Annotated in this window: 99 protein-coding genes, 1 tRNA gene and 1 pseudogene (1 of these 101 only partly in view); 50 read left to right on the forward strand and 51 right to left on the reverse strand. The window is 61.7% G+C overall.

Translation table 11 applies throughout. From position 1 onward, the window contains the following. The 14 genes from MAIT1_RS03270 to MAIT1_RS03340 form a co-directional block, all read left to right on the forward strand. Positions 1-552, forward strand: partial view of an AAA family ATPase gene (locus MAIT1_RS03270; protein ID WP_085440708.1) — the 3' end only. The gene continues 1,752 nt to the left of window position 1, outside the view; only the last 552 of its 2,304 coding nucleotides appear in the window; its start codon lies off the left edge, out of view; it ends in the stop codon at positions 550-552. A gap of 149 nt (positions 553-701) precedes the next feature. Further along, on the forward strand, positions 702-1,745 hold the full coding sequence (locus tag MAIT1_RS03275) for a phosphate ABC transporter substrate-binding protein (RefSeq protein WP_158089283.1): 1,044 nt from the start codon (positions 702-704) through the stop codon (positions 1,743-1,745). Positions 1,746-1,787: 42 nt separating this feature from the next. Then, positions 1,788-2,651 carry a DMT family transporter gene (locus tag MAIT1_RS03280; protein ID WP_085440712.1) on the forward strand — a complete coding sequence of 288 codons (864 nt, stop codon included), beginning with the start codon at positions 1,788-1,790 and terminating at the stop codon, positions 2,649-2,651. Positions 2,652-2,862: 211 nt separating this feature from the next. Beyond that, entirely contained in the window at positions 2,863-3,258 is a 396-nt protein-coding gene (locus MAIT1_RS03285; RefSeq protein WP_085440714.1) for an SCP-2 sterol transfer family protein, read from the forward strand. 371 nt (positions 3,259-3,629) lie between these two features. Beyond that, complete coding sequence (locus MAIT1_RS03290; RefSeq protein ID WP_241893404.1) at positions 3,630-4,796, forward strand: efflux RND transporter periplasmic adaptor subunit; 1,167 nt, start codon at positions 3,630-3,632, stop codon at positions 4,794-4,796. A gap of 129 nt (positions 4,797-4,925) precedes the next feature. After that, entirely contained in the window at positions 4,926-8,783 is a 3,858-nt protein-coding gene (locus tag MAIT1_RS03295; protein WP_085440716.1) for an efflux RND transporter permease subunit, read from the forward strand. A 20-nt stretch (positions 8,784-8,803) separates the two neighbouring features. Then, positions 8,804-9,664: a hypothetical protein gene (locus MAIT1_RS03300; RefSeq protein WP_085440718.1), complete on the forward strand. Its 861-nt coding sequence runs from the start codon at positions 8,804-8,806 to the stop codon at positions 9,662-9,664. Between the two features lie 23 nt (positions 9,665-9,687). Beyond that, positions 9,688-10,302, forward strand: coding sequence for a hypothetical protein (locus tag MAIT1_RS03305; protein ID WP_085440720.1), 615 nt, complete (start codon positions 9,688-9,690; stop codon positions 10,300-10,302). Positions 10,303-10,307: 5 nt separating this feature from the next. Then, positions 10,308-10,991: a hypothetical protein gene (locus tag MAIT1_RS03310; protein ID WP_143814628.1), complete on the forward strand. Its 684-nt coding sequence runs from the start codon at positions 10,308-10,310 to the stop codon at positions 10,989-10,991. A 122-nt stretch (positions 10,992-11,113) separates the two neighbouring features. Continuing rightward, entirely contained in the window at positions 11,114-12,151 is a 1,038-nt protein-coding gene (locus tag MAIT1_RS21420) for a hypothetical protein (RefSeq protein WP_143814629.1), read from the forward strand. Between the two features lie 96 nt (positions 12,152-12,247). Next, positions 12,248-12,625, forward strand: coding sequence for a sulfur globule protein CV1 (locus MAIT1_RS21755; RefSeq protein ID WP_158089284.1), 378 nt, complete (start codon positions 12,248-12,250; stop codon positions 12,623-12,625). Between the two features lie 86 nt (positions 12,626-12,711). Next, on the forward strand, positions 12,712-13,080 hold the full coding sequence (locus MAIT1_RS03330; protein ID WP_085440728.1) for a sulfur globule family protein: 369 nt from the start codon (positions 12,712-12,714) through the stop codon (positions 13,078-13,080). A gap of 288 nt (positions 13,081-13,368) precedes the next feature. Further along, positions 13,369-14,142 carry a ParA family protein gene (locus MAIT1_RS03335; RefSeq protein WP_085440729.1) on the forward strand — a complete coding sequence of 258 codons (774 nt, stop codon included), beginning with the start codon at positions 13,369-13,371 and terminating at the stop codon, positions 14,140-14,142. A 34-nt stretch (positions 14,143-14,176) separates the two neighbouring features. After that, the gene (locus MAIT1_RS03340) at positions 14,177-14,872 is read left to right on the forward strand and encodes a methyl-accepting chemotaxis domain-containing protein (protein ID WP_085440731.1); all 696 of its coding nucleotides are present in this window, start codon (positions 14,177-14,179) and stop codon (positions 14,870-14,872) included. 306 nt (positions 14,873-15,178) lie between these two features. On the opposite strand, the gene MAIT1_RS03345 is transcribed toward MAIT1_RS03340, so the two are convergent. The 4 genes from MAIT1_RS03345 to MAIT1_RS03360 all read right to left on the reverse strand — a co-directional run bounded on the left by MAIT1_RS03345 (position 15,179) and on the right by MAIT1_RS03360 (position 21,992). Then, positions 15,179-15,769, reverse strand: a complete 591-nt coding sequence (locus MAIT1_RS03345) for a DUF922 domain-containing protein (protein WP_085440733.1) — start codon at positions 15,767-15,769, stop codon at positions 15,179-15,181. 43 nt (positions 15,770-15,812) lie between these two features. Next, on the reverse strand, positions 15,813-18,926 hold the full coding sequence (locus MAIT1_RS03350; RefSeq protein WP_085440734.1) for an efflux RND transporter permease subunit: 3,114 nt from the start codon (positions 18,924-18,926) through the stop codon (positions 15,813-15,815). Continuing rightward, on the reverse strand, positions 18,923-20,032 hold the full coding sequence (locus MAIT1_RS03355) for an efflux RND transporter periplasmic adaptor subunit (RefSeq protein WP_085440736.1): 1,110 nt from the start codon (positions 20,030-20,032) through the stop codon (positions 18,923-18,925). The genes MAIT1_RS03350 and MAIT1_RS03355 overlap by 4 nt, the downstream gene beginning before the upstream one ends. A gap of 232 nt (positions 20,033-20,264) precedes the next feature. Continuing rightward, positions 20,265-21,992: a nitroreductase family protein gene (locus MAIT1_RS03360; protein ID WP_085440738.1), complete on the reverse strand. Its 1,728-nt coding sequence runs from the start codon at positions 21,990-21,992 to the stop codon at positions 20,265-20,267. A 227-nt stretch (positions 21,993-22,219) separates the two neighbouring features. On the opposite strand from MAIT1_RS03360, the gene MAIT1_RS03365 reads away from it, so the two are divergent. Together MAIT1_RS03365 and MAIT1_RS03370 are read left to right on the forward strand one after the other, a co-directional pair. Further along, complete coding sequence (locus MAIT1_RS03365) at positions 22,220-23,254, forward strand: alpha/beta hydrolase (protein WP_085440740.1); 1,035 nt, start codon at positions 22,220-22,222, stop codon at positions 23,252-23,254. After that, a complete protein-coding gene (locus MAIT1_RS03370) occupies positions 23,241-23,645 on the forward strand; it encodes a hypothetical protein (RefSeq protein ID WP_143814630.1) in 405 nt (134 codons plus the stop codon). Before MAIT1_RS03365 ends, MAIT1_RS03370 begins: the two co-directional genes overlap by 14 nt. Here MAIT1_RS03370 and MAIT1_RS03375 read toward each other — a convergent pair whose 3' ends face one another. Next, on the reverse strand, positions 23,646-23,828 hold the full coding sequence (locus MAIT1_RS03375) for a hypothetical protein (RefSeq protein ID WP_085440742.1): 183 nt from the start codon (positions 23,826-23,828) through the stop codon (positions 23,646-23,648). Between the two features lie 318 nt (positions 23,829-24,146). Here MAIT1_RS03375 and MAIT1_RS03380 point away from each other — a divergent pair, with 318 nt between their 5' ends. Beyond that, the gene (locus tag MAIT1_RS03380) at positions 24,147-24,368 is read left to right on the forward strand and encodes an AbrB/MazE/SpoVT family DNA-binding domain-containing protein (RefSeq protein WP_085440743.1); all 222 of its coding nucleotides are present in this window, start codon (positions 24,147-24,149) and stop codon (positions 24,366-24,368) included. A 26-nt stretch (positions 24,369-24,394) separates the two neighbouring features. Next, positions 24,395-24,763, forward strand: coding sequence for a type II toxin-antitoxin system death-on-curing family toxin (locus MAIT1_RS03385; protein ID WP_158089285.1), 369 nt, complete (start codon positions 24,395-24,397; stop codon positions 24,761-24,763). On the opposite strand, the gene MAIT1_RS03390 is transcribed toward MAIT1_RS03385, so the two are convergent. Both MAIT1_RS03390 and MAIT1_RS03395 read right to left on the reverse strand, forming a co-directional pair. Further along, positions 24,760-25,557 carry a class I SAM-dependent methyltransferase gene (locus tag MAIT1_RS03390; RefSeq protein WP_085440745.1) on the reverse strand — a complete coding sequence of 266 codons (798 nt, stop codon included), beginning with the start codon at positions 25,555-25,557 and terminating at the stop codon, positions 24,760-24,762. The two genes, MAIT1_RS03385 and MAIT1_RS03390, sit on opposite strands and share 4 nt — an antisense overlap. 295 nt (positions 25,558-25,852) lie before the next feature. Continuing rightward, positions 25,853-26,818, reverse strand: coding sequence for a methyltransferase domain-containing protein (locus MAIT1_RS03395; RefSeq protein ID WP_085440746.1), 966 nt, complete (start codon positions 26,816-26,818; stop codon positions 25,853-25,855). A 135-nt stretch (positions 26,819-26,953) separates the two neighbouring features. On the opposite strand from MAIT1_RS03395, the gene MAIT1_RS03400 reads away from it, so the two are divergent. Further along, positions 26,954-29,050: an O-linked N-acetylglucosamine transferase, SPINDLY family protein gene (locus MAIT1_RS03400; RefSeq protein ID WP_158089286.1), complete on the forward strand. Its 2,097-nt coding sequence runs from the start codon at positions 26,954-26,956 to the stop codon at positions 29,048-29,050. 7 nt (positions 29,051-29,057) lie between these two features. Here MAIT1_RS03400 and MAIT1_RS03405 read toward each other — a convergent pair whose 3' ends face one another. After that, on the reverse strand, positions 29,058-29,984 hold the full coding sequence (locus MAIT1_RS03405) for a selenium metabolism-associated LysR family transcriptional regulator (protein WP_085440748.1): 927 nt from the start codon (positions 29,982-29,984) through the stop codon (positions 29,058-29,060). Between the two features lie 158 nt (positions 29,985-30,142). On the opposite strand from MAIT1_RS03405, the gene MAIT1_RS03410 reads away from it, so the two are divergent. The 3 genes from MAIT1_RS03410 (at position 30,143) to MAIT1_RS03420 (ending at position 34,450) form a co-directional block, all read left to right on the forward strand. After that, positions 30,143-31,114 carry a TIGR01459 family HAD-type hydrolase gene (locus tag MAIT1_RS03410; RefSeq protein ID WP_158089287.1) on the forward strand — a complete coding sequence of 324 codons (972 nt, stop codon included), beginning with the start codon at positions 30,143-30,145 and terminating at the stop codon, positions 31,112-31,114. 255 nt (positions 31,115-31,369) lie between these two features. Continuing rightward, entirely contained in the window at positions 31,370-32,251 is an 882-nt protein-coding gene (locus MAIT1_RS03415; protein ID WP_085440750.1) for a Dyp-type peroxidase, read from the forward strand. A gap of 84 nt (positions 32,252-32,335) precedes the next feature. Next, positions 32,336-34,450: an FIST N-terminal domain-containing protein gene (locus MAIT1_RS03420; protein ID WP_085440752.1), complete on the forward strand. Its 2,115-nt coding sequence runs from the start codon at positions 32,336-32,338 to the stop codon at positions 34,448-34,450. A gap of 83 nt (positions 34,451-34,533) precedes the next feature. On the opposite strand, the gene MAIT1_RS03425 is transcribed toward MAIT1_RS03420, so the two are convergent. Beyond that, complete coding sequence (locus tag MAIT1_RS03425; RefSeq protein ID WP_143814631.1) at positions 34,534-35,805, reverse strand: hypothetical protein; 1,272 nt, start codon at positions 35,803-35,805, stop codon at positions 34,534-34,536. A 14-nt stretch (positions 35,806-35,819) separates the two neighbouring features. Beyond that, on the reverse strand, positions 35,820-36,296 hold the full coding sequence (locus tag MAIT1_RS03430; RefSeq protein WP_241893413.1) for an ImmA/IrrE family metallo-endopeptidase: 477 nt from the start codon (positions 36,294-36,296) through the stop codon (positions 35,820-35,822). A 572-nt stretch (positions 36,297-36,868) separates the two neighbouring features. On the opposite strand from MAIT1_RS03430, the gene MAIT1_RS03440 reads away from it, so the two are divergent. Continuing rightward, positions 36,869-37,351: a transposase gene (locus MAIT1_RS03440; RefSeq protein ID WP_085440289.1), complete on the forward strand. Its 483-nt coding sequence runs from the start codon at positions 36,869-36,871 to the stop codon at positions 37,349-37,351. Between the two features lie 158 nt (positions 37,352-37,509). Here the strand turns inward: MAIT1_RS03440 and MAIT1_RS03445 are convergent, their stop codons facing one another. Further along, the gene (locus MAIT1_RS03445; protein WP_085440757.1) at positions 37,510-38,172 is read right to left on the reverse strand and encodes a methyltransferase family protein; all 663 of its coding nucleotides are present in this window, start codon (positions 38,170-38,172) and stop codon (positions 37,510-37,512) included. A 273-nt stretch (positions 38,173-38,445) separates the two neighbouring features. Here MAIT1_RS03445 and MAIT1_RS03450 point away from each other — a divergent pair, with 273 nt between their 5' ends. Together MAIT1_RS03450 and MAIT1_RS03455 are read left to right on the forward strand one after the other, a co-directional pair. Next, positions 38,446-40,056 (forward strand): fumarate hydratase, encoded by a 1,611-nt coding sequence (locus MAIT1_RS03450; protein ID WP_085440759.1) that lies wholly within the window; start codon positions 38,446-38,448, stop codon positions 40,054-40,056. Between the two features lie 143 nt (positions 40,057-40,199). Next, positions 40,200-40,964, forward strand: a complete 765-nt coding sequence (locus tag MAIT1_RS03455) for a carbonic anhydrase family protein (protein WP_085440761.1) — start codon at positions 40,200-40,202, stop codon at positions 40,962-40,964. 422 nt (positions 40,965-41,386) lie between these two features. Here the strand turns inward: MAIT1_RS03455 and MAIT1_RS03460 are convergent, their stop codons facing one another. The 6 genes from MAIT1_RS03460 to petA form a co-directional block, all read right to left on the reverse strand. After that, positions 41,387-42,364 carry an IS481 family transposase gene (locus MAIT1_RS03460; RefSeq protein WP_085440763.1) on the reverse strand — a complete coding sequence of 326 codons (978 nt, stop codon included), beginning with the start codon at positions 42,362-42,364 and terminating at the stop codon, positions 41,387-41,389. Between the two features lie 129 nt (positions 42,365-42,493). Then, positions 42,494-43,057: a hypothetical protein gene (locus MAIT1_RS03465; protein ID WP_085440765.1), complete on the reverse strand. Its 564-nt coding sequence runs from the start codon at positions 43,055-43,057 to the stop codon at positions 42,494-42,496. Next, the gene (locus MAIT1_RS03470) at positions 43,050-43,487 is read right to left on the reverse strand and encodes a hypothetical protein (RefSeq protein WP_085440767.1); all 438 of its coding nucleotides are present in this window, start codon (positions 43,485-43,487) and stop codon (positions 43,050-43,052) included. Before MAIT1_RS03470 ends, MAIT1_RS03465 begins: the two co-directional genes overlap by 8 nt. 697 nt (positions 43,488-44,184) lie before the next feature. Continuing rightward, the gene (locus tag MAIT1_RS03475; protein WP_085440769.1) at positions 44,185-45,027 is read right to left on the reverse strand and encodes a cytochrome c1; all 843 of its coding nucleotides are present in this window, start codon (positions 45,025-45,027) and stop codon (positions 44,185-44,187) included. A 19-nt stretch (positions 45,028-45,046) separates the two neighbouring features. Then, the gene (locus MAIT1_RS03480) at positions 45,047-46,252 is read right to left on the reverse strand and encodes a cytochrome b (protein WP_241893405.1); all 1,206 of its coding nucleotides are present in this window, start codon (positions 46,250-46,252) and stop codon (positions 45,047-45,049) included. A 39-nt stretch (positions 46,253-46,291) separates the two neighbouring features. Further along, entirely contained in the window at positions 46,292-46,822 is a 531-nt protein-coding gene (gene petA, locus MAIT1_RS03485) for a ubiquinol-cytochrome c reductase iron-sulfur subunit (RefSeq protein ID WP_085440771.1), read from the reverse strand. A 258-nt stretch (positions 46,823-47,080) separates the two neighbouring features. On the opposite strand from petA, the gene MAIT1_RS03490 reads away from it, so the two are divergent. Further along, positions 47,081-47,596 carry a tRNA (cytidine(34)-2'-O)-methyltransferase gene (locus tag MAIT1_RS03490; RefSeq protein WP_338038473.1) on the forward strand — a complete coding sequence of 172 codons (516 nt, stop codon included), beginning with the start codon at positions 47,081-47,083 and terminating at the stop codon, positions 47,594-47,596. A gap of 4 nt (positions 47,597-47,600) precedes the next feature. Here MAIT1_RS03490 and MAIT1_RS03495 read toward each other — a convergent pair whose 3' ends face one another. Next, entirely contained in the window at positions 47,601-48,374 is a 774-nt protein-coding gene (locus MAIT1_RS03495) for a hypothetical protein (RefSeq protein WP_085440773.1), read from the reverse strand. Positions 48,375-48,538: 164 nt separating this feature from the next. Then, complete coding sequence (gene gap / locus MAIT1_RS03500; RefSeq protein WP_085440775.1) at positions 48,539-49,540, reverse strand: type I glyceraldehyde-3-phosphate dehydrogenase; 1,002 nt, start codon at positions 49,538-49,540, stop codon at positions 48,539-48,541. Positions 49,541-49,748: 208 nt separating this feature from the next. Here gap and MAIT1_RS21760 point away from each other — a divergent pair, with 208 nt between their 5' ends. Together MAIT1_RS21760 and MAIT1_RS03510 are read left to right on the forward strand one after the other, a co-directional pair. Continuing rightward, a complete protein-coding gene (locus tag MAIT1_RS21760) occupies positions 49,749-50,192 on the forward strand; it encodes a type II toxin-antitoxin system RatA family toxin (protein WP_158089289.1) in 444 nt (147 codons plus the stop codon). Between the two features lie 84 nt (positions 50,193-50,276). Then, on the forward strand, positions 50,277-51,302 hold the full coding sequence (locus MAIT1_RS03510; RefSeq protein WP_085440777.1) for a thioredoxin domain-containing protein: 1,026 nt from the start codon (positions 50,277-50,279) through the stop codon (positions 51,300-51,302). A 411-nt stretch (positions 51,303-51,713) separates the two neighbouring features. On the opposite strand, the gene MAIT1_RS03515 is transcribed toward MAIT1_RS03510, so the two are convergent. The 6 genes from MAIT1_RS03515 to phoU all read right to left on the reverse strand — a co-directional run bounded on the left by MAIT1_RS03515 (position 51,714) and on the right by phoU (position 58,385). After that, on the reverse strand, positions 51,714-52,001 hold the full coding sequence (locus MAIT1_RS03515; RefSeq protein ID WP_085440779.1) for a hypothetical protein: 288 nt from the start codon (positions 51,999-52,001) through the stop codon (positions 51,714-51,716). 201 nt (positions 52,002-52,202) lie between these two features. Continuing rightward, positions 52,203-54,320 (reverse strand): pentapeptide repeat-containing protein, encoded by a 2,118-nt coding sequence (locus tag MAIT1_RS21425; RefSeq protein ID WP_158089290.1) that lies wholly within the window; start codon positions 54,318-54,320, stop codon positions 52,203-52,205. Between the two features lie 444 nt (positions 54,321-54,764). Further along, positions 54,765-55,844 carry a L,D-transpeptidase family protein gene (locus MAIT1_RS03525; RefSeq protein WP_158089291.1) on the reverse strand — a complete coding sequence of 360 codons (1,080 nt, stop codon included), beginning with the start codon at positions 55,842-55,844 and terminating at the stop codon, positions 54,765-54,767. 16 nt (positions 55,845-55,860) lie between these two features. After that, the gene (locus MAIT1_RS03530; RefSeq protein WP_158089292.1) at positions 55,861-57,024 is read right to left on the reverse strand and encodes a nicotinamide-nucleotide amidohydrolase family protein; all 1,164 of its coding nucleotides are present in this window, start codon (positions 57,022-57,024) and stop codon (positions 55,861-55,863) included. 51 nt (positions 57,025-57,075) lie between these two features. Further along, positions 57,076-57,549: a phosphatidylglycerophosphatase A family protein gene (locus MAIT1_RS03535; protein WP_085440784.1), complete on the reverse strand. Its 474-nt coding sequence runs from the start codon at positions 57,547-57,549 to the stop codon at positions 57,076-57,078. A 119-nt stretch (positions 57,550-57,668) separates the two neighbouring features. Beyond that, positions 57,669-58,385, reverse strand: coding sequence for a phosphate signaling complex protein PhoU (gene phoU, locus MAIT1_RS03540; RefSeq protein WP_158089293.1), 717 nt, complete (start codon positions 58,383-58,385; stop codon positions 57,669-57,671). Between the two features lie 299 nt (positions 58,386-58,684). Here phoU and thrS point away from each other — a divergent pair, with 299 nt between their 5' ends. The 5 genes from thrS (at position 58,685) to MAIT1_RS03570 (ending at position 63,873) form a co-directional block, all read left to right on the forward strand. Beyond that, complete coding sequence (gene thrS, locus MAIT1_RS03545; RefSeq protein ID WP_085440787.1) at positions 58,685-60,616, forward strand: threonine--tRNA ligase; 1,932 nt, start codon at positions 58,685-58,687, stop codon at positions 60,614-60,616. A 66-nt stretch (positions 60,617-60,682) separates the two neighbouring features. Next, positions 60,683-61,219, forward strand: a complete 537-nt coding sequence (gene infC / locus MAIT1_RS03550; RefSeq protein WP_085440789.1) for a translation initiation factor IF-3 — start codon at positions 60,683-60,685, stop codon at positions 61,217-61,219. Positions 61,220-61,622: 403 nt separating this feature from the next. Beyond that, on the forward strand, positions 61,623-61,820 hold the full coding sequence (rpmI, locus tag MAIT1_RS03560) for a 50S ribosomal protein L35 (protein ID WP_085440793.1): 198 nt from the start codon (positions 61,623-61,625) through the stop codon (positions 61,818-61,820). A gap of 186 nt (positions 61,821-62,006) precedes the next feature. Beyond that, positions 62,007-62,360 carry a 50S ribosomal protein L20 gene (rplT, locus tag MAIT1_RS03565; RefSeq protein ID WP_085440794.1) on the forward strand — a complete coding sequence of 118 codons (354 nt, stop codon included), beginning with the start codon at positions 62,007-62,009 and terminating at the stop codon, positions 62,358-62,360. A 774-nt stretch (positions 62,361-63,134) separates the two neighbouring features. Continuing rightward, positions 63,135-63,873 (forward strand): IS1 family transposase gene (locus MAIT1_RS03570; RefSeq protein ID WP_414673634.1). Its coding sequence is split into 2 segments (ribosomal slippage): positions 63,135-63,431 and positions 63,433-63,873, totalling 738 coding nucleotides; the frame shifts between segments, so codons are not numbered across the junction. A gap of 3 nt (positions 63,874-63,876) precedes the next feature. Here the strand turns inward: MAIT1_RS03570 and MAIT1_RS22630 are convergent. From MAIT1_RS22630 to MAIT1_RS03590, 4 genes are all read right to left on the reverse strand, one after another. After that, on the reverse strand, positions 63,877-64,071 hold the full coding sequence (locus MAIT1_RS22630; protein WP_143814635.1) for an IS1 family transposase: 195 nt from the start codon (positions 64,069-64,071) through the stop codon (positions 63,877-63,879). After that, a complete protein-coding gene (locus MAIT1_RS03580) occupies positions 64,049-64,351 on the reverse strand; it encodes an IS1-like element transposase (RefSeq protein ID WP_085440798.1) in 303 nt (100 codons plus the stop codon). The genes MAIT1_RS22630 and MAIT1_RS03580 overlap by 23 nt, the downstream gene beginning before the upstream one ends. A gap of 166 nt (positions 64,352-64,517) precedes the next feature. Then, a complete protein-coding gene (locus MAIT1_RS03585) occupies positions 64,518-65,210 on the reverse strand; it encodes a hypothetical protein (protein ID WP_143814636.1) in 693 nt (230 codons plus the stop codon). Between the two features lie 12 nt (positions 65,211-65,222). Then, positions 65,223-65,402, reverse strand: a complete 180-nt coding sequence (locus MAIT1_RS03590) for a hypothetical protein (RefSeq protein ID WP_085440811.1) — start codon at positions 65,400-65,402, stop codon at positions 65,223-65,225. A gap of 290 nt (positions 65,403-65,692) precedes the next feature. Between MAIT1_RS03590 and MAIT1_RS03595 the strand changes: the two genes are divergently transcribed. Further along, the gene (locus MAIT1_RS03595) at positions 65,693-67,306 is read left to right on the forward strand and encodes a phosphoethanolamine transferase (RefSeq protein ID WP_085440830.1); all 1,614 of its coding nucleotides are present in this window, start codon (positions 65,693-65,695) and stop codon (positions 67,304-67,306) included. Positions 67,307-68,149: 843 nt separating this feature from the next. Next, entirely contained in the window at positions 68,150-68,557 is a 408-nt protein-coding gene (locus tag MAIT1_RS03600; RefSeq protein ID WP_085440832.1) for a hypothetical protein, read from the forward strand. Positions 68,558-68,571: 14 nt separating this feature from the next. On the opposite strand, the gene MAIT1_RS03605 is transcribed toward MAIT1_RS03600, so the two are convergent. The 4 genes from MAIT1_RS03605 to MAIT1_RS03620 all read right to left on the reverse strand — a co-directional run bounded on the left by MAIT1_RS03605 (position 68,572) and on the right by MAIT1_RS03620 (position 74,244). Continuing rightward, positions 68,572-69,549, reverse strand: coding sequence for an IS481 family transposase (locus MAIT1_RS03605; RefSeq protein ID WP_085440834.1), 978 nt, complete (start codon positions 69,547-69,549; stop codon positions 68,572-68,574). Positions 69,550-70,398: 849 nt separating this feature from the next. After that, positions 70,399-72,090: a GMC family oxidoreductase gene (locus tag MAIT1_RS03610; protein WP_198947783.1), complete on the reverse strand. Its 1,692-nt coding sequence runs from the start codon at positions 72,088-72,090 to the stop codon at positions 70,399-70,401. A 215-nt stretch (positions 72,091-72,305) separates the two neighbouring features. Next, positions 72,306-72,896: a gluconate 2-dehydrogenase subunit 3 family protein gene (locus MAIT1_RS03615; protein WP_085440837.1), complete on the reverse strand. Its 591-nt coding sequence runs from the start codon at positions 72,894-72,896 to the stop codon at positions 72,306-72,308. Between the two features lie 46 nt (positions 72,897-72,942). Next, on the reverse strand, positions 72,943-74,244 hold the full coding sequence (locus MAIT1_RS03620) for an adenylate/guanylate cyclase domain-containing protein (RefSeq protein ID WP_085440839.1): 1,302 nt from the start codon (positions 74,242-74,244) through the stop codon (positions 72,943-72,945). A gap of 445 nt (positions 74,245-74,689) precedes the next feature. On the opposite strand from MAIT1_RS03620, the gene MAIT1_RS03625 reads away from it, so the two are divergent. Next, positions 74,690-75,448: a c-type cytochrome gene (locus tag MAIT1_RS03625; protein WP_085440841.1), complete on the forward strand. Its 759-nt coding sequence runs from the start codon at positions 74,690-74,692 to the stop codon at positions 75,446-75,448. A 504-nt stretch (positions 75,449-75,952) separates the two neighbouring features. Here MAIT1_RS03625 and MAIT1_RS03630 read toward each other — a convergent pair. From MAIT1_RS03630 to MAIT1_RS03655, 5 genes are all read right to left on the reverse strand, one after another. Then, a complete protein-coding gene (locus MAIT1_RS03630) occupies positions 75,953-76,300 on the reverse strand; it encodes a hypothetical protein (protein WP_085440842.1) in 348 nt (115 codons plus the stop codon). A 499-nt stretch (positions 76,301-76,799) separates the two neighbouring features. Then, the gene (locus tag MAIT1_RS03640) at positions 76,800-77,783 is read right to left on the reverse strand and encodes an ankyrin repeat domain-containing protein (RefSeq protein WP_158089294.1); all 984 of its coding nucleotides are present in this window, start codon (positions 77,781-77,783) and stop codon (positions 76,800-76,802) included. Positions 77,784-77,870: 87 nt separating this feature from the next. Beyond that, entirely contained in the window at positions 77,871-78,626 is a 756-nt protein-coding gene (locus MAIT1_RS03645; protein WP_085440846.1) for a c-type cytochrome, read from the reverse strand. A 110-nt stretch (positions 78,627-78,736) separates the two neighbouring features. Continuing rightward, positions 78,737-80,716 (reverse strand): multiheme c-type cytochrome, encoded by a 1,980-nt coding sequence (locus MAIT1_RS03650; RefSeq protein ID WP_085440848.1) that lies wholly within the window; start codon positions 80,714-80,716, stop codon positions 78,737-78,739. Between the two features lie 431 nt (positions 80,717-81,147). Continuing rightward, positions 81,148-81,834, reverse strand: coding sequence for a hypothetical protein (locus MAIT1_RS03655; RefSeq protein ID WP_085440850.1), 687 nt, complete (start codon positions 81,832-81,834; stop codon positions 81,148-81,150). 382 nt (positions 81,835-82,216) lie between these two features. Between MAIT1_RS03655 and MAIT1_RS22190 the strand changes: the two are divergent. Further along, positions 82,217-82,664 (forward strand): annotated as a pseudogene (locus MAIT1_RS22190) (transposase family protein); the annotation flags it as partial. 73 nt (positions 82,665-82,737) lie between these two features. On the opposite strand, the gene MAIT1_RS03670 reads toward MAIT1_RS22190, so the two are convergent. Together MAIT1_RS03670 and yaaA are read right to left on the reverse strand one after the other, a co-directional pair. Further along, positions 82,738-82,814, reverse strand: a tRNA-Pro gene (locus tag MAIT1_RS03670). Positions 82,815-82,954: 140 nt separating this feature from the next. Then, positions 82,955-83,728 carry a peroxide stress protein YaaA gene (gene yaaA / locus MAIT1_RS03675; protein WP_085440853.1) on the reverse strand — a complete coding sequence of 258 codons (774 nt, stop codon included), beginning with the start codon at positions 83,726-83,728 and terminating at the stop codon, positions 82,955-82,957. A gap of 269 nt (positions 83,729-83,997) precedes the next feature. Here yaaA and MAIT1_RS03680 point away from each other — a divergent pair, with 269 nt between their 5' ends. The 9 genes from MAIT1_RS03680 to MAIT1_RS03725 all read left to right on the forward strand — a co-directional run bounded on the left by MAIT1_RS03680 (position 83,998) and on the right by MAIT1_RS03725 (position 94,060). Further along, positions 83,998-84,966, forward strand: coding sequence for an SUMF1/EgtB/PvdO family nonheme iron enzyme (locus MAIT1_RS03680; protein ID WP_158089295.1), 969 nt, complete (start codon positions 83,998-84,000; stop codon positions 84,964-84,966). Between the two features lie 136 nt (positions 84,967-85,102). Next, positions 85,103-87,760 (forward strand): hypothetical protein, encoded by a 2,658-nt coding sequence (locus tag MAIT1_RS03685; RefSeq protein WP_143814637.1) that lies wholly within the window; start codon positions 85,103-85,105, stop codon positions 87,758-87,760. A gap of 265 nt (positions 87,761-88,025) precedes the next feature. Beyond that, positions 88,026-88,832, forward strand: coding sequence for an ABC transporter ATP-binding protein (locus MAIT1_RS03690; protein WP_085440859.1), 807 nt, complete (start codon positions 88,026-88,028; stop codon positions 88,830-88,832). Then, positions 88,825-90,792, forward strand: a complete 1,968-nt coding sequence (locus MAIT1_RS03695) for an ABC transporter permease family protein (protein ID WP_085440861.1) — start codon at positions 88,825-88,827, stop codon at positions 90,790-90,792. The genes MAIT1_RS03690 and MAIT1_RS03695 overlap by 8 nt, the downstream gene beginning before the upstream one ends. Positions 90,793-91,434: 642 nt before the next feature. Further along, positions 91,435-91,884, forward strand: coding sequence for a c-type cytochrome (locus MAIT1_RS03705; RefSeq protein WP_085440865.1), 450 nt, complete (start codon positions 91,435-91,437; stop codon positions 91,882-91,884). 11 nt (positions 91,885-91,895) lie between these two features. Continuing rightward, positions 91,896-92,306, forward strand: a complete 411-nt coding sequence (locus MAIT1_RS03710; protein WP_085440867.1) for a hypothetical protein — start codon at positions 91,896-91,898, stop codon at positions 92,304-92,306. Further along, positions 92,303-92,647, forward strand: a complete 345-nt coding sequence (locus tag MAIT1_RS03715) for a hypothetical protein (protein WP_085440869.1) — start codon at positions 92,303-92,305, stop codon at positions 92,645-92,647. The genes MAIT1_RS03710 and MAIT1_RS03715 overlap by 4 nt, the downstream gene beginning before the upstream one ends. A 224-nt stretch (positions 92,648-92,871) precedes the next feature. Beyond that, the gene (locus tag MAIT1_RS03720; protein WP_143814638.1) at positions 92,872-93,570 is read left to right on the forward strand and encodes a c-type cytochrome; all 699 of its coding nucleotides are present in this window, start codon (positions 92,872-92,874) and stop codon (positions 93,568-93,570) included. 214 nt (positions 93,571-93,784) lie between these two features. Further along, on the forward strand, positions 93,785-94,060 hold the full coding sequence (locus MAIT1_RS03725) for a hypothetical protein (protein WP_085440871.1): 276 nt from the start codon (positions 93,785-93,787) through the stop codon (positions 94,058-94,060). A gap of 394 nt (positions 94,061-94,454) precedes the next feature. On the opposite strand, the gene MAIT1_RS21990 is transcribed toward MAIT1_RS03725, so the two are convergent. The 10 genes from MAIT1_RS21990 to MAIT1_RS03775 form a co-directional block, all read right to left on the reverse strand. After that, positions 94,455-97,487, reverse strand: a complete 3,033-nt coding sequence (locus tag MAIT1_RS21990; protein ID WP_198947784.1) for an HD domain-containing phosphohydrolase — start codon at positions 97,485-97,487, stop codon at positions 94,455-94,457. Between the two features lie 78 nt (positions 97,488-97,565). Further along, complete coding sequence (locus MAIT1_RS03735) at positions 97,566-98,369, reverse strand: hypothetical protein (RefSeq protein WP_085440872.1); 804 nt, start codon at positions 98,367-98,369, stop codon at positions 97,566-97,568. Between the two features lie 115 nt (positions 98,370-98,484). Continuing rightward, entirely contained in the window at positions 98,485-98,907 is a 423-nt protein-coding gene (locus MAIT1_RS03740; protein WP_198947785.1) for a rhodanese-like domain-containing protein, read from the reverse strand. Between the two features lie 23 nt (positions 98,908-98,930). Then, positions 98,931-99,380, reverse strand: coding sequence for a hypothetical protein (locus tag MAIT1_RS03745; protein WP_085440874.1), 450 nt, complete (start codon positions 99,378-99,380; stop codon positions 98,931-98,933). Positions 99,381-99,406: 26 nt separating this feature from the next. Further along, entirely contained in the window at positions 99,407-99,841 is a 435-nt protein-coding gene (locus tag MAIT1_RS03750; protein ID WP_085440876.1) for a YbaN family protein, read from the reverse strand. Positions 99,842-99,996: 155 nt separating this feature from the next. Next, the gene (locus MAIT1_RS03755; RefSeq protein WP_085440878.1) at positions 99,997-100,329 is read right to left on the reverse strand and encodes a hypothetical protein; all 333 of its coding nucleotides are present in this window, start codon (positions 100,327-100,329) and stop codon (positions 99,997-99,999) included. A gap of 56 nt (positions 100,330-100,385) precedes the next feature. Continuing rightward, complete coding sequence (locus tag MAIT1_RS03760) at positions 100,386-100,871, reverse strand: hypothetical protein (RefSeq protein ID WP_085440880.1); 486 nt, start codon at positions 100,869-100,871, stop codon at positions 100,386-100,388. Between the two features lie 14 nt (positions 100,872-100,885). Next, the gene (gene mobA, locus MAIT1_RS03765; RefSeq protein ID WP_085440882.1) at positions 100,886-101,485 is read right to left on the reverse strand and encodes a molybdenum cofactor guanylyltransferase MobA; all 600 of its coding nucleotides are present in this window, start codon (positions 101,483-101,485) and stop codon (positions 100,886-100,888) included. Between the two features lie 21 nt (positions 101,486-101,506). Beyond that, entirely contained in the window at positions 101,507-102,313 is an 807-nt protein-coding gene (locus tag MAIT1_RS03770) for a hypothetical protein (RefSeq protein WP_085440884.1), read from the reverse strand. Positions 102,314-102,372: 59 nt separating this feature from the next. Beyond that, positions 102,373-103,485 carry a radical SAM/SPASM domain-containing protein gene (locus tag MAIT1_RS03775; RefSeq protein ID WP_085440885.1) on the reverse strand — a complete coding sequence of 371 codons (1,113 nt, stop codon included), beginning with the start codon at positions 103,483-103,485 and terminating at the stop codon, positions 102,373-102,375. 378 nt (positions 103,486-103,863) lie between these two features. On the opposite strand from MAIT1_RS03775, the gene MAIT1_RS03780 reads away from it, so the two are divergent. The 4 genes from MAIT1_RS03780 to MAIT1_RS03795 all read left to right on the forward strand — a co-directional run bounded on the left by MAIT1_RS03780 (position 103,864) and on the right by MAIT1_RS03795 (position 111,534). Continuing rightward, a complete protein-coding gene (locus tag MAIT1_RS03780; protein WP_158089296.1) occupies positions 103,864-106,284 on the forward strand; it encodes an ATP-binding protein in 2,421 nt (806 codons plus the stop codon). Further along, positions 106,271-107,167, forward strand: coding sequence for a substrate-binding domain-containing protein (locus tag MAIT1_RS03785; protein WP_158089297.1), 897 nt, complete (start codon positions 106,271-106,273; stop codon positions 107,165-107,167). Before MAIT1_RS03780 ends, MAIT1_RS03785 begins: the two co-directional genes overlap by 14 nt. 108 nt (positions 107,168-107,275) lie before the next feature. Then, positions 107,276-110,467 carry a hybrid sensor histidine kinase/response regulator gene (locus MAIT1_RS03790; RefSeq protein WP_085440889.1) on the forward strand — a complete coding sequence of 1,064 codons (3,192 nt, stop codon included), beginning with the start codon at positions 107,276-107,278 and terminating at the stop codon, positions 110,465-110,467. 158 nt (positions 110,468-110,625) lie between these two features. Beyond that, positions 110,626-111,534: a response regulator gene (locus MAIT1_RS03795; RefSeq protein WP_085440891.1), complete on the forward strand. Its 909-nt coding sequence runs from the start codon at positions 110,626-110,628 to the stop codon at positions 111,532-111,534. Between the two features lie 42 nt (positions 111,535-111,576). Here MAIT1_RS03795 and MAIT1_RS03800 read toward each other — a convergent pair whose 3' ends face one another. Beyond that, on the reverse strand, positions 111,577-114,534 hold the full coding sequence (locus MAIT1_RS03800) for a methyl-accepting chemotaxis protein (protein ID WP_085440892.1): 2,958 nt from the start codon (positions 114,532-114,534) through the stop codon (positions 111,577-111,579). Between the last annotated feature and the right edge of the window lie 53 nt (positions 114,535-114,587).

The raw sequence follows: 114,587 nt of genomic DNA on the forward strand, positions 1-114,587 counted from the left end.
CGCCAGCAGAAGGCGGCGCAGGGCGTGAAAGTGCGCGAGTTGGGCCTGCGCATGCTCGATGTGACGCAAAAGGAGATGGCTGCGCGTTTTAATGAGGAGCTGCGTCGCGCTGTGGGCGAGTTGGCGCCGCTGTTTACCCGCGGGCGCTATCAACATGTGCGTTTTGATGAGGATCTGCGCTTGCAGGCCTTCTCGGCGGAGAAGAATGGCTTTTCCGGTTTGGAGAAGCTCTCCACCGGCGCGCGGCGGCAACTGCTGCTGGCGGCGCGCGCGGCGCTGGCCCAGGCCATGGCGGCGCGCTCGCAAAGTGGCAAGCAGTTTCTGGCGTTGGATGAACCATTCGCCTTTTTCGACGATGAGCGCATCCGCGACGCCCTGGGAGGATTGCGCGGCGCGCATTTGTCGCTGCCGCAGATCTGGATCGCGGGGCAGTCGTTTCCCAAGGGGGCCGAAGAGTTGTTTGCGCTGCGCATCAGTTGCAGCGCCGACCGAGATAAGTTGATCGTGACATCCGAGGGGGGGGAGCCGCCCGAGGCGTCTGAGTCAGAATAGAGATGTGAAGAGGCGCTGACAGACAGCGATAGCGCGCGGCCCGCCGCAGACAGGCGGTTTGTTGTGCGCAATCGTGGTATCCTGGCTGTCTGAGCAGAAAAAAAGAGTTGATAATCAGCCTCTCAGAGCGCATTGGCAGGGGGATTATGATGAACTGGACGCACACGGCTGGACGCATTGGGCGCAGCGGTTTCCCTCTGCTGATGGTGGGCGCTGTGCTGCTGTTGAGCGCGCCCCATATCGCCAACGCCGCGCCTGCCGCCATTCGCCTCAAAGGCTCGGAAATTCTGTTTGAAGTGGCGCTGTTGTGGTCGCGCGCCTATCAGGTCTCGGTGGCCAACAACAGCGGCGTGAGTGTGGAGGTGCAGGGCGGCGGCTCCGGCAATGGCATCGCTGCGTTGATCAATGGCCATGTGGAGGTCGCCAGCACCAGCCGCCCCATGAAAAGTCGCGAAATCAGCCTCACCAATCGTCGTCTGCACCGCTCGCCGGTGGGCTATATCGTCGGTTGGGATGCGCTGTCGGTGATCGTGCACCCGGACAATCCATTGACCGGCATCTCCCTGGCGCAGCTGGAGGAGATTTTTGGCAAGGAGGGGCGGCAGATTCACTGGAGCGATCTGGGGGTGGAGGCGCCCGGTTGCGAAGGCGGGCGCGTGCGTCCGGTGACGCGCAAGAACACCGCTGGCGAATTTGTCTTCTTCCGCCGCAGCCTGTTTGAGAACAAACGCCATATGCGGCGTGACCTGCGTTACTTCAAAACCCCCGAAGAGGTGGTCAGCAGCGTCGCCAACGACCCCTGCGCCATTGGTTATGCGGGCATGGCCCACGCCACCTCGCGGGTCAAACGGTTGTGCCTGGACCCCTGGCGCGGCGAGCAGTTCGCCGCCCGTGAAAGCGAAACCGGCGCCGCCCTGCAGGACACCAACGCCCGCGCCGCTACGCGCAAGGCCGACGCGGACCGCTGTATCTCCCCCACGGCGGACAATCTGCGGCGCCAGACCTATCCGCTGGTGCGCCCGCTCTACATGTACATGCTCAGTGACCCGGAACCGGCGGTCAGCGAGTTCATCGCCTGGGCGCGCGGCCCCGAGGGGCAGAGTATCCTGGAGCGTTATGGGCTGATTCCCATCGGTCATGGCGGCGCGCCGATCCCGGCCAACGGCGCAGAGCGTTCAGCCAACGACGACTAGAGGCGCTGACGCGCTTCCTATTTTCCCGGCGGGTGCGCGGGCATGTTGTGGCTCCTCTATGCGCTGCTCACGGCGCTGATCCATGCGGTCAAGGATCTGCTCTCCAAGCGCTTGACGCGCCAGGTCAACCCCTGGCTGCTGGCGTGGGCGCAGGAGCTGTTTGCGTTTCTCTTCATGCTGCCGCTGTTGGCGTGGATTCCCATGCCGCCGATTGGGCCGCTGTTCTGGCCCGCTGCGGTGGCCAGCGGTCTGCTGCTGTCGGCGGCGCTGGGCTTCTACGCCCGCGCTCTGCGTGACGCCGACCTGTCGTTGGCGGCGCCGATTCTGGCGTTTACGCCGCTGTTCATGCTGCTCACCAGCCCGCTGCTCATCGGCGAGGCGCCGACGCTGCTGGGGGCGGGGGGCATCGTGTTGATCGTGGCGGGCTCCTATCTGCTGAATATCGACCAGCGCCATCTGGGCCGGTGGGCGCCGTTGCAGGCGTTATGGACCCAGCCGGGCGCGCGCAGCATGCTGATTACGGCGTTTCTGTTCAGCTTTACCGCCAATATCGACCGTATTGGCATGCAAAACGGTTCGGCGCTGGCGTGGATGGTGGCGGTCACCGGCGTCACCGCTGCGCTGATGACGCCGCTGGCGTGGCTGCTGGCGCGGGACGATCTGGGGCAGGTGCGGCGCAATCTGCCCGCGCTGATTCGCCAGGGCGGATTGATGGCGGCGGTGATCCTGTTCCATATGCTGGCCATCGAAGCGGGGCTGGTCCCCTATGTGATCGCGGTCAAGCGCACCAGCGCGCTGATGGCGGTGGCGCTGGGGGCGTGGCTGTTGGGCGAGAGCGGATTGCGGCGGCGCTTTGGCGGCGCGTTGATCATGTTCGCCGGGTTGTTGTTGATTGTGTTAGGGTGAAGCGCTCAAGGCGGCGAGGGGCGATTTTCATTGCCTTTGAAAAATCCTTTTTGCTACCTTTTGGCGTTCACAAAGAACTGCGCGCAGTGGCGCTCAGGCCGTTTTATGGCGTCCAAGACAGTTCATCGGGCTTGTTTTTCAACGGGTTCGACGCTCCAGCGCGGCTGGAGAAACGATTTTCCTATAATGTTTTGACTGGATGGAGGGAAGCATGGCGGATCTTTTCGGCGACGAGTGGATGAAAAAATTCCAGGAAGAGTGGAACAAGGAGTCCGAGCTGTCCGACGCTCTGGCGAAAATCAATTTTAATTCCAACATCGGCTATGGCATCGATGGCGAAGACACGCCCCGTGGCGTGCTGGTGGTGGAAAACGGCAAGGCCACCATCGGCTGCGCCTACGACGGTCAGGAATTGAACTGGGATCTGCGCGCTTCCGAAGACAACTGGAACAAGTGGATCGCCAAAGGTCTGGGCATGATGGGTCTGGGCATGGCCTACACCTCGCGTAAGCTCAAGTTCCAGGTCGGCGACTACGGCGCCATGATCAAGGATCCGCGTATGGCCGGTCCCTTCATCAAGAGCTTCACGGTGATGGGTCGCGTCTAATCGCGACGGCGGTTTCGGCTGTGGGCGGGGCGATTTCGGCCCCGCCCTTCGGCCAGAGTGGTGCAGTGCTTAAGCGTTTTTTTGAGCGATTTTTTGAGAAAAAACAGGCGTCTTTGCTAAAGTCCACGGGCCTGGGCGCCGAAACAATGCTCGAAGTCATGGTTTCGCCACCGTCACGGGTGAGCGAATCCGGCTTGCAACGGGGAGGTCACAACCACCCCCCGTCGCTTCACCGACCTGGAAAACCAGGCGGCTATAATATGCAGAGCGGACAGATAAGTTCGCCGAGACTTTCTTTAAGCCGGGAGCCCGATACGTCCAGTCGCAGAACGCAGGATGCGTCTGTCTGGCACTAGTTGAGGGATAGTTCCATGTCGAACATGCGTCTTTCCATGACCATGGGGGCTCTGCTGGCGGGAAGCCTGGCGTTGCCTCCCGCCGCTATGGCGCAACCAATGGCCGCACAGCAGTACATCACCGTGCGCTCCGAGCCCATTGGCGCCAGCACCAAGCTGGGCGGCACTGTGGAGCCGCTCAAGGAGGTCTCGTTCGCCGCCCAGGCGCCGGGACGGATCTCCTTCATCGCCGGTGTGGAGGGGGACTACCACCCCAAAGACACCGTGCTGGTCTCCCTCAACGATGACAGCCTCAAAGCCAAGTGGCGCGCCGCCTATGCGGAGTTCGTCAACGCCGAGGCCGGCGTCGGCGACGCCAAGGTGCAATACACCCGCGAGATCTACTCCGGCTCGGCGATGGAGTCCGAGAACACCGGCATGGCGATCCCCAAGATGTTCGATCGCTACATGACCCGGCCCTTCTCCGACATGATCGGCGCCGACAATCCCAAAGTCGCCCGCTGGGCCAACGTGCGCTCCCAAGGCGCCCGCATCCAGCAGGCCCAGGCGCGGTTGGAACAGGCCCGCGCTGCGCTGCAGGAGTTGCGCGCCTCATTACGCGACACCAAGTCCATCGCCCCGTTTGACGGTGTGATCGTGCGCAAGCACATCGAGGTGGGCGACACCGTGCAGCCGGGCATGCCCCTGCTGGAGTTCGCCGACACCCGCAATCTACAGATCAAAGTGGACGTGCCGGCGCGTCTGATGCCGGGCGTCAAGCAGGGCATGTCGATCCCCGCCAAGCTGGATGTGGGCGACGCCCAGATCGAGACCCGCGTGGCGCAGATCTTCCCCATGGCCGACCCCCAGCGCCACACCGTGACGGTGAAGCTGGCGGTGCCGCCCAACGTGCCGGGCGGTCCGGGCATGTACGCCGAAGTCTCCATTCCCGACGTCACCAGCCCGGTGGAACAACTGCCGGTGATCCCCAAAACCGCGGTATTGTGGCGCGGCTCCCTGCCGGCGGTGACGGTGCTCGGCTCCAGCGGTCAACCGGAGTTGCGCATGATTCGCCTGGGCGGCTTCGTCAACAACAACGCCGTGAGCGTGCTCTCCGGCCTGTCGCCGGGGGATCGCATCCTGGCCAACGCCGTGGCCGCCCCCACCGGAGTGTGGAATCCGGCGGCGCAAGCGGCGCAGTAACAGACCCTCGTTGTCGCGCGCCATGCGAAGCCCCGTTGCTTCGCATGGCGTTTCGCGTGTCGCGCGCGGCCTGGGCGCAGCGCGAGGCGGCAACGGCTTCTTGAAGTCACAACAAGTTGGAACAACGGCATGAATGCTGACAAAGCGGACCATTCCAAGCACGAAGCGGGCTCTTCCGGGAAAGAGCGCAACCTCGGCATCGCCGGCGGTATGGCCAAAGCGTTTATCCATTCGCCGCTCTCGCCGCTGTTCCTGGCGGCCTGCCTGGCCATGGGCATTATGGGCTTGGTCCTGACCCCGCGTCAGGAGGATCCCCAGATCTCGGTGCCCATGGTGGACATCATGGTGCAGTTCGAAGGCGCCTCCTCCAACGAGGTGGCGCTAAAGGTGGCTGAGCCCCTCGAGCGCATCATGAGCGAGATGACTGGCGTGAAGCACGTCTACTCGGCCTCCAAGCGCGGCATGGCGCTGGTGACCGTGCAGTTCGTGGTGGGCGAGGATCTCGAAGAGTCCCTGGTCAAGCTGTATGACCGCCTGCAGTCCAACATGGACAAGATTCCTCCCGGAGTCTCCAAGCCTTTGGTCAAACCCAAGGCGGTGGACGACACCCCGGTGGTGACCCTCACCTTGTGGTCCGATGGTTTGGATGACGCCTCTTTGCGCATCCTCTCCATGGATGTGTTGCAGCAGCTCAAAGAGGTGCCCAAGACCAGCCAGGGCTTCGTGGTGGGCGGCCGCAGCGAACAGGTGCGCGTGGAGGTGTTCCCCGAGCGTCTGGCCGGTTACGGCGTCACCCTGGATCAGATCGCCCAGACCATCAGCGCCGCCAACAGCGAAAAGGGCATCGGCAGCGTGGAGTCCGGCAACACCGGCTTCCAGGTCTACACCGGCGCCTTCCTGCAAAGCGCGGAAGATATCAAACGTCTGGTGGTGGGCTCCCGCGGCGGCATTCCCGTCTATGTGAGCGATGTGGCGCGGGTCTTCTCCGGCCCTGAAGAGACCAAGCAGATGGTCACCTACACCACCGGCCGCGCGTTGCAGGATCAGCAGATCGCCAAAGCCCATGGCGCGCCGGCGGTGACTATCGCCGTGGCCAAGAAGAAGGGCTCCAACGGCGTCTCCGTGGCCAATGAGATCCTCGCCAAGGTCGAGGAGATGAAGGGCTCGCTGATCCCTGACAACGTGCATGTTGAAGTGACCCGTAACTACGGCGCCACCGCCAACGAGAAGGTCAACGAGCTGCTGTTCAAACTCTTCGTCGCCACCATGGCGGTGACCTTCCTGGTGTGGTTCTCGCTGGGATTGCGTCCGGCCATCGTCACCCTGGTGGTGATCCCGGTGGTGATCCTGATGACGGTGTTTGCCGCGCTGTTGATGGGCTTCACCATCGACCGGGTGTCGCTGTTTGCGTTGATCTTCTCCATCGGCATTCTGGTGGACGACGCCATCGTGGTGGTGGAGAACATCTATCGCCGCTGGCTGCTGGATGGCTCCTCCGACGAGGGCATCTCGGTGGACGCCGTGCGTGAGGTGGGCAACCCCACCATCCTGGCCACCTTTACCGTGATCGCCGCGCTGCTGCCCATGGGCTTCGTCTCCGGCATGATGGGCCCCTATATGGCCCCCATCCCGGCGCTGGGCTCGGTGGCGATGCTGTTCTCCCTGTTCGCCGCCTTCATCTTCACCCCCTGGCTGGCGCAGAAGATCAAACCCTCCATGATGAACCTGGAGCGCTACGAGCGTAAAGAGCACGCCCAGGTGCAGAAGCTCGACCGCTTCTACCACAAGCTGCTGCCGCCGCTCATCGATAGCAAAGTCCGGGGCTTCACCTTCCTGGGTGGTTTGGTGGCAGTCTTCTTCGCTTGCTGCGCGCTGTTCTACACCACCAGCGTGACGGTGAAGATTCTGCCGTTGGACAATAAGCCCGAGTTCAACGTGGTGATCAATATGCCCGAGGGCACCGCGCTGCCCAAGACCGCCAACGTGGCTCAGCAGATCACCCGCGCCATCTACGACAATGTGGCTGAAGTGACCGCGATGCAGACCTATACCGGCACCGCCTCGCCGTTCAACTTCAACGGTCTGGTGCGCCACTACTACATGCGCAGCGAGTCGTGGCAGGCGGATATCCAAGTTCAGCTCAAGCACAAGAGCGAGCGCGAGCGCACCAGCCACGACATCGCCGTGGCGGTGCGGAAGCTGATCACCCCCATGGCGCAGCAGATGGGCGCCAAGGTGCAGGTGGTGGAGATGCCTCCGGGGCCGCCGGTGCTGCAGTCGGTGGTGGCCGAAGTGACCGGTCCCACCGCCGAGTCGCGGCGTCAGTTGGCCAAAGACATGACCGCCATGTTCGAGCGCTCCGAGTCCATCGTCGATGTGGATAACTATCTGGAGGAGCCCTACGACATCTGGCGCTTCGAGGTGGATACCGAAAAGGCGGTGCGTCGCGGCATCTCCGTGGATGACATCAACCGCAACCTGGGCATGGCCATGGGCGGTTTCAAACTGGGCGACATCAAACGCGGCCTGGTGCTGGAGCCTACCTACATCGTGCTGCAGGTGCCGCTGGAGAAGCGTTCCCAGATCACCAGCCTGGGCGATCTGCCCATCGCCTCCCAAAGCGGCGTGATGACCCCGCTGCGTGAGCTGGGCCGCTTTGTGCGCGACCGTCAGGATCCGGTGATCTACCACAAGGATCTGCGTCCGGTGGAGTATGTCACCGGCGAGGTGACCGGGCGTCTGGACGCCCCCATCTACGGCATGTTCGATGTGGAGGAGATGCTGGCCAGCTACACCGCCCCCGATGGCGTGAAGATCGCCGGCGAGTATCTGGGGCCGCCGGAAACCTACTCGGTCTCCGGCTTCGAGTGGACCGGCGAGTGGACCGTCACCTATGAGACCTTCCGCGACATGGGCATCGCCTTTGGCGTGGCGCTGATCCTCATCTACATGCTGGTGGTGTGGGAGTTCGGCAACTTCACGCTGCCCGCCATCATCATGGCGCCGATTCCGCTGACCCTGGTGGGGATCATCCCCGGCCACTGGTTGATGGACGCCAAATTCACCGCCACCTCGATGATTGGCTTTATCGCCCTGGCGGGGATCATCGTGCGCAACTCGATTCTGCTGGTGGACTTCTCCCAGCAGGAGATTCTGGCGGGCTCCTCGGTGCGTGAGGCGGTGATGCGCGCGTGCAAAGCGAGGACGCGTCCCATCATGATCACCGCGCTGGCGCTGGTGGCCGGTTCGTCGGTGATTCTGTCGGACTTCATCTTCCAAGGCATGGCCATCTCCCTGCTGGCGGGGGCGTTGATCTCCACCCTGCTGACGCTGGTGGTGATTCCGCTGGGCTGCATCAGCGCCGAATCCGCCTTCAAGAAGCCCAAGCCGTGTGATCAGCATGCGGCGAAGGTGAGCGAAGACGAAGAGGCGGAGCTTCTGGAGACTGTGGATTCCGCCGAAGAGGAGGCCGAGCAGGCGCTGGCCGACGCGGAGATGGAGAGCTACGCTTCATTGGAAACAGCGGATGTGGCCCCGCAAGCGGCGGCCAAGCCGGAAGCCAAGGCTGCGTCGACGCCGGAGCCGGTGGAAGCCAAGCCGAAGCCTGCAGCGAAAGTGGAGACCAAGCCCGAACTGGAACCAGAGCCTGTCGTTGAGCCAGAGCCGGTGGTTGAGTCGGAACCGGAATCGGAGCCCGAGGCCAAGCCTGCGCCGGAGGTGAAAGCGGCGCCCGCGCCCAAGAAGGCCGCGCCCGCCAAGAAGCCGACTGTGGCCAAGAAAGCGGCGCCGCGTAAGCGACCGGCGCGCAAACCGACGGCCAAAGCCGTTGCCGGGCAGGAGCCCAGCGATCCGGCCGTGCCGGAGCCGGTGAAGCCGGAGTCTGATGCGGCCAAGGGTGCGGACAAGCCCGCCTCGGGGCGCGGCAAGTCGCGTCGCGGCATCCGCTTGAAAACCCGCTCCCGCTCCCGTTTGCCCAGCGCGCGATAAAAGGACCAGGAGGGTCGGCAATGGTGATGCGTAACAAACGATGGAAACGCGCGGCGACGGCTGTGAGCTTCGGCGCATTGTGGCTCGGCGCGCTGGGTTCGGCGCAGGCGCAGGGGAGTTCGGCCTGGCCCTATAACGCCGATTGGTCCAATGTTTGGAATGGCGGCGAGCAGAACCGCGCGCGCTCTGGCGGCGGCTACAATAGCGGCGGCCAATACGGCGGCGCGCAGTATGGCGGCGGTCAATATGGCGGCGGCTACGCCGCGCCGCGTGGTTCGTATGGCGGCGCGCCCTACTCTGGCGGACAGGCGCCCGCCGCTTATGGCGACCCGGGCGGTTGGCAAGCGCCCAGCCCCTATCCCGAGCCGCCCTCGTTTGGCTATTACCCCGGTCAGCCCCGCCCAGGACAGGGCTATGGCGGCTATGCGCCCGGTTACGCCAACGCCCCGCAGCAACAGCCTGCAGGGCGTGACTATCAGCCCAACTACGCGCCGCCCGCCGCCGGGCAGTATGGCGGCGGTATGGGGCCCGCGAATAGGGGGCAGCAGGGCATGGGTCAGCAGGGCATGGGTCAGGGCGGCATGAACGCTTATGGCGGCGTACGCGGCGGCGGTCAGTTTGACGCCCAAAGCGGCGCCCAGGGCGGCGAGGGTTTCCATCCCACCGCCGAACCGCCGCGTTTTGGCTTCTATCCCAATGAACACCCGGCGGCGCGCGCCGCCAATGGTCGTGGCGGCTGGCAAGGGCAGTCATCGCAGCCGCCGCAAGCCAAACCGGCGACCCCCAACGCCGCAGGTTGGTTCCTGTGGCCGCAAGGTTATGAGCCGCCCCAAGACGACGCCCCCAGCGGCGCGCGGGATATGGGCCGGACAGGACAGTGACCCCAATGCGAGGAGAGCGCCAGATGCCAGACGGATTCCGATGCCTGATCGGCGCTGCGCTGTCGCTCGGTCTGTGTGCAGCCAGCGCGGCGCAGGCGCAAGGCCTCACCTATGACGCCTGGAACGCCGGCCCCGTCAACGCGGCGCCCAAGCATCAACCCGGTGTGCCGATGGGCTATGGCAACGCCCCGGGCGTCGCCCCTTCCGCTGGAGTGGCGGCGGCCCCCATCGGCAACCCTTGGCGCTGGGCGGGCGGCGGCTATCGTCCCCAGACAGCGCCCTCCATGACGCAACCGGGCGCAACCTATTCCACTCCGAACGCGCCGAGCAGCAACGCGCCGTTTCAATTCCGGCCGTGGGGCAATGTACCGTTCCGCCAGGGGGTAGCGCTGACAACAGAGCCTGCGCAAATCTCGCCCAACCGCGTCAATCCCTGGTCTAAACCCACTTCTCCCACCCCTTATAGCGGCGGTTGGGGGCAAACAACGCCCTATCAGAGCGCGCCATATCAGAATAACGGCAGTGGTTGGAGCGGCAATGGCTATATGCCGGGCGGCTATGGTCAATCGGCCCAGCCGGTCAATCCCTGGAGCCTGGAAGGCGGCCCCGCGGGCGCGGCGCCTGCGCGCCACTGGTGAAGCCCATGAGCGGGCGATTGCTTGCTGCGTGGTGGGGCGTTCTGATGAGTCTGTGGTTGGCGCTGGGGTCATCGGTGCTGGCGCAGGAGCCGCTTGCGGCCAAGCCCGCCAAAGCGACGGCTTTTTCTGCCCTGGTCGAGCGCGAAATGGCGACAGCTCAGGGCGAGAAACGCAAGCAGTTGGGGCGGCTCTATGTGGGACCGTTGGGGATTCGCACCGAAGCGTTTCGGGGTTCTGAAAAGGTGGTGGTGATCCATCGTCGCGATTTGCGTTCGGTGTGGATGCTGTTCCCGGCGCGCAAGGTCTATTGGAGTCAGCCGCTACAGGCGGATGCGTTTCCGCCGCTGCCGGATGATCCGCGCAGTCCGTGTCAGACTGACTTGGCTTTAAGTTGCCAGTTGGAGGGGACGCAGAGTTTGGATGGGCGCGAAACCGAACGTTGGCGGGTGAATCGGGTGGCGCAGCAGAAGGTGGAGCCGTTAGCCCAGCTCTGGGTGGATCGCGCGCTGGGCGTGGTGATCGCCGAACGTTACGCCGATGGCGCGCAGATGCGGATGCGGCGCATTGCTGAAGGGTTGCCGCCGCCCGCGTTATTCGAACTACCGTCCGGTTATACGCAAGAGGCTATGCCATCCAGTCGGTCCCAACAACCAGCGGGTTCTTCCCAAAAAACGGGCGTCAGACCATGAGATTATTCGGGTCATCAATATTTTTTGGTTGCTCATGTTCCCGTTTTCACTTATCAGGGTTTCATGATATTCGCGCGATTCATGGGGCTTGGCTGCGTCTGAACGGTCATGGCGCTACGCTGATGTTCGCTGTAGCTGTGGGTTTCGGCGCGGCGGTTCAAGAGAGTCACGGCGCTGGCATGGGCATGATGCCGGATATGGATCCGTCCAGTCAGGCGGAGCGATTCATGGATTACCCCGACCGTATGGCGCCCTCCGGTGATCGTTTTGGACGTCAGTTCGGTCGCTTCATGCGCAATTTCCAAGAGGGGTTCGACGGCGACGGCAATCCCCAGCGCAGCGCCTCGGGATATACGCGTAACGCGCCCGCTTATGCGGATCGCTATAACGCGCCGCGTCGGGATGGGTATGGCGGTCAGGGCGGGTATGCCGAGCCCTATGGCGGTCAAGGCGGCTATTCCGGCGCCTATGGCGGCTATGAAAATCGTGGTTATGCGCCGCAATCCGGCCAATGGAGCCAGCAGGGCGGACGCAATGCGCCCATGGGACGCGATTACGGCGCCGAGAGCTATGGCGCAGCGCGCGGCGGCTATGTCCCGGAGAGCGGCGGGCGTGGTGGTTACGCTCCCAACCAGCAGGGCTATGGCGCGCCAAATTATAGCGCGCAGCCAAATTATGATGGACGTTTTGGTTATGCTCCGGGCTATGATGACCGATACGGTGCTAACCCTGAACGCTGGAACGGCCAGGGCGATGGTTATGCGGCGCAGCGTCGACGCAACACGGTAGACCCCTGGTATTGGGATGCGCCCACCCAATGGGATCTGGCGCACCAAGGCGCCGACCCCTACTGGGGGCCGCGCGGTTGGGGCGACCCGGGATTTAGTTGGGGCAACGGCGATCGCTGGTTTGAGCCCAATCGCCGTGGCGGCGATCCGCTTGGCTGGCCCCGCTTCGGTTTCTCTCCGGCGTGGACGGATATTCCGCCGCTGGAGGGCGAACCGCGCGAAGGGCTGGACGGCTTTGGCCGCAATGAGGAGTCCTGGGGCCGTTGGCGGCGCGGGGAGCTCCCCTTCGGCGAATGGAACATGAACAGCTCGCCGTGGAACAATTGGGGCTGGCGTGAGCCTTGGCGACAGGATTGGCCCTGGAGCTGGTGAGTGCAGACTCTGGGAGATGAGCGCGCAAGCGCTGAGACTGCAGCCCGATTTGCGCGGCTGCAAGAGCATGACGGACAAGCAACAGGAGCTTTGAGCATGAAGAAGCGCGGCAGTGCGTTGATTTTGGCGGCGGTGATGGGTTTGTCGGTGGCTGCGGCCTCTGCCGACGCCGAAGCGTGGTGGGGCGGTCCCTGGAACGGTCCCGGTTGGGGCGGTGGTCCCTGGAGCGGTCCCGGTTGGGGCAATGGCAACGGCTGGGGTGACGGCTGGGGCAACGGCAACGGCTGGGGCGACCTCAAATTCAACGTCTACGCCGATGTCGATTGGCGCAGTTGGGCCAATGGCTGGGGCAACGGTCTGGGCAACAACGGCTGGTATCCCGGCGGTTGGGGCGGTCCCGGCTGGGGCGGCCCGGGTTGGGGCGGCCCCTGGGGCGGCGCGCCCTGGAATGGTTTTGGTCCGGGTGGGTGGTAAGTATTGACAGAACGCCATCCGTTCGTGTTAGGTTGGTTTCATCTTCGCCTTTTCTTAAGGTAATCAACAAATTGGAGTTGCGTACTATGAAAAGCTTGCGTGTTCTCGCGATTGCCGCCCTGCTGGGTGGCGTGGCCATGGTCACCTCTTCCGACGCCGACGCTTGGTGGGGTTGGGGTCCGGGTTCGGGTTGGGGCAACAACAACGGTTGGGGCAACGGTGTTGGCAACGGCTCCGGTTCCGGCAACTTCGGCTTCAACATGTCCGGCTCCGGCTCCGGCTACGGCAACGGCTACAACGGCTACAACGGCTACAACGGCTACAACGGCTACGGCTACCCCGGTTACGGCTACGGCTATCCCGGCGCCTGGGGCGCTCCTTACGGCGCTCCCGCGCCCTACGGCTACCCCGTGGCCCCTGTGGCCCCGGCTGCTCCCGCCGCCCCCGCCAAATAATCTGGCGAATCGGGCTGCGGCGGTCTGAACCCGGCTCCCCGGGCGCAGACCAGCCAATCCAAAAAGGGGGCTTCGGCCCCCTTTTTTTTCTGCGCTGCGGTCGCGTGCAGTCGCCGCCGCGCATTGCATTGCCCGGCAATATTTCGTACAAACAATAGATACTATTTTTTGTATTGTTTTAACCATCCTAGCGGATGCCGCCTTGCCTGTTTTTCCGCTCCGGCGGGCGAAGTTTTCCACCCGTCCAGCGCGATGGACGCTGCTCAGACGAAGTGTGTAGATGATCAGATGATCACCGTTATCGGAAATCTCAAAGGCGGCTGCGGCAAAAGCACCATCGCCTTCAATCTGGCGGTGTGGCTGGCCCGCGCCAAACGTCGCGTGGCGGCGTTCGATCTGGATCCTCAGGCCACCTTGAGCGATGTGGTGGAGGTGCGCCGCGAAGAGGGCGCCGAGCCGGACATCACCGTCTATCGTCCCGATCGCGATCCGGGCAAGGTCTTCAAGGAGCACGCCGACGACGACATCCTGGTGGATGTGGGCGCCTCCAATCTGTGGGCCATGCGTCAGGCCATCGCCCAGGCGCAGCGCATTGTGGTGCCGGTGCCGCCCAGTCAGGCCGACGTGTGGTCGACGCAACGCTTTTTGAATATCATCAACGAAACCACGCTGCAGCGGGAGACCCCGCCGGAAGTGATGCTGTTCGTCAATCGCGCCGATACCCATCCGGCTCTGAAGGAGTCGGAGGAGACCGAAGAGGCGCTGAAAATGCTGCCTGGGGTGCGTGTGATTGAGGCGCGCATCGGTCAGCGCACCGCCTATCGCCGCAGTTTCAGCGAGGGCTTGGGGGTGTTTGAGATGGCCCCCGCCAGTAAAGCGGCCAAGGAGTTCGTGCAGTTGGCCAGCCTGCTCTACCCGGAGACCGCGCCGAAGAAGCGCGCGGCGCCCAAGAGGCAGAGCGCCAAGGCAGGGGGGAAATCCGCTCAAGCGGTCGCGAAAGGCGGACCGTCTGGGCAAGCAAAGACCAGCAAAAAGAAAAATCATAATAAAATTTTGGTCTGATTTGGCGCGATGCGCCGCGTAAAAAGGATCCTCTATGAGCGATCAAGGCAAGCAGACGGACCCCAACTCCACCGAAGCGCCCCAAACCGACGAGGACGCCGCCAAGGCGTCTGAATCCGGCGGTCGGCGCGGCATCCCTTCGGTCTTTCCCATTGGTCAGCACTCCGAGTGCGTCAACTGCTCGGCCACCGTGCTCGATCAGTTCGCCAAGAGCTTCGACAAGAGCGCGCGGCGGTGGGAGTTGATCGTCTATCCGTCGCTGTCGGCCTTTATCGTGCTGGCCATCTACGGCTTCTTCCTGATTTTCAGTCTGACCCAGGACATGCGGCGTATGGCCACGGCCATAGACCCCAAGATGGGCATGAACATGGGCTCGCTGTCGGCTAACATCAAGAGCCTGTCGGACAACATGGAGCTGATGTCCACGCGCTTGGAGTACATCAGCGACAACATGGAGACCATGAGCGTGGACATGCAGTCCATCGCCGAGAACGTCGAGAGCATGTCCGAGAACGTGGGCGCCATGAATGGCAGCGTGCAGCAGATGAACACCACCATGGTGAGCATCTCCGGCAAGCTGGATACGCTGCCGGGCATCTCGCAGAACATGGCGGCGATGAATCAGGCCATGCATGTGATGACCGGGGCGATGTCGCGCATGCAGTATGATGTGGGCGGCGCGGCGCGGCCAATGAGCTTGATGAACCGCTGGATGCCCTGGGGCAACTAACCCCGCTGGCGCATAGAGTTTGAAATAGCAAACGGGCCGGGAGAGTGATCTCCCGGCCCGTTTGCTATTGTCAGTTGAAATTAGAATCGGACGGTTTGGATATTGGTCATGAAAGATATCGAGGGCTCTGCCCTCGAGCTCCCAAGTTCAAAAGCCAAACCTTGGGGCTCCGCCCCAAACCCCGCTGGGGGCGCGGCCCCCAGACCCCGCCGCCGACCAGTCGGCGGCCAATAGTCAGCGCAAGCTCAATCTACGTCACGCAAACATTGGCTGTTCTGTGCAGTTTTGGTTTCGCAAGGGGATAGCTCAATTCGGGAATTGCGCCCCCTCTTTGACGCCGTGTTGGGTGGTGGCGTCATAGCGGTCGCTCACTTGGTTGGTCTTGTCGATGAACGCCTTTGCCGTGGCGTTCACCTGTCGCTTGAGCTCAGCGCAATCGGATGCGGGGGGCAGCTCCAGCAGCTTTTTGTGCATCGCCTGGGTGGCGATGCGTCCCAGACGCACATGGTTGAGTTCATGGCGCATGAGCGCATCAAAAAAACGCCGCCACATCTGCTGCGTCTGTTCGCTTGCGGATTGCGCATTCACCCACTGCGGCATGGTGATAGTGGCGCGGTAGTCGATGTCGACGCGGGTGATGCGGCAGCGACCATCTTTGGCGCCGCCATCATCCTTATAATGCCAATGGGCCTGCCATTTGGTGATGGCGTCGTTGTCGTCCCCGGTGACGGCGCGGCGCTTGGCGCTCAACGACTGTTGAATCTGCTCCGGGGTCACTCCTTGCACCGCATAGAAGTGGATCTGTTCGTCATAGGTCACCTCTGCCGCCGCCGCCATGGGACGCAGCCACATCGTTAGCAGCAACGCCAGCAGCGCGGGGTTTCGCTGTAACCGCATGCTTCTCTCTCCCAAACAGCTCTGTTGATCGCCCGGAGGTTTCTCACGCCTCGTCAGCGGCGGGGTGGGCGCCGAGCAGGCGATCGCGCAGCCCCATCACCAGGGAGAATAGGGCCGGAACCAAAATCAGGGTAAATAGGGTGGCCAGCAGCAAGCCGCCCAGAATCACGCTGCCCATGCCGCGATAGAGTTCGGAACCGGCTCCGGGGAAGGCCACCAGCGGCAGCAGACCGAACACCGAGGTGAAGGTGGAGAGAAAGATCGGCCGCACGCGAATGCGCACCGACTCCACCACCGCCTGCTGGTGCTTCATCCCCTCATGATGGATGAAGTTGAGCGACTGGTGCACGATGAGAATAGCGTTGTTGACCACGATGCCCACCAGCGCCACAAAGCCCAGCATGGTGAGCACATCCAGCGGTTGCTGCACAAACAGATTGAGGGTTTTCAGCCCCAGCAGGCCGCCGAACGCCGCCAGCGGCACGGTGATGATGATAACGAAGGGATAGAGGAACGATTCGAACAGCGCCGCCATGAGCAGGAAGGTGATGGCCAGCGCCAGCAGGAACTGGCCGCTCATGGCCTCCTTGGCCAGGGCCAACTGGTCGGCGCCTTCGCTCAGACGCAGGGTGACGCCGTCGGGCAACCCCTTGTCGATGGCGGGCTGCATCACCTGCTCGCGCACGATGTTGATGGCGCTCTCCATGGCCAGCTCATCGGGCGGTGAGATGCGCAGGGAGACGGTGCGTTCGCGCTCCACCCGGCGGATGGAGGTGGGGCCGGAATCCAACACCACGTCGGTGACCGCGCCCACCGGGATGATGTCGCCGCGCGGGGTGGCGATGGGCAGATTGCCCAGATCCTGGGTGCGCTGCGCCAACAGCGGATCGCCGCGCAGGGTCAGATCCACCGAGCGGCCATTGCGCACGAACTGATCCACCTGCACGCCATCGGCGTAGGCGTCCACCGCCTGCCCCACGTCCTGGGCGGAGAGGCTGTTTTCGGCGGCGCGCAGGCGGTTGGGGATCAGATGCAGCTCCGGGCTGCCCAGGGAGAGACCCGGCACCGGGCGCGCCTGCACATCGGGAATCGCCTGTTTGACCGCGCCGAACAGACCGGCGGCCACCGCCATGCTGGTCTCCAGATCGCGCCCGCTCACATCCAGCTCAATGGAGCGCCCGCGCCCGCTGCCGCGTTCAAACAGGCTCGACTGTTTGACCACGCCGAACAGCCCCGGCAGCTCCTGAATCGGCTTTTTGATCACCGGCAGCAGCTCCTTGACCCGCGCCGGATCCTCCGCCGCCCCGCCCATGAACACGCGGTCGCCGCGCGAACCGAAGAAGAAGTGCTTCATCGACGGTAGGCCGGTTTCGGGCTTGGCGAACCAGTAGGGGCGCATGTGCTCCTCCACCTTCTGCGCCAGACGGGTCATCTCGTCGATGTTGTAGCCCGGCGGCGGCACCAGCAGGCCGAAGATCAGGTTGCGGTTGCCCGAGGGCAGATATTCGGCAGGCGGCACGTTGACCAGTGTGAGCCAGGTGGGCGCGCCGATAAAGCCGATGATCACCGCCAGACGCGCGCCGGTGTTGCGGTTGATGCGCGCCACCAGATTGGCGATGGCGTCGGCCATGGGACGGCGTTGCGGCGAGTCATCGGTTTCAATGCTCACTTGCCGACCCAGGCGCACCGCCAGGGTGGGGATCACCGTGGTGGAGACCACCAGGGAGAACAGCACCGCCGCGCACAGCGCCACGGCGATATCGCCAAACAGTTGCGCCGCCTGGATATCCAACCACGCCACCGGCAGGAACACCGCCACGGTGGTGGCGGTGGCGATGAAGATCGCCCCCCACACCTCGCTGACCCCCTTCACCGCCGCCTCAAAGCGCGCCAGACCGGCCTGACGCAGGCGCACGATGTTCTCCAGGGTGACGATGGCCGGGTCCACCACCATGCCCACGGCGAAGGCCAGACCGGCCAGGGAGATGACGTTGATGGTGCGTCCGGCAGCGGCCATGATGAGGAACGCGCCGATCAGCGAAATGGGGATCGCCAACGCGATGATCACCGTGGCCGAGGCGCTGCGCAGAAACAGCAGCAGCACCGCCATGGCCAGCGCGCCGCCGATGAACAGGTTCTGCCGCACCAACGCCAGGGCGTCGTAGATGTAGTCGGTCTCGTCGTACTTGACCTCAATGCGCAGGTTGTTCTTGGCCAGCACCCCCGTATTGAGCCGCTCGACCATTTTGTGCACGTCGGCCATCACCTCCAGCACATTGGCGCCCTGTTCGCGCACGCAGTTGATGGCCATGGCCGACCGCCCCATGCCGCGCACATGCACGGAAGGATCCTGCAGCGCCCAGTCGACGTCGGCCAAGTCGCCCAGAGTCACCGGGCCGCCGTCGCCGCTGGCCACCACCACCGCGCGCGCCTTCTCCGGCGTATCGATGCGCCCCAGGGTGCGCACGGTGTAGCTGCGTTTGCCCTCATCCACCTTGCCGGCGGAGATGTCGGCGCTCTCGCGGCGCAGCACACTGACCAGATCGTTCAAGGTGAGTTTGCGCGCCGCCAGTTGCGCCGGGTCCACGGTGATGCGCAGTTCGGTGTCGCGGCCGCCGTAGACGTTGACCGTGGCCACCCCGGGAATGCGCTCAAACAGCGGTTGAATGTGCTCCTCCACCAGCTCCAGATAGCCGTCCACCGAGCTGAGGTCATCGGGATCGGCGCGTTGCAGCAGCATCCAGGTGATGGGGCGGTCCTCGGAGTCGGCGGTGCGCAGGGTGGGGCGTTCAGCCTCGGTGGGGTAGTTCTTGACCCGCTGCAACTCGTTGGAGACCTGCACCAGGGCGGCGTCCATGTCCGTGCCCACGCGGAAGGTGAGCGCCAGGCGGGCGCGACCGTAGGAGGAGGTGGACTCCATATTCTCCAGACCGGAGAGCGCCTTGAGCGCCTCCTCCTGGGGGATGGTCAGTTCGCTCTCGACCTCGCCGGGGGCGGCGCCGGGCCACTGGGTGGTGACCGTCAACTGCGGTTTGCGCACGTCGGGGGTGAGCTGAATGGGGATGTTGCTCAGCGCCAGCAGGCCGAACATCAGCACCAACAGCACGCCCACCGTCACCGCCACCGGGCGGTGGGCTGCGGCGTTGACGAGGTTCATGGTTTGACTTCCTCGGCGGCGTCGGCCTCCAGCGGGGCGGGATTGACCGTCTGCCCCGGGCGCAGGCGCTCATTGCCGCGCACCACCACCGTTTCGCCAATGGCGAGTCCCTCCAATGCTTGGAAATATCCCCCCACCGAACGGCCCAAGGCGACCGCTTTGGGCTGCACCGTATTGTCTGCGCCCACCACGAACACCGAGGCTTTGCCGCCTTTGCGAATGATGGCGTCTTTGGGGACCAAAATCCCCTCGGCGGCGCCGACGGTGAAGGTGATCAAAGCCTCCTGACCGGCCACGGCGGGGGCGCCCTCGGGCAGCTTCCACCAGGTCATGCGGTTGCGGCTCACCGGGTCGCTGCTGGGCGGGGCGGCGCGCAGGGTGATGGGCCAGCGTTTGCCGTCGCCGGAGAAGGTGAGCTGCGCCGTTGCGCCCGGTTGCAGGCCGCGCGCCATGGCTTCAGGCATGGCCGCGCGCGCCTCCAGGTCGTTGGGATCGAGCAGCTGAGCCACGGCGTCGCCCTGGTCGATCCACGCCCCGGGCTGCGCCAGACGCTGGGTGACCACGGCGTCATAGGGGGCGGTGATGGTGAGCCAGTTGAGCGCGTCGCGGGCCAAGGCCAATTCGGCGTCGGCGCGCTTGAGCAGGGCTTGGCGAATGGCCAGTTCCGCCTCGCTTTCGATGAGGCGGGAGGCGGAGATGGTCTTGCGCGCAATCAGCTCCCGATCGCGTTTGAGGTCCGAGCGCGCTTTCTCCAGGCGCGCGTTAGCCTCTTCGCGTTCGGCCAGTTTGATGGCGAATTGGCGACGCGCTTCCGCATCATCCAGGCTGGCCAGGGTTTGGCCGCGCGCCACGCGGTCGCCTGCGCGCACCGCCACGCTGTCCACCAGGCCGGCCACCCGCGCGGCGGCTGCGCCCTGACGCACGGCCAGGATGGTGGCGCTGACCTTGACGGCGTCGCCGCCCTGTTGCGCGATGGTGGCTTGGGTGCGCACCGGCGGCGGCGGGGCCTCCTTCTTCTCCTTGGCCCCGGCTGGGGGAGCAAGCAGCATGGCCAGCAGAGCCATGATTGTGGCGATGGCGGGAGCGGGGAGAGTGCGGCGCGTCATGGCCGGGAGTCCTTAATCAGGTGCGGTCGGAGTCAAATTGGCGCACGGTCCAAGGGGCGTGCGCGAATCTCAACAGGTGGAAAAGGCGGACATTTATGGCCGCCTTTTCCGGGGTCTGGGGGCCGCGCCCCCAGCGGGGCGTGGGGCGGCGCCCCACGGTTTGGTCTTTGCTTTTGGGAGCTCGAGGGCGCAGCCCTCGATATCTTTCATTTTCCCCATAACCAATTCATGCTCAAATCCACTCCGCCTTGGGGCGATCGCTCAAGTGACCATACGGCGGCTCGGTGGTGAGGCGATCATCCTCCAGCCCGCCGCCCACGGTGAAGTGGTAGAGACTCTGCATCCGGGTTCCTTCGAGAGTTAATATCTCATGCAACAGATCGTCCAGGAAACAGCCGATGCCGGTGCCATTGACCCCTTCGGCCTCGGCGCCCAGATAGAGCGCCTGGCCCAGCATGCCCGCCTCCCAATACATCTGACGATATCCGTGCGGACCCCCATGTGAACCAGGCTCCAAGCCGCTATCGAACTCCGCCAGCATGCCCAGGCTGAAGGCGCTGTCCGAGGCGATATCCTGCGAGCAGGAGATGACCTTGGCGTGTTCGCGCAGATCCCCCGCCGCCAGCAGGTAGAGGTTGAGTGACTCGGGGCAGGTGTCCGGTTTCACCCAGGCGAAGGTTTCGCGCATGCTCTCGCGCAGAGCCATCTCGCCGGATTCACTGCGCGGCAGGGCGTAGAGCCCGGCGGGCAAGCCGCGCACCCGATGCACAAACAGCATGGGGTGCAGGCGCAGCGGCCAGCTCTGGGCGTCCCACGGGGCGATGCCCGGGCGCGGGACCAGACGGTCGAGGATGCGATAGAAGGCGTCGCGATCGATGGAGACGTTGGCGTCAAAGGATTGCGCGCTGCGGCGATTGCGAATCAGATCCGCCGCCTTCTGCGTGGTGGGCGTCGCCTCCATGGGCGGCGGCTCGGTGGGCGGGGCGATATAGCTCTCGGTGACGCCTTTGAAGGTGGCGCGGGAGACCGCTGCGACAATGGGCCACTCATGGCTGTGGCGACCGCTCAATTTGTTGGGGTCGCCCTGCCAGCGCGTCCCCGCTGCGGCGCCCGCCAGATCGGCGATGCGTTCGGGGCTGGGCGGGTGGGGATCCAGATCAGGATCATCAGCCAGATCGTCGGCGTCGCGGGTGTCAATCCATAGCAGCAGGTCCGGCGCCTCAACCTCCACTTCGGCGGCGGCGGGGGGCAGGGATTGATCCAGCCCCAACAGTTGCAGGGTGTCGCCGTCAGCCGGTTCGCTCAGGGCGAGCACGCGCCACCCCAGGGCGGCGGCGGCGTAACGCACGCCTGCAATGGCGTGTCCCACGTCCAACTGGCAGTAGCGGTAAGCGCGCTCGCCATACTTCCACTCCTCGCGCCAGTGGATGCTGGAGAGTCCCAATAGGAAAGTCCCCTCGGGCAGGCAGGCGGCGGCCTCCTCGGGGTCCAGCTCGGCGCGCTGCTCCAGAGTGTGGTTGAGGGCGTTGTAGTGATACACGCCGCTGTGGGGCAGGGGGGCGCCGTGAGTCGGTTCGCCGCCCATCACCAGATACCCCTCGGTGGGGTGCAGATTGCCCGAGGAGGGGTTGCAGCGCAGCGCCCAGCGCTGGCCGCTGATGGATTTCCACGCCGCCAGCCCCAACGAGAGTTCAAACAGCGCCGCCAAGGTGTTCATGGTCAGCGGGCGCGGCTCCACGCCGTCGGCGCGATCCAGATCAGCGAAGGGGACGCGCAAGCCGTCGGCGGCCAGCGGCAGAATCACCGCCGGAGCGCCGTGAAAATCACGGAACGGGTCGGGCTGGGTGGCCCAGTCCATGCCGCCGGGGCCGGGGGCGAACTCCTGGGGCCGATGCTTGACGCGGTTGTGATAGAAACGGATCAGCTCTTCGGGCTGTTGCGGAAAACCGGTGTCGGACATGATCTCTCCCGTTGGGCGGGATGGGGTGAGCGAGGCGCAGCGGAGATCCAGCATGCCTGGGATTGCGCAGGGAGGCAAGTCGCGCCCGCATTTCTGAGTATAAGTATAACAGTTATATAATATTCAAATACTTTTTGATGTATTCTCGTTAATCTGCTATCAAATTACTCATGATGATAATTTGAATTCTATATGAACGCTCTGTTCTGAAAAAAGGGGATGGATTTATGGTTATTGTAGTCAGTAATCGCAATGTGGAGCGCGAAGGCAATGACGGTTGGTTTGGCGAGGAGTTGGGGGAGAGTAATGGGCATAATCTGCGCGTTGGCGTGATTAATGGAGACGCCGACTCGTGGAGCATGCAGCTGCTACCCGATAGCTCGGACCCCGCCAGTTCGCCCAGTCGCTCCCTGTTTGAAGGGTCGCAAACCGCGATTCAGAACGCCCAGGTCAAACTGGCGGGCGGGGAGTCTCTCACGGCTGGAGAGCGGGCGCTGTTTCGCTGGGTCTTCTTCGCACATGGCTTCAACACCTCGTTTGAAGAGTCGGTGAAGACCTGTCTGAAGATGGCCAAACGCTACACAGTCAACGTGATTTTGTTCTCCTGGCCCTCCAACCCCGGTCCGCAATTCCTACTGGCCAAGTACGCCGAGTACAAGAAGGCGGCGCTCAACGCGCGCCTGTCTTCGCTGGCGTTCGACCGCGCCCTGACCACCCTGGGGCTCTACTGGCGCACCCTGCGCCAGGCGGGCTGCGAGGCGGATATCAGCATGATGACCTACAGCCAGGGCAACTATCTGCTTGAGCAGTACATCCGCTCCAACCACCACGACGCCGACGAGACCAATATCTTCAAGAACATCGTGCTGTGTTCGGCGGATGTGGACTATGACCGCCACGGGGATTGGGTCCCGCTGCTGACGCCGCGCGGGCAGGTCTATGTCACCATCAACGAGTATGACTCCGTGCTCAATATCTCCGACAAGGTGAATCCCAAGCGTTTGGGGCAGATGTCCCGCTGCGCCGGGCAGAGCGAGGCGGCGATCTACGTGGACTTCACCGATACGCCGAAAGTGGGGGCGACCCATCGCATGTATGAGACGGCGGCCAAGAAACATACCGGCGTCAAAGCGTTCTTCCAGGCGGCGTTGACTGGCAAACCGGCGCATCGGGTCAAGGGGCTGCAGCGCAACGCCGGGCAGTGCGTGTGGCAACCGGAGGATCGCGATCAGTGGTTGTTAGAGGATGATGAGCGCGGTTGAGGCGCGGATGCGGGTGCGCGCGCGTCGACGCTGGAATGACAGCGGCGTCGACGTGCGCGCCGGTCAGCGTTTGACATTCGCGGTGGAGCGGGTGTTGGATCCGTGGTTCGACCGCACGATCCCCATCGCCGACCCCATGCAGGGGGCGCCGAGCGCCAATCTGGCCATGCGCTTAACGGAGGGGCTGCGACCGCTCCCCGCTGCGGGCTGGTGCGCCCTGGCGGGGAGCATTGGTCGTCATCGCAGTGCGGCGTTTGCGCTGGGGCAAACACAAGCGATCGTGGCGCGCCACAGTGGGCGTTTATGGATCTTCGCCAACGATCTGAGGCTCTGCTATGGCAACAATCGCGGGTTGCTCACCCTGCGCATCGCCATGGCCGAGCCGCCGTAATCACTGTTGCAGATAGGCCAACCCGGGGGTCAGGCGAATGCGGGTGTTCTTGGGCTGCTTGTCATAACGACGCAGTACGCCGCCGGTCTCGCGGGCCTGGGTCAGGTCGTTCATGCCACGCTCACGCAGCATGGTGAGCCAGGAGGTTTGCAGCTGGGCCGACGGGGCGGAGCGTTTGAACATGTGTGTAACTCCCGGTCCGTTAAAGAGGCGCGCCGACGCGGACCGATGTCGCCGGAACGCTTCACTACTGAGCAGGTTCCGGGCCAAAGACGATTGAGTCGACAATTTCCACCATAATCTGCGTTTTGGCTGATAAATGGACCAAATAACGCCGGGAATTTGTCGGAATTATGGTAAGTTGCGCCCAGTGCGCGGAAATAACGTCAAGAAATCCGCCATTGTGTGGCGCGCGGCGAGATTGGCCATGCTCAGCGCGGTTCATCGCGCTTGCTTTTTCATGTAAGAACTGTAATTCTTACATGAAAAAGGAGGGGCGTCATGTTAAGGAAAGTCACGCAGCAAGGAAACTCCGTGGGGGTGTCTCTACCCGCCGAGGTGCGTCGTCAGTACGACATTGAGGTGGGGGATCAGGTGGATATCTCCGCCACCAAAGAGGGGATTCTGCTGACCAAGGCGGATGCCGAATACAGCGAATGCATGGCGCTGTTTCACGAGTCCGTGGGGCGCTATGGCAACGCCTTCCGCCGTTTGGCGAAATGATTCAGTGGGTCGATCGCGCGGACATTGTGCAACGCATGCACGCGTTGTTGTTGGAACGCGATGGCGGCGCGCCCGGCTTGCGCTCTGAGGAGAGCCTGAAGGCCGCCCTGGCGCGCCCCCACAATTTGTATGAATACGCCCAAGCAGACCTTTTTCATCTGGCCGCCGCCTACCTGTTTGCTCTGACCAAGACGCACCATCCCTTCATTGATGGCAATAAACGCATCGGATTTGCCGTGGCGCTGGTGTTTCTGGCGCGCAATGGCTGGAATCTGGACGTTACCGAGCGCGACGCCGAGCAGGCGGTGCTGCGCGTGGCCAGTGGCGAAATGGATGAAGAGGCGCTGGCGACGTGGATTCAGGCAGGCTGCGTAGAGCGTTCGGAAACAGCCTAGTTGCGCCGTCCCCACGCCGCCACGGTGGGCAGCGGTAGCGTCCACAGGCGCGGATTGCGCAGCGCGTGGCGATACTCTTCCACATTCTCCAGATTACAGTAGCCGGTGGCGGCGTAGGCGGCGCTCAGGTGGTCGGCGGAGAGCGCCATCACCTCCGCTTGCGGCGCGCCGCCGGGGACGATGGGGGCGTGATTCTCCACCACCAGGGAATCGGGCGTGAGGGCGCGCAGCAGATTGGGCAGGCGTTGTCCGAAGGCGGGGTCCAGCCCTTTGCTTTCGAACAGCGCGCAGATGGCGTCGTGCACGCGGTTGATGTGATGCGCCACCGGCGCCGGGGCGTCGATGGCGCGGCACTGGGTGAAGTCGGGCTCCTCAAGCAACAGCCAGCCGCCGGGTTTGAGCCACTGGGCGCAGCGTTGGGCCAGCGCCGCGCCGTCGGCTTGGTGAATCAGCACGTAGCGCAGATGGATCAGGTCATAGCCTGGATCGTCCGCAGGCGGCGACCACTGCAGGGCGTCTTGGGCGATGATGCGAATGGGTTCAGGGGTGAAGTCGCGCAGGTAGCGGACATCGCGTTCGATGGCGTCCACGGCGCCGGATTCGCCCACCTGCTCGGCCAGGGGGGCGAGCAGGGTTCCGGCGCCGGGGCCGATCTCCAGCACGCGCCAGCCTTTGGCGAGGCCGATGCGGGCCATGCGCGCCAGGGTGAGGGGGTCGGCGCAGGCGGCCAGGGCGAGGAGGCGGGCGTACTCCTGGGCCTCGGCGGCGTCATGAAAGAGATAGGATTGCGACATAGCAAAAATCTCTTGTGGTCACAAATATACAGAGGGCCAAGCACGGAGTCCGAGTGTGCGCCCACAGTAAAACTAACAAGGGTCCAGGGAAATCGGGATTTGTCCCCATTGGCCTGGCGGGTTGAGGGCGGCGCCCTCATGGGTCCAGGGCAAAGCCCTGGTCGGGGTCTGGGGCGAAGCCCCAGTCTCTTCTCTCTTCTCCCCGACATGCGCCAAATGAGGGCGGCGCCCTGGTCGGGGTCTGGAGCGAAGCCCCAGTCTCTTTCATCGTCCCCCCGCATGACCACTAAAGAGATTAATGCAGCCGCTCTCCACTGGGGGAGAAGGCCAGCAGCGCCATGTTGATCTGCTTGTGCAGCAGCCGCGCGGCGGGGGAGGCCTCCAACGCTGACAGATGCAGCGGTTCGATGTAGACCACCCACGCCCGATGCCCCGCCTGGGCGATGCGCTCCAGCCGCTCCCGCAGCAGCGGCATCAGCGGCTCGGTGAGGGTGTTGAACAGATAGACCACCACATCGCCTTCGGGCCAGGGGGCGCTCAGGGCGTCGCCCTCGACGATGGCGATATCGCCGCAGGCCCGCTTCTCCTGAGGATAACGGGCCAGATTCTCCCGCGCGATCTGCGCCAGGGTGGGCTCCAACTCAATGCCCACCATCTGCGCAAACGGACGCTCGGCAGCCACCAGCAGCCCCAACCCCTTGCCGCAGCCCAGATCCACAAAGCGGGTCTGTTGCGGCTCCAGCGGCAGGCGGTTCAATCCATCGCGCAGCAGATCCGGCGGGCACGGCTCATAGGGGTTGCCCCCCGCCGCCTGCGCCAGACGCGCGCCAGGTCCGCCCGGGGCGTGGCTGCCGATGAGATCCAAGCCATAGGGGCGCTCATAGTCGCGATGCACGGCGTGGAACAGCAGCGGCATGTAGGCGCTGGCCACCATCAGGGTGTCGGCCAGCCCCGCCTTCTCCTCGGCGCTGCGCGCCGGATCGCCCAGCGGCTCCAGCGCCTCGATGACAAAATCGCGCTTTTCGTTCAGACGCGAAAGCACCCCGCGGGCGATCATCAGGCGCGCGCCATCCACCGCTTGCGCCTCGGCGGCGGGCAGCAGGCTCAGACAGCGCCGTCCCCACAGGGGGATCATCGCTCGCTCCAGCCAGTGCAGGGAGATGTCGTCCAGATCCGGTCCAAAGGCGGCCAACTGCTCTTGGCGAAACTGCGCAAACGGTTCCTGCGCGAGGCTGGCGATGAAGGCGTTGCGTGCGGACATGACGAACTCCAGAGAGGTAAAGTATCAAACTAATAGCATGGTTGGCCCCGCACGCCAAGCCAAAATTCCTGGACCCGCACCAATCCAAGGGCCATGCTGCGGTGTCTCCCTCCCTTGATACAGTTCGGACTCGACATGAATCAAACCGTCAACGTCACCTTGGAACAGGCCTTTGAACAGGCGTGCGACTGGCACGAACAGGGCGAGCGCGATCGCGCCGAAGCGCTCTATCGGCAGATTCTCGCGGTGGCGCCCAACCACCCGCAGACGCTGCATAATCTGGCGATTCTGCTGCAGGGCGCCAAGCGCATCGAAGAGGCCTCCGGACTGTTGATGCAAGCCATTGAAGCGCACCCAAACTACGCCGAAGCGTATATGGTGCTGGGCAATATTCTCACCGATCTGGAACGTTACGCCGAGGCCGAGACCCTCTACCGCCACGCTTTGAGCCTCAATCCGAGGTTGACCAGCGCAACGGTGAATCTGAGTGCGGCGCTGCGCCGCGCCGGACGCGGCAAAGAGGCGGAGCTTGCGGTGAATGAAGCGCTGGAGCATGACCCCAACAATCCGCTGCTGCACGCCCAACTCGGCATGGCGCTGCGCGTCCAGGGGCGCGTGCAGGAGGCGGAGTCGGCGCTGCGCGGCGCATTGGCCATGAACCCGGAGGATGATGAGGCGCGCCACACCTTGGGCATGCTGTTGCAGGCGCGCGGGGCGTATGAGGAGGCCGAACGCTGCTACCGGCAGGTGATTGCGGCGCGGCCCGCCATGGCGGAGAGCTACAACGCTCTGGGTTGCCTGTTGCGTGAGACCGGACGCCAGGAGGCGGCGGTGGAGGCGCTGCGGGAGGCGCTGCGGATCAATCCCGAACTGGTGGCGGGATATAACAATCTGGCCAACGCCTACACCGACCAGGGGCGCGTAACCGAGGCCTTGGCGACCTATCGCGAAGGGCTGGCGCGCAAACCAGACCAGGCGGAGCTGCACGCCAATCTGGCCTTCTCCATGCACTATGCGCCGGAGCTGGGGCCTAAGGCGCTGTTTGCTGAACTGCGCGACTGGTGCGCCCGTTTCGCCGATCCCCTCACCCCGGCGCAGAACCCCTGCCACAACGATCCCGACCCCGAGCGCATTCTGAACGTCGGCTATGTCTCGGCGGACTTGAAACAGCACCCGTTGGGCTTTTTCACTCTGCCGATTTTGCAAAATCACGATGGCAACGCGGTGCGGGTGACGGTCTACTCCAACTTGACCCAGCCCGACTGGCTCACCGAGCGCGCCCGCGCGGCGGTGGATGCGTGGGTCGACTGCGCGGCGTGGTCCGACAACCAACTGCTCGAGCGCATTCGCGACGACCGCATCGACGTGCTGGTGGATCTCTCCGGCCACACCCGGGGCAATCGCCTGCGGGTGTTTGCCCAGCGCGCCGCGCCGGTGCAGATTCTCGGCGGCGGCTGTTTTTCCAGCACCGGCCTGCAGGCCATGGATGCAGTGGTGGGCGATCCGCACCAGTTCCCCGCTGGCTGCGAGGATCAGTTCTCCGAGCGGATTCTGCGCATGCCCATGGACAATGTGATCTACGCGCCGCCCGACTACATGCCCGCAGTCGCGCCGCCGCCGTGTCTGCAGAACGGTCACATCATCTTCGGCTGCTTCAACAACCCGGCCAAGATCAATGAACGGGTGTTCGACCTGTGGGCGCGCATCCTCCAGCGTCTGCCCGGCGCGCGCCTGCTGCTCAAGGCCAAACCGCTGGGGGATGCGCCCAATCGCGCCCGCTTTGTGGAGGCGTTCGCCAAGCGTGGCGTCGAGCCCGAACGGTTGCTTCTGGAAGGGGGCGCGCCCCACGCCGATTTTCTCGCCAGCTACAACCGCATGGATATCGCCCTGGACCCGTTCCCCTATTCGGGCGGGCTGACCACCATTGAGGCGTTGTGGATGGGGGTTCCGGTGGTGGCGCTGGACGCCGGACGGTTGGCCGGACGCCACAGCGTGGCGCACCTGCACGCCGCTGGACTGCCGGAGCTGGTGGCGGCGGGGCCGGAGGCGTATGTGGAGACTGCGCTGGCGCTGGCCGCCGAGCCCGATGAGCTTAAGCGTATGCGCGAACAGATGCGGCCCGCGCTGTTGCACGGGCCGCTGAGTGATCACGCCGGTTATACGGTGATTCTGGAGCAGATGATGCGGCGGCTGTGGCGCGACTGGTGCGCCGCGCGCCGCGCGCAGAGTTGAGGCAATCCTACAGCGGGAAGTCGTCGATCATCTGACCGGCGCAGCGCTCCTTGGCGAACTGGTAGAACGCCTCCACCGCTTTGGAGCGGAATTTCTGCTTCTGGTGCACGAAGTGGATGGTGCGGGTGATGCTCACCCCGGCGATGCGGCGGGGAATCAGCGAACCCAGTTTGATCTCCTTGCGCAGGCTGGCCGAGGAGACCATGCCCACGCCGATGCCGCCCTCCACCGCGCCTTTCACCGCCTCGGTGCTGCCCAGCTCCAACACGATGTCCAGGTGGTCATAGTTGAGGCCCGCCTTGCCCAGGTGTTCGGTGATCACCGCGCGGGTGCCGGAGCCCTCTTCACGGCTGACAAAGGGGTATTCCTTGAGTTTCTGCACCGGAATCTCATCGAACTCCAGCAGGGGATGGTCCACCGGGCAGATCACCAGCAGCTCATCTTCGGTGCACGGTTCGCGGTGGATGTTCTTGTTCTTGACCGGCCCCTCCACCATGCCCACGTCGATGGTGGCGTCCTCCAGCTTGCGGATGACGGTGCGGGTGTTGTCGATGGTCATCTGCACCTGCACGTCATTGAAGCGCTCATGGTAGTCCGACAGAATGCGCGGCAGCAGATATTCGCCAATGGTGGTGGAGGCGCCCACTTTGACCACCCCCCGGGTCACTCCGGTCATCTCGCTGATGGCCTTTTCGGTCTCCCGATAGAGCTCCAGGATGCGCTCGGCGTAGTCGAACACCACCACCCCCGCTTCGGTCAGGGAGATGCGGTTGTGGTGCCGGTCGAACAGGCGGGTGTCGAAGTGCTCCTCCAGCTGACGGATCTGGAATGTGACCGCCGGCTGCGTGAGGTAGAGCTCCTCAGCGGCGCGGGTAAAAGAGAGGTGTTTGGCTACGGCGTGAAACACGCGCAACCGAGTATCGGAAAAGCTCATCCAACTCCCCCTGAACGCTTGAGGCGGGACCGTGTCGTTCAGGTGAATCCCGGACGACGCCGCAAGATGACATACATAAAAAAATTAAATACCCTGTATTGAGGAAAAAATCCACCCCTGGCGTTCACCGAATGTTTAAAACAACGAACAGTTTGCCCATGAATCAATTGCCCACAGCCAAACCGCACATCTCCAGCGCCGCCCAATTGGCCCCCTATGTGGGGCGTTATCGCGCCATGCTCACAGGCGTCGATGCGAGCCTGGAGGCGCGCTTGAACCAGCCCAAAGCGCGCGCGCCAGAGCCCTTTGGCCACATTGTGGCCGAGTATGATGCGGTGCTGCTGGACGCCTATGGGGTGCTGACCCATGGCGTTCAGGCGATCCCCGGCGCGCCGCAGCGGGTATCGGCGCTGCGGCGGGCGGGCAAACAGGTGCGCGTGCTCTCCAATAACGCCAACCAGGCTCCCACCACGGTGCTGGCGGGATTGCGGCGGCAGGGGTTTGATTTCACCGCTGAGGAGCTGATCACCTCCGGCATGGCGGTGCGTCCGTTTCTGCAACAGAGCGCGCATCAGCAGCAGACGCAGTTATGGATCGGCATCGAGGAGGGGCGTACGGCCTACGCCCCCGCCGCCATCGATTCCGCCGAGGGCGCGGCGTCGGTGCTGATGTGCAGTGACAAAAGCTTCTTCGGCGGTCCGCAGCAGCAGCAGGCCGAGGCGCTGCTGGCGCGGGCGCCGCAAGCGCCGATTCTGCTGGCCAATCCCGATCTGGTGGTGGTCACCGTCGAGGGCGGCTTCTATCCGGTCTCCGGCTATACCGCCGCGCTGCTCTCGGAGGCCTACGGCGCGCCGCTGGTGGGCATCGGCAAACCCTTTGCCCCGGCGTTTGACTTGGCGCTCTCCACTTTGCGGGGCGTGGCGCGCAATCGCGTGTTGATGGTGGGCGATTCACTGGAGACCGATATCCTGGGCGCGCGCGCTGCGGGCATCGACTGCTGTTTGACCCTCAGCGGGGTGGCGGGGTTGATCGCCCGCACGCTGCCCGGCGGCTGGGCCGAGCTGTGCGATCAACGTAGCGTATGGCCGGATCATGTGACGCCGGATATCGGCGCCGACGCGGCGGCATAGGGTTTGAGCCGCGCGCGGAATTTCGATAGTGTCAGTTGCAAGCGCAAGCGCAAGCGCAAGCGCGCAGAGCGTGAGTCCGTTGCTCTGAACGTATAGGGACGCGTCGAGGCGTGTGGTCCAAGAGGTCCAGGAGGCTGGCCTCCTGGCGGGTCACGGGCAGAGCCCGTGCGGGTCGAGGGCGGAGCCCTCGTGGGGTCTGGGGCAAAGCCCCAGTATCTTTTATCTTCAAAAGCAGTTTCTGAAGGGATCATGCAAATGAGTACTCCGCAACCGAGCATTCTCGCCCCCGTTCCCGCCCACAGCCGCTATGTGACAGTCGACCTGCCGCCGCGCCTGGCGCCGCAGGATGTGCTGGCGCGCATCGCCAAAATGGAGCTGCCGGAGACGGTGGTGCTGGGGCTGGGGGCCGGATTCATCCAGCGTTTGGGCAAGGAGATCCCCGGTTTGCGGCCGTTTCCCGCGCTGACTGGCCCGGCTGGGTCGATCCCCGCCACCGGCGGCGACGTGTGGGTTTGGTTGCAGGGGGAGGATCGCGGCGAGTTGGTGCATCAGAGCAACGCCATCGTGGCGCAGCTAGGCCATGGTCTGACGCCCACGGCGGTGGTGGATGGGTTTCAGCATGGCGACAGTCAGGATTTGACCGGCTACGAAGACGGCACGGAGAATCCCGAAGGGGAGAAGGCGCAGGCGGCGGCCATCGTCAGCGGCGCCGGGGCCGGTTTGGACGGCTCCAGCTTTGTCGCGGTGCAGCAGTGGAAGCACGATCTGCGGCTGTTCAAGAGCCACCCCCAGGATGAGCAGGACAATATGATCGGGCGACGTCTGGCCGATAATGAGGAGTTTGATGAAGCGCCGGAGTCGGCCCACGTCAAGCGCACCGCCCAGGAGAGCTTCACCCCTGAGGCGTTTATTCTGCGCCGTTCCATGCCCTGGACCGATGGCATGGACGCCGGGCTGATGTTCGTCGCCTTTGGCCGCTCCTTCGACGCCTATGAAGCGATTTTGCGCCGTATGCTGGGGCTGGAGGATGGCGTTGCCGACGCCCTGTTCCGCTTCACCCGCCCCCTCACCGGGGCGTTCTACTGGTGCCCGCCGCGCAAAGGTTCGGGGCTGGATCTTTCCGCTCTGGGTTTGTGATGACGCCGCAGGAGCCGCGTTGATTTGAATCTTGATGGGATTCGTCCGTATAAGCGGATTGACAGCGTATAAGGAAGCAAGCCGATGTTTCAGGTGATCGTCGCCCATAGTGAGCGGATTGATACCCAAGATGCGCTGAGCGATCTGCTGGCGCAGTGCCAGAGTCAACTGGGCGGCCGCGCGCCGGGGGCGGCGCTGCTGTTCTCCGCGCTGAAGCTGGATTTTCCCACCCTGCTGGCGGGGCTGGAGGCGCAGTGGCCGGGACTGCCGCTGATCGGCTGCACCACCGATGGCGAATTGAGCTCCCGCAAGGGGTTCGCCGAGGATTCGGTGACGCTGACCCTGTTTGTCTCCGACCAGGTGCGCTTCGCCAGCGGGGTGGGGCGCGACCTCAGCGCCAACCCCCAGGCGGCCTGCCAGCAGGCGCTGGATGAGGCGGGCTTTGCCGCCGATGGCGAGGTCAAACTCTGCATCGTCACCCCGGAGAGCCTCACCACCAGCGCCCACGGGGTGCTGGAGAATCTCAAACAGCTGATGGGCGGCGAGATTCCGGTGGTGGGCGGCACCGCTGGCGACTACTGGCAATTTACCGGCACCCAGCAGTTCCACCGCACGCAGGCGCTGAGCAACAGCGCGCCGGTGCTGCTGCTCAGCGGACCGCTGACCGTCTCCTGCGGCGTGGCCAGCGGCTGGAAGCCCATCGGCCAACCAGGGGTGGTCACCCGCGCTACCGCCAACCTGGTGCACGAGATCGACCACCAGCCGGCCATCGCCTACTACCGCCGCTTTTTGGGCAAACACGCCCAGCCCACCGGCGACCGTCCGCTGGCGCTGCTGGATGCGAGCGGTCAGGTGGTGGGGCTGAGCGCGCCGCCGGGAAGCGTGGACGAGGATGGCGGCGTGGCCTATTTGGGCGACATACCCACCGGCACGCAGGTGCAACTGACCGTCGCCGACCGCGATGACATCCTCGACGGCAGCCGCGCCTCCATTCAAGCCGCGCGCGCCAATCTGCCAGCGGGGGCGCGCATCGATGCGGGGCTGTTCTTCTCCTGCTCCGGGCGCAAATTCCTGCTGGGCTCCCGCGTGGCCGAAGAGGAGAGCGCCATCCGTCAGGAGCTGCCGGAGATCCCCTTCACCGGCTTCTACGGCTATGGCGAAATCGGTCCTTTGGGGGCCGATGACACCGAGTCCTCGCGCTTTCACAATGAGAGTTTCGTCACCGTGCTGCTCAGTTGCGCCGATGCCGAGTCGGCCGTTGCGCAGAGCGACGTCGCGCCTGCGCAGGCGCCCGAAGAGGAGGAGCCGCTGGCCCGTCGCGTGGCGATTCTGGAGAGCAAGCTGGCGCGCTCGGAGCGCCACCGGCTGCTGCTGGAGCAGCTCAAGGATCAGACCGATGCGCTGCATCAGAACGTGATCGGCGAGTTGGAGGAGACCAACCGCATCATTCTGGAGAGCATCCGCTACGCCAGCCGCATTCAGCGCGCCATTCTGCCGGATCCGGCCTTCTTCCATCAGACCTTCGCCGACCATCTGATTCTGTGGGAGCCGCGCGATCTGGTGGGCGGCGACATCTACTGGCATCGCCCCTGGGGCGACGGCCACCTGATGGTGCTGGGAGACTGCACCGGTCACGGCATCCCCGGCGCCTTCATGACCCTCATCACCAACGGCGCGCTGGATCGCGCCATCAAGGAGGTGGCGCCGGGCCAGACCCAGCGCCTGATGGCGGACATGCACCGCATTGTGCAGCGGGTGCTCAAGCAGGATCTGGCGCAGGGGGAGTCCGATGACGGCATGGAGCTGGGCATGCTCTATCTGCAGCCGAGCAGCCGCCGCATCATCTTCAGCGGCGCGCGCTTTCCGGTGTTTATCCTCAGCGGCGGCGAGGTCAAGGAGATCAAAGGGGACAAACGGGGCATCGGCTATCGGGGCATTCCCTACGATCAAGCCTTCACCGCCCATGAACTCTCCGTCGCCGAAGGCAGCGCCTTGTATCTGACCAGCGATGGGTTGATCGACCAGATCGGCGGTGAAAAAAACCGCTCATTCGGCAAAAAACGGTTTACCCAGTTGTTGCTCGATATAGCGGATCTGCCCATGGCGCAGCAGAAGGTTCGTTTGCAGGAGGCGCTTGCCGCCTGGCAGGGACCCAATACCCGCCGCGACGACGTCTCGGTGATTGGTTTTAAAATGTAGAGTGAAGGAGAATGCCGGTCTATTTTGAGGGAGGTTCTAGTAAAGCACTGATTTTAATTTAGTTTATTATGGTCTCTAAGATATTATTTATTGTGCTTGCCACTATGGGTGTCTAATATTTTCACAAGACTGTCAAAGTCGCGTATTGCTTTTTCGAGGCTCTGTTTCAGGTGCTGAGAGTTTTCGCTATCTGGCTTTTGGTCTTTCTGTTGAAGGCTTTCCTCCTGCTCTGCATCTTTTTCTTGTAGTTGAGTGAGGTATTTTTGTAGTGCAAGTGTATACATTTTGTGCTTTTCAGTTCTTTCTGATTCAATTGTTCGTTCTGTTGAAGATTCGATATAGGGAACAACCATAACTTTTTCATTGTTGATTTTATTGATGAAGTGTTTGCAGAAGTCCTCAATATTTTTATAATCTTTCGGCTTCCATGTGTGCGCGCTTTTTGCCTCAATTTCTCTTTCAGAGCGAACGGCTAAATCATCAGTATCAAAAGTATCCAAATAAAAAATAGGGTATGGTAACCCACCCAATACTCCCTTCAACTCTTCTTTCCCTTGGTAATTTATTGCCCTGTGTTCGTCTTCATAGATATCATTTCCTCTCCAGTTGTTTTCATCAGTAAATCTTCTGTCTTTTTCTATAAACTGTATGACGCAAGAGAGAATGTAGGCGAGTTCTACAGAAATAGGCATTTTGTCAGGTGATGACAGCTTTCCAAGTCGGAAACCAGTGTCGAAGCTTGGACCAAAAAAATCCAAAGACAGGGCTTTTGTGTTGTCTTCTGCTTTTAAGTAGAATTGAGATAACAATTTTGTGTGGTCCGCTACCAAGTCATCTAAAGAATCATGTTGCTTGTGATTCCCTTGTGAAAGATCCTGTGCTGAAATAGGTAGTACAACCTCAGTGTTGACAATTGGAAATCCTGCTGTCCAGGCGGTTGCCTTGACATCAAGTAATGCGTAGTTTTCCTTGATCTCTTTCCTAAAGCGTTTGACAGCTTTTATCCAGGAGTTGATGCACCAGAGTGTTTGCCTGCTGTCGGTGATTGTTTTGTAGTAGATTAGTTCATCGCCCAAGCCTTTCCAGAACTTTGGAGAGTCTCCAGGGTCGATTCCAAGTTGGTTCATTTTTTCTGAATACCGGTTCCACTCAATTTTGAAAAGATGGGGGAATGATGTGTAGAAAGAGAGAAGAGCATGTCTCCAGCTATGAGTATCATATATAAGCTCTTTATCTTCATGTCTATTGTGTGATTGACCTATAGCTTGTTTTAGAGAAGTTGATCCTGCGAGGTCAATACTTAGAAATAATTTAAGGGATGAGTCTGGTGTGTAAATTGCCTTTTCGGTTGGCATGGTGTGCCACACCTTTATAGAATATCGTCTTGGTTTTTCAGTGTCTCAATTCGTATTCTTGCCGCGTCAAAGGAGACGCCGAAATCATCCGCCAGTAATGAAATATCGCTATGTTTTCTAAAATGTTCAGTGACAGCATCATGGGGCATCAGGAGCCCTGCGGCAAACCAGTTGGCTTCCCACTCTACACGCCCAGTCCCAACGCGAGCAGCTTGCATGTGTTGACCGTTATGCTCTTGCAGCCAGTAATGCAAAAAAAGATGGCCAAGCTCATGGGCAATTGTGAATCTATCACGGGATTTCCCCGTAAATTGCGATAAATATATAGTAAAATCGTTATGATTTCTTATGTCAATTGAACCGTCCTGGGTATGTTCCAATGCATCAAATCCAAGATATTCAATCTCGCCACCTAGTCGCTGAACAAGGGGGAATAGGTCAGAGCCAGGGGTGTAGTTTAATTCTTGAGCCACATGTTCGGCAAATTGCATCACCTCCGCTTTTCTCATGTAGCAAGGATCTGGCTCGATAATGCCGCCCTGATACGGATCATCGTCCTGTTGCTGGATTATGAACTGGTTGCAAGTTTGAGGATTTTATAAGCCATTGCATTACTGAGTGAAATTACGAATCCTTGATTGGGAAGCGGTGCTCAATCAAGGAGGCCAAGGATGGCGGACAAATCGAATAATACTCAGCAATACAAACAGATACCTGTTCAACTGACGGAGCAGGAATTTACTGAATTCATCTTACCCCACCTGTCTCTGCCCAAACGTGGTCCCAAGTGCAAGATCGGCTACCATCAAGCGTTCAACCTGATTCTCAAGGTGCTCTACACCGGCATGCAGTGGAAGGAGCTTCCCATCCCCAAGGAGCCTTCTGGCAAGCCTGGGATCCATTACACAGGGATCTATAAACTGTTTGCTCGTTGGGCCGATGACGCCTCATTGGCCAATGCCTTCATTGCCTCAGTCAAACACTTGGATGAACACAAAAAACTGGATCTCTCGGTGCTTCATGGCGATGGCTCCAACACCGTAGCCAAAAAGGGGGCGATGGCATCGGCTATTCGGGCCATAAACACCAACGCGGGGAGAAAGTCGTCGCCATCTGTGAAAGCAACGGCTACATCCTCGCTCCGTTCTCGGTCGCGCCAGTCAACCAGCACGACACCACGCTCCTCAAAGATAGTCTCGAGTGGCTTGCCCTGATTTGTCAGACACTTGGCCTGTCCTTGATTGGCTCTGTGCTAAACTTGGATCCAGGGTTCGACTCCAAGGCTAACCGCCGCGCCATCTTCAATCGACGCATGAAACCTAACATTAAGCCGGTCAAACGCGCTCGCAAGAATCCAAAACGTGGACGAAAGCGTCATTTCGATGAGGCGACCTACGCCTTACGCCAGCGAGTAGAGCGAACCTTCGCCTGGGAGGACAAATTCAAACGCTTGCTGATCCGTTTCGAGCATATCCAATGGCGACACCTGGGCTTCAAACTGATGGCCTACACATTGATCAATATCCGAGACTTTTGTCAGCACTGAAACTTGCAACCAGTTCTATGTGCTGATGCGGAACGTCGTCCTGATATTGAACGTCGTCTTGCATGAGATGAGTCTCCCCTACGGCCTTTGAATATTAATGAATATGCGAGAATAATGATAGTCGGTGAGATGTCAATCTATATTAATTTAAGTCATTGTTATCTATCGCATGTGGTTTGCAGGCGCTCGGCGTCGGCGTCATTCAGGGCGCGGCCGCGCCACGGGATCAGTCCCGGGGCATGGCGGCGGTACTCGGCGTAGGCGGCGCCGTAGAGGTCGATCAGGCGCCTCTCCTCAAAGCGGCTGCCCGCCAGCAGATAGGCGGTGGCGAACAGGTTGGTCCACAGCGTCGCCGCATCCATGGGGCGCGCCCATAGAATCATCAAGCCCGCCGTGTAGATGGGGTGGCGCACATAACGATGCAGCCCGCCCAGATGCAGCGGCTCGATGCGGATGGGCTCGCCGGTGCGATGCAAACGCCACTGCTTGAGTCCGGCGAACAGCGGCAGGTCGTAACTGCGCAGCGCCAAGAGCATCAGCACGAATCCCGCTCCGCTCACGCTCCACATGAGCCAGCGCGCCGCCCCCTGGGGGTCGAACAGGCGCGGCGAACCCAACGCCCAATGGCCATAGGCCAGCACCCCGGCGATGGCGATGGCCGACACGCCGTTGTAGATCAGCCGTTCGGCCCAGCCCAATCCCCCCAATAGCGCCGTCCAGCGCTGTTTGAAGCGGCGCGAGGCCATTAGCGAATGCAGTCCGGCGAAGGCCAGCCATAGCCCGGCGTAGATCAACACGGAAGTCAGCGGGATTTGCGTCATGAATGCGCCTTCATTATAGTCTCTATAATCGTTTGATGAATAAGCGTTGGGGGAAGCTTAAAGAGACTGGGGCTCCGCCCCAGACCCCGCCAGGGCGTTGCCCTGGACCCAGCCGGGCTCTGCCCGGCGCCCGCGAGGGCGCTGCCCTCGACCCGCCAGGAGGGACGCCCTCCTGGACCTCGGTTAGTTGGCGGCATCGGCGCATCGTCTTCAGATTCGTGCGTGGCCGTCGCTTATCGCCAGTTTATTGCTTGATGCTTGCAGGAGCCTGTCATGTCCGAATTCCGCTACGTAGAGGTGCTCAACCCCGGCGCCGATGAGACCGAATACCGCAGCCTTGGACAGGAGGGGGTGAGCGTCGTTCCCTTCGAAGGCGGCGACATGCTCAAGATCGACCCCGAGGTCCTCACCCAACTGGCCGCCGAGGCGGTGGGCGACTGCTCGCACCTGTTCCGCCCCAGCCACCTGCAACAACTGCGCAATATTCTGGACGACCCGGAAGCGTCGGACAATGATCGCTATGTGGCTCTGGAGCTGCTCAAGAACGCCTGCATCTCCGCCGGGCGCGTGCTGCCCAGCTGCCAGGACACCGGCACCGCCACCGTGGTGGCGAAAAAAGGCCAGCGCGTGTGGACCGGCGGCGGTGATCAGGCCGCGCTCTCCAAAGGGATCTTCAAAACCTACTCCGAGACCAACCTGCGCTACTCCCAGGTGGCCCCGCTGAACCTGTTCGACGAGAAGAACACCGGCTCCAACCTGCCTGCCCAGGTGGATGTGGAGGCGGTGGATGGCGACGCCTATAAGTTCCTCTTCATCCTCAAGGGCGGCGGCTCGGCCAACAAGACCTTCCTCTATCAGCAGACCAAGGCGCTGCTGAACAAGGACGCCTTCCTCAAGTTCGTGCGCGAGCAGGTTCCCACCCTGGGCACCGCCGCTTGTCCGCCCTACCACCTGGCCATCGCCGTGGGCGGCACCTCGCCGGAGATGTGCCTGAAGACCGCCAAACTGGCCTCGGCGCGCTATCTGGATAATCTGCCCAGCGAATCCGATGGCGACGGGCGCGGCGTGCGCTGTCCCGAGTGGGAGGCCGAAGTCCTCAAAATCTGTCAGGAGACCGGTTTGGGCGCCCAGTTCGGCGGCAAGTACTTCGCCCACGACGTGCGCGTTATCCGTCTGCCGCGCCACGGCGCTTCGTGTCCGGTGGCCATCGCCGTCTCCTGCTCGGCGGACCGTCAGATCAAGGCCAAAATCGATCGCAACGGGGTGTGGCTGGAGCGGCTGGAGACCGATCCGGCCAAGTTCCTGCCGGAATCCGCCCATGGCCAGGAGTTGGGCGGGGAGGTGGTCAATGTAGACCTCAACCAGCCCATGAGCGAGATCCGTGCGGCGCTCTCTAAACTGCCCATCAAGACCCGCGTGATGCTCTCCGGCCCGCTGGTGGTGGCGCGGGACATCGCCCACGCCAAGATTCAGGAGCGCCTCAACGCAGGCGAGGGGATGCCGCAATACTTCAAGGACCATCCGGTCTACTACGCCGGTCCGGCCAAGACCCCAGCCGGCATGCCCTCGGGCTCCTTCGGCCCCACCACCGCCGGGCGCATGGACAGCTATGTGAACGCCTTCCAGGCCGAGGGCGGCTCCATGGTGATGCTGGCCAAAGGCAACCGCAGTCAGCAGGTCACCGACGCCTGCAAACAGCATGGCGGCTTCTATCTGGGCTCCATCGGCGGCGCGGCGGCGCAACTGGCCCAGGAGAGCATCCGCAAGGTGGAGGTGATCGACTACCCCGAGCTGGGCATGGAGGCGGTCTATCGCATCGAGGTGGAGAACTTCCCCGCCTTTATCATCGTCGATGACAAGGGCAACGACTTCTTCGCCAAATAGTCCGCCGCAACTCGCCAAGAGATTCCCAAGAATAAAAAAATCCCCATGTAAATATGGGGATTTTTTTATGATTTCACGCTGGAATTATTTCGTTGCCCCGGTCATTATCGCAGTGGGGGAATTCTACACTGACATAGGGCGGAATGATGCGGAAGCAGGTCAAACGGGGGAGCGCCGCGCTGATGGCGTTGGCGGCAATGGGTCTGACGTGCGTGGCGTGGGCCAAACCGGATTGGAGCTATGAGGGGGAGCAGCGCCCGGCCAACTGGGCGGAGTTGAATCCCGATTACGCCTTGTGCCGGGATGGTCTGGCGCAGAGCCCGGTGGACTTGGCCGGGGCGACGGATATCGGTCGTGTGCTGGTGGGGTTGGACTACCGCACCGCACCGTTGACTTTGCGCCGCGCCAATCACGCGCTGGAGCTGGTCCCGGCCAATGGCGGTCGCATCTTCCTGGGCCATGAGAGCTATCCGCTCAAGTTCATCCGTTTCCACACTCCCAGTGAACACACTTACAACGGGGAACGTTTCCCGTTGGAGATGCAGTTTTTCCATGAGGATCTGCACCAACGCCGGGTGGTTCTATCGGTATTCTATATCGTCGGTAGTGAGAGTTTGCCGCTGGCGCGTTTGGCTCCGCATTTGCCTGATACCTTTGCTTCGGAAAAGCGCATGCCGCTGCCCCACAACATTCGCACGCTCATTCCCTTTGAGCCGCAGATGTTCCGATATAATGGCTCCGACACTGTACCGCCGTGTGCTGAGGGGGTGCAGTGGCTCATTGCGCAGCAGCCGATGACTCTGGAGGCGGGGCAGTTGGCGCAATTTCAGATGCTCATGGGCAACAATGCGCGTCCGGTGCAGCCGTTGGGGCAGCGTATGCTCATCACGCCGAATATGAACCCGTAATCCGGCAAGGGGCGGGCGGGCAGGCAGGCAAGGACAAATTGGCCGCCGACTGGTCGGCGGCGGGGGCTGGGGGCCGCTGCCCCCAGCGGGGTGTGGGGCGGCGCCCCACGGTGTGGCCGTGGCAGTGTCTTTTGCCGTTTCCCCATTGAACAAAGCGCGAGCCAGTAGGAAGTTGGATAAATAGCGCGGTACGTCGAGCCAGCAAGGAGGCCGTCGGGGAAACGGCAGGTGAGCAGGCCCGAAGGGCCGTCGTCCGCAGGACGGCGAACTGCTCTAAAACTCCACGCCAGGGAAAGTGAAGAAGTGTTTGCGGGGAATAGTTTGGTTAAGTGACCGCCCCTGGAGTTCCCCCTGCAGGCCGCGCGCGACGATTTTCCCAAACAGCTCATCGCAGCCAAAAAACGCTTTTTGGAGATTTTGAGCTAGGTGTTGGGTCCCGGATGATTCCTGACCTGTTTATGGAATAAGTGCGGATGAGTTAATTGCCAAGCTTTCAGAGTGGCGACTGGCGTTTTGTGATTCAAGGCTTTTTGCGGGATCTGCTGATTGTAGAGCCACGCATATCGAGTCAGTGTTGCAGCCAGATCTTGGCGTGAATCAAAGCGTGTGGTGGTCAGGATATCGGCAATGCGGCCATTGAAACGTTTGACCATGCCGTTGGTCTGAGGCGTACGCGGTTTGATGAGCCGGTGTTCGATACCATGGCGCGCGCATTCCACATCAAACAGATGCTTGCCAGTAGGCTGGCGCTCGCCCTCGGCGCTGAAGCGATCCGTGAAGCATTTGTCGTTGTCGGACAGCAACTTGACGATCTTAAAAGGAACTTTGGCCGTCAGGCGTTTGAGGAATCCAGTCGCGGTCTTGGCGGACTTGTCCGGGCACAACTCCAGATAGACCCAGCGGCTGGCGCGGTCGATGGCCACGAACAGATAGCGCCGTGAGGATTCATCAGGCATTTGAGGCAGGTATTTGTAGTCGACGTGAATATAGCCAGGCTCGTAGTCCTTGAAGGTTTTGACCGGCTTCTTTTCGCCTTCCGGTTGAGGGATCAGATCGCGTAGACGGGAGACCTTGTGGCGACGTAGACAGCGGTCCAGACCGGAGCGGCTGACATCGGAATTGACGAACTCGCGCATCACAATCAGTAGGTCGTCCAGGGGCAAAAGGAACGTCCGGCGCAACTCCACCGCCACAATTTCCTGCTCAGGCGTCAACGTCGTGGGCAGATGATGTGGCGTATGGGAATGGTCTTGGGTATCGTTACGTCCCTTCCAGCGTCGAATGGTGTCCACAGTAACGCCAAACTGTGCCGCCAGATGGCTATTGGGCAGGGTAGACTCCTGAATCTGTTTGCGGATCTTCGGCGTCGTGGTGGCGTTGGCGTGCAGACGGATTTCCATCAGATTCCTCCTGTTGCGCTTCCTCTGGCCAGTTGGACCAAATAGGCTCTGGCCTGGAATAGAGGATAGCTCAACACGTTTATGGAATCATCCGGGATTTTACAGCTAGGCGCATTAAGCCCTGCGGCGTTAGGCAGGACGCTTGAGAGTGGCGGCGTCCGAAGCGACACCCGCCACTGCATCCGCCACCCGCGAGGCGATGCGCTTTACGTACATGCTCAGCCCCAACAGCTTCAGCAGCAGGCCAAACACGATCCCCAACAACAGCAGAATCAGGCCTGTGGGGGTAAACAGCACATGGGGCAGGATGAATACGCGCAGCAGATCGGTGCGCACCCGCTCGGCCTGCGTCCTCTGCTCATCTGTGAGCCCCGCCATGATTTCGGACTCCCTTTCCGACTCCTCACGCCCGATGCCGCGCAGCATACGCCAGTTGAAGGCGATAAACAGCAGTGGTACAAACAGAGCGCGGGTGCTACTCATGCGGATCATGCCGTTGGCCACGCGGCGCAACTGCTGATGCAGCGGATGGCCCAGCGGCACGAACTCGCCGCGCGCGCAACTCAAAAACAGCGCATTGCGGATATCGAACAGTTGTTGACGGGAGACGTCGGTGATCAACTCCGGCAGGTATTTAAACAGCATGAGTAGCAGAAAAGCGCCACACAAAACCATCGCAATCGCATCAAACATCGAAACCTCCGGGCGGTGTGGTTCCAATTTCCGTGAGCCCGCTACTGGAGCGGTCAGGATCCTGTATCGCCTCTAGCTCTGTAATATGTCGACTCTTTTCCCGGATGCAGGTTTGCAGCTCCTGACGATAGCGCAAGCCAAACAGCAACCCCAGCACTCCTGCCAACACGCCTGCAAAAACCCAGCCGGGGCTGACGCCCACCGTCATCTGCTGCACCTGGACCGCGCCATTAAATGATGGAATCATCTGCGCATCGATTAGCTTGTCCATCACCGCCATGGCAATGAAATAGAGCCCCACCATGAACACAAGCGTCGCGCCAAGCCGATTGGTGACGCTCACAGACGCTTTGAGCCATTGACCTCGCTTTATAAACTCATAGTCCCGCGCGTTCAGTTTTGGCTTGGGACGCGGCTTCTTTGTCGCCATTATAATATCTATATAATATCATATTGACGGAATTTGGTCCAGAGTAGTTCACACTTGTGAACCAATCCAAGGGACAAACCTGGCCAACAATTACTTTTGTATATTTTTATTATGACTGCGCAGAGCGCAGCCCAGAGCCACGGCAGAGAGTTCCAGATAGACCGCTGGGCCATCGGCCTTGAGTTTGCGCAGAAACACCTGTCGAGTAGTGTCTGAGCGAGAAGTCCCTCTTGGCTGGCTACGCGCCGCTGGGACGGGAATTACGGGGGCGGTCACTGAATTAAACCCCGCGCGCACACACTTTTCGGCGTTCCCAGGCTCCAGCCTCTACTGCAGTTCGCCGTCCTGCGGACGACGGCCCTGCGGGCCTGCTCACCGCCGTTTCCCCAACAGCCTCCTTGCAAGCTCGTGGCTTCGTGCTTCTTCTCCAGCTTCCTACTGGAGCCGCCTCTGTTCAATGGGGAAACGGCCAAAGCCACTGCCAAAGACAAACCGTGGGCGCTGCCCACACCCGCTGGGGGCAGCGGCCCCCAGGCCCCGCCGCCGACCAGTCGGCGGCCAATTAGATAACGCGAGCCCGCACTCTTTCCCGCACACACCTTTACTCTGTGCCTGTCACTACCCCACAAAAGAAAAGCCCCCGGGGGAAATTCCCGGGGGCTTTGTCGCGCCTGATCCTCGGAGAGGGGTCGTCAGATCAGTGAATGCGCGCCCAGATGCGGCGCTTGACCGCATACAGCATGGCAGTCAGCACCACCAAGTAGAGAACCACCTTCACGCCAGCTTCCTTACGCTCAGTCTGCTTGGGCTCGGAAGCCCAGGCCAAGAACGCCGTGACGTCTTCAGACAGCTGCGGCAGAGTCGCCTCGGTGCCGTCAGCATACTCCACCGCGTCCGCCATCAGCGGCTGCGGCATGGCGAAGAAGTTGCCGGGGAAGTATTTGCTGAAGTTGTCGCCGTTGGCGATGCGCGCCACCGCTTGGCGAATCTTCTCTTTGCCTTCAGCGCCATGAGCGCTCATGTGCAGCACGTGAGCCAGCTCTTCGGCTTCAGCGTCGGTGATTTCGCCATCTTCGTTGGCTTCTTCCACCTTAGCCGCTTCCTCTTCGTTCAGATAACCGGTGAGGATGCCGTAGACATAGTTCTCATAGCCCTTGCGCGCCTTGGTCATCAACGACAGGTCGGGCGGCACGGTGCCGTAGGACTCTTTGGCGTCTTCCGGCGCCAATTCGGTGATCATGAAGTCCTTTTTGTTCTTACCCGCAGTTTCGGCCAGCGCGTTGACGTCAGCCTCGGAGAGGCCCACGGAACGCAGATGGTCGAACTTGATGTACTTGATGCTGTGGCAGCCCAAGCACACCTCGGTGGCCACCTGCGCGCCGCGCTTGATCTGCGCAACGTCGAAGCGACCAAAGGCGCCTTTGTGGCCCCACTCCATTTCAGGAAGGGCAACCCCTTCGCTGGCGGCGGCCCATTGCGGGGCGCCAAAACCCATACCGACCATCAGAGCCGACAGGGCAATCGCTTTTTTCAGTTTCATGATGCGAATCCTCCGTCTATTACAGGCTCTGGGGCACGGGTTTGGGTTTTTCAATATTGAACGCCGTCACAAACCACAGCAGGAAGAAGTAGCTGAAGTAGATGGCGGTGGCGGTGCGGCCAATGACCACGATGGGCAGACCCATCACCACGGCGTTGGCCGGATTGTAGCCGACCCAGCCCAGCACGAAGCAGTCGATCAGGAAGATCCAGAACAGACCAGCCGACAGCGGACGGTAACGGAACGAACGCACCGGCGAACGGTCCAACCAGGGAAGCACAAAGAGGATGGCGATCGCGCCGCCCATGGCCACCACGCCAGCCAACTTGGACATGGAGCCCAGGAAGTCGATGGAGCGCAGGATGGCGTAGAAGGGCAGGAAGTACCACTCCGGCACAATGTGCGGAGGCGTCTTCATGGGGTTGGCCTCGATGTAGTTATCGGGCTCCAGGAAGAAGTTGGGCGAGAAGAACAGGAAGCTGCAGAAGATGATCAGCAGCACGCCCATGCCGTACAGGTCCTTGATGGTGAAGTAAGGATGGAACGGAATGGTGTCTTTCTCTTCCAGGTCGATGCCGTCCGGGTTGTTGGAGTGCACCGCATGCAGCGCCCACACGTGCAAGCCAACCACGCCAACGATGACGAAGGGCAGCAGGAAGTGCAGCGAGAAGAAGCGGTTCAGGGTCGGATCGCCGACGGTGAAGCCGCCCCACACCCACACCAGCAGCGGATCGCCGATGACGGGAATCGCGCCGATGAGGTTGGTGATCACCGCCGCTCCCCAGAAGGACATCTGGCCCCAAGGCAGCACGTAGCCCATGAAGGCGGTGGCCATGAGCAGGAAGAAGATGATCACGCCGAACCACCACAGAATCTCACGCGGGCTGCGGTGCGAACCGAAGTACATGCCGCGCAGGATGTGGACGTAGACGGTGATGAAGAAGAACGTGGCGCCGTTGGCGTGCATGTAGCGCAGCAGCCAGCCCCAGTTCACGTCGCGCATGATGTGCTCGACGGAGTCGAACGCCAGCATGGCGTCGGGCTTGTAGTGCATGGCCAGGAAGATGCCGGTCAGCAACTGAATGATCAGCATCGTCAACGCCAGCGAACCGAAGTTCCACCAGTAGTTCAGGTTTTTGGGCGTCGGGTATTCCAGCGCCTGGGAGCGCATCACCTCGGTTACCGGCAGACGATCGTCCACCCACCCCATAATGGATTTAAACACGGGTCAACCTCCTTATTTCTTGTATGGCTGGCCCGCGGCTTAGGCCACAGCCTTGCCGATTACCAGAGTGCTGTCGTCTTTGAATTCGTAGTAGGGCACCTCGAGGTTGCGGGGAGCCGGGCCCTTACGAATGCGACCGGAAGTGTCGTAGTGGGAACCGTGGCAGGGGCACAGGAAGCCGCCGAAGTCACTGGTGCCCACCGGCTGCGGCACACAGCCCAGGTGGGTGCAGATGGCCAGCACCACCAACCACTCGTCCTGTTTGACGCGGTCGGCGTCGTTCTGCGGGTCGGGCAGATCGGCCTTGTCAGACTCTTTAGCCAGGGCGATCTGCTCGGCGTTGCGATGCAGAATGAACACCGGCTTACCCTGCCAGGGGACGGTGATCATTTGGCCTTCGGCGATGGAGCTAACGTCCACCTCAGTGGTGGCGGCCGCCAGCACGTTGGCGGCGGGGCTCCAGGAGTCGATGAAGGGCCAGGCGGCCAGACCCACGCCCACCACGCCTACGGCGCTGGTGGCGGTGATCAGGAAATCCCGGCGGTTCTCTTCAGCATGCTCGTTAACCATCGGTTCTCTTGCCTCCGAAAGTGTCGAGGAGTCGCGGTCGCCGACATGGCGGCCTGTGGGACGACTTGTAAGGCGGCTCCCCAACCTATGGGTGATGCCTCCCATTTTTGCTGCGCGTTCAGTCTCTTGGTTGAACTTTGCAGCGTATCAGCACATACTAATAATTTAATAAAATCAGCGTAACATCGCACATGAAAGCCGCCTCGTCAAGCCTCATTTGGGAACGGACGGCGGCTTCGGGGCGTGGGGAGCAGCGGCATGCAAGAGGGGTCTGACGGAGCGCGATTGGTCGGTGGTCCACCCGGCAACGGGGTGTTGAAAGTGGCGCTGCTGCGCCCGGAGATTCCGCCCAATACGGGCAACATCATGCGCTTGTGCGCAGCCACTGGGTGTGAATTGCACTTGATCGGGCCGTTGGGCTTTCGTCTGGATGAGGCGTCGCTCAAGCGTGCGGGGATGGATTATCGGCATTGGGCGCAGGTTTTTCGCTATGCCGACTGGGATGCGTTTTGCGCATCCGAGGCGGGCCAGGGACGCATTATTCCGGTGAGCACGCGCGGCGCACAGCGGCTGGATCAACTGACCATTGCGCAGGGAGATCTGTTTCTGTTCGGCGCGGAGGGCAGTGGTTTGCCCGCCGAGATTCTGGCTCAGGCGCCGCAGGTGGCGCGCATCCCCATGACGGCCCAGGCGCGCAGCTTGAACCTGGCCAACAGCGTCGCCATCGTCCTGTATGGGGCGCTGGCGACGCTGGGGTATCCAGGGTTGGAATAGGTTCTTAGAAGCCCACCGCCAGTTCGGGACCGTGGGCCACCTCCTCCTCGGTGAGGTTGAGATTGTCGTTCTCAAAGGTGGTCATGCGGGCGTTGTAGCGCACTTCCAGATAGCGGTCGTTGTTGAATGTGTGGCGATAGCCCAGATGGCCCTCAATGACGCGCACGTCGGCGTTGCCGCGATCCTCGGTGACGCCGTTGACCTCCAGTTCGTTCTCATGGGTGCGACCCAGCGCCAGCGATACCCCGGCCAGCGCCAGATCCCTCTTGTCGGCGGTGATGGGCGCATTCACCTGCGCCCCCAGTTGGCCCAACACGGCGCCCTGGCGTGCTTGTAGATTGACCCCATCCAGGTCGTTCTTGTTGTCCAGGCGCAGATAGCGCACCCCGTACAGCAGATGCACCGCGCCGGTGGCGTCCAGCCGTGAGCGGCCCTGCAGGGCCAGATCGATGCGTTTGCGGGTGGCGTCGCCATCAAAGCCGGTGACGCCGAAGCTGCTGCTCTCCGGGCGCGTGACGCGCTCGTAGAGGGCCGACATCACCACCCCATGGCGGCCCCAGGATTTGGGTTGTAGGGCGATATCCACGCCGCCGGCGAGAGCGCGTTTGCTCTTTTTGTGGACGCGCGCGCCATTCTGCTCGTCATAGCTTTTGACCGCCGGGTAGGCGATGCGCGGGGTGATGGTGATGGCCACGGCGTTGACGGTGATGGCGTCGGCGCTGTGGGGCAGGGCGAGGCCGACAGCGAAGGCGGCGGCCAGGGCGAGAGGACGAATCATGACGGTGACTCCAGTTTCTGTTTGCCGCGTCCGGGTGGTGGGCGCAGCGAGCGATTCTGGAGTTCTTTTCGGCGTTCGAGCGCCGCGCAATGAGCAAAAAAAGCCCCGGACCAAGCGGTCCGGGGCTCGTTCGCAATAAGCGAATTTCGCTTATTGGGAATAACTTAGCCGCCGTTGGCGACCATGTGGTTGAGCAGGTCCAGCACGCGGTTGGAGTAGCCCCACTCGTTGTCGTACCAGGACATCACTTTGACCTGATTGTCGATCACTTTGGTGCAGCCGGCGTCGACAATGGAGGAGCGCGCATCGCCCAGCAGGTCGATGGAGACCAAGGGCTCTTCGGTGTAGCCCAGGAAGCGCGACTGCGCAGCTTTCAGCGCGGCGTTGACCGACTCCACGCTGGCGGGCTTGTTGACCACCATCACGGCGTCGACGATAGAGACGTCGGGGGTGGGCACGCGCACCGACAGGCCGTCGAATTTGCCCTGCAGTTCCGGCAGCACCAGACCGATGGCCGCAGCGGCGCCGGTCTTGGTGGGGATCATGGAGACGGCGGCGGCGCGAGCGCGACGCAGGTCTTTATGGGGTTGGTCCAGCATCACCTGGTCGTTGGTGTAGGCGTGCACGGTGGTCATCAGGCCGCGCTCAATGCCGAAGGCCTCGTGGATCACCTTGGCGAAGGGCGCCAGGCAGTTGGTGGTGCAGGAGGCGTTGGAGACCACTTTGTCGGTGGCGGGGTCGAAGTCGCCTTCGTTGACGCCCATCACCATGGTCTTGATGCCGGGGCCGGCGGGGGCGGAGATGATCACGCGCTTGACGCTGCCCTGCAGGTGTTTGCTGGCGGCTTCCATTTTGGTGAAGAAGCCGGTGGACTCGATCACATAGTCCACATCCACCGAGCTCCAGGGGATGTTGGCCGGATCGCGCTCACAGAAGATCTTCAACTCGCGGCCATCCACGGTCATGCCGCTCTCCGTGGGGGTCACGTCCAGGCCCAGACGACCCGCCACCGAGTCGTACTTGAGCAGATGGGCCAGGGTTTTGTTGTCGGTCAGGTCATTGACGGCGACAATTTCAATGTCTTTAAAAGCCGGGTCCTGCATCTGCGCCCGGAAGATGTTGCGCCCGATGCGGCCAAAACCGTTAATCCCCACGCGAATCGCCATATACCTGCTCCTGTATTCAGTCATAGGTGAAAAATCCGGCCTGTGGCGCCGCTCCCCTTGGAGCGCGCTGCAAGCTCAGGTAGATTACCTTAACCCTATGCCGGGCCGAATGACAACGACAACGCGGTGGCCGATGCATTCTTCGTCAAACCGTCACGTTGACAGGGCCGCTTCGTCACAAGACTCCCGTTTTCCATGGTTTAGATTTATGCCCCGCATCACGATAAAGGAGACCGTCCCGTTCAGTCCGGAGCAGATGTACGCCCTGGTGGTGGACGTGGACAACTACCCGCAATTTCTCAACTGGTGTGTGGCTGCGCGCATTCTGGAGCAACGTGACGACGCCTTTGAGGCGGAGTTGACGGTGGCTTTTAAAGGGGTGCGCGAGAAGTTTCGCACGCTGGATAAAATCATCCCCAATGAGAGTGTTGAGATCTCTCTGCTGTCGGGGCCGTTCCGGCATCTGAACAGCCATTGGAAGTTCACCCCGATGATGGGCGGCAAGCACGCCCGCATCGACTTCTCCATCGACTTTCTGTTCAAGAACCCGGTGCTGAACTTGACTCTGGGGCCGGTGTTTTCGCATATCTCCAAGCAGATGGTGCAGGACTACCGCAAGCGGGCACAACAGGTGTACGGCTCGGCCAACTGACGCGCTTTCGCGCACACCCTTTTTCCCTTTATGACCTCACGCCAAGCGAAGCGGCAGCTTCGGAAAGGATAACGGGCGCTGTTTATGAAACTTCACATGGTGAAACTAGCCGCCATCGGCCTGCTGTGCGCGGCTCTGTTGGCGCCGGGCGGCGCGCGCGCCGAAGATCCCAGCGACGCGGTGGCGCGGGTGGGCGATTGGACTCTGACCCTGGGCGAGGTGGACAAGACCATTCGCGGCAAGCTGTATGAGTTGGAGAAGCAGAAATTCCGCGCGCGCATCAATGTGATTCAATCGATGATGGGCGAGCATCTGCTTAAGGAAGAGGCCAAAAAACAGGGGTTGAGCACCGACGCGTTGTGGAAGCAGGAGGTCACCGACAAGGCCCCCGCCATCAGCGATGATGAGGTGAAAGCGTTCCTCGACGCCAATGGCGCGCGTCTGCCCAACGGCGGCAAGGGGATGGAGGATAAGGTGCGCGCCTTCCTGAGCGATCAGGTGGCGGAGCAGGCGTCGGTCATCTATATGCGTCAATTGATGAGCAAATCCGGCGGGCAGGTGCGTCTGCAGGAGCCGGAGGAGCCCCGTTACGACATCATCGGCCCTCTGACTGAGGCCAAAGGCGCCAAGTCGCCCAAAGTCTACATCGTCGAATTCTCCGACTTTGAGTGCCCGTTCTGCCGTCGCGTGCAGCCGGCGCTGAATAAGTTGCTGGAGGAGTATGGCGACCGCGTGCAGCTGATCTTCCGTCACTTCCCGCTGTCGGGCCACAAGGCGGCGCCCAAGGCTTCCGAGGCGGCGCTGTGCGCAGCGGAGCAGGGCAAGTTCTGGGAGTACCACGACAAACTGTTCGGCATGGAAAAGAGCCTCACCGAGGAGAGCTACACCGCCTACGCCAAGGAGATGAAGCTGGATATGGGCAAGTTTGACAGCTGCCTGAACTCCGGCAAGAAAGCGCAGCGCGTGGCCGACGATGCGGCCGAGGGCGAGCGTTTGGGCATCACCGGCACACCGGCCTTCTTCATCAATGGTCGCAAACTCTCCGGCGCGCAGCCTTATGGCGAGTTCAAGCGCATTGTGGAGGAGGAGTTGGCGGCGGAAGAGAAGTAACCTTTCGCCACAGGATTGAAAAAAAACGGCTCGATGCCAATGCATCGAGCCGTTTTTTTTGGCTCTGTACAACGCCAGCGCAAGGCGTTGCGCTATAGCAAGTCTAACCGAAAATCGGACATGTTCGGTTTTTGGATAATGAAAGATATCGAGGGCTATGCCCTCGAGCTCCCAACCACCAAATCGTGATTCAGGCCATCCTTGGCCCTCACCCTTCGGGCTCGCTACGCGAGTCCGATTTGGCAATCCTGCCAAATCGTGGGGCGCCGCCTCACACCCTGCTGGGGTCGCGGACCCCAGACCCCGCCGCCGACCAGTCGGCGGCCAATCAGTCAGCGCGAGTTTCACCTGCGTCACGCAAACATTGGACGTTCTGTGCAGTTTTGGTTTTGACCCACTATAAGGCGGCGATTATTCGCCGCTCTTCAGTAGCCGCTCCACACCCTTTTCGATGCGGTCGTGACCTTCATCCTCGGAGAACCAGTCGGCGCTGCCCTTCTTGTGGTCGAAGCGGTGATACACCAGCACCTCTTTGCCGATGGAGGCTACCACCGCCACCGGCTGCTTGGCGAATTCCGCCTCGCGCTGGCGATAGGCTTTCCACGCCGTCAGCGCTTCGTCCTCGCGGGTGGTGTTGACCTCTTCAAGCACATGGATGCCGTCGTTGTCATAACGCTTCAGATAGACCCGGATCTCCATAACCTTCTCCTTGCACGCGGCGGTCGCGTCGCCAATGGCGCAACCCCATGACGGAAAACTCATTATGGCGTTTAGAGTAGCACGGCAGGGCAGGATGGCGCCAAGCGTAACGCACGCTCTCTCCTTGTGAACGATGGACAGGCTGGCGGGCTGAGGAGCAGCCAAGCAATCCAGGCGGATTTCTGTCGTAGGAAGAGGGGGTTACTCAGTTAGTTCTGTCATCGGGAGGTTGGATTGGTCGGAATCGGTCGTGATAGCGCCAGCTTGTAAGGCGTATTTTAAATTTTCGGGAGACAGCTTAGCACTCGTGATGTTGGTTGCTCTCAGAAGTGCTCCAGAGAGGTTGGCCTTAGTGAGGTCGGCTTCAGAGAGGTCGGCTCCAGAGAGGTCGGCTCCAGAGAGGTCGGCTCCAGAGAGGTCGGCTCCAGAGAGGTCGGCTCCAGAGAGGTCGGCTTCAGAGAGGTCGGCTCCAGAGAGGTCGGCTCCAGAGAGGTCGGCTCTCAAGAGTTTGGCTCCAGAGAGTTTGGCTGCAGAGAGTTTGGCTCCAGAGAGGTAGGCTCCAGAGAGGTAGGCTTCAGAGAGGTTGGCTCTCAAGAGTTTGGCTCCAGTGAGGCCGACTCCAAAGAGGTCGGCTCCAGAGAGGTCGGCTTCAGAGAGGTTGGCTCCAGAGAGGTCGGCTCCAGAGAGGTCGGCTCCAGAGAGGTCGGCTTCAGAGAGGTTGGCTCCAGAGAGGTAAGCTTTAGAGAGGTTGGCTTCAGAGAGGTTGGCTCCGGAGAGGTTGGCTTCAGAGAGGTCGGCTCTCAAGAGTTTGGCTTCAGAGAGTTTGGCTTTAGAGAGTTTGGCTACATAGAGTTTGGCTTCAATGAGGTTGGCTTCAATGAGGTTGGCTCCAGAGAGTTTGGCTCCAGAGAGGTGGGCTCCAGAGAGGTCGGCTCCAGCGAGGTTGGCTCCTGATAAATTAGCGCCTGTTAAGTCACTCCCCTGCAAATCAGCGTTTTGGAGGTTTGAGGCAAGAAAGTGTGCTCCTATTAATTGTGCGTTTTGTAGGTTCGCTGATTCCCAATTTGTATCTGTCAGAGTGACGGCCCAGAGATGATCATTGAACATAAGCGTATTTTTGCGCAGTGAGCGTCCTGTGCCTGCAACGTATTTCAGTGTTTCCCGTGCTATGTCCATTCCACTGAGATCAACGCATTGAAATTGCGTCATGCGCTCCTTGGTCCTATTCCGCGATCCGACTGCATTGCTGTCATAAAGCATCCCCAGGAAAAACGTCTTGGTCAGTTCGCTCCACGCAATGACAGGCCGTTCAGAAGGCGGCAGCGCCAGGAAAGCTTCGAGAAAGAAAAACTCCAGAAAGCTGCGATGGGCGAATTTGTAGTTGCCGTGGGCGTCCCGGTTGAGTAATGGACGCGCCCCCAGTACGCGCCCTTGTTCCAGCACGCGCCCTTGTTCCAGCACGCCCCCTTGTACGCGAATGTTCCAGCGCTCGGCCAGGGGCTCAATTTCAGCAAAAGGAATGCGCTCCTGTTTCCGTCTCGCGCGGTTGAGCATGATGTCCATGGCCACGGCATGGGAGAAGCGCCGCAGGCCCTCTTTGTCCGGGGCAATATAACCCGCCTCGCGCACCAGCCAGGCATCAACCATTCTTGCGTAAATTTGCGCCAAACTGCGCAAGGGCTCTTGAGAGCGCACCAGCTTCTCAACATGGCTAAGAAGCATGGGGCGCGCCGTCAAGTCTGGCGCCTTCTTAATAATACGTCGCGCCGCGTTTCGCTCCTGACGGCGCCAGAAGGGATAGCGTCGGCGTAAGAAGGCTTCCACCTGGGATTCGGTGAAGGGGGAGATGTACAGCCGATTGAAGCGTAAGATGGCGGAAACGCCCGCTTTGCGAACGCCCAGGCGGGTGACGCCGGTTTCATCCGGGATCTCTCTGTCCGAGGTGAAAAAGTGGCTGCGGCAGGTGATGACCACGTGGCGAAACCCCTGCACCCGCTCCATCACTTCGCCAAGCCGTGATTGATGATCCTCATAGGCCGTGGCGTCTTCGTCAAAGGCGTCCAAAAGCAGAACTGTGTCTGATGGCTTTTGCACAGCGTCAATGTCTTCAAACAGGCGGGCGTAGTTGAACGGCAGCACCATGATGGGAAAGGGGGGGAACAACCGCAACATGTTGCGCGCGGCATAGTTGAGCATGAAGGCGGATTTGCCCATGCCCGAGTCCGCCAGCAGCAGGGTGAAGCGGCTGCCGGTTTCTTTATTGAGAATCTGATCCATATGTTGAAACAGGGGGGTCCGCACCCCGGCGGACTCCGCCATCTCCTCTTCCACGGCGGAGGGGTCGCTCTCCTGGGCGTCGGGTGGAATATAGATGTGCGTGGCGTTTTCAAAATCCTCCAGGGTATAGCGCTCGGCGCCTACGCGTTTTTTCAAGCGCTGGTAGCGCATGACGCCATGCAGGTGGTGCAGCGTCATGCGCGCCCAACTGGCAAAACCCATAAGAATGGGGATCACAGCGATGGCAAGCCCATACACCGCCACGGAGTCCGTGTAGTCCCCCTGCCAGGTGAGGGCGTTCCAGGTCCACTCCAGGGGCGGGAGTTGTGTGGGCGGCGTGGGCTGGGTCATGGCGGGAATCTAAAGAGAAGGTTGAGGCGAAAGAGCGCCTGATGAATACCGGGGGTTACGGGAAAAGAGGAGTCCCGTTATGCTATCCACCGTAGCGTAACGTCTGAAGTCATTAAACAGAAAAGAGGTCGCCGCTTACTTTGCGGCGGCGGCTTGGGCGATGGGATCGCCCACCTTGCGCGGCACGCCGTCGGGACGTTGCGCCATCAGCTCCACCAAGCGCCAGTTGATGGCGACCTCTTGATCCTTGCGTCGGTCCAACGCCTTGGAGATCGCCTGATTGGCCAGATTGAGCAGACCGCCTTTGCTCTCGTCGGAGCCCGCGCCATCGACCAATGGTGGATGCGCCTCCAGATAGAGTTCGCCGGAGCCTGACCAGCCCGCTTTGACCGGCTCGTCGACGATGCGCACTCGCTCGCCGATCTGCGCGCGTTCGTACAGACGCGGAATGTCCTCGGGGTACATACGGATACAACCGTGGCTGACGCGCCGCCCGATGCCGAACGGCTTGTTGGTGCCATGAATCAGGTAGCCGCTGATGGTCAGATAGATGGCGTGGGAGCCCAGTGGGTTGTCCGGTCCGGGGGGCACGCGCTTGGGCAGGCCGCGATCCTCCGCCAGAATGGAGGCGGGCGGATACCAGGAGGGGTCGGACTGTTTGCGGCGCACCTTGCCCTGGGTGATGGGGGTGTCATAGCCCTCGCGGCCAATGCCCACCGGATAGGTCTGCAGGCGCTTGTCCTTGCGGCGATGGAACAGGCGCATCTCCGGCAGGTTGATGACGATGCCGGGGCGCTTGTCGGCCACAATCGCCTGCGGCGCGACGAACAGCAGCGGCAGATGCACCACGCTCTTTTTGGACGGAACCCAGGGGTCGAGTCCCGGGTTGGCCAGGGTGATTTCGTTGTAGCCCAGATTATAGGTGCGCGCCAGCATCAGCAGGGTTTCGTGGCCCTGCACGCGATAGAGGTAACTGCCTGCGCCGATGATCTCGCCGCGCCCTTGGGCGGCCAGGGATTGTGCGCTGACGCGTTGCGGCGCGGCGCTGGGGCGACGTCCCTGGATCACCGACTCCAGGCGCGGCTCCAGTTGCAGCGTGACGCCGGGGCGCGGTTGGCCGTCGGGACGCGGCGTCCACGGCGAGGCGGGATCGCGCGCGGCGGCGGGCTGCGCCAGTAGCAGTGTCGCCAGGAGCGCGACGATGCGAAGTTTCATAGCCTGCACGCGTCCTTTACCCCATGGGGAGCAGGCGGCGCAGCAGGTGCAGCGCGGTCTGGCTGGCTTGATAGCGCACGCTTTCGCGCCCGCCGCGATAGAGACCATGGTGTGACAGCGCATCGCCCTGACGGCTCACCGCCGCCAGGAACACCGTGCCCACCGGTTTTTGCGGCGTGCCGCCATCAGGGCCGGCGATGCCGGTGATGGCGACGGCGTAATCCACATCATTCTGGCGCTGGGCGCCGCGGGCCAGCGCCATGGCCACTTCCGGGCTCACCGCGCCGCAGCGCTCCACCAATGGCGCCACGCCTTCCACATAAAAGCCTTTGGCCTCGTTGCTATACAGGGTCAGACCCGCCTTGAAGTAGCCGCTGGAGCCGGGAATGGCGGTCAGACGCGCGCTCACCAGTCCGGCGGTGCACGACTCCACCGTGGCCACGGTTTTGCCCAGCTCGCGCAGTCGCGCGCCCACCAGCTCTTCCAGGCTGGCGGGCTCTTCGCTATACAGCGCGATGCCCAGGCTCTCGCGCATGGCCTGCTCCAGTTCGTCGCCCACGTGGGGGCGAATCACCAGCGCCGCATCGCCGTTGGGCAGCGGACGCGGCGCGCAGCATGTGCCGGTCAACTCCTGCGCCGCCGGACCCAGTTGCCCCATCACCGCATCGGGGGCGCCGCCGCACTCCACCAGCCAGCAGGCCGGTTCGCGCCGCGATCGCTCGGTGGGGGGGAACTCTAACTGTTCATCCTGGAAGATGCGAATGGAGCGCAGCAGGTCTTCATGCGCTTCCCATACGGTGGCGTCGAAATAGGCGGTCATATGGCCTTTGCGGTTGGCGGCGAAGCCCCGCGTGCGACCATAGGCGTCGTGCAGCGGACGCGCGCCCACCACGCGCAGCTGGCCGGTGTCGTCGGGGCTGTCCAGCCCCAGCGACAGCCCCAGGCTCGACAGCACCGAACGGCGCAGGCGTCCGCCGCCCATGCCGTTGGCCTGAATCAGAATCAGCGGATATTCGTCGGAGATGGATGCAGGGTCGAAAGGGGCGTCGGGCTCCAGCTCGAAGGTGTCGATCTCCGAGAAACCCAACCGCAGCAGCAGCAGATCCAATTCGGGTCGCCCCGACGGGGCGCGCACGCCCTCAAATTCGCTCCAACGCGGCGTCGCCAGCAGACACTTCATCGGCCTCTCCCCTCCCTTGATTGCCATATCCCAATGCGGCGCCCGGCGCCATTACGGCAGAATGTTGAGCAGGCGCAGTCCCCACAAGGTCAACGCCGCCAGCGCGCCCGCCGCCAGATCGTCCAACATCACGCCCCAGCCGCCGTGCACATGCCGGTCCAGCCATCCCACCGGACCAGGCTTGAGAATGTCGAACAGACGAAACAGCGCAAACCCCAGCGCCAGATTCAGCGCCGAGAGCGGCGCAAACAGCAGGGTCAGCAGCATGCCGGCGGCCTCGTCGATGACCACCTCTTTGGGGTCGTCGCGCCCCAGCGCTTCGCAGGCGCGCTGCGCCGCCCATACGCCCACGGCGGAGACCACGACGGTGATCAGCGCATGCCAGCGCGGGCCCAGCGTCAGCGCCAGCCACACCAGCGGCAGCGCGGCCAGGGTCCCCACGGTGCCGGGCGCTTTGGGCGCAAGCCCGGAGCCGCCCCAGGTGGCCAGCCACATGGCCGGGCCGTGAAAGGGAAAATCCCGCATGAGCAATCTGTTCAATGTTTACTGAATTGGGCGCGCGTAGGGCGCAATTGGGAAGGAATTGTACGGTTTTGCGGAGAGTGGGACAAGGCGGCGCAAAACGCCGCCTTGTGCGCAGTGGATCAGGGCTTGAGGGTCAGGCGGCGCGACTCGTCGGCCTTGGGGCGACGCCCTTCGATGAGGTCGCCGGTGACGCCGTAGTGGATATCCTCGGCCAGGTCGGTGAGGTGGTCGCCAATGCGCTCCATGTCGCGGGCGATGCAGATCATGTGCGCGGCGGCGTTGGCTTGGCGCGGTTCGCTGATGTTGGCGGCAAAGCGCAGCAGAATCTCAAACGCATTGGTGTAAAGACGATCGACCTCGGCGTCTTCGCGCCACACTTTGCGCGCGGATTCGGGGTCGGCGTCATTGAGGGCGTGGCCCAGGGCGTCAAAGGCGTCAATCAGGCGCTCGCCCACCGCAATCAATGGCGCGCGTTCAGCGTCGCTGGCGCAGGTGCAGACGATCTCGGCGCGTTTGGCGATATTCACCGACAGATCGCCGATGCGCTCCAGGTGGGGCGCGCCGCGCATGGCGGAGACGATATTGCGTAGATCCTGTCCCATGGGTTGGCGCGTGGCGATCATGCGCACCGCCTGATGGTCCACCCGCGCCTCTTCGGCGTCCACCTGATCCTCCAGCTCCAGCGCTTTGGCGACCAGGCTCAAGTCACAGGTTTTCAGCGCCTTGAGGGCGAACTCAAATTGATGATGCGTGCGTTCAAGCAGTTTGGAGACGCCTTGGCTCAGTTCCGCCAGTTCGTCGTCATAGCTCTTGACCGTGTGTTGACTACCAACCATGCCGCCCATCCTCAATGACATCGTGTGAAGCGAAAACGACCTTAGCGTCGCGTCTTTATAAAATTCGCAATGTTGCGATGTCGCCATACTGGACCTCTCGCTGTAAAGCGTTATGTGCTCGGGTCACAAAGAGTTTTCCAGAATGTCATATTGCGGCGGCGGGTGGCGGAGCCTGAGGCAGGGATTGACAAGGCTGCGCCGATTCCATAGAATCAGACGCTTTTCTGTCCAGGTTGACGACTTGGGGATCTCCCGCCGCCAAATGGGCGCTTGGGATCCGCAGTCTAAGGTGATCAATCATGCCGCAAATCTCTCTGCCCGACGGGGCTGTGAAAAGTTTTGACGAACCGGTCAACGCCGGTCAGGTCGCCGCGTCCATCGGCAAGCAGTTGGCCAAAGCCGCCGTTGCCGCGCGCGTGGATGGCAAGCTGGTGGATCTGACCACCGTGATCGACCACGACGCCCAGTTGGAATTGGTGCTGGGCGATAGCGACGCTGGCCGTGAAATTCTGCGTCACTCCACCAGTCACCTGATGGCGCAAGCGGTCAAGGAGCTGTTCCCCGACGCTCAGGTCACCATCGGCCCGGCGGTGGATAACGGCTTCTACTACGATTTCGACTACGAGCGCCCCTTCACCCCCGACGATCTGAACAAGATCGAACAGCGCATGCGTCAGATCGCCAAGCGCAATCTGAAGGTCGAGCGCCGGGTGATGGCGCGTGATGAGGCGGTGAGCTTCTTCCGCGACATGGGCGAGATCTATAAAGCGGAGATCATCGCCGGGATTCCCGATGGCGAGGAGATCTCCCTGTATAGCCAGGGCGACTTCATCGACCTGTGCAGCGGTCCCCACGTCTCCAGCACCGGCAAGCTCAAAGCCTTCAAGCTGCAGCGCGTGGCCGGGGCCTACTGGCGCGGCGACTCCAACAACAAAATGCTGCAACGCATCTATGGCACGGCGTGGCACAGCCAGGAGGCGCTGGACGCCTACCTGACCCAGTTGGCGGAGGCGGAAAAGCGCGATCACCGTCGTCTGGGCAAGGATCTGGATCTGTTCTCCCTGCAGGAGGACGCTGGCGGCGGGTTGGTGTTCTGGCACCCCATGGGCTCGCGCGTGCGCCGCATGATCGAGGAGTTCTGGAAAGAGAAGCATATCGCCGGCGGCTACGAGTTCCTCTACACCCCGCACATGGCCAATCGCGATCTGTGGGATCAGTCCGGTCACACCAGCTTCTATGCCGATGGCATGTTCCGCCCCATGGAGGTGGATGAGCAGGCGTATCAGATTCGCCCCATGAACTGCCCGTTCCACATCCTTATCTATAAGGATGCGCTGCGCTCCTACCGCGAACTGCCGTTCCGTTGGGCCGAGCTGGGCACGGTTTATCGCTATGAGATGTCCGGCGCGCTGCATGGCCTGTTCCGCGTGCGCGGCTTCACCCAGGACGACGCCCACATCTTCTGCACCGAGGACCAGATCGAAAGCGAGATTCAGCAGATTCTCGACCTGACCCTGGATATCCTCGGCGCCTACGGCTTCTCCAATTTTGAGATCAACCTCTCCACCCGTCCTGAGAAGTCGGTGGGCGAAGAGGCGATCTGGGATCGCGCCACCGAGGCGTTGCGCGCGGCCATCATTTCGCGCAATCTGCCCTACGTGGTGGATGAGGGCGGCGGCGCCTTCTACGGTCCCAAAATCGACCTGAAGATCACCGACGCCATCGGCCGCAAATGGCAGTGCTCCACCGTGCAGTTGGACTTCAATCTGCCCGAGCGCTTTGAGATGGAGTATGTCGCCGCCGATGGAACGCGCAAGCGTCCCATCATGATCCACCGCGCCCTGATGGGCTCATTGGAGCGCTTCTTCGGCATTCTGGTGGAGCACTACGCCGGGGCCTTCCCGCTGTGGCTGGCGCCGGTGCAGGCGCAGGTGATGACCATCACCGAAGCCCAGGATGAGTACGCCCAGCAGGTGCGCGACGCCTTGCGCGCAGCGGGTCTGCGAGCGGAAATGGACCTGCGCAATGAAAAAGTGGGTTATAAAATCCGCGAACATACGCTAAAAAAGGTACCTTATTTGTTGGTGGTCGGAGACCGCGAACGCGAAGAGGGCACGATCAACGTGCGCCTGCGCTCCGGTCAAAACCTCGGCTCCCTGCCGCTGTCTGCGGTGATCGCGCGTCTGAGCGAAGAGAACGACAGCCGCGCTCTGGAGCCCAAAGAGGTCTGAGCGCCAAATTTCATCACCCGTTAGGAGGATTTAGTCATAGCAAAGATCAACAGAGCAGACCGCTCCTTGCCGCAATCCACCGACACCACGCGCACCAACGAAGCGATTCGTGTGCCCGAGGTGCGGTTGATCGACGAAGAGGGCGAACAGGTGGGGGTGATTTCGACCCATCAGGCTCTCGCCCGGGCCCAGGAAGCAGGTTTGGATTTGGTGGAAGTCGCGCCGGAGGCTCGTCCCCCGGTGTGCAAGATCATGGACTACACCAAGTTCAAGTATCAAAAGGCCATTCGCGAACGGCAGGCGCGTAAGAACCAGGTGCGCATCGACACCAAAGAGGTGAAGTTCCGGCCTGGAACCGACACCCACGACTATGACGTTAAGTCGCGCGCCATCCGCAAGTTCCTGGAAGCCGGCAACAAGGTCAAATGCACCATGCGCTTCCGGGGCCGCGAAATGGCTCACCAGGAGTTGGGTTTGGCCATGCTCAAAAAGCTGGAGCAGGAGCTGGTGGAGCTGGGTAAGGTGGAGCAGTATCCCAAACTGCTTGGCCGCCAGATCACCATGGTCCTTGCGCCCGTGGCCGTGCCGACCAAAAAGAAGTAAGCTCTGCGTCCAACCAGCGCTGTGATCACGGCCCTGGACAGGGCCGCAGGGGTGTTTTGTCCCTGCGGCTTTTGTCGTTTCTGGCTGCTGGGCGTATGAGCGCGATGGTTGTGCGAGGAATTTTGGGGAGCTTTAAGATATTGGGGCTTCGCCCCAAACCCCATGAGGGCGCCGCCCTCAACCCGGCAGGGCTCTGCCCTGCACCCGCGGGGCGCCGCCCTCGACCCGCTGGGGGCGCGGCCCCCAGGCCCCGGAAAATCGGGCCATAAATGTCCCGATTTTCCACCTTTCGAGTTGTGTGCTTGTTGTGTGTTTTGTGCAGGTCATGAAGACCATGACCTGTTTGTTTTGCTTCTCAAAAGCGTGTCGCGCGCCCATTGAGAAAACGTGTAAGGAGTCAGCAATGCCCAAGATCAAGAGTCACCGGGGCGCCGCCAAGCGGTTTAAAGCCACCGGCAGCGGCAAAATCCGCCGCAACAAGGCGTTCAAAAGCCACATCCTGACCAAGAAGTCCATCAAGCGTAAGCGCGGCTTCCGTCAGAGCGGCATCGTCAGCGCTGTGGATACCGCCGCCATCAAAAAGATGCTGCCGTATCTCTAAGTCTTTCTTCGGACGGATTCCCCAGCGATGGGGCATGAAGACTGGACCGGATGGTCCTGGCAAAACCGAGCGTTCACCGATGAACGTTCCGACAATTCACTGAAACGGAATTCCCGGCGCGGACGACCTGGCACCGAGGGCAGTCCCGCCCGCCATGGAATGGGCGTTGATAAATAGGAGGCGATTATGCCACGAGTAAAACGGGGTGTGACGGCGCATGCGCGCCATAAGAAGGTCATCAAACAGGCCAAAGGCTATCGCGGACGCAACGGGACCTGTTTCCGCGTTGCCAAGCAGAAGGTTGAGAAAGGCTTGCAGTACGCCTATCGCGACCGCAAAGCCCTCAAGCGCGAGATGCGTGCGCTGTGGATTCAGCGCATCAACGCGGCTGCGCGGGAGAATGGCCTCTCCTACAGCGTTTTCATCAACGGTCTGGGCAAAGCGGGTATTGAAGTTGACCGCAAAGTTCTGGCCGAGTTGGCGGTGAGTGAGCCGGCTGATTTCGCCAAACTGGCGGAAACCGCCAAGGCCGCCCTGTAAGCAGCCATCAAAGTTCGCGCGACACGTTTTCTCAAAGCCCGCCTCTGGCGGGCTTTTTCTTTGGCCAGGCATAGGGTGGGAGTGTGTGCGGGAAAGAGGTGGAGCCTGAGATGTGTCAGGTGGCCGCCGACTGGTCGGCGGCGGGGCCTGGGGGCCGCTGCCCCCAGCGGGTGTGGGCGGCGCCCACGGTGTTGTCTTTGTCTGTTGCTGTTTCCCCATGGAACAGAGGCGGCGTCAGCACAGAGCGGGGAACAGGCTGGGAGGGAAGGGCCTGCAAGAAGGCTGTCGGGGAAACGGCAGTGAGCGATATGGCGGCGAAGCCGCCAGGAGCGAATGCAGTCGGACTCGGATCTTAGGAAGGGTAAAAAAGTGTTTGCGGACGGTGGTTCAATTAAGTGACCGTCCCCGGAATTCGCCGGAATTCGTGCGAAGTGACCGTCCCCGGAATTCGTGCGATAATTCGCCATCGTATCATTGCAATTGCCCTGCAATTACATTTTCAATTAGGTTTTGGCGAGTGAAAAGACAAAGTAATGGAAAATCTGTAAAACAAAGTCCAACGCGACCGTCCTATGAGCCTCGTCTTATAGAAATCGTGGTGCTTATTTTTGGCGCCGGACTGCAATTGTGGGTATCAATTTGGTTGAGCAGGCACTATCCGACTACAGAGCCCTGGGTGGGATGGTTAGCTGGGTAGTGGCTCCGTTTAGCTGATTTTGTATAAAACTTGCATGGATTTGGCCATCGTTCTCACATGGATAGTGGAGAAAACAGATGGCCATGATTACCGTGCATTGCCCAGAATGTGGAAGCCAAAACGTTGTAAAGAATGGAAAACAGTCCAATGGGAAGCCGCGCTTCCGCTGCGACAATCCAGACTGTAAACGCCGCTATTTCCAAACGACCTACACCCACAAAGGGCGTCAACCAGAGGTAAAACGTCAAATCCTTGAGATGACTCTTAACGGCGCTGGGATTCGTGACACCTCTCGCGTCCTGGGTGTCGGGCGCAACACCATCACCCGAGAGATAAAAAAACACCGGAATCTCACAGGTGAATCTTCCACTTCTGGCTGAACTGGCTTCCGATACGCCGGTCGACGTGGTTCGGGTTGATCAAGCAGAAGCTGATGAAATGTGGTCCTATGTCGGCAGCAAGGCCAACCCTCGATGGATTTGGCATGCCATCGAACGCCAGTCAGGCCGCGTCCTGGCATATGTCTTCGGAACTCGGAAAGATGCTGTGCTCAAAGAGCTGCGTAAACTGCTGGAGCCTTTTGGCATCGCCAACCTGTTTACCGATGATTGGGGCGCTTACCATCGCGTCCCATTGGCCCCAAATCATTTCGTGGGCAAGCGCAACACTCAGCGTATTGAGCGCAAGCATCTGACTTGGCGCACTCGCATCAAGCGACTGGCCAGAAAGACCATCTGCTTCTCCAAATGCGAGGTGATGCACGACACGGTCATTGGCCTGTTTATCAACCGCTACGAGTTTGGTCTGGAAATATAGTGATCAGCTAAACGGAGCCACTACCCCGAAGACATATGCCAGGACGCGGCCTGACTGGCGTTCGATGGCATGCCAAATCCATCGAGGGTTGGCCTTGCTGTCGACATAGGACCACATTTCATCAGCTTCTGCTTGATCAACCCGAACCACGTCGACCGGCGTATCGGAAGCCAGTTCAGCCAGAAGTGGAAGATTCACCTGTGAGATTCCGGTGTTTTTTTATCTCTCGGGTGATGGTGTTGCGCCCGACACCCAGGACGCGAGAGGTGTCACGAATCCCAGCGCCGTTAAGAGTCATCTCAAGGATTTGACGTTTTACCTCTGGTTGACGCCCTTTGTGGGTGTAGGTCGTTTGGAAATAGCGGCGTTTACAGTCTGGATTGTCGCAGCGGAAGCGCGGCTTCCCATTGGACTGTTTGCCATTCTTTACAACGTTTTGGCTTCCACATTCTGGGCAATGCACGGTAATCATGGCCATCTGTTTTCTCCACTATCCATGTGAGAACGATGGCCAAATCCACGCAAGTTTTATACAAAATCAGCTAAACGGAGCCACTACCCAAGCGCCGTCATGGCATGGGGCGATTGACTTTGCCCCGTCACCGACGCAAACGGCAGCGGCGGCTTGTAGGCTTGGTGCGGACTCACGCCCAGATTGGATTGCGCCCCGGGGAACCCTGGCGCCATGCCCGGCTGAACCGCGCCGGGCCGCACGATGGAGTCATAGTCCGGCACATGGTAGCCGCCGGAGTCCAACTGCGTCTTGGCGGCGGCGGGGTGCAGCCCCGGGGTGAAAGTCGAGGCCCCACCTGTTGCAGAAAACCGCCCATGCGGTCCAGCGCCTCGGTCCCGGCCATGGGCGGCGCGGTCCCCAGATCGTGCAGATTGCTGGGGATCATGCTGGGATCCCACGGCGCGCCGGTCTCCTCATCCAAGCCGAAGGTCTTGCTGATCAAACTGCGATTCTGCGCATCCTGCTGCGCCCACTGGGTCTGACGCTGGGCCAGATCGTTCAGCGTGGGGGTGTGCCAGTTGCCGGTGAACCACTCCTCACGCGCCTTGGAGCCTGCGCTCATGCGGTCGTGGGGCGTGGTTCCATAGCTGTTCTCGTTGGCCATGAGATCGTCGCGGCGCAGGTCGATATATTTCTCCCGGTTCTCCGGGTTGACCACGTCGCTCACTGAAAACGGCGCGCGAGGCCGGGGCTGGCCCAGATAGCTCACCGCCTGATCCATGGTGTTGCGCGCCAGCCGATTGGCCATGGGCTCCACCAGGTAGGGGTCCGGCTCATCGTCCGGCGCGCGATAGCCCGGCGCGGCCATGGGGTCATTCTCCATGCGCTCGGAGATCTAGTCGTCGGGGCCATTCATGGCGGCGCCGTTGTCATAGTCCCATTGCCAGCGGCGCTCGGCCTCCATGCGGTTTTCATCGTCCCAAAGGTTTGTTTTTTCATCGTTGGCGACGCCCCAAGTGTCGAAGGGGTTTTCAAAAGAGAAGTAATCGCCCAGTGCGGTATCCCATATGCCCATGCGTGCGCTCCTTGTGATGTGTGCGAGGGAGAGTGGAAAGGGTTTGGGATAGAAATATCATATCAATACTTACAAATCAATATTTATATGATATTTACTGCGATGCAGCAGGCACATGAACGCGTGCAACGGAACTGGGCGTATGGGCCGTTCAATGGGCGGACTGCGCCAACCCCGGCGTTTTGCCATCCGATGCGTTATACTCGCCATTCAGCACATCGTTGGGGAGCGAACACTTTATTCACGTTGCCTTGATTTCAGGACGGCGCCTTATGGCATTGATTCCGCGTATGACTTTTAAGCCCTGGCAGTTGATTCTGCTGGTCAGCCTGTTTATCGCCATCACCGGTAACGCCGCCTTTTTCCATGGCGTGCTGGAGATCTATCCTTGGTCCGAACACAGCGGCTTTTTGATCTCGGTGGGGGTGGTGTTCACCCTGCTGGTGATGCTGCTGGCCTCGCTGTTCGGCTTGCTGCTGAGTATCAAATTCACTCTGAGCCTGTTTCTGATCATCGCTGCGGTGACCGGCTATTATGCCGACGCCCTGGGCGTCATCGTCGACAAGGAGATGATCAACAACGCCCTGCAGACCAACGCCGCCGAGGCCGCCGACGTCATCACCGGCGGTATGATCATGCGGCTATTGCTGCTGGGGGTGTTGCCGACCATTTTCGTGTGGCGGGTGCGTTTGAGCCCGCAGACGTTGTGGAGTCGTTTGAAGCGCATGCTCGTCACCATTGGCGTGACGGTGGCGGTGGCGGGGGCTTCGTTCTGGATGTTCTCGGCGCAGTACTACAGCGCTGGGCGCGAACACAAAAACCTGCGCTATCGGGCCATTCCCATCTATCCGCTCTACTCGGCCATTCGCATGGCCACCAAGTCCCTCAAGTCGCCGCCGCCCAAATTTAAAGTTCTCACTGAACATGCCATCACCCCGGTGGGCGATGAAGATCGTGAACTGGTGATTGTCGTAGTGGGCGAGACGGTGCGCGCCGATCACTTCTCACTGATGGGGTACAAGCGGGAGACCACCCCGTTGCTGGCCAAGGAGCCGAATGTGGTGGCGTTCCAGAACATCACCTCTTGTGGCACCTCCACGGCGGTGTCGGTGCCGTGCATGTTCTCTTTCTCCGACCGCGAGGATTACAGTTCGTCGGAAAAACATACCCAGAACGCCATTGACGTGCTGGCCAAGGCGGGGGTGAACGTCTTGTGGCTGGACAACAACTCCTCCTCCAAAGGGGTGGCTGACCGGGTGGAGTATTACGACTATCGCACCGCCGCCACCAATACGGTGTGCGACGACGTGGAGTGTCGCGACATCGGCATGCTCAAGCCGCTACAGAAGTACATCGACAGCCACAAGGGCGACATCCTTATTGTGCTGCACCAGATGGGCAATCATGGCCCCGCCTATTACAAACGCTATCCGGCGGAGTTTGAGCGCTTCAAACCGGCGTGTCAGACAGCGGAGTTGGCGGATTGCAGCGCTGAGGAGATATCCAACGCTTATGACAACGCCATCCTCTACACCGATTACTTCCTCTCTGAGGTGATAGCTCTGCTCAAGCGCAACTCGGATGAGTTTGAGACTGTGATGCTGTATATGGGCGACCATGGTGAATCGCTGGGGGAGGGCGGCGTGTATCTGCATGGCCTGCCTTATATGTTTGCGCCGGAGGCGCAGACCCATGTGCCGTTGATCTTCTGGAATGGGGAGTCATCGGACTTTGATATTGAGGCGTTCCGCCAGCACAAGGATGCGCCCAGCTCCCACGACAGTCTGGCGCCGTTCCTGATGCAGGCGTTTGAGATTGAGTCGGATTTGGTGAGTAAGCTGCGCAGTCCTTCGTATGTGCCGGATAGCGCCATGAAGCCGGAGCCGGAGCATCATGGCAAGTGAGGTGGAGTCAGCACGGAGTAAAACGGGCCGCCGACTGGTCGGCGGCGGGGTCTGGGGGCCGCTGCCCCCAGCGGGTGTGGGCGGCGCCCACGGTGTGGCAGTGGTCTTTATCAGTAGTGTTTGGCCGTTTCCCCGCTGAACAAGGGTGGCGCCAGTAGGGGGCGTATTGAGACGCTTGGTACGCCGAACCAGTTTAGAGGTAAACGGGGAAACGGCAGGTGAGCAGGCCCAAAGGGGCCGTCGTCCGCAGGACGGCGAACTGCTCTAAAACTTGAAGACTGGGAAAGTGTAAAAGTGTTTGTGGGAAAGAGTGCGGGCTAGCGTTATCTAATGGGCCGCCGACTGGTCGGCGGCGGGGTCTGGGGGCCGCTGCCCCCAGCGGGTGTGGGCGGAGCCCACGGTGTGGCAGTGGTAGTAGCCGTTTCCCCATAGAACAAAGACGGCGCCAGCAGGGGGCGTATTGAGAAGCTCGGCACGCCGAGCCAGCAAGGAGGTCGTTGGGGAAACGGCAGGTGAGCAGGCCCGAAGGGCCGTCGTCCGCAGGACGGCGAACTGCTCTAAAACTCTACGCCAGGGAAAGTCAAAAGTGTTTGGGTGAAACATTCCACAGGAATTCTCCCAGGACGCACCAAATCAATTCAGAGCAGACCCCTGGAATTTCCAGGGCATTTTGTCCAGACACAGAAAATGACTTATGTTAGAATGCCCCCTGTGCTGACTATTCGCATGTCAAGCGGCTGGGTTTCATTCGTTTGGCGCGTGATAATCAGAAAGAGAGCCGAGACTCGATTGAATTGTCTCTGCTTAGGCAAATGAATGTGTTGATTGTCATAGGAGAATTGCATGAAGAGGGCGCTCATTTGCGGAGCTGTTGTTCTGAATATCGCCAGTTTTTCCGAAGCTGAGGCAGCCTCTGCGCAAAGGGAGCAATTGGAAAAGGTGAGGGAGGCGCGCAGAGCATTGGCCATATGCCGCGCCCAATATGAGATTCCAAGAATTCTTGCTGTTAAAGTAGCGTATAAAGACAAAATAGAAGCACAAAAGAAACTTGCTGAGATGAAGGAGGCTGTACAAAACGGGGCCAAAGAAGCATGCGCGAGCCATAACAAGAAATTGCAGATGGAGGCGACCAAGGGGATCATGCAAGGGCTATCCGTTGAAGAAATGGTGAAAGGATCGGAAGAAGAGGGTTTGAAAATCTACAAGCAATTCATGAAAATCATGCTAGATAAAATAAAAGAGAAACAATGATATAATCTATTGTCTTACATGTTGGGTCCCGGATGATTCCTGACCTGTTTATGGAATAAGTGCGGATGAGTTAATTGCCAAGCTTTCAGAGTGGCGACTGGCGTTTTGTGATTCAAGGCTTTTTGCGGGATCTGCTGATTGTAGAGCCACGCATATCGAGTCAGTGTTGCAGCCAGATCTTGGCGTGAATCAAAGCGTGTGGTGGTCAGGATATCGGCAATGCGGCCATTGAAACGTTCGACCATGCCGTTGGTCTGAGGCGTACGCGGTTTGATGAGCCGGTGTTCGATACCATGGCGCGCGCATTCCACATCAAACAGATGCTTGCCAGTAGGCTGGCGCTCGCCCTCGGCGCTGAAGCGATCCGTGAAGCATTTGTCGTTGTCGGACAGCAACTTGACGATCTTAAAAGGAACTTTGGCCGTCAGGCGTTTGAGGAATCCAGTCGCGGTCTTGGCGGACTTGTCCGGGCACAACTCCAGATAGACCCAGCGGCTGGCGCGGTCGATGGCCACGAACAGATAGCGCCGTGAGGATTCATCAGGCATTTGAGGCAGGTATTTGTAGTCGACGTGAATATAGCCAGGCTCGTAGTCCTTGAAGGTTTTGACCGGCTTCTTTTCGCCTTCCGGTTGAGGGATCAGATCGCGTAGACGGGAGACCTTGTGGCGACGTAGACAGCGGTCCAGACCGGAGCGGCTGACATCGGAATTGACGAACTCGCGCATCACAATCAGTAGGTCGTCCAGGGGCAAAAGGAACGTCCGGCGCAACTCCACCGCCACAATTTCCTGCTCAGGCGTCAACGTCGTGGGCAGATGATGTGGCGTATGGGAATGGTCTTGGGTATCGTTACGTCCCTTCCAGCGTCGAATGGTGTCCACAGTAACGCCAAACTGTGCCGCCAGATGGCTATTGGGCAGGGTAGACTCCTGAATCTGTTTGCGGATCTTCGGCGTCGTGGTGGCGTTGGCGTGCAGACGGATTTCCATCAGATTCCTCCTGTTGCGCTTCCTCTGGCCAGTTGGACCAAATAGGCTCTGGCCTGGAATAGAGGATAGCTCAACACGTTTATGGAATCATCCGGGATTTTACACTTACAAAGAGAGGCTCTCGTGGGTCCGCGCCAATCGCATAAGCAGAAGGGGTTCAAATGGATTATGGGAATATGCGCACAACTGAGATGCTTTGCTGTTAGCTGATAGAATACCTGCGACCTCTTCCCCCACACATACATGTCAACTTTCTCTTGCTTCGAGTTTTACTGCAGTTCGCCGTCCTGCGGACGACGGCCCTGCGGGCCTGCTCACCTGCCGTTTCCCCGACGGCCTCCTTGCGGGCTCTCCGTTTCGCGTTCCTCTCCCAACTTCTACTGGTCCGTACTCTCTTTACACGGGGAAACGGCAATTGCTACAGCCAAGGCCACACCGTGGGCGCCGCCCACACCCGCTGGGGGCAGCGGCCCCCAGACCCCGCCGCCGACCAGTCGGCGGCCCATTACATACCGCTGGCTCGGCCTCTTTCCCGCACACACATGTCAACTTTCTCTTGCTTCGAGTTTTAGAGCAGCTCGCCGTCCTGCGGACGACGGCCCCTGCGGGGCCTGCTCACCTGCCGTTTCCCCGACGGCCTCCTTGCTGGCTCACCCCTCCCAGCTTACTCCCCACTCTGTGCTGGCGCCGCCTCTGTTCAGTGGGGAAACGGCAACGGCCACTGCCACACCTTGGGGCTCCGCCCCAAACCCCGCTGGGGGCAGCGGCCCCCAGACCCCGCCGCCGACCAGTCGGCGGCCACCTTACACACCTCTCGCTCGGCCTCTTTGCCGCACACACTTTTGCCTCTTACCCGGGCTGGTCCAGCCGTTTGCCGATAATCTCGCCCACCCGCAGCGCATTGGCGTAAATAGTCCACGTATACGGCACGCTGCCCCCCGTCGGCATGAAACTCCCATCGGTCACATACAGATTCTCCACCTCATGCGCCCGACACTCCGCGTCCAGCACCGACGCTCCCGGATCATCTCCAAACCGGCATCCCCCCGCCATCAGATTCACCGGCGGCGCCCCGCTGATGTTGGAGGAGATGCGCGTCGCGCCCATCTGCTTGAGAACCTCCGCCCCGCGCATGGCCAAGAAACGTCCCACTTCCAGATCATGCGGGTGGGCGTTCAACCGCACCCGCGCCACTGGCGAGTCCCAACGATCGGTCACCCCGCCATCTAATGTGACGCGGCAATCATCCGTCGGCAGCCAGTCGCAAAACACCTCAAAATCCAACGTGCGGTCGGTGCGGAACCAGCTCTCCAACTTGCGCTTGAGCGGCAGCCCCCACAGCAACCCATCCTCGCCGTCCCATTTCAGACTGTTGGCCTTGCGAATGGGGTTGGGGTGGGCCAGCAGCAGCTCCACAATGCCCCCCTTGTGGCGCGCGCCGTCGGCAAAGGCCGGGTCGCGGATCTCATACCAATCATCCAGGGCGCGGTTGATGAATGGCCCCATGGTCTGCAGCGCCTCAACCTCCTCGGCGCTGCGCCCGGCGAAGGGAAAGTCGCCACTGCCCGAGCCCCCCGCCGAGAAGATCAGATTACGCCCCACCTGACCGCTGTTGTTGGCCAAGCCCTGGGGGAATTTTGGCCCCGTGGAGGCGAGCAGCAAGCGCGACGTCTCCACCGCCTGACACGCTGCGACGAACAGGTCAGCGTGAATCCGATGCTCCTGGCCATCCTGATCAAACCACAACGCCGCCGTGATGCGGCCTCTCTCGTCAGTGACCAAGCGATGCACCTTGGCGTGGGGAATCACCCGGCAATGCCCGGTGGCTATGGCGGGATCGATGAAAGCCGTGCGGGCGCTGCCCTTGGCCCCGCTGGAGCAGCCGTAACTGCCGCAGTAGCCAGAGTATTCGCAACTGTTACGCGGGCCGACAGGCTCCGACAGGATCGCGCGGGGCACTTGCAGCGCATGGACTTTCAATTCGGCGCACGCTTTATCGATCCACGGAACAATCGGGTGTTCGGCCACCGGCGGATGGGGGAACTCCGGAGTGGAGCGCGGCGCCGGGTGGGGCTCCTTGGGGTCGGCGCGGCCGCTGATCCCCACCACCTGTTCGGCCAGGGCGTAGTAGGGCTCCAGGTCGTCATAGGAGATGGGCCAATCGACCCGATTGGCCCCGGCGATGGGGCCATAGACCGAGAGTTGGCGGAAGTCGTTGGGGCGCAGTCGATGGAAGAAGCCGCTCATCAGATTGCTGGAGCCGCCCACCATATTGCCGTTCCAGAAGTCCCAGCCAGACTCACTGGTGGGCGTCGCGGACCACTGGCCGTTTGCGCGCTCTTCGATGATGTGTTGCTCGTCATGGAGACTGGGGGTGTAGACGCTGCGCAGGCAGCAGGCCAGCTCGTCTTTGTAGAAGTCGGTTTCGCGCAGCCAGGGGCCTTTTTCCAGCACGGTGACGGCGATGCCCAAGCGGGCCAATTGCCACGCCACGGGGGCGCCGCCCGCGCCGCTGCCGATGATACAAACCGAGGTTTCCAAATGGTTCGCCATACGTTCGGCCAAATGAGGAAGTTGGGAGGGGCAAAGAGCCGCCAAGGCGAAAAATCGCCAAAGGCGGTTTTTCGGGGATTCTTAAGGGTCCGTGACCCTTAAGCGGGGTGTGGGGCGGCGCCCCACGGTTTGGTTGTCGATCTTTGGGAGCTCGAGGGCGAAGCCCTCGATATCTTAAATGCGTTCAAATCAATTTTCATTCCCTACAAGGGGAGATTCTCATAGCGCTTATCCGCAGGCGGATGGGGAAAGCCCGGGGTGTGCTGCAGCCAGCGCCAGCCGACTCCGCCGGGATTGCCGCCATAGATCGGATCGCACAGCAGCGCCTCCATGAGGTAGGTGAGCAGGGTGGCCAGCCAGTTCTCCCCGGCGGCGCTGCGGGCGATGCGGCGCAACACGATTTCCCGCTCGGCCTCATTGAGTTCCACAAATGGGCGGCCCACGATCTGTTGGCTCATATCCGCCAGCCAGACGGTCCCTTGGGTGATGAATCGCCGCGTCTCGGCGTCGACAAAGCGATCTTGAACCACGCGCTGAAGGTAGCTCAGGGCATGGATCTCCACCGCGCCAGGGGCGTGGGCTTCGCTGGGGAGAAGGTGGCGCTGCACGGCGTCGAGAATGGGCCAGGGGTCGGCAGGGTCGGCCGCGCGGGCCAGCGGCAAGCCGAACAGCGCCGCCATGGAACCGCCCGCCGCGCCGAGCAGCAGGCGGCGTCGCGTCAGCAGATGGTCGCGCCACAGGCGCAGACTCTGTTGCGGCGAGGCGGTGGCGAGGGTGCGGCGATTGGGGCTCATGGCGTCTCTTCAGCGGTGCGGCGGCAGAGGGACGGACGTTGCCAGATTACGCAACCGCGCGGCGCCACACCAGCAGTTTGCCGCTGCGCCCTTTGACCGACACCTCCTCCTGCCCGGCGAATCCCGCCACCCCTGCGGTGGTCAGGGTGGCGTCATCCACCACGATCTCGCCGGACTCCGCCAACGAGCAGAGCCGCGCCGAGACGTTGACCGCATCGCCGATGATGGTGAAGTCCTGCCGATTCTCTGTGCCGATGCCGCCGGAGATGACATTGCCGGAGTAGACGCCAATCCCAATGCCGCGCGGGAACTGCGCGCCCGCCATGCGTTTTTGAATCTCCATGGCCGCCAGCACCGCGTCGCGCTCCTTGCCCGGGCCTTGGAAGCGCGCCAGCACCGCATCGCCGATCATCTTATCTACGTCGCCGCCGTTGGCGTGGATGGCGTCCACCTGCATGGTCATGATCTCATTGAGGAAGTCCACCACCTCTGCGGGCGTGTGTTGCTCCGAGTAGCTGGTGAAGCTACGGATGTCCGAATAGAGCAGAGCGCAGGTCACCTGTACCGAGGGGATGCCGCCGCCGCCGTCGTGATGGCGGGCGGCGTCCACCGCGCTCTTGGAGACGAAACTCTCCAGACGCTCCTGCAGGGTGTTGATGGCGCGGGTTCTCTGGTCGATGTCCTCCTGCGCGCTGCGCATGATGATCCCTTGGGAGAAGATCATCACCAAAAGCAGCAGGGAGGGATAGATGATGATAGGTTGAATCGCCTGCCACAGGATGGCGTTGAACATTGAGGCGGGTTCATACAACTCAAACACGGCGATGATCTTGCCGTCGCTCTCCAGCGGCACATAGAGTTCGTAGTAGGATTCCCCCTGCGGCTCGTTCTCCAGTTTGATGTGCGCCTGACCGGTCTGCAGAATCTTCTCAAGAACCGGGCCGCTCTCCACTTTGCCGATCAGAGCCGGGTCGGTGGCGAAAACGGTTTGGTGGTCGAGTCCGTAGACCTTCAATTTGTCGACGCGGAACTCGTCGCACTCATCCTTGAACGCCTTTTCCAGGGCTTGCAGTTCCGCGTCACTCAGATGCTTGCCCGACATCAGGCGATTCCAGGGCGCTGGGGTGATGCGTTTGACCCCCTCGGCGATACCCTTGGCGCGGATGGTCGCCATGTTGAGGTAGATATCCTCCTGCGCATGCTGCGTCGCCAGACCGGTGGTGATCACCAGCACGCCGATGAAAATCAGCAGCAGGGGCACGATGCGGCGATAGTAGCGCGTGAGAATCGGGTAGGGCTCTTTGAGCGCCCCAAAGTCGATATCGGGCTGCGAGAGGTTTTTTTTCATTTCGGACTCGTTTTCTGAATCAATTAAGAGAAGTTATGCAATACCAAATTGGCTGTAAGGCCTCTCCCTGAGTGGTTTGTTGACAGCAAAATGTTTCCATCAATACAGGGAGTCATCGACTTCACTTAACATTCAACGGGCTGGTCGCCCGCTGTGGACTGCAGCTGCGGACAAAAAACGTCCGCTGCGGTCGCGCGCAGGGTTGCTGAATCGCACCGCATTCAAGTTTAACTCCTGAGCATAGAATTTCCGTTCCCGCTCTTTTCCTTTCTCTCAGGGCGGGCTGAAACGGTTTGCCAACAGCAGTGATTGATAAACGCTTTTTGTTCTGCTCTTGGTCATCATGAAGCATTCAGTTTCGCCGCAACAGATGCTATGTTTAAAGGTCTGTGTTTTTGATGTGGTTGTCAATTCCCATTAACGATTCGTGTATTTGGAGCATCCTATGAAGCGCGTGCGCATTGCCCGGCTGATGATGACCGTATTTGTGACCTTTGGCGCAGTCTGGGCGGCGCATACGCCCCAAGCACAGGCGGGGAGCCCCGTTGGCGTGAACGCGGACGCGGAAAGCCTGGCCTCCATCGCGCGTGGCGCGAGATTGTACGATAAATGGTATAAAGTCCTGGACCAGAAGCCGCCGCAAGCGTCGCACCCGGCCTACCCGGCGTCGGCCAAGTACGCCAATGAGCCCAAGTCCAACTGGCGCTGCAAGGAGTGTCATGGCTGGGACGGCAAGGGCAAGGATGGCGCCTACGCCGCTGGCAAGCACCACTCCGGCATTGTGGGCGTGCGCGGCATGCTGGGCAAACAGCCCGCCCAAGTCGCCGCCGTGGTGAGCGACGCCACCCATGGTTATGGCGCGCATTTGAGCGCGTCCGACCTGCATGATCTGGGGATGTTCCTGACCCAGGGGCAACTGGATATGGATGCGTTGATCGATGGCGCGGCCAAGGCGCCGAAACAGGCCGATGCGACCCAGGGCGGACTCTACTACGCCACGCTGTGCGCCCAGTGTCATGGCAAGGTGGGCATCGCCAAAGGCATGCCGATCATGGGCAAGGTCGCCAACAGCAATCCGTGGGAGACGCTGCACAAGATTCAATTTGGTCAGCCTGGGGCGGAGATGCCTGCGCTGTTGGCGCTGGATATGCAGATCAGCTTGGATATCCTGGCGCATTTGCAAACTCTGCCGCAGAAGAAATAAGCTCTGTCGCCATCGCTTGGTTTCGCAAAAAAGCCGCCTCTCTGTTGCAGAAGGGCGGCTTTTTCGTGCGTTCTCGTGGGGCGTACGGCGCTTGGCGCCAGCGTAGGATATTGCGCGCACGGACGTATAGCGAGTCAAAACCAAAACTGCACAGAACAGCCAATGTTTGCGTGACGTAGATTGAGCTTGCGCTGACTATTGGCCGCCGACTGGTCGGCGGCGGGGTCTGGGGGCCGCGCCCCCAGCGGGGTGTGGGGCGGCGCCCCACGATTTGGCAGGATTGCCAAATCGGACTCGCCTAGCGAGCCCGAAGAGTGAGGGCCATGGATGGCTCGAATCACGGTTTGGTCGTTGGGAGCTCGAGGGCATAGCCCTCGATATCTTTCCTTATCCAAAACCCGAGCATGTCCGATTCTCGGTTTGACTTGCTATATAAAGAAAAGCCAGGCGCAAACGCCTGGCTTTTTCATCCGACTGATTATCGGCAAATTGTCTGATGGATGGTTATCCGCATTTGGCCGCGCCGCAGGCGCTGGGCTTCGGCTTTTCGCCGCCGCACTTGCTCTCTTTGGGCTTTTCGCCGCCGCATTTGGCTGCGCCGCAGGCGCTGGACTTCGGCTTTTCGCCGCCGCACTTGCTCTCTTTGGGCTTTTCGCCGCCGCATTTGCTCTCTTTGGGTTTCTCACCACCACATTTGGCCGACCCACAGCCGCCAGAGATCATTTGATGTTGTTGGGCGTCCGCCTGCTCAATGGCGAACGGATTCTCCGCCGCGCCAGCCGAACCCATGGCGCCAAACGCCATCAAGCCCGCCGCAGCCAGAGCAGAAATCACAAAACCTTTGATGCGCATAATGGGAAATCCTTCACTGTTATGAGGAGCGTCCGCCAATTGGGCGCGCCGATTGCCGGAACATAACCGCATGGAGATTGAATTGCAATCGCCAACGGCTGGCGATGATTCTCTCATTTGTCGTTGGCGATTGCATTCAAAACTGAACATATGGGCGCTGGAAGATATCGAGGGCTACGCCCTCGAGCTCCCCAAGATCAACAACCACACAGTGGGCTCCGCCCACACCTGCTTAAGGGTCACAGACCCTTAAGAATCCCGACAAATTTCCGTTGGAAATTTGTCCCAGAGTCAGCGCAAGCGGAATCAACGTCACGCAAACATTGAGCGCTTTGGATGTGTGTCATTCTGGATTCAAGCGACTCTAGGTCACACACTCGGACAAAACGTTGCGGCGTCAGTTCAGTCCAGGGAGGAAAAAGGGGGGCGTGAACAGGGACGCGCGCGCCCGGGAGCCCATGGGAATGGCGTCGCCGGGCGCGCGGAAATCGGGAGCTTTTTACTGTTGCAGCAAGGCGGTAATCGCCGCGTCGCCCTTCTCCTGGGCCATCTGCAGCGCGGTTTTGCCCGCTTCGTTCTTGATGCCTGCATCGGCGCCGCTGGCCACTAATGCAGCGACGATCTGCTTGTTGCCGCCCATCACCGCTTTCATCAGCGGCGTGGTTCCCTCTTCGTTGCGCACATTGGCGTCGGCGCCGCGCTCCAGCAGGGATTGCACGATGTCACGATCGCCTGCGTCCACCGCATAGTGCAGCGCGCTGGCGCCGAAGTTGTCCTGGAAGTTGATGTTGCGCGGCTTCTCCAGCAACAGGGCGATGGAGCCGCTCTGCTTTTTGGTGATCGCCACCATCAACGGCGTCTGTCCGGCGTTATTGGGCACATAGCCTGCGGCGTGGCCGCTGTAGTGGAAGATGGTCTTCACCACCTCCTCGCGCCCGGCCATGATGGCGTGCATCAGGGCGGTGTTGCCCTTGCGGTCCGACGAGCGCACGTCGGCGCCGAACTGCAGTAACTGGGCGACGATCTGCGCATCGCCGCGCTTGGCGGCGATCATCAGTGAATCGTACCCGGCGCGGGTGCGATCGTGGATGTTGGCGCCCATCTCAATGAGCAGCGCGGTGATGGCCGCATGGCCGTTTTCCGCCGCCAGAGTCAGCGGGGTGTCGCCGGTGCGGGTGCGCGAATTGACCTGCGCGCCGTGGGAGATCAACATCGCCGCCACATTGGTGTTGCCCGCCTCCGCGGCGAACATAATGGGGCGCTTGCCGTATTTGCCCGGGGCGTCGATGTTGGCGCCTTTGCTGATCAGCGCCGACACCTGTTCGGCGGTGCCGCTGGCGGCGACGTCGTGCAACTGTTGGGTCAGGGAGTCGCTCGCCCAGGCCAGCGACGCGGTCATCAAGCAGATCGCCGTCAGAGCCGCGATGCGCTTGCGCGGGGATTTGGCTGGGGCGCCCGTGAGGATATGGCCATGACTCGTCATAGGAGACTCTCGGTTCTTCAGTGTTGACTCGTGTGCGCGGGACTTGGACCGCGCGCTCGGGAGCCGCAGGGGCTCGAATCGGTTCATTTACTGACCAGGGCGTCCGCCGGTGGTGAAGCTGGGCTGGAAGTCCGGGTTGCGCCAGTTCATATCCTTGGCCAGATGCTCTTTATCCGGACGCAGACGCGAGATGTAGTCGGCCAGGGCCTCCAGATCGGTGGGGGTCATGCCGCGGATCTGCTCCACCATCTTCTTGTCGGCGTTGCGGCGCTTGCCGCTCTGAATCCACTGCAGTTGGCGCAGCAGATAGAGGAAGTGCTGGCCCTGCAAGCGCGGCTGGAACTCCTTGGCGTGGCCTTCGGCGTTGGCCCCATGGCACTTGGCGCAGTTGTCCTTGTAGAGCTTTTCGCCCTGGGGCAGGTACATGCCTGAGCCGATGCCGTTGAACGGCGCCATGGGCAGTTTTTCGATATAGGCGGCCACATCCGCCAGCGCCTGCGGCCCCTCTTCGAACAGCGGCGTGGCGAAGGGAACCATGGTGGGGTTGTCGCGGTTGCCCAGGGCGATGTCCGCCAACTGCTTCATCAGCACGCTTTTGTGCTGACCGGCGATCTGGGGATACGCCCCGCTGGGCATGGCCCACCCCTCCGGGGTATGGCAGATGGCGCAGTTGTAGTACAACGCCTTGCCGCGCTCCAGATCGGGGGTGGCCTGCATGGCGGATTCCACCGCGGCGCCGATCTTGGCGTCGTCAGCTTTTGCCGGGCTGGCGAGCGCGCCGGAGGCGAACAGGCCAAGGGCCAGGGTCAGGGTCAGGCGGCTCTTTTTAGACAGTTCACGCATGATGGATGCTCATGGTTGAGCGCCCAGCCGAAGCGGAGCGCGGTGTCATTCTCAATGTGAGAGTGCAGCGTTGGCGCCGCCCCCGAAGGGGCTACGCCATAGCCAATCCATTACCAACTGCTGACGTAGCCCCAGGTCACCAGGGTCAGCAGGGTCAGGCCGGCGAGAATGAGGATCGTCGCCAGCAGCTTGGAGCCGCGCGCCACCAGTTTGGACGGTTTGGAGACCAAGTGCTTCTCCAATTCGCCGGAGGCTTTGAGGCGCTCGTACTCGCGCGCATGCTCGTGCTTGAACTCCTCCAAGGGGATCGCGCCGGTGAAGATGGTGGTGCTCATGGGGAAGCGGTCCGGGCGGAAGTGCGCGTTGAAGAAGTGCACCGTGAACAGGAACATGGTCGCCAGCAGCGCCTCTTCGGCGTGCACGATGGTGGCGATGTTGAACATGAAGCCCGGCAGGAACTTGGCCGTCACGGTGGGAGCGAACAGCATCACGCCCGACAGACCGATCACGGCGGCGCCCCAGAACGGCGCCCAGTAGTCGAACTTCTGCCAGTAGGCCCAGCGGTCGAAGGTGGGCCGCTCGGCGAAGCCGAAGAACCACTTGAACATGGCGATCACGTCCTTGAGATCCTGCCAGTTGGGGATCATGGAGGTGGGGCCGAACCAACGGAACTTCTTGCCCGCTTTGGTGATGTTATACACCGCGGTGAGGAAGTGCAGGAAGAACACCGTCAGCCAGGTCACCGCCGCAGTGCGGTGGATGATCGCTTCCACTTTGGGGCCGCCCAGCATATCCATCACAATCGGCGCCCACGGGGTGTGTGAGAACAGCAGGGTGGAGCCGGTCATCACCAGGGTCATGGTGCTCACGGCGAACAGCAGGTGGATGGTGCGCCACCAAGCGGTGAAGCGACGCACGTAAATCGTTTCGTTGGCGGGGTTGGCGTGGTCGACAAAGTAGCCCTTGCCCTGCTTGCGGTCCTGGTATTCGCGATAGAACCACAGCAGCACGTGGGTCCAGAAGAACAGGAACACGCCGATGATCAGGGCGGTCATGAACTTGGCGGTGATGTAGATGCCCGGGTACTTCTCAAAGTCGTTGGGGTCGCCATGGGCGTGGAAGCCCAGGAACCCTTCGGGGGCGTCCTTGTGGCACTCGTTACAGGTCTTCAGGCGGTTGTTGATGTGCACCTTGGAGGTGGGATCCTTGACCGCTTTGAGGTCGTGGCTGCCGTGGCAGTCGTAGCACTTGGCGGTGTGGGCGTAACCGAGACGGTTCACCTGACCGTGATAGGAGTGCATGTAGGTCTCATACGACTTTTCATGGCAGTTGCCGCAGCTCTTGGTGATGGTCAGTTTGACCTGATCATCATCGGGCGAGGCGATATTGTGGGTGGTGTGGCAGTCGGCGCAGACGGCGGACTTGTTGTTGCCTTTTTCCAGCAGCTCCACGCCGTGAATGGAGGTTTTGTACTGCTCTTTCTGCTTCTCATGGCAGGCGCCGCAGATATCGGCCATCTGCACGCGGCGCTCGGCTTTGACTTCGCTGCCCAGCGCGCCGACGTTGTGGGCGTTGTGGCAATCCTTACACGCCGCGTTGGTCTTGCTCTGGTCGCCGCGTTTGGGTTGGGCGTGGACCGAATGCATGTAGCTTTCGATCTGAGTAACCACCACCGCCAAGCGCTCTTTATTTGCGGAGCCGTTTTTCTTCGCCTCCTCCCAATTTTTCATGTGGCAGTCGACGCAGCCCACGGTGATGGGGAGATTCTCTTCATGCTCGCCGCGCTCGAGCTCCACATTGGCGTGGCAGCCTTTACACTCTTGCTTGCCATGCACGCTATGGTCGAACGGCTCAGGCTCGACGAAGATGAATTTCTCCGACCCATCATCCATCTCGTAGGTCTTCTCATCTTCGTCGCCGTGGCACTTGTAGCAGCTCTTGTTGGCTTTGCGCACCTCTTCGGGGATTTCAACTTTGGCCGCCGCCATCTCTTCGGCGTTGTTGGCCTGGGCGCTGGGCGTGGCGAACAGGGATAGACCCATGACCAGGGCCAGGGAACTCCATCTGAGAATCTTGAAAAAGCGGTTCATGGGTCTTTGTGCTCTCACAGTCTTGACGTTTTGGCCGGAGGCGCGATACGGGAGTTGGAGCGTAAGGCGACGCCTTGGCGCTCCTGTTTCAGGCTGCAGAAGTCCATGGCAAAGCCGCATGGATTTCGCAACCTAATGATGGGTACCAATCTCTATCTATCGAATCAAGTTATTTTATAAAATATAATTGAATTTTTGGGGTGAAATTTTGTCGGGATGATCATTTGTTGGGAATGGCGGTTTCAGGATGTATTGGGACAATCCATTGGGAAGCGCTGTAAATGCGTGATTTGTGCTCTGAGTCGGAGATGGTTTGTGCGTTCAGAGGGCGGCGCGGGGAAGCAAAGTCGGGGCGCTTTGCTGATATGCAAGGGCCTGCGGCCGGAGCTGCAGGCCCTTGTTGTGGCGGGGCGGAAAAAGTAGGGCGCGGATTAGGGGAGTCGGGTGGCGGTCAGGCGGCTCCGCGTGCCTGCGGTTGCGCCTTCGACACAGACGGATTTACCAGTTTCGCCTACGATGACCCGGAATGACACCGTATCGCCTTGGGTGAAATCGGATTCATGCTGGAAATCGATGCACAAACTGGCGCTCCCTCCCGGCAGTATTTGGCCAAGATTCTGCCGGAAGAGCCAGTAATAAGTGGCGCCGTTGACCACCGCTTCGACTTGGCAAATGGTGTGAGTGGCGGCGCTGACGCCGGTTAGGTTGAGTGAGCCGATAAAGCGGTAGACGCCGTCCTGGGGGATGGTGTAGACGCCGCCGGACCAGCCGCCGCCGTCGTTGTAGAGCGTGACGCCGGGAGCTAACGTGTGCCACGATCCGTCGCCGGTGACGGCGGACGTCGTTGCGTTCCAGATGGCGCAGAATTTTGGTTGCGTTAAGATGTCGTCGCCGTTTTCGTCATGCACCCCTTTGTTGGAAGGGATAGTGATGCCTTCGGCAAAGGGGATGCGGCTGGTGGTGGTGGATTCGCCGTTCTTGGTGATGCAGGAGGTTAGACCGGTGGCGAAGCCGTCCATCTCGGCATCCATGCGCGAGGCGCTGATCTTGACGTTATTGGCGGCGTCCTGGGTCCAGCTATAGAGGCGGTTGAAGAGGCCCGAGCCATTAAAAGCCATGGTGTTTCCTTTCTGTTCGAATTGCGCGTCGGCGGCGACGCGCGCGCAGTGGGGTGAGCCTGGCGGCGATAAGAATCGAACAGATATTATATTGAAACAGTTTAAACATCAATATGATTTTATATGGTGCGCCCTGACGTTCTGGCGAAGCGGCGTTTGAGGTGGTCAAATCGGCTAAGAGCGTAAGGTGAGCGCGCCCCAATGAGAGCGACATGATGAACGCAACGCAAATCTCCATCGACGCCCTGCTGGCGGGGGCTCATGATGCGCAGAGGTGGCGCCCATTTGTCGGACAGGTGGTTAAGGTTGAGTTTCGCCCATTGAGCAGCAGGAGAATGATATGGCGAAACGCAAATAGCATTCGGAGGAATTCGAAGCGCGTGTGGCGCTGGACGCCATCCGTAGAGAATTGACCTTATCGGAGTTGGCGACCAAACACGGCATTCACCCAACTCCGGTCACGAAATGGGAAAAGGCGGCCATGGAAGGGATGGCGGGGATTTTTCCGTGCCCTCCGCCAGAGAGCCTGACAAAGATCGCCGCCAGGAAGTGCATGAACTCCATGCCAAGATAGGCCAACTGGCTGTGGAGAATGATTTTTAGCGCAAGGCCGACCGTCGATGAGCCACGCCCGGAGGACGCTAATGGTTCAGACGGATCACCCCAAATTGAGCATTGTCAGGCCGTGCGAATTGGTGGGGATCAGTCGGTCCTCGTTCTACTATGAGGCCAAAGGCGAAAGCCTGCTGAACCTGGAGCTGACGCGGCTGATCGACAAGCAGTTTCTGGAGACGCCGTGTTATGGCTCCCGCCAGATGGCGCGTCACGTTTGGGTCACGCTGGCGGATGAGCAAAGAAAAAGCGGTTGAGACAACAAGGTCTCAACCGCTTTTTTGAATCCAATGGTCGGGGCGAGAGGATTCGAACCTCCGACCCCTAGCACCCCATGCTAGTGCGCTACCAGACTGCGCCACGCCCCGACTGGATGGTCGCCATGTTGCCGCAAAACCGTAACGCGGTGATGGCGAGAAGCGGAATTATGCGAATTTCCCCCCGGGCTGTCAACAATCGAATGCGCCCGGGGCGGAAAAATTCGTTTGAACGTCGATTCACCCGCGCGTCAGGCCGTCTCGCGGGTGAAGACCCAGTCGCTGGCGTTGGAGAGTTCCGGGCGGAAGGCGTAGCCCTCCTCAGCGTACTCCTTAAGTGGCTCAGGGGAGTCCAAACGGTTGTCGATGATATAGCGCGCCATGGCCCCGCGCGCCCGTTTGGCCAAAACCCCCACCACTGAGGCGCGGCCATTCTTGATCTCTTTGAAGATGGGCGTCACCAGTGGTCCGGCCAGCTTCTTATGCCGCACGGCTTTGAAATACTCGGTGGAGGCCAGATTCACCAGAGTGCGGTCGGCGTGGCCCTCGGTGGCGGCATTGAGCGCCTCCACCAGCACGTCGCCCCAGAAAGCGTAGAGATCCTTGCCGCGCGGATTAGCCAGTTTGGTTCCCATCTCCAGGCGGTAGGCGGCCATGCGGTCCAGCGGGCGCAGAATGCCGTAGAGCCCGGAGAGGATGCGCAGATGGTCCTGGGCGAAGGCGAAGTCATCGGCGGAGAGGGTGTCGGCGTTGAGGCCTACGTAGGTGTCGCCGCGAAACGCCAGCGCCGCCGCTTTGGCGTTGTCGTCGTTCAATTGCGCCGGGAAGCTTTGATAACGGTCGAAGTTCAATTGCGCCAGATTGTCGCTCAAGTGCATCAGCGCGCCCACTTGATCCACGCGCATGGGGCGCAGAATTTTCATCAACTCCTGCGTATGGTCCAAAAAAGCGGGCTCTGACGGCGTCGGCGCGCCGGTGGCGGGGGTCATGTCGAGCTTCTTGGCGGGGGATATCACTGCCAGCATGGAATCTCTCCCGAATCGATTTTATGGGGGTGTCAAATCGCCCTGTGCAAAGCGGCCTGTCGCCACTTGTGCGCAACCCCGGCGCGCAGCGGCGGGGGTTGACCGGATCAGGGCGAATGGTGTTCCATACAGTGTCCAGCGCGGGGCGGCCTCGCAAGGTTTTTTCGCGCCGCCCCATCCATCAGGCTGAACCGTCATTCGGGGGTCGCGCCCCCGCAACGCCGCCCGTCGGGCGCGCGTGTGAGAACTGGCTTCGTTTTGAGGCTCTTGTGGTAAAAAAGTCGCTCAATAAACCGGTCCGACGCGGCGCGCACCCGCTGCTCAAGAGCTCCGCTCAGGTGCGGCGCGCTTCGCCGGACCTTGCCCGACGTCCCATGGCCAAGCGCAAATCCGCCGAGGAGCCGCAACGCGCCATCGCGTGGCGTCCGCTGGCGTGGCTGCTGGGCGCGGTGGTGTTGGCTGGGGCGATTCTGATTACGGCGTTGCGGGTGGATTTCGCCGTGCGCGGCGTCGACAAGCCCGCCATCGTGCAGGTGGCCGCCAGCCGGGTGGAGGGGTGTTCGTTGGCGCGGGACAAGCAGCGCTTCCCGGAGATGATGCGGGTGGAGGCGGGGGAGTATCTGCTGCCCACCGACGAGAACGGGCGCGAGCTGATGCTGCACTTGAAGCCGCTGGGAATGACCCGGGTGACCCAGGAGCAGCCGTTCCTGCTGCAGCGCAGCGAAGTCACCATTGAGCAGTTTGGTTGGTTCGTCAAAGCGATCAACGACATGTCCGATGGTCCGCGCAAAGAGCAATTGTTAGCCATTATTGGCCTGCATTGGGACAAGACCGATCCCAAAAACCTCTCTAAAGAGGGCTATTATGGCGGCTCAGCTTCGCCGGCGGCGCGAGCGATCTCGCGCGAAGGGGCGCGGGCGTTTATCGATTGGTTGAATGAGCGCACCGGTTGCCGCTACCATCTGCCGACCCGCAACCAGTGGGCGGCGGCGGTGATCTCGCAACATCTGGCCAGCGGCCAGCCGGCCAGCGCCGCCGAGGCCAATGATGGCGGGGTGCTGGGCGGCTTGCTGCGCGGCGTGCGCGAGTGGTCGGACACCGGCTGCGCGAATGGCTTTTTCCTGTTGGGGCACGATCAATGGACGACCGAGCCTAATGTCGGCGTGAGCGCCTGTATGCCAGGCATGCTCTCGGTGGCGGGATTCCGTCTGGCCAGGGAGTTGGACGACGGGTCGTAATGGATCAGACGCGCTGGAGGTTTCGCTTCGGGCGCGCACAGAGCTTGTGTGACGCCGGGGCGCGTTCTATAAACAGGCTCTCACACCTCACAAGGACCGCCCGGGCCAAGCCGGGGCGGCGTTAAGGATACGCACGGTGATGCATAAGCGGATGCGCGGTTGGAGTCGAGGATGGCGAGTCATTGGCGCGATGGCTGCGGCGATGATGATGGCGGGCGTCGGTACGGCCCACGCTGAAGCACGCCCCTCGGGCAGCTGCAAAGGGTTTGATTTTACGCCCTTCTACCATAAAGAGAGCCTCAAGTGGACCGGCGTCACCCGCGTCACCCGCCACGATGCGCCGCTCTACGCCACCGAATCCGGCGGCAAGGCCAAGGTCCAACTGGCCTTCAACCAGCAGGGCGAGGTGTTGGCGGAGAACGAAGAGCGCCTCAAGCTCAAAACCTTCCCCTATCAAGGTCAACCGGCCCATACCGGCTGGGTCAATCGCGCCGACCTGCTGTGCTATAACCTGCCGGTGAAGGGCGAGTCGGGGCTGGAGATGAAGTTCTTCATCCGCACCGACACCCAGGCCCGCGACGCCAAACAGGCCGACCCCACGGTGGCCATCTTCCGCGACCCCAAGCGCCGTGAGTGCGTGGGCGGCCCCGGCCACTGCCGTGAGGGCGCTTCGCGCTTCCACATGTATTTCGTCTTTGACCAGCAGGGCGACTCGGTGCTGCTGGCGGATCGCTATCGGCTGGAGGAGGGCGACGCCCTGCTGGGCTGGGCGGATAAGAATGACGGCTTTATCTGGAACAACGCCTTCAGTCTGCGTCCGCGGGAGGATCTGAAGGCGCCCGACGGCGGCGTGGGGACCATCTGTTCGTACCGCAGTCTGCGCGATGCGGTGGTCAAAACTCCCAGCGCCTGCTCGCCGATTCAGGGCGGCGTCAATTGGTTCAAGTCGCCGGTGCGCATTCCGGTGCTGGATATCGTCGATGGCAAGGGCAAGCACGTTGCGCCGGAAGAGGTCTCCGGCAGCGACAGCGGGCGGCGCTTCTATCAGGTGGCCATGGCGCGGCCCGGTCTGGTGGCGCGCGCGGTGGGCGATGGCAAAGTGGCCATCTCCGGCGGCCTGATTCCCCAGGCGGCGCCGACCTTGGGCGGCCTGAAATCCAAGCAGAACGTGGACATCTTCTTCGTCCTCGACGCCACCGCCAGTATGCAGGGGGTGATCGACGCGGTGCGCGGCGCGCCCGGACAGCGCGGCGTGATTCAGCAGATCATCGAAGAGTTGCAACAGGTGCAGGGCTTCCAGAAGACCCAGTTCCGCTTTGGTTTCCGCGTCTATCGCGATCCCTACGCCGATGGTCTGCCCGGTGGGTTGGGCGACGGCGTGGGCGAGGGCTTCCCGCTGTCGAGCCAGTGTGAGTTGGGCGAAGCCGAGCGAGTGGCCGAGTATGACCGCTTCAAGGAGGCGATTCTGGGCGTCAAGGTGACCGAAGAGGATGCCGAGGACGACTATGAAGAGAATATTTACGGCGGCTTGGAGCAGGCGCTCAGTCGTGACATGTCGGCCTGTTCGGACCACCTGAAGCTGTTGTTCGTCATCGGCGACAACGGCTACAAACCGCGTCTGCGCCGGTTTGATGAAAACGGCCAGTTCGTGGCGCTGGACAAGTACAAAACCCCCGTCGACGTGGAGCGTTTGAATGCGCTGATGCGCGGCGCCGAGCAGGTGGGGGAGAAGGCCAACTCGGTCATTCCTTTCTTCATCCAGACCCCGCGCCGGCCTGAAGGGGTGAAGCATCCCAACGCTTACAATGTCGCCTACAACCGCTTTGAGGAGCAGGCCAAGGCGATCCTCGCCGCCAGTCTGCCGGTGGGCAGTCTGGTGAGCCAGCACTTCCTGCGCATGGGCGAAGGCGCCATGGTGGGGCGCATCACCGATCAGGTCTCCAAACTCTCCTCCAGCGAACTCATCGACGAGATCATCGTCGACGTGCGCGGCGGCGCGGCGCTCACTTCGGTGATCGAACGCCTGCAGCGCGAGCGGGTGGATATCCCCGGTCTCTACTGGCACATCCTCAAAAAGGGCGCCTGCGGCGAGTTGGGCAAGCAGTGTCAGTCGCGGGTCTACGACACCACCTTGACCGGCTACATTGAGGCCAATGACAAAATTGTCGAGGAGCTGTGGATCTCCTCCTCGGGGCTGGCGTCGTGGATTCGCATTCTGTCGGGCTTTGAGGGCTACTTCGAACTGCCCGAGCCGCAACTGCGTCGGGCGCTGATCAGCGCCATGATTCTGGGCCTGCAGCAGGAGATCCGGCGTCCGCCCATCGACGTCTCCGGCGAGACCCCGGCGGAGTACGCCCAGCGTCGCGGCGGTCTGCCGGTGCGCTGGCACAGCCCGCTGCTCTCCTACAACGTCAATGCGCTCTCAGCCAAAAAGGTGAGCCGCGCCGACGACGGCTCGCTGATGGTGCTGGGCGACGACGGCAAGGTGATGACCGACCGCCACGGCAAGCCGATTCAGGCCGCGCCGGTGTGTGAACTGCGGCGTCTGGCATTGTGGGCGGTGAAGTCCAAGGAGATGCTGGAGATCGTCGAGCGCGATACCGTGCGGCCGCAGTATCAGGCCAGTGGCTACAACAGTCGTCGCTGCCCCGACGCCACCCCCAACGGCCATGCGTTGCAGCGCATCGCCGGTGAGGTGCAGGCGGTTCCGCTGGGGCCGACCCCGGATTATCGCTTTGGCCACGCCTTCGGCGGACGCCGAGGCTACTGGGTGCCGCAGGAGTATTTGCCGTAATAAAAGCTGGAAATAGTGTGCCGGCGCGAAGCAACATGCCAGCACGTTGTGAAAAGGTGGAAAATCGGGACATTTATGGCCCGATTTTCCGGGGCCTGGGGTCCGCGACCCCAGCGGGGTGTGGGGCGGCGCCCCACGGTTTGGTTGTTGATCTTAGGGGAGTTTGAGGGCGCAGCCCTCAATATCTTTCAGCGCCCGCTTGTTTAGCTCCGCCAATCTGGTTCGAGCCGCAGAAGATCATGACATCAGCGATGGAACGCATCCGATGAGTTGGGGATTTCAAATCGAACGCCCGGCCAGCGTCGGCTGGGGCTCCGCCTTCAATCTGGAGGTGGGGGGCCTGGAGCTGGACGCCAACGCCGTCAACCGGCGTCTGCCGGTGCTGGGACGCAGCGGCAGCGGCAAAAGCACCCTGATGTATCTGCTCACCTTCATGAAGCGCCCGCGCGAAGGCTCAGTGCGCTGGACCTTTCCCGACGGCCACCGCGCCCAGTGGAGCCGCAAAGGGTTGAGCGGGCGCAACTCCACCTTGAATCTCACCGATCTGCGCCGCCGCTACTTCGGTTTCGCCTACCAGCGCAGCACCCTGAGCCCCTACCTGACGGTGGCGGAGAACCTCATGTACCCCCTGCGCATTCGCGGCGAGCACAGTGGCGAGCAGATGCGCGAAAAGGTGTGGGAGGCGGTCAATAAGAGCCTGATGTACGGTCAGGGCGGCCAGACCGCAGGCGGCGACAACACCCTCAAGGCGTTCATGAAGCGCTTTCCCAATGAGCTGTCCGGCGGGCAGTTGCAACGGGTGGCGCTGATGCAGGCGATGATCCACGACCCGGTGGTGCTGTTCGCCGACGAACCCACCGGCAACCTGGACGCCGCCACCCGCCGCGAGGTGATGGGGGTGGTGGAGCAGTGGTTGGCCGAAGGCGAACGCATGGTGATCTGGGTCACTCACCACCTCTCCGACGCCCAGGATCCCAACGTCACCCATCGGGTGGTGGTCTCCCACGGACGCTGTCATCTGCAACAGAATGACGGCGCGCAACTCAACGCCAGGACGGTGCTCGATGGATGACGCCGGAATGACCCCGCCGCCGCGCCCCAAACGCCGCTTCACCCTGCTCCCATTGTGGATGCGTCTGGGCTGGGTGGACTATTGGCGCGCGTTCCACTGCGGTCGCTTCGCCTGTGATGGCGGCGGCAAGGACTTCTCCTATCTGACCCTGCTGCTGACTCTGGTGATCAGCATGGCGCTGCTGCTGGTGAGCAGCCACAACGGCTTCCTCAACCGCATGACCGACGCCCTGCTGGGCAATATTCGTCCCTACGGCGCGCCCATCTGGGCCACTGCCCACTGGCAGAACAACGACGGCATTGGCCGCCAGGTGCTGGACAAGCTGGACGCTATTGGCGGCGAGATCCCCGGGGTCTCCACCCACCCCTATCGGCGGCTGGAGGTGAGTCGTCCGCGGGTGGTGCTGCCGGGGGCCAAAAGCTGGCGCAGCAAGCAGCCCAAATTCGTCGGCTGGGCGGTGTATGACAAAGACCCTCTGTGGCGACTGGCGGTGGATCCGCAGCCGCAGCAGTGGGGCGTGCGCGAACTGAGCGCCCTGCTCGAAGAGCTGGACATCGGCGCCATGCTGGGCCTCGGCGACAAGCCCAAACAGACCAAACCGGCCACGCTGCGCCCCCAGGGGCCGCCGCCGCGTCAATGGAAGGGGTTGCCGCTGGAGGTGACCCTGAGCAAGCGTCTGTTCGCGCAGATGTTCGACTACGACGCCTATCGTCAGGAACTCTCCCGGGTGCTGCGCCCAGCGCAGATGAGCGACCTGCCCTATTCGGTGAGCGCCGATGAGCTGGAGAGCAAGCTCACCACTCTGTGGCTGCGCATGACCGTGGGCCGGGAGGATCACTTTTTCCCGTTTACCGTGCATTGGGTGGATCACATCCCGGCCATGGAGGATGTGGCCTATCTGTTCCCGCTGACGACTTACCATGCGCTGATGGCGGCCTATCACCTGCCGGACTTACGTTTCGATCCCATGAATGGCGGCGAGAACCGGCGCGGCGATCTGGCCATGCTCAAGGGCGACAGCTATCCGTTGGACGAGCTGGAGCGCTATGCCGCGTGCGTCAACGAAGCGGTGGCGCGCACCGGCCTGACCGGGGTGCCGGTGGTGAGCGAGCGCGAGTGCCGTCTGCCGCGTCTGCCGCCGGAGGGGGCGCGCACGATTCCCACCGCCATGTGGGACGCCATGGAGCATGACAATCGCAACCAACTGTGGCTGCCGTGTCACAAATTGGCCCAGGACGACCCCATGCGCGGCGCGCTCTGCTCCGGCTGGCATGAGGAGGACGCCAAGCGCGTCATCATGGTCCCGTGGGACGTCACCGGTTATGGCTCGGCGTTCGCCTCGGTGCATGTCTATGTGGCCGATCCGGGCAATCTGAGCGCAGTGATCGAGCGCATGACCGCGCTGCGGCTGGATGATCAGCAGTTGGCGCTGAATATCCATCCCAAGTACCAGGATGCGCTCAACCGCTTCAATCTGCTGTCGGACCAACTGAAGATCTTCATTCCCGCTTTCGCCATGGCGTTCGGGCTGTTGATGATCATGCTGTTGGCGGCCCAGATCGGAACCTTGTTGGGGCACCGGCGCCACGATTTCGGCATGCTGCTGACCCGCGGCGTGACCTGGCGCGGGATCCACATGAAGGTCTATTTCCAGATGACCATCGCCACCCTGATCAGCGGCTCCATTGCGACATTTGGTCTGCTCACGGCCATGCGCGCGTGGTTGGGGCCGGACTTTATTGCGGTGATGGAGCGCTATCGCGATCTGCTCAATCCCGGCGTGGGGGTGGAGCCGCTGCCGCTGTCGGCGCTGGAGTTGGCGCTGGTGTGGGGCGGCTGTTATCTGGCGGTTCTGCTGGTGAGCGCGCTGATGCTGATGAAACTGCCGGTGCGCTGGGGCGTGACGCCGTCGGAGCTGCTGCACGGCGAGGGCGGCGTGCTCAAGCCGACGCGCTATTAATGAAGGGCGAGTAGGCGCAATACAGGCGAGAGAGCACAGACCAGACAGGTGGAAAAGTTGGACATTTATGGCCAACTTTTCCGGGGTCTGGGGGCCGCGCCCCCAGCGGGGTGTGGGGCGGCGCCCCACGGTGTGGTCGTTGACTTTGGGGAGTTTGAGGGCGCCGCCCTCAACATCTTTCCTCTTCCCTCGAAGTTTGCCCAAACCCATCGAATACCCAAAACCGCATTGGCTTAACAAATGCATGGCTAAAGTTTCAAGAATGGGCGCCGATAAGAAAGTCAAGGGGAAAATGTGGCGCGAAGACCGGCCTTACGGGTCGGATGGTGGTTCGTCGGGTTTCCCGGACGCATCGCCACGGCGCAAAGTAGCGGGCCTACGCGGCAGATTCTTCCCAGCACACGCACGACCGGACTCGACCTCTTTGGAGCGCGCGGCTGTGTGGCCATTCGGCCCGCCGCGATGGGATGCGCCCGCGTCCATTCCTTTCGCATCGCCCCAGGCCGGGGAGCGCGCACAGCGCCCTTGGCGATGGGGCGCGACCAGCGGCCAACGTCCCGCCAATCGGCGCGCGATAACGCCCGCAATTCATCTGATTCACAAGTCGCCCAGAGCGGCGCACACCCTCTGTTGGAACCTCCCATGAATAACGCGCAAATCAATTTTGTGGTGGTGGGCGCGCTGCTGTGCGTGGTGACGGTGGGGGCGTGGTGGATGTTTTTCCGCACCGATCTGATCGTGGGCGAACAGTTGGCGCTCAACTACTGCGGCAGTTGCCACGCCTTGCGCCCCGGGGATCCCCCGCGCTCCGGCCCCACCCTGTGGCGGGTGGCGGGACGCCGCGCCGGCGGCCTCAAAGGGTATGACTACAGCCCCGCGTTCCGTCTGCAAGTGAGCGAAGCGGGGTTCATTTGGGATCGTCCGCGGCTGGAGGCGTTCATTGAGAACCCGCAGAGCGTGTTGCAAGCGACCAATATGACGCAGACATCCAAAGGTCATCCGCTGACTTTCGATGGCGTCAATGATCGCCGTTTTCGCAACGATCTGACAGCGTTTCTGTTGCAGTTGGGGCATCCGCCCCAAACCCCTTGAGGAGCGTGATGATGGCGCGATTACTCAGCGTATTGACGGGGCTGTGGCTGATGGGGGCGGCGGCGATGGGCAACGCCCAGGGGCAAGACCCGCGCGCGGCCTGTTACGCTGCGCTGCTGGATGAGGCGGCGTCGTGGGGGTTGGTGCTGGAGAGCGACGATGACGCCACCGTGCGCAGCGCCTGTGAGCACAACGCCCATGATCCGACGCAATCCAGCGCCGCGCTGCGCAAGCAGTACGCTGGTCGATTGGCCAAGCGCGACGCCTGTGTTGTCGGCCTGACGCAGCGCCTGGACATGGCGCATCACCAAGCGCCGCCGGGCGCCGATACGCAAACGCTGCTGCGTCAGGCGTGCGCGCGGGGCGCCGACGATCCGGCCATCGCACAGATGCTGGCGCGCAACATCCTGGGCTGGCCGTGAGCGGCGCGCGCTGCACAGCGGCGCTGATGGCGCTGCTCCTGGGCGGGTTGGTTGCGGCCAGCGCGCAGGCGGCGCAGGATTTCGGCGGCGTCAGCGGGCCGACCAGCATCGAATGCAATCTGTTTGGCGCCAGCATCGGTCAGCGCGGCGCAGCGTGGGCGAATATCATCGCCAGCGGCGGCATCGTTGAGACCCTGTGGAAGCACTGCAATACCCGCTACTGCGGACGCGAGGCGCGCGGCCACTACTCCATGGTGTATGAACACATGCCCTGTTCGCGCGCCTGCTACCGCATCAAAAAGCAGCGCTACGACGCCGCCTGTATCGGCAACGGCGGCTAGCGGACGGATTGCGCAACCGCCTCTGCGTCACTCCCAATCGTTGCCCCGTACGCCCAATTAGTCGCGACGCCGGGCGGAGTGTGGTATAACTCTACCCAGTATGGACCGGTCTTGAATACGCCAGCAGGCGTGGTTGCGAGGCCAGTGTCCTGGCGCTCTGCGGGCGCTGCGGCGGCGGCCGGAAATCTGTCGGCGGCTCGGTTGGCGCGCGGGAGGTTGAGGGAATGAATCGACGCAACGGGATGGTCGCGCTTGCCGCGAGCCTGATGTGGGGCGTGAGCAGTGCGGCCATGGCCGGGCTGGAGGGCGGTAGCGAAGGCGACAAGGCGCTGCATCTGACGCCGGATCTGAAGCATGGGCTGGCCATCTACCGGGTATGCGAAGCGTGTCACATGCCTGAAGGGTGGGGGCTGGAGGATGGCGCGTTTCCGCAGATCGCCGGACAGCATCGTGAGGTGCTGATCAAACAGTTGGCGGATATCCGCTCCGGCAATCGCGACGCGCCCACCATGTACCCGTTCGCCATCGCCGAGGAGATCGGCGGGCCGCAATCCATCGCCGACGTGGCCGCCTATATCGCCACATTGCCGATGAATCCCAACAATGGGGTTGGCCCGGGCGACGATCTGGCCCATGGCGCAGAGGTTTACAAACACCACTGCGTCAAGTGTCACGGCGACGCTGGCGAGGGGGTGGGCAAGGAGTTCTACCCGCGCATTCACGGTCAGCACTACGCCTATATCCTGCGGCAGATGACCTGGATCCGCGACGGCAAGCGACGGAACGCCAATAGCGATATGGTGCGGCAGATTTCGCACTTTAGCGATAAGGATCTGCAGGCGGTGAGCGATTACGTCTCCCGTTTGCGACCGCCGCAGAAGGATCTGGCGCCGACGGGTTGGCGGAATCCCGATTTTCGTTAAGCGGAGAGTGTGTGCAATGCTCCGTCTCCGCTGAACAGCGGGGCGGGGCGTTTTTTATTTTGCCTGTGGGCGGCGCGCCATTGTGGCGTCATCACGCGCAATGCCGAGCGTGTTTGGCTCAGGGCTATTCTTCCGGCAAGCGGGTTGGGCGCCAGTCCGCCCCATGATGCACGCTGCGGCGGATGGGTTCCCCCGTGGCGCAAAAGGTGAACCGATGCATGACGAAAAGCGGGATCCTTCCGCTGAAGAGGATGAAGGACAAGAGGAGGAGCTTGAGGTCAAGCTGCCTCTGGAGGAGATTGCCGAGGCCCTGGAGGTGAGCGAATTCGAGCTGGAGAACGCCATCGATATGGGCTTGGCCACCATCGAGCAGGAGATGTCGCAGATTCTCGTTAATGGCCGTATGCGCGACCGTATGCGCCTGCTGATCAGCTATCGCGGCAACACCGTGGCGGTGGGTGTGCGCCAAGAGGTGGATGAGGACGACTAACCGACTTTGCCTCAGGCGCGTGGGTTGGGCTCTTCTGCGGGCAAAAAAAAGCAGCGTGCCGATTCTGTCGTCACGCTGCCAGCTTGCGTCTCCCGTGTGGGGAGGTGTGTGAATGATCCGCGTTGCGGGAAGCCCAGCCATCTCGGTCGCCAGACGGGTCCCAATAAGATGCTTCAGCGGGGAGTGTGTTTCTCGGGCCTAACAGCCGGAGCGACCGCACCGCGTTCATTGCTTATCTATAAAGCAATCCCGGCGCCATGATCATTGGCATCTTTCCGTTTTTGAAAATCCGCTGATTTCCCCATGCCTTACAGAGTTTCTTTAGGGCGGAGCCCGCACCCCTGCCGTGTGGCGTCGGGTCAACTGTCGGGAAAAAAACGCCACATTGTCGCCCTTATGACGCCGTTTTGGCGTCATCCGACAGATAGTGCGCGATATCCACCTCGTCGCACTGTTCCGGTTGCAGGAACTGCTCGCCATACTGGCGATAGACGCCGCTGGTGAGGAACAGATCGAACAGTTCCGGGTCCACGTGGCCGTCGTTGCGCATGAAGGAGAGGATGCGCACCGCTTCGCTCAGGCTCTTGGGCTTTTTGTAGGGGCGATCGGAGGCGGTGAGGGCCTCGAAGATGTCGGCGATGGCCATCATCCGCGCCGGAACCGACATATCCTCTTTGCGCAAACCGCGCGGATAGCCGCTGCCGGTCATGGTCTCGTGGTGCGAGCCAGCGTATTCGGGTACGCGCTTGAGGAATTTGGGGAACGGCAAGGTCTCCAGCATGGAGATGGTCTGTAGCATGTGGCCGTTGATGATATAGCGATCCTCAGCGGTGAGGGTGCCGCGCGAGACCGCCAGGTTGTAGAGCTCGCCCATGTTCTGCTTGTTGTCGGGCACGGCCATGGTGAAGCCGTAGGGGTTGTCGCCGTAGGGCTTGCTGGGGTCGGCCATGCGCCGTGGGGTGACGTGATGCGGTTTGTCCGCCAGCAGCGGCTCTGTGGCGGGCGGCGCAATGGGCGGCTCATCGCCATAGCGCAGCAGCTCGTCCTGGGACAGGCCGATGCGGTCGTCAAAGTGGCGCGTCCAGGTCTGCTCGGCGATGGCGCGCAACCGCTGGATATCCTCCGGGTCCATGAACTCCCCGCCCTCGTTGCAGCGGGCGATGAAGGCGTACTCCTCCTGCAGGCGGGCCAGCTCCGCATCGCGTTTGGCGGCCAGCGCCTCCTGATCGGCGGAAGGCTCGGTCATGTCGCGCCAGTAGTCGATCTCCACATCGCGGTAGAGCGCCTCATAGCGCATGCGCACCTCGTGGATGCGGTTGTAGATGGTCTCCAGCTTGGTGGCCTTGTCGACGATATGCTCGGGGGTGACCACCTTGCCGCAGTCGTGCAGCCAGCCCGCGATCTTGAACTCATAGCGTTCGTCATCGTTGGCGAAATGGAAGTCGGCAAATGGCCCGCTGTCGCTCCTCTCCGCCGCCTCCGCCAACATCTGCGCCAGCATGGGCACGCGGTTGCAGTGGCCGCCGGTGTAGGGCGATTTGGCGTCGATGGCGCCCGCAATCACCTGAATGAAGGCGTCAGTGAGCTTGCGCAGCCCCTCCACCAGATGGTGGTTGGCCAGCGCCACCGCCGCCTGCGCGGCCACCGCCTCCACAAAGCCGATATCTTCATCGCGATAGGGACGCGGCTGGCCGTCCTCGTCCAGGGCGTTGAGCAGTTGCAGCACGCCGAGGATCTCGCCCTCGTGGGTTTTCAGCGGCATGCACAGCATGGAGACGGTGCGATAGCCGGTGTCCTTGTCCACGCTCTTGGCGCCGGACATATCAAAACGGGTTTCGCGATAGACGTCGTCAATGCGCACGATCTCGCCGGTGGCGCCCACGTGGGTGGCGACAAAACGGCTGTTTGGCGCGCCGGTCTCGTCAAACAGCGGCAGGCGGATATCGGGCAGCTCATCGGTTTTGGTGCGGATGGCGAAGGTGAGGGTGTCGTCATCCTGGCGCAGGTAGAGGGTGCCGGCGTCGCTGCGGCTCATCTCCACTCCGCCGGTGAGGATGGAGCGTAGCAGTTTGTTGCGCTTGCGTTCCGAGCCGATGCTGATGCCCAGTTCGATGAGCTTGTGCAGACGTTTCTGCGAGGCGTCGCGCTGCTCGGTGCGACTCTGCAACGTCTTGAGCATCTTGCCTGCGGATTCGATTAGATCGTTGGCTTCAGTGATGAACGAGCCGCCGGGCAGGCCGGTGACCGATTCGGTGCGGGCAAAGCCCTGGAAGGCGGTGGAGAGCTGGCCCAGATTGCGGCTAAGCAGCCAGGCGGCCATCAGCGCCACCGGCAGCAGCACCGCCAGCAGGATGATGGTGAGCGAGCGAATGTTGTCGAACATCGTCTCCACCGGCCCCATGAAGCTGGCCAGCGGCGCGCTCAGCGCCAGGGTGACGGGCGAGTCCAAGCCATCCAGATCATTGACGTAGAGGATCTCCTCCATGCCTTCAGGACCCACCATGCGCGCCCGTTGGCCACTCTGCGGAGAGTAGAGGGAGGAGAAGCGCATGGCCCAGGTCTGGTTGGCGTCATCCAGGTTGCTGAGCAGGGGCAGCGGCAGGGTGACAAGGCCCGATTTGGAGGGGATGTGCGCCTGCGCCAGCACCTGCTTCTGTCGATCCAGCAGCACCGCATGGGAGCCTGGCCAGTGGATGCGATGGGTCAGGAAGGCGTCCAATCCGCCCAGGGTCAGATCCACGCCGATGATTTCACCTTCATGATCACTGCTTTGAATCGCCGCGCTGATCCCCAACTCGCTATTGGAGTGGAACACGTAAGGGTCGGAGAAGGTGACCTCTTCAGACTGCATCGCTTTGCGATACCACGGGCGCACGCGGGGGTCGAAGGTGACCTCTTTGCTGATGCGTACATCCAGCATCCTGCGATTGGCGTCGAGAAAGCGCCAACTCTCAATGCTTTTGCCGTTGGAGCGATCGATGGCGCGCACGATGTAGGCGGTGTTGGGCGGCGCGCTGCGCGCCTTGGCGATCTGCGGATCGTTTAACGCGTTGATGACTTGCAGAAAATTCCCGTTGGGGTGCGACAGATAGACGCTGTAGACCGCCGGGGTGTGGGTCACGGCGACGATAAACGGTTGCGCCATGGGGTGGGCCAGACCGTTGGCGTCAATGGGCGTATGGCTGAGGGGATTGGAGATCTGAATGGCGGCGGTGAGCTTGGCGGAGTCGAACACGCTGCTCAGGTGTTTGGTCAGGATGCTGGCGCGCTCCTGAAAGTGCGACTTGGCGTTGACCTGAGCCGACTGCGCGCTCTGGTCGTGGACAATGGTGAGCACGCCTTTGAACAGAATGCCACAGCTCAGAATCACCAGCAGCATGATGCCGATGTGCAAGCGCACGCGGAAAAAGGGTGTTTTTGCCAGCATGGTCGAACCTTCCCCCAAAGGCGACTGAAATGGAGTTCGTGCTTCAACTATGCCTATCGGTTCGCCAATGGCAAAGGTTTACATATAAAAACCGTAGGGGGTGGGGATCGTCTCACGCCAGCCGCTAAAATGAAAATGGACATACCGCCGCAGCATGGGCGGCTGTGGCCAACTCTCCAGCTCAGCTTGTAATTCCTCGTTAAACCGTTCGATCTCCTCTTCTGACTGGCGTAGTTGGATACGCCAGCTCACCAGCGGGCCGGACTCGGTTTGATTCAGCTCCAGGGCCACGGCGGGTTTGCGCAGCACCCCGGCGGGGTAGACCTCCTGCGCGCGCAGCAGCGCCAGGGCGCGCTCCTGCACCTGTTGCAACGCCGCGTCGCTGATCTCGCGCTGGTCGAACAGCTCCAGCACCCCTTGCAGAAAGTGATACAGCTTGCGGTAGACCGGGGCCTGACTCTCATCCACCGAGCGGCGCATCCACTCGTGGGCCTGGTGAAACGCGCCGCATAAGATGGCGTCGCGGATAATCTGTTGAATCACCCCCTGATGCGCGGGGTCGACTTCATGAGCCAGGAGGGCGCGGTCGCGGGCGGCGGTGAAGAAGCCCAGTTTGCGCAGGGAAGCGCCATACTCCAGATGCGGCTGCGCCTGCCCGGGCAGCAGATTGATGTGGCTCTTGTGCCAGCTCTCCATCTGCGCCGGTTCGTGGTTGAGGCAGGCCAGACGCGCCAGGGAGAGATTGGCGAATTCGGGCTCGCTGGAGAGCTGCTGCTCGGCCTCCTTCTTCAGGCGGCGCAGAGTGAAGGGGTCGGGCTCCGGCGTTTGATTGAAGATCTTGTTGATCTGCCGAAGGGTGTCGTGGGCGGGCGTGCGCGGCATCGAATCGCCTCAAGTGTCGTCGCCGGGCGGCGCCCGGCGAACGGTGGAGGGGGCTTTCCATTGTGGGGGCGGTCGCCCCCACGGAGTCAAGCGTCCTCGGGTGTGAGCGCCACTCTCAGCACTGCACCCAGGGCAGCCCCTCTTTGCGCCAGCCGTTGAGAGAGGAGCGGTGGTGGTTGTCGTCGCGGTCGCCCTCGAAGCCGGAGACCACATGGGCCACGCGCTGAAAACCGGCCGCCAGCAGCGCATTGCCGGCGTCGATGGAGCGGTGGCCGGAGCGGCAGATGAGCAGCACCTGCTGATCCTTCCCAGCGTTCTGGCTCACCTCTTTGACGAAATCGGGGTTGATCTCAAACTCGGGGTAGTCCTGCCAGGGGATATTGATCACCCGCGCCGGATGGCCGACATAGAAGTGCTCCAGCTCCATGCGCACGTCGATGAACACCGTGCCCTCCTGCTGCGACAGCGCGTAGGCGTCGGCGGGGGAGAGGTGGTGCAGCTCCGGATTGGAGGGGCTGTGGGGGGCGGACGGCAGCATGGCGGTCTCCGATGGGTTGCGGGTTACTCCGGCAGGCGGATCAACGCCTGTTTCAGCCGGATGGGGCGGGTGGCGGGGGGCAGATCATCCTCCACTTCCAGCTCCAGGCGGGCGATCTGCTCGGCGTTCAGATGCTTCTGCGCCCAGCGCATCACCACGGTCTGTTCAATGTCGCCGCAGTGCATGGCGTGGTCGAGGGCCTGACCGAGCAGGAGCAGGCGTTTTTTCGCCGCCTTGTCCGATGCGCCCGTTTTATCCGGTTTGTCCGCCTTGTCCGCTTTCCTGTCAGACTTGGCGTCGCGGGTTTTGTTCTTGCGCTTGATCGGCGCCGGGGCGTCGCTCTCCTGGGGCAGCAGATGGTCGACCCAGGCGGCCTCCTCCATGGCGACCAACGCTTCGACGCTCTGGGCGCCGGTGAGCGCCACTTTTGGATGACGCTTGGTTTTGCTCTTCTTCAGTTTCTTCTTGCCCATGGACCTGCCTTGAGAGGGGAAAACGGCTATTGGGACGACGAGGCGTCGGGAGCGGCGGCGGCCTCCCAGTGCGGCGGCGGATAGGAGGGGCGCGTGAGCAGATAGCCGATAAGAATGGCCAGCGTAATCCCCACTGGCGCGGTCACCGACAGCGGCGCCTTGACCAGCAGCACCAAGCCGATGTAGCCGACGCTGATGGCGCCCACCGCCAGCAGTTTGCCCAGTCGCGAAATGACCCGATGCTCCACCCACTGCTGCAACGGTGCGCCGAACAGCGGGTGATAGTAGAGCCAGTCGTGAAAGCGTTGCGAACTGCGCGCAAAGGCCCACAGCGCCACCAGCAGAAACGGCGTGGTGGGCATCACCGGCAGCACCGCGCCGATCAATCCCAAAACGACGGCAAGCCAGCCGATGGAGAGGAACAGCCAGCGTCGCCAAGTGGGTTGCGCATCAATATCCATGGGCAGTCAGATAACCCGACAGGCGGTTCCGGGCAAGGGAAAACCGCCCCGGCGCACAAGTGTTAACGCGTACTGAGGATTTGTCTGGCGCGCGATGAAGGAAGTTCCGCGCGCGGAAGATTTGTGTGATTGCGGAATTCCGGGCGCAATCGGGCTCAATAGGGCGGAATCTGCACTGGATTGACGAAGGTGTGGATGGGCAGAGAGCCGCCGGGGACCAGCACATGCTCCTGGAAGTCGGGCTGCTGCGGCGTGGCGATGATCACCGGCATGATCATCATGCGTGGCGGGCTGGGGCGCGTGGGATCAAACCGCGGCAGATCGAAGGTGGGGCGATCGGCGGGCAGTCTGGCGGCGACTTTTTTCGCCGCTTGCGCCTTTTTGGCTTCGGGGCAGATCGCCTCGTCGGCGTGGGCGAGGCTCACAGACGCCAGCGACGGGGCGATGAACAGGGCGGCGGCGATGAACGTCATGGACAGGGCGCGCATGGCGGCTTCTCCATCGGTCTATGCGGTGGATGTCTGCGCGCGCCATCGGCGCCGCGCTATCCTGACCTATCGGTTGTGGCCCAGCGCCACACAAGCGCTTTCGCCAGGTCCGAAGCCGCCGTGGCGCTGGGGGCGGGAACCCGCGCCAGCGCCGCCCACGGCGACAGCGCGCACCAGGAGGCTTGCGGCGGGGAGTCGGCGGACCACTTGGGGTGGGCGTCAAACGCCCGCTGCACGGTGTCGCGCCACAGGTCGGCGGCGTAACGGGAGTCGGCGATGGCTGCGGTGACGGTGAGGATGGGCGTGGGGGTGCGCGTGCCGGCGATGGCGGGCATGGGCGGGGCCAGAATCGCGAACTGCAGCAGCGACGGCGCCGCCGTGCTGGCCACCCGCAGCGCGTAACCGGCGATGCCGGGCAGGGAGATCAGCGCGCCGCTGGCCATTTTGTCCACCATTTTCTCGGTCTCGCGGCGCCAGCGCGGCGAGATCTGTTCAATGTCCAGGGTCGATTGCAGCGGCGTATTGAGGGTGATCAGGCGCATGGCGTTCCGTGGGCTCAGAGCTGGTCGGCGATCTGCTCAAGTTGGGCAAACTGCTCGGGGTCATTGACGTTGGTGAACGCGGCGGGGCAATCGGAGAAGTCGGCGTGGGCCGCATTCACTTGCCGGGCCCAGCCGTTCAGACGCTTCTCGCCGCTGTGCAGACAAGCTTGCAAGGGGCGCTCCAGATCGCGATGGATCAGGGCGAAAGCTGGCTGTGGGCGGGTTCCGTCATGGGCGATGGCCATCAGCGCGCCGCTCTCGGCGCGGGCGCGCAGCAGGCGTTGGGCCAGGTCCAGCGGCAGCAGGGGGGCGTCGCAGGGGGCGGTGAGCAGCCAGTCGGCGGGGGTGTGGGAGAGTGCTGAGAGCACGCCGCACAGCGCGCCGCCATAGGGGCCGCCATCGTCGACAACGACCGGCGCGCCCCATCGGGCGTACTCGGCTGTATGGCGATTGGCGCTGATCAGCGCGCTGTGGGATTGCCCGCGCAGGCGCTCCAGCACATGCAGCGCCAGGGGCTTGCCGCGCCAGGGGATCAACCCCTTGTCGCGTCCGCCCATGCGTTGGCCGCGTCCGCCCGCCAGCACCACGGCGCAGATGGTCGCGGAATCCGCCATGCGCCGGGTCGCCGGACGCAGTTAGGCCAGCACCGTCAGGGCGTGGGACCAGTACTCATTGGCGTGGCCGAAGTGGCCGCGGGAGTTGACGGTGAGATTGTAGCCGTAAGCCTCAAAGTGGGGCGCGAACTCGTCGTTGTCATACTGCGCGCCGCTCCACATCAGCAGCGGCGGATAGCCATGGGGGCGCACCAGTAGATCAGGGATGGAGACGAACGCCGCGCACTGCTCCAATGCCCCGGCGAGCAGGAACTGCTCCGGCAGCGAGGCCATCTGTTCGCGCGCGGCGGGAACCGAATAGCCGGGCAGGCAGGGCAGCAGCACACCCACCACGACATCGTCGGCCATGCGCGCCAGCAGCGTCTCCTGACGCGCCCCCGGGGCGGGGGCGAGCTTGCCGCCAAAGCCGCCGATGTGGTGGTTGGTGAAGTCGTAGTCAGGCTGGACCTCGCCAAAGGCGGCGGCCACAGCGGGGATGTAGGTCTCCTCCACCGCCGCGCCCAGATCGGCGTAGGTCGCCCGCGGCAGCATGAAAGGGATCGCCTGGCTGGTCAGCACATCGGCGGTGTTGGGGTCGGCGCGCAGACTCGCCAAAGCCGCCTCCACCCGAGCCTGGAAGGCCGCCGCGTCGGGCGCGCCTTGCAGCGGCAATAGGCGCGTCAGACGGCTGTGGATGGCGGCGTAGTCGATCTGTTGCGGGTCGATCTTGAAGTAACCGCGGGAGATGGGGTGCGCCTCGGCTTGCAGGCCGACAGGGGGGATCCGCCGCCCGGTGTCGTCAAACAGGCGGGTGGGGGCGGCGGTCTGGGTATCGGTCTGGTCGAGCATGGCGTCCTTTCCGTGCGGAATTCAGCGTCAAGCAAAGCGTCTGGCGCGGGTCAACAAGATCAGGCGAACAGCGAATCGTTGTCGGAGAAGCCCTGGCCATAGGGGATCGGCAGGAAGGGCTGATCCTTGGTCTTGGCGGTGTGAATGGCGATGAACTTCTGATCCTCACCGATGAGGCAGTCGGGACGATGGGGCCCCAGCCACGGGTTGCGCATGCCGCGCGCCAGCACCTCTTTGAGCGGCGTTTCGCGCAGATTGCCCAACGAGAAGTCGATGTAGGGGCAGGGGGTCACCTCCATGGTGTCGGTGATGGTGATGATCCCTTTGACGGTGATGCAGCCCTTGTAGGAGCCGTAGGAGGGGGTCATGTGGGTGAAGACCTTGTACTCCTTCTCCAGCTCGCGCACGGCGTCGGCGTCCTCTTTCTCAATCACCAGGTCGGCGTGCTCTTCACACGAGCCGGTGGGCTTGGCGTAGCAGGTGTAGAGCCCCACGCCGCGATCGGTGGAGAATTTGCACAGGTCGCGGAACTCCTGGGTGCGGGCGCGTCCCTTCACCAGCACGGTGGAGAGGATCAGGTTGAGGCCGGCGTCGAGGCTGGCGTCGATGGCTTGCATCACGCGCTTATAGGAGCCCGGCATGTTGCGGAACTCGTCGTGGTCGCCTTCGATGTAGCTGTCCAGGGAGAGCTGCACCTTCTCCACGCCGATGGATTTCAGATGGCGCGCCTTTTCGTCATCCAGCAGCCAGCCGTTGGTGTCGGTGATGATGTAGTGCTTGTCTGGATCGATGGCTTCCACCACCTCATCGAAGTCCTTCATCAGCAGCGGCTCGCCGCCGGTCAGCACAAAGCGCGCCAGCCCCAGTTCGTCGGCCTGACGCGAGATTTCGCGCACGTCGTCCAGATCCATTTTGCGGCGCGAGTCTTCGATTTTGAAGACCTTGCGCAGATGACGATCCATATAGTGTTCCGCCGAGCAGTGGGTGCAGGTGAAGTTGCACAGATAGCTCTTTTCCAAGCGGATGATGGGGTTGATCTCGCCGCGCGCCTCCTGGGCGGAGATGGCGGCCAGCTTTTTCGCCACATAGGGTTTGCGCGCCATCAACTCATTGCGCTTGTTCTGTTCGTCCGGGTTCAGGGCGCAGTTGGCGTCTTCTACGATGGTGGTCATGGCTGAGGTATCCTGTGCAGTGGGGAGGGACCGCCAATGCGCGGGCGCTCCTCTCTGGTCAAAAGGACGCGCGCGCGGCGCGTCACATGGGCCATACGACTCTGTTTAACATGATCCACGCGGTTTGTCCGGGGATCGCGAACGAATTGTCGCATTCAATGATTGCGCCAAAGCCAGCGCATCCGCCAACCCTCTGTCGGGGTCCGGATGGAGAAAATTTGGACGACGGCGCCTAGGGAATTGGAGCGTGGCGACCGCGGTTGGGTTCCCTGTGGAGTCAAAGTAAGAAAAAAACATGTAAAAACTCAAAAATTAGGCGGAAATCAACTGTGTGATTCAGTATGCTTCAAGTGGGGTTCTCCAGCAAGAGGAGGGGGAATGACGGCTTCTACGCTTCCGCAAAGCTCCATGAACCAGGCGCTCACAGGGTCGGTATTCAACCGGGCGCTGGCGATTGTGCTGGCGATGTTGATCGCAGTGACTCTGCTGTGGCTGTTTCTCTCTTTGCGCGAGGCGCGTCACGACGCTCAGCTGATGCACGCTCTGGGCAGGCAGCGGGTGTTGGTTGCCGAGATGAACGCCGCCGGGCTGAACGTTCTGATTCGCAACAATACGCTGCGTTTCCTGGAGCGGCAAGTGGGCGCTTTGGACGACTATGTCTCCAGTCTGCGCAGCGTTTACGCCAGTGAGGTGACGCAGGGCTTCGCCCCGCGCATGGCCGACCCACTCGCCTTGGACGGGCCGACTCACATCCCCTCTCCCGCCACCTTTATTCGCATGGTCAATGCGCGCTTCGAGTCGGTTTCCGGGGCGCAATTGGAGATCCTCTCCAACAAGCCGATGAACCCGGACAAGGGCTTGCGCGACGAACTGGATCGTGAGGCGTTCCGGCGCCTGGCGCTGGATGGGGCGGAATTGGTTGCTTTGCCGCAGAGCCGCGACGGCAAACTCTTCATCCGCTTCTATGCGCCAGACCGCGCCACCTCGGAAACCTGTTTAGAGTGCCATCGCGCCCAGTTTCCCAACGCCAAAGTGGGCGATCTGTTCGGCGCGCGGCTCTACGTGTTGCCCTTCTCTGATGACGCCGATGAGGGGATGGCGGCGCTGCATCCCGGCAACACGCGGCATATGCAGTTGGAAGAGTCCTATATGGAGCTGCTCGCCGCGCTCAAATCCGGCGGCTACTACCATGAGAGAGGCCAGGAGCGGGATCGCCTGTGGCTGCCGCCATTGAGCGCGCCCGCGGCGCAGGCGTTGATCGTGCGCACCGAAGATGCGTTGGTGCGGCTGGATCAGGCGTTTCACGCCCTCTATGTCGGCGATACCGCGTCGCAGGCGTATCGCCAGTCCCACCGGGCGTTTATCGAGCACGCGGATACCCTTTCACATTTGAGTGAAGAGCTGTTTGCTCTGTATGAAACACGGGTGGCGACGCATCGCCGAGAGGTGATGCGCGCCGCTGTGGCGTGCGCGCTGGTGATGTTCCCATCGCTGTTCTGGTATGCGTGGCGTATGCTCAATAGACGGCGGCGTGAGCAGATGCTGTGGCGTCAGGCCGAGGAGCTCAATCATCTGGTGGATGCGCGCACCCTTGAGTTGCAGCAGGCCAAGGAGCAGGCGGACGCCGCCAATCAGGCCAAAAGCGAGTTTCTGGCCACCATGAGCCATGAGATCCGCACGCCCTTGAACGCCATTCTCGGCATGGGCGAAATGGTGGCCTCCACGCGTCTGGACAACGATCAGCGCGAGTATGTGCAGATCATTCGCCGCGCGGGCAATGCGTTGCTGGAGACCATCAGCGATATTCTGGATCTGTCGCGCATCGAGGCGGGCCAGTTGGAGCTGGAGTCGATCGATTTTGATCTGCCTGCGCTCACCCACGGCGCCTGCGAAGTTCTGGGCGCCTGCGCGCGACAGAAAGGGGTGGATGTCGTCGCGTATGTGTCTGAGGATGTGGGGTGCAACTATGTGGGCGACCCCACGCGTTTGCGGCAGGTGCTGGTGAATTTGGTGGGCAATGCGGTCAAGTTCACCAAGGAGGGGCGCATTACCGTGGAGGTCTCCCGCTTGCCGTCGGAGGGCAGCGACAACGAGCGCTTGCAGTTTCGGGTCAGCGATACCGGCATGGGCATCACGCCGGCCAAATTGGCGTTGATCTTCAAGCCGTTCACTCAAGCCGACGCCTCCATCACCCGCAGCCATGGCGGCAGCGGTCTGGGACTCTCCATCTGTAAGCGTCTGGTGGAGATGATGGGCGGCGGCATCGTAGTCAGCAGTCAGGTGGGGGTGGGCAGCGTGTTCACCTTCAGCGTAGCGCTCAAGCAGGCGTTGGCGTCGCCTGCTGTGGGCGAATGGCGCGAGGCGGAGCCCGACCCGCAGGCGAGGAGTGCCACAGCGCCGCGCAGCATGCGAATTTTATTGGTGGAGGACGAGCCTGATAACGCCAAACTGGTGCAGGCGTTCTTGAAGGATCTGCCCCATGAGTTGACCTGGGCGGAGAACGGTTTGCAGGCGGTGGAGCTGTGCCAAAATGAGCGCTTTGATCTGGTGCTGATGGATATTCAGATGCCACAATTGGATGGCTATGCGGCCACCGGGCGGATTCGCACATGGGAGCAGCGCCAGGGGCGCGAACGCTGTCCCATTGTGGCGTTGACCGCGTTTGCTCTGCAAGAGGATGTGGCGCGCTCAGAGCGCGCCGGATGTGACGGCCATCTGGCCAAACCCATTCGCAAACAGGGGCTATTGGATGCGATTGAACGCTATGCAAAACGACCGCAGGACGATGCGCCGCATTAGCGCTTGGCGACGCGCGGCGCAACTGCTGAGCGTGGCGGCGCTGCTGCTGGCGAGCGCCAGCGCGCAGGCGGCGCAGATCACCTGGGCGGGCTGCGGCATCACCAAGAACGGCATCACCAAGGCGCTGGCCACCGCCTATGAGCGCAAAACCGGGGTCACCATTGAGGTGCGCGGCGGCGGCGCCCTCAAAGGGCTGCGCGATGCGCGCGCCGGGCGCGTGGACGTGGCGGGGAGCTGTCGCTACGCGCTGCCCGTGCCGCAGGAGGCGGGCGCCAACATGATCCCGGTGGCGTGGGATGGGCTGGTGATGATCACCGCGCGCGACAATCCGGTCACTGGGCTCACCAGCCAACAGACGCGGGATGTCTTTGAAGGGCGCATCACCAACTGGAAGGCGTTGGGCGGACGCGATGAGCGCATCGCCCTGTTCACCCGGCGGGGGAAACTGAGCGGCGTGGGGCATATGTTCCGAGTGATGTTCTTCCGCAACCCGTACCAGGAGTATCCCACCGCCGAGGAGGCGCCGCGCTCTTCGGGCTTGATCGAGATGCTGGTGGGCAAAGGCAGCGGTGGTTTCGGCCTTTCCGGGGCCTCCAGCGCGCACAAACGTCCTGAAGTGAAAATGTTGTCACTGGATGGGGTGTATCCCTCTCAGGACAACATCGCCTCTGGCCGATACTACTTGATACGGCCTCTCTATTACGTGTTATCCGATAGCGCTTCGCCACAAACGCAAGGGTTTATCGATTTTGCGCTGAGCGCAGAAGGCCAAGCCATTGTCGAGGCCGAAGGGGTGGTGAGCTTGGCCCAGGGACGGGGTTTGACCAAACTGTTCAAAGAACGCTTCGGCGCGCAATATTTGGCGGCGCCGCTACGGGATTAACCCGCGCGCGGGGGCGATCGCCACGAGAGCCGCGCCAGGGGCGTTACGCGCAAGACGACAGAATCCGTTCTTCATCGGTCGCATGATTTCAGGCCGGGGAAAGGCATTATGAGCATTCGCATCACCCTTGTGCTGTCGTCTGTGCTGATCATCATCCTGTTGGGGTTCAGCATGCTGGCCGCCTCCTGGTTGGAGGAGCGGGTGGTGCAGGACGCCAAAAACGCGCAGCAGCTTGAGCGTCACGTCAACCAGCTGGAGATGGTGGCCAAGTCGGTGGACGATGCGCTGTTGCTGCACGGACCCAGCGTGGCGCTGCAGAACATTCGCGAGCGCGTATCGCGCTATGAGCAGTCGCTACTGGGCATCACCTCCACCGACAAACTGCCGCTGCAGACCGTGCAGCGGGTGCGCCAGGAGGTGACGCCGTTGTGGCGCAACTATCGACGTCTCATCGATAGCATGTTGCGCCTGCCCGATCTGGCTTCGGACAACGAAGACGCCCTCTACTATTTCCTCGATTTGCGCGAACAGCACCAAGGCTTGTTGGATAAGCTCGAAGAGGTGCGCGAATCGCTGTTGGCGCGCACCGAAGCTGAAGCCAAACAGGCCCGCAGCATGGCGCTCACGGCGCTGGCGGGGTTCAGTCTGGGATTGATCGCCCTGCTGGTCTATCTCTACCGGGTGATCATCCCGCCGTTGACCGGACTGTCGCAGGCGCTCATCGAGACCCAACGCACCGGCTCCTTCTCCTTGCGTCTGGAGAAGCGCCAAAATGATGAAGTGGGCGCCGCCGCCGACGCCTTGAACGCCCTGTTGGAGTCGCTGCAGGCGAGTATTCAGAGCGTCATCGGCGTGCTCGAGGCGATGGGGCTGGACGCCTATGATCAGCGCGTCAAACTGCCCATGCGCGGTGATTTGGCGGTGCTGAAACAGGCGGTCAACTCCACTGCCGACATCCTCGAAGATCACACCCTGAGCCGCATCGCCGCGCAACGGCAGGCGGAGAAGGCCAATCAGCTCAAGAGCGAATTCCTGGCGGTGATGAGCCATGAGATTCGCACCCCCATGAACGCCATCATCGGCTTCACCGAGATGTCGCTGGCCGAAGCGCCGCCACAGCCGCTGCACAACTATCTGGAGAAGATCCATCTCTCCGCCGACAGTCTGCTCTACATCATCAATGACATTCTCGACTTTTCCAAAATCGAAGCCAACAAGCTGGCGCTGGACCCCCATGCTTTCCAACTGGCCACGGTGCTGGACGAAGCCAGTGAAATGCTGCGCAACAAGGCGCTGGCCAAGGGGCTGACGCTGACGCTGGACGCGGGTGAGATCGGTTTTTCCTGCTTTCATGGCGACAGTCTGCGCCTCAAGCAGATCATCCTCAATCTGGTGGATAACGCCATCAAGTTCACCCGCTCCGGCGCCGTCTCCCTGCGCGTACAGCGTCAGCAGGGTGAGGGCGAGGCGCTGGACGTGCTGCGCTTTGAGGTGAGCGACAGCGGCATCGGCATGGACCCGGATCAGAAGCGGCGGCTGTTCTCGCCCTTCAGCCAACTGGACGCCTCCACCACGCGTCACTTTGGCGGCACCGGTTTGGGACTCTCCATCTGCAAGCGTCTGGTGGAGATGATGGGGGGGCGCATTTGGGTCAATTCCGAGCCGGGGCAGGGCAGCGTGTTCTTCTTCACCGTGCGGATGAGCGCGCCGGATGAGCCGTTCGCCCCGCCGTTGATCCAACCCGAGGGCGCTGTCGACGCCGATGTGTGGATTGTGCTCGAGGGGGGTGACGAACGCGTGGTGTTGACGCAGCGCTGCCGGTTGTATGGGGTGGATCCCCGCCTGTTTGACAGCATGAGCGACGCCATGGCGGCGCTGCAACGCTCGGAGCAGGCGCGCTGTGATGTGCTGCTGGTCTCCGCGCAATTGCTGAATGAAGCGAAGCCTGGCGGCGCCACCTTGTGCGATCTGCCCGCCAATGCGTTACCGCCGTGGCGCGCGGTGTTGGTGGATTATCTCAACGAGGAGGAGGGGCAGTGTCAAAGTTTGTCGCAAACGGTGTGGAGCGATCGGATTGAGCGCCCGGCCACCTATCGCGCGCTGCATCGTCTGATGCTGCGCGCCCTGGGGATGGAAGGACAGGCGCAGCAGAGCCAGAGCGAAGGATTGAGCGAAAACGAAGTGTTGAGCCGCATTGGCGGACGCTCCGTGCTGTTGGTGGAGGATAATCGCATCAACCTGCAGGTGGCGGAACACGTGCTGACCTCGGTGGGGTTGATGGTGGTGTGCGCCGACTCGGGCCGCGAGGCGCTGGAGCAGTGCCGCAGCAATGCGTTTGACGTGGTGCTGATGGATATTCAGATGCCGGATATGGATGGCTATGAGACCACCCGCTCGCTCAAAGAGCTGTTGGGCGAGGCCACGCCGCCGGTGATTGCGCTGACCGCTCAGGCGCTGGCGCGCGAGGATGCGGCGTGGGAGAGCGAAGCGGCGCTGTGGTCGGGTTATGTGACCAAACCCATCAATCGCCAAGCGTTGTATCAAGCCTTGATTGCGGTGATGCCGCATACCGAGCCGCTGGCGTCGCCCCCAGAGCCAAGCGTGATGGAGAGCGCCCTTACTGGCGAGTCGTCGAGAGAAGCCGACGCCAGAAACTGGCCAGAGTTGCGCATTGATGAACTCAACCTGTCCGATGCGCTGGCGCGATTGGGCGGCAATCGTCCCTTGATGGCGAAGTTGCTGCTGGAGTTTCATCAGGATATGCGCGACTATCCGCGCAAAATCCGTCTGAAGATTTTTGAGCAGGAGCCCCCTGATTATGAGGCGGGGTTCTATCTGTGTCATACGCTCAAAGGCGCGGCGGCCAATATCTCCGCCCAAGCGCTCTACGCCAGCGCGCTGAAATTGGAGAATATTTTGATCAGCCCCTCCAAGGATGGGGTGCAGGATGCGTTGTTGGAGATCGCCCAGGCGACTCATGCGCTTGACGCCAGCATTATCGCCAATGAGGCGTTATTGCAGCGCGAGTTGGCGCAGGAGCAGACGCAGATGCGCCAGGGGGGGGCGTCAGTGGACTTTCCCGCCGCCATGCAAACTTTGGCCAACACGCTGAGCCTTCTGGATATCAATGCGTTGCGTTTGTGTGAGGAGCTGGAGCCGCAAATCGCGGCGGCGTTCGGGCGGCAAGCGACGGAGAAATTGATGTATTTAGCGAGACGCCACCAGTATAAGGCGGCCTATGAATTGGTGGTGAGTTGGATGCCTTCGCTGGGGGATGTGGGGGCGCCGGGCGAGGCGTGAGGGTCGAGCTGAACAGAGTCGAGCTGTGGGTTGTCTCTTGTATTTTGAGTTTAAGTGTCTGAAAGTAAAACGTCGGTAGGCCGGAGTTTGGCTTGTATTGATATTGGGCGCCAAAAGTGTGGTCTGCGTAAGCGTCGGCGGCGCAAGGAGCAGGAACGTTGGATATCGAGGACAAATCCCGACGGGTGCTGATCGTCGATGACGTGCCCGGCAATATCAACGTGTTGATCAATTTTCTGCAGAGCCACTACCAGGTCTCTGTGGCGACGACCGGGCAGGAGGCGCTGGACCATATTCGGCAGACGCCGCCGGATCTGGTGCTGCTGGATATCCTGTTGCCGGATATCGACGGCTGGAGCGTGCTCAAAACCCTCAAAGAGGATCCCGAACTCAAGGAGATCCCCATCATCATCCAGACGGTGCTGGAGAATCAGGCCGACTTCAATAAAGGCATCTCGCTGGGGGCGTACTACTTCCTCACCAAACCGGTGAGTCAGGAGGTGCTGCTGCCGTTGATGCGGGTGATGCTGGAGGAGCAGCGCCGCACCAACTGGCTGCGCGAGCGCGCCGATCAGTGGGATGCGTTGCTGCCGTGCACCCATGAGTGGCGTCTGCGCATCACCAATCAGCAGGAGGTGTATGCGGCGGCCAAGGTGGTCTCCTGCCTGTGCGCCCATGGCAAGCGGGTGGCGGTGGCGCTGGTGGAGCTGCTGGCCAATGGTCTGGAGCATGGCATCGCGCGCATCACCTTCGATGAAAAGACCCAGTTGATGGAGGTGGGCAAGTTTGAGGCGGAGTTGGAGCGTCGCTTGGCGCTGCCGGAGAATCGCGACAAGTTCGTCTCGCTCACTTTTCAGGCCAGCGGCGAACACGTGAGCATGATCATCGAAGATCCCGGCAACGGCTTCAATTGGCGCGACTACATGGACTTCAAGCCCGAGCGCCTGACCTATCTGCACGGCCGCGGGGTGGCGCTGGCCAACTCCCTGTTCAGCTTAACCTACTCCGATCGCGGCAATCGGGTGGAGCTGCGTCTGCAGCGCGCGCTTGCCGAAGATTCCGAGTAATCAAACCCTAAATGGCGCCATCGACCTGTAAACGCCCCCGCGTTACGGGGTGGCTTCAAAGGCCATGGTTTTCAGGTAGAAGGCGTCCAACGCGGCAAACAGCGCCCGGCGCTTGGCGTCCAACCCTTGCAGGCGCGCTTGAGCTTCCGCCAACTCGCCGCGCTTGACCAACTCGGCGACTTCGCCGGCCAGCTCATGCACCGCCCGGTGGGGCGCTTCCAGCGCTTGGAACAGGGGCTCTTCGCCCAGTGCGGCGCGTCCCTCGCCGTCATACCACTTGCCAAACGCACACTCGTGCATATCGTTGAGCGTCAGATTGTCGCCGCCGCCCTGGGACAGGCTGTAGAGCGCGCCCATCCACGACAGGTGCGCCTGCTTGACGCGGCCAATATCGAAGGCGGGCTGGCCTACATTGAAGCGCGCGGCGGCGTCGGCCAGGGCCAGGCTGCCCTCCTGCGCGACATTGAGCAGCGCCACCGAGCTGTCCACCACGCCATTGAGGGTTTCGGCGTCGCGCTGGGCGGCGCGCATGGTCTGCTGCACTGCGGTGGAGGAGTGGGCGACCTCATCGGCAAAGGCGCGGCTCTCGTTGATGTTGGCGGTGACCGTGTCGCTGGCTTGGGAGACCGCTTGCGCCCCCTCCGACAGCTTGACGGTGGAGGCGGCGATATCGCGCGCGCCCTCGGCGGCTTCGGCGGAGGCGCGGGCCACATCCTGGGCGGCGTTGCCCAGCTCCGAGGCGTTGCGATGCACCTCCTGGTTGGCGTCTGAGACCCGCTGCATCGCCTCTTCAATCTGCGCCACCGCGCTCTCCTGCCCCTCCATGGCGTTGGTGATATCCTGATTGATGCTGCTCAAGGTGGAGATCATCTGGTGGATTGACTCCATGGCGGTGGCGGCCTTGAGGGTCTGCTCGCGGATATGGCCGGTCTTTTCATGGATCATTTTGGTGGCGTCGCCGGTCTGGCTGGCCAGCTCCTTGACCTCATTGGCCACCACGCCGAAGCCCTTGCCCGCTTCGCCGGCGCCAGCGGCTTCGATGGCGGCGTTCAGGGCCAGCATGTTGGTCTGGTCGGCGATATTCTTGATCAGACCCACCACCTTGACGATCTCGTTGGCGGCGGCGGTGAGGCCATTGACCACCTCCAGGGTGGCGGAGGCGTTGTCGCGCGCCTCGGCTGAGGCCTTGTCGGCGCGGGTGACGCCATGGCTCACCTGGGCGGTGAGGCCGGACATCTCATGCATCACGTCCTGGGCGTGGCCGGTGGCGTCGGAGACCCGTTGCAGCTGCTGTCCCACCGCTTCGATGTTGGCGTTCATCTGTTCGGCGGCGGAGGCCATGGAGCTGACATTGTGGCTGGCCTGTTCGCTGGCGCTGGCGATGGTGTGGGTGTTCTCCGAGAGCATGCCGGAGACGCGATTGAGCTCCTGCAAGCTCTCTTGTGAACGCCCCAGAGTGGCGTTGAGATCGTGAATTCTTGTATCGATCTCTTTGTTTTCGCTCACCACAGAGCGCGCTTTTTTGGCGCTATTGGCGGCCCCATGGTGGAGCGCGTCATTGGCGCTGCCCTGCTCCTGCACCACCGCCGAGAGGGATTGGGATTGCAGCAGCAGTTGCAACACGCTCTGTTCGATGCCGTTGCGCATGGTGACCAGATGGTGCGCCACTGACCCGGCGCGCGCTTTTGGCAGCGCGACCGAGAGGTCGCCGTTGCTGATGCGGGCAAAGGCGGCGATGAGGGCGTCGATCTCAATGCCCAGTTGGCCGATGATGCCGCGTGCGATCAGCACTGACAGACCGACGCCAAAAATCGCGGCGAGAACGCCGATCAGGCGGGAAACATCCACCAGCGCATCGATCTCCTCACGACTGCTGGCTTGGATCTCATCGCGGCTCTTCTCCACGCTCTGACTCAACCGCGAGATGAGGGGCTCGATGGCGTGCACGGCATCGCGCATGGTCTCGGTCTGTTTGCCGAGATTCTGGTTGATGGCCACCAGCGCGTGGAAGCTCTGCTGGTAGGTTTTCAGCAGCGCGCTGATCTGCTCCAGGCGCTCGGGCGGCAGTTTGCTGGAGGCGGCGTTGGCGAGGATGGCGGCGGCCTCCTGGTCCAGGCGACCGATGTATTTCTCCGCTCCGCGCGCCAGATAATCCTTTTCGTGGCGCCGCATCATCAAGTAGTGGAACCAGGCGTCGGGGATGTAGTGGTTGGCGAACAGCTCGCTGATCACATGGGCTTGGCCGCTCATGTTCTTGTAGATGGGCTCGTCGGTCTCCGGGATGACGCCGCTGCTGCGGCGTTCGACGTAGGCGTGCACGGCGGCGGCGTAGGCTTCCCCGGCGGCGCGAAACTCGGCTTTGACCGGGTCCGAGAGCAGGGCGGTGTCCACATGGTGGACATAGGAGGCGTAATCCTTCTCCCATTTGGCGACATATTTGTCGAGGCCGCGCACCACGTAATCCTTCTCTCGACGGCGCATGGAGAGCAGGTCGATCCAGATTTTGGCGCTGTCGTAATCCTTGAGCAGCTTCTCCAGAGCGTGGGCGGCGTCACGGAACTGGCCCTGCAGGCCGCTCTTCTCGTTCAGGCCCTTGGTCTCCCACTCTTTGGCGACCTGCTGGAAACTCTCCTGGTAGGCGTCGATATTGCGCCGCACATCGCCGCTGAGTTTGACCAGATCCGCTTGCTCCAGGCCGTTGGCCAGTTGCCCCAGTTGGTGGGAGAGCTTGCGCACGCAGTCGCTCTGTTGGCCGACTTTTTCAATGTATTTGGCCTCCAGGCGCAGGAGAAAATCCTTCTCCGAGCGGCGCGCCTGCAGCATGCAGCTTTCAATGGAGAGCCCCAGCCGCTCCATCTGCCCATAGGCGTCGAGAATGGCGGCGTTATCGCGTTGCTGGCGCACGGCGCTGTCATAGATCAGGCCGATGACCGCCATGGCCAACACCAACGCGAGGGTGAGAATCGCCAGCCGTTTGCTCAGGGGGAGTTGTGTGAACATGGGGGCTCCGCGCGCCAAATTGTTGCGTTCCCAGCGGTGTGGCGAGAGGGGGC

It is taken from the genome of Magnetofaba australis IT-1, from assembly GCF_002109495.1.
GTDB classification, from domain to species: Bacteria; Pseudomonadota; Magnetococcia; order Magnetococcales; family Magnetococcaceae; genus Magnetofaba; species Magnetofaba australis.

Bases quoted from the DNA above. Each gene is read 5' to 3' on its own strand.
- MAIT1_RS03285 (WP_085440714.1), top strand. From the start codon at position 2,863: ATGGCGGATCTTTTCGGCGACGAGTGGATGAAAAAATTCCAGGAAGAG.
- MAIT1_RS03345 (WP_085440733.1), bottom strand. From the start codon at position 15,769: ATGCGGTTACAGCGAAACCCCGCGCTGCTGGCGTTGCTGCTAACGATG.
- MAIT1_RS03690 (WP_085440859.1), top strand. From the start codon at position 88,026: ATGAGTTGGGGATTTCAAATCGAACGCCCGGCCAGCGTCGGCTGGGGC.
- MAIT1_RS03275 (WP_158089283.1), top strand. From the start codon at position 702: ATGAACTGGACGCACACGGCTGGACGCATTGGGCGCAGCGGTTTCCCT.
- MAIT1_RS03420 (WP_085440752.1), top strand. From the start codon at position 32,336: ATGTTTCAGGTGATCGTCGCCCATAGTGAGCGGATTGATACCCAAGAT.
- MAIT1_RS03725 (WP_085440871.1), top strand. From the start codon at position 93,785: ATGCATGACGAAAAGCGGGATCCTTCCGCTGAAGAGGATGAAGGACAA.
- rpmI (WP_085440793.1), top strand. From the start codon at position 61,623: ATGCCCAAGATCAAGAGTCACCGGGGCGCCGCCAAGCGGTTTAAAGCC.
- MAIT1_RS03640 (WP_158089294.1), bottom strand. From the start codon at position 77,783: ATGACGAGTCATGGCCATATCCTCACGGGCGCCCCAGCCAAATCCCCG.
- MAIT1_RS03365 (WP_085440740.1), top strand. From the start codon at position 22,220: ATGGTTATTGTAGTCAGTAATCGCAATGTGGAGCGCGAAGGCAATGAC.
- MAIT1_RS21760 (WP_158089289.1), top strand. From the start codon at position 49,749: ATGCCCCGCATCACGATAAAGGAGACCGTCCCGTTCAGTCCGGAGCAG.
- MAIT1_RS03305 (WP_085440720.1), top strand. From the start codon at position 9,688: ATGCCAGACGGATTCCGATGCCTGATCGGCGCTGCGCTGTCGCTCGGT.
- MAIT1_RS21990 (WP_198947784.1), bottom strand. From the start codon at position 97,487: ATGCTGGCAAAAACACCCTTTTTCCGCGTGCGCTTGCACATCGGCATC.
- MAIT1_RS03370 (WP_143814630.1), top strand. From the start codon at position 23,241: ATGAGCGCGGTTGAGGCGCGGATGCGGGTGCGCGCGCGTCGACGCTGG.
- MAIT1_RS03605 (WP_085440834.1), bottom strand. From the start codon at position 69,549: ATGGAAATCCGTCTGCACGCCAACGCCACCACGACGCCGAAGATCCGC.
- MAIT1_RS03745 (WP_085440874.1), bottom strand. From the start codon at position 99,380: ATGGGCAAGAAGAAACTGAAGAAGAGCAAAACCAAGCGTCATCCAAAA.
- MAIT1_RS03775 (WP_085440885.1), bottom strand. From the start codon at position 103,485: ATGACCACCATCGTAGAAGACGCCAACTGCGCCCTGAACCCGGACGAA.
- MAIT1_RS03785 (WP_158089297.1), top strand. From the start codon at position 106,271: ATGCGCCGCATTAGCGCTTGGCGACGCGCGGCGCAACTGCTGAGCGTG.
- rplT (WP_085440794.1), top strand. From the start codon at position 62,007: ATGCCACGAGTAAAACGGGGTGTGACGGCGCATGCGCGCCATAAGAAG.
- MAIT1_RS03770 (WP_085440884.1), bottom strand. From the start codon at position 102,313: ATGCTCGACCAGACCGATACCCAGACCGCCGCCCCCACCCGCCTGTTT.
- petA (WP_085440771.1), bottom strand. From the start codon at position 46,822: ATGGTTAACGAGCATGCTGAAGAGAACCGCCGGGATTTCCTGATCACC.
- MAIT1_RS03525 (WP_158089291.1), bottom strand. From the start codon at position 55,844: ATGAAACTTCGCATCGTCGCGCTCCTGGCGACACTGCTACTGGCGCAG.
- MAIT1_RS03695 (WP_085440861.1), top strand. From the start codon at position 88,825: ATGGATGACGCCGGAATGACCCCGCCGCCGCGCCCCAAACGCCGCTTC.
- MAIT1_RS03425 (WP_143814631.1), bottom strand. From the start codon at position 35,805: ATGCCAACCGAAAAGGCAATTTACACACCAGACTCATCCCTTAAATTA.
- MAIT1_RS03780 (WP_158089296.1), top strand. From the start codon at position 103,864: ATGACGGCTTCTACGCTTCCGCAAAGCTCCATGAACCAGGCGCTCACA.
- MAIT1_RS03280 (WP_085440712.1), top strand. From the start codon at position 1,788: ATGTTGTGGCTCCTCTATGCGCTGCTCACGGCGCTGATCCATGCGGTC.
- MAIT1_RS03495 (WP_085440773.1), bottom strand. From the start codon at position 48,374: ATGATTCGTCCTCTCGCCCTGGCCGCCGCCTTCGCTGTCGGCCTCGCC.
- MAIT1_RS03595 (WP_085440830.1), top strand. From the start codon at position 65,693: ATGACTTTTAAGCCCTGGCAGTTGATTCTGCTGGTCAGCCTGTTTATC.
- MAIT1_RS03790 (WP_085440889.1), top strand. From the start codon at position 107,276: ATGAGCATTCGCATCACCCTTGTGCTGTCGTCTGTGCTGATCATCATC.
- yaaA (WP_085440853.1), bottom strand. From the start codon at position 83,728: ATGCTGGCAGTGATATCCCCCGCCAAGAAGCTCGACATGACCCCCGCC.
- MAIT1_RS03750 (WP_085440876.1), bottom strand. From the start codon at position 99,841: ATGGATATTGATGCGCAACCCACTTGGCGACGCTGGCTGTTCCTCTCC.
- MAIT1_RS03310 (WP_143814628.1), top strand. From the start codon at position 10,308: ATGAGCGGGCGATTGCTTGCTGCGTGGTGGGGCGTTCTGATGAGTCTG.
- MAIT1_RS21425 (WP_158089290.1), bottom strand. From the start codon at position 54,320: ATGGCGGAGTCCGCCGGGGTGCGGACCCCCCTGTTTCAACATATGGAT.
- MAIT1_RS03625 (WP_085440841.1), top strand. From the start codon at position 74,690: ATGAAGCGCGTGCGCATTGCCCGGCTGATGATGACCGTATTTGTGACC.
- MAIT1_RS03290 (WP_241893404.1), top strand. From the start codon at position 3,630: ATGTCGAACATGCGTCTTTCCATGACCATGGGGGCTCTGCTGGCGGGA.
- MAIT1_RS03710 (WP_085440867.1), top strand. From the start codon at position 91,896: ATGGCGCGATTACTCAGCGTATTGACGGGGCTGTGGCTGATGGGGGCG.
- MAIT1_RS03645 (WP_085440846.1), bottom strand. From the start codon at position 78,626: ATGCGTGAACTGTCTAAAAAGAGCCGCCTGACCCTGACCCTGGCCCTT.
- MAIT1_RS03450 (WP_085440759.1), top strand. From the start codon at position 38,446: ATGTCCGAATTCCGCTACGTAGAGGTGCTCAACCCCGGCGCCGATGAG.
- MAIT1_RS03515 (WP_085440779.1), bottom strand. From the start codon at position 52,001: ATGGAGATCCGGGTCTATCTGAAGCGTTATGACAACGACGGCATCCAT.
- mobA (WP_085440882.1), bottom strand. From the start codon at position 101,485: ATGGCGGATTCCGCGACCATCTGCGCCGTGGTGCTGGCGGGCGGACGC.
- MAIT1_RS03530 (WP_158089292.1), bottom strand. From the start codon at position 57,024: ATGAAGTGTCTGCTGGCGACGCCGCGTTGGAGCGAATTTGAGGGCGTG.
- MAIT1_RS03705 (WP_085440865.1), top strand. From the start codon at position 91,435: ATGAATAACGCGCAAATCAATTTTGTGGTGGTGGGCGCGCTGCTGTGC.
- MAIT1_RS03740 (WP_198947785.1), bottom strand. From the start codon at position 98,907: ATGCTGCCGTCCGCCCCCCACAGCCCCTCCAATCCGGAGCTGCACCAC.
- gap (WP_085440775.1), bottom strand. From the start codon at position 49,540: ATGGCGATTCGCGTGGGGATTAACGGTTTTGGCCGCATCGGGCGCAAC.
- MAIT1_RS03475 (WP_085440769.1), bottom strand. From the start codon at position 45,027: ATGAAACTGAAAAAAGCGATTGCCCTGTCGGCTCTGATGGTCGGTATG.
- MAIT1_RS03410 (WP_158089287.1), top strand. From the start codon at position 30,143: ATGAATCAATTGCCCACAGCCAAACCGCACATCTCCAGCGCCGCCCAA.
- MAIT1_RS03755 (WP_085440878.1), bottom strand. From the start codon at position 100,329: ATGCGCGCCCTGTCCATGACGTTCATCGCCGCCGCCCTGTTCATCGCC.
- MAIT1_RS03655 (WP_085440850.1), bottom strand. From the start codon at position 81,834: ATGGCTTTTAATGGCTCGGGCCTCTTCAACCGCCTCTATAGCTGGACC.
- MAIT1_RS03330 (WP_085440728.1), top strand. From the start codon at position 12,712: ATGAAAAGCTTGCGTGTTCTCGCGATTGCCGCCCTGCTGGGTGGCGTG.
- MAIT1_RS03490 (WP_338038473.1), top strand. From the start codon at position 47,081: ATGCAAGAGGGGTCTGACGGAGCGCGATTGGTCGGTGGTCCACCCGGC.
- thrS (WP_085440787.1), top strand. From the start codon at position 58,685: ATGCCGCAAATCTCTCTGCCCGACGGGGCTGTGAAAAGTTTTGACGAA.
- MAIT1_RS03455 (WP_085440761.1), top strand. From the start codon at position 40,200: ATGATGCGGAAGCAGGTCAAACGGGGGAGCGCCGCGCTGATGGCGTTG.
- MAIT1_RS03460 (WP_085440763.1), bottom strand. From the start codon at position 42,364: ATGGAAATCCGTCTGCACGCCAACGCCACCACGACGCCGAAGATCCGC.
- MAIT1_RS03390 (WP_085440745.1), bottom strand. From the start codon at position 25,557: ATGTCGCAATCCTATCTCTTTCATGACGCCGCCGAGGCCCAGGAGTAC.
- MAIT1_RS03405 (WP_085440748.1), bottom strand. From the start codon at position 29,984: ATGAGCTTTTCCGATACTCGGTTGCGCGTGTTTCACGCCGTAGCCAAA.
- MAIT1_RS03300 (WP_085440718.1), top strand. From the start codon at position 8,804: ATGGTGATGCGTAACAAACGATGGAAACGCGCGGCGACGGCTGTGAGC.
- MAIT1_RS03735 (WP_085440872.1), bottom strand. From the start codon at position 98,369: ATGCCGCGCACGCCCGCCCACGACACCCTTCGGCAGATCAACAAGATC.
- MAIT1_RS03430 (WP_241893413.1), bottom strand. From the start codon at position 36,296: ATGCAATTTGCCGAACATGTGGCTCAAGAATTAAACTACACCCCTGGC.
- MAIT1_RS03395 (WP_085440746.1), bottom strand. From the start codon at position 26,818: ATGTCCGCACGCAACGCCTTCATCGCCAGCCTCGCGCAGGAACCGTTT.
- MAIT1_RS21420 (WP_143814629.1), top strand. From the start codon at position 11,114: ATGTTCGCTGTAGCTGTGGGTTTCGGCGCGGCGGTTCAAGAGAGTCAC.
- MAIT1_RS03465 (WP_085440765.1), bottom strand. From the start codon at position 43,057: ATGTTTGATGCGATTGCGATGGTTTTGTGTGGCGCTTTTCTGCTACTC.
- MAIT1_RS03335 (WP_085440729.1), top strand. From the start codon at position 13,369: ATGATCACCGTTATCGGAAATCTCAAAGGCGGCTGCGGCAAAAGCACC.
- MAIT1_RS03375 (WP_085440742.1), bottom strand. From the start codon at position 23,828: ATGTTCAAACGCTCCGCCCCGTCGGCCCAGCTGCAAACCTCCTGGCTC.
- phoU (WP_158089293.1), bottom strand. From the start codon at position 58,385: ATGGTTGGTAGTCAACACACGGTCAAGAGCTATGACGACGAACTGGCG.
- MAIT1_RS03580 (WP_085440798.1), bottom strand. From the start codon at position 64,351: ATGGCCATGATTACCGTGCATTGCCCAGAATGTGGAAGCCAAAACGTT.
- MAIT1_RS03585 (WP_143814636.1), bottom strand. From the start codon at position 65,210: ATGGAGAATGACCCCATGGCCGCGCCGGGCTATCGCGCGCCGGACGAT.
- MAIT1_RS03340 (WP_085440731.1), top strand. From the start codon at position 14,177: ATGAGCGATCAAGGCAAGCAGACGGACCCCAACTCCACCGAAGCGCCC.
- MAIT1_RS03800 (WP_085440892.1), bottom strand. From the start codon at position 114,534: ATGTTCACACAACTCCCCCTGAGCAAACGGCTGGCGATTCTCACCCTC.
- MAIT1_RS03535 (WP_085440784.1), bottom strand. From the start codon at position 57,549: ATGCGGGATTTTCCCTTTCACGGCCCGGCCATGTGGCTGGCCACCTGG.
- MAIT1_RS03650 (WP_085440848.1), bottom strand. From the start codon at position 80,716: ATGAACCGCTTTTTCAAGATTCTCAGATGGAGTTCCCTGGCCCTGGTC.
- MAIT1_RS03295 (WP_085440716.1), top strand. From the start codon at position 4,926: ATGAATGCTGACAAAGCGGACCATTCCAAGCACGAAGCGGGCTCTTCC.
- MAIT1_RS03380 (WP_085440743.1), top strand. From the start codon at position 24,147: ATGTTAAGGAAAGTCACGCAGCAAGGAAACTCCGTGGGGGTGTCTCTA.
- MAIT1_RS03350 (WP_085440734.1), bottom strand. From the start codon at position 18,926: ATGAACCTCGTCAACGCCGCAGCCCACCGCCCGGTGGCGGTGACGGTG.
- MAIT1_RS03630 (WP_085440842.1), bottom strand. From the start codon at position 76,300: ATGCGCATCAAAGGTTTTGTGATTTCTGCTCTGGCTGCGGCGGGCTTG.
- MAIT1_RS03415 (WP_085440750.1), top strand. From the start codon at position 31,370: ATGAGTACTCCGCAACCGAGCATTCTCGCCCCCGTTCCCGCCCACAGC.
- MAIT1_RS03590 (WP_085440811.1), bottom strand. From the start codon at position 65,402: ATGGGCATATGGGATACCGCACTGGGCGATTACTTCTCTTTTGAAAAC.
- MAIT1_RS03470 (WP_085440767.1), bottom strand. From the start codon at position 43,487: ATGGCGACAAAGAAGCCGCGTCCCAAGCCAAAACTGAACGCGCGGGAC.
- MAIT1_RS03360 (WP_085440738.1), bottom strand. From the start codon at position 21,992: ATGTCCGACACCGGTTTTCCGCAACAGCCCGAAGAGCTGATCCGTTTC.
- MAIT1_RS03510 (WP_085440777.1), top strand. From the start codon at position 50,277: ATGAAACTTCACATGGTGAAACTAGCCGCCATCGGCCTGCTGTGCGCG.
- MAIT1_RS03400 (WP_158089286.1), top strand. From the start codon at position 26,954: ATGAATCAAACCGTCAACGTCACCTTGGAACAGGCCTTTGAACAGGCG.
- MAIT1_RS21755 (WP_158089284.1), top strand. From the start codon at position 12,248: ATGAAGAAGCGCGGCAGTGCGTTGATTTTGGCGGCGGTGATGGGTTTG.
- MAIT1_RS03720 (WP_143814638.1), top strand. From the start codon at position 92,872: ATGAATCGACGCAACGGGATGGTCGCGCTTGCCGCGAGCCTGATGTGG.
- MAIT1_RS03445 (WP_085440757.1), bottom strand. From the start codon at position 38,172: ATGACGCAAATCCCGCTGACTTCCGTGTTGATCTACGCCGGGCTATGG.
- MAIT1_RS03760 (WP_085440880.1), bottom strand. From the start codon at position 100,871: ATGCGCCTGATCACCCTCAATACGCCGCTGCAATCGACCCTGGACATT.
- MAIT1_RS03615 (WP_085440837.1), bottom strand. From the start codon at position 72,896: ATGAGCCCCAATCGCCGCACCCTCGCCACCGCCTCGCCGCAACAGAGT.
- MAIT1_RS03355 (WP_085440736.1), bottom strand. From the start codon at position 20,032: ATGACGCGCCGCACTCTCCCCGCTCCCGCCATCGCCACAATCATGGCT.
- MAIT1_RS03600 (WP_085440832.1), top strand. From the start codon at position 68,150: ATGAAGAGGGCGCTCATTTGCGGAGCTGTTGTTCTGAATATCGCCAGT.
- MAIT1_RS03620 (WP_085440839.1), bottom strand. From the start codon at position 74,244: ATGAAAAAAAACCTCTCGCAGCCCGATATCGACTTTGGGGCGCTCAAA.